This window comes from Actinomadura meyerae (assembly GCF_900188445.1).
Taxonomy (GTDB): domain Bacteria; phylum Actinomycetota; class Actinomycetes; order Streptosporangiales; family Streptosporangiaceae; genus Spirillospora; species Spirillospora meyerae.
In genome coordinates this window covers 57,261-168,711 of sequence record NZ_FZOR01000001.1, presented here as the reverse complement: position 1 = coordinate 168,711, position 111,451 = coordinate 57,261, and the positions used below count along the sequence as shown (strand labels likewise).

Below are 111,451 nucleotides of genomic sequence, written 5' to 3'. Positions count from 1 at the left end.
AACTAGACGGATGATGGAGTGGGAGAGCACATGGCTGGATTCAGGGACGGATTCGAAGAATACTTCCCCCCGTCAAGCAGTTTGAGAGAAGAAGCAATAAAGTCGGGTCTTATTTGTTTGGATACGAACGTTTTGCTGGACGCGTATCGCTTCCGACCCGAAGCAAGGATGGAACTTCTCAATACTTTGAAAGTCGTAGAAGATAGACTGTGGATCCCTCATCAAGTTGCATTTGAGTTCCATAAAAATAGGATCTCAGTCATCGGAAGCCAAGGAAAGGCATATAAAGAGCTCACTGATGGACTTGAGCAGGCAAAATCTGACATGTTCTCAACGCTTGAAGATAAAGCTCGCAAGTTGACACGCACTATCTCTCTCTCAACAAACGAAGGCGAACACTTGCTCAGGCCAATCGCTACCGCAATTGATAGGGTCATCAAGCGAGTGGAGTCGTGGAGTGATGCGCATGGCATAGCGTTGGATCGAATCAATGATGACCCCGTTCTGCGTGAGCTCGAAAGTATATTGGATGGAAGAGTTGGCAGTCGACTGCCCGAGGAGGATGAAGTTAAAGTAAGGAAAGAAGCTGAGAGTCGAGCCAAAAAGCGCATCCCTCCGGGATATAAGGATGTTGACCGGAAGGAGGATGGAGCAGGCGATTATATAATATGGGTTCAATTGTTGAGGGAGGCTAAGCAACAAAAGAAGCCTATTATTTTCGTCACACGAGACGTAAAGGAAGATTGGTTTTGGCGAGTGTCTGGACGTACTCTATCGGCGCGACCTGAACTTATTCGGGAGGCGCGCAAAGTTGCGGACGTCGATCTACTGATTATGGAAACCAAGTCCTTCTTGTTTCATGTCCGGAAATATCTGAAAGTCCAACTCAGTAATGAATTTTTGCAGCAAGTTGAGGATCTTCCTCCTATTGATGGAGGAGCGGTGAACACGTCGGATAGTGCCTACGAAGCGGCAGTGCGGCAAGCCTTTATCAGAACGGGATATAGCGTGCTTGGCGCCAGAGGAATAGGTGGCTTGATTGACTTCTATGTGAAGAGTAGGGATGGGAGGATATATTCGGTCATCGTTCAGCACGTACCTCTAGTTGATGATGGCATTATTCGGCTAGCCAGAGCATTGTCTGGGATCGCCGAGCAGCGTAGCGGTGCGGCAACTTTGCTGGTCACCAATGCCAAATTGCCCATAGTAGAAAGAGTGGAAATAGAAAGAAATTTCGAAGTGGAGTTCATCTTGTGGCGAGACGAGAAGGATGATCTACATATTCCCCCAATGGGTGCCTAGAAGCAGACGGCGAGGCTGAAATTGATGCTAGTTGCGCATATATTAGGCCTCGTGGTCAAACTAAAGAGTTCGACCAGGAGCGGGTTGCGGTCTCGCAACCCGCTAGTACTGCGCCGCATCACTATCTGTGATGCCAGCACCACTAGACCGTTTGCCCGGATTACGGTAACTTCGCAGCATGGCCAAGCTGACCATGACATCAAGCCGATGGGCCGAGATCACTTCACTGCTGGAGGATGAGCAGAGGCTTTGGTCTGAGTACCCTAAAGTGGCCGAGTATCTGGACATGGCGGCACGGCTCGCGGGAACCGGCGATGAGGAAGCCGATGCACAGTTTGATCTGCGGTTCGTGCATTACATGACCGGCGGTAGCGCAGCCAGCCTTAACCCTTACTGGGACATCGTTGAGCCGTTCGTGGCTGAGAACGATGGGCGTCGCGTGGTAAATGGCGGTCAAGTAAATGGAAGCGCACGACTCGCCTTCGCGCAGATGCTTTTGCAGGCAACCTATGCCTATGCAATACCTTCCCCGCAAACCATCGAATGGGTAACGAATTTCTGTTCGGATCTCCCAATCGTGGAACTTGGAGCCGGGCGAGGCTATTGGGCGGCACAGTTGGCCCGCGCGGGAATGACTATTGACGCGTACGACTCGGAACCGCCGGACAAGGCCACCAACACCTCATTCCCCAGAGCGGCCGGCCAGGTAGACGTTTGGCACCCTGTCGAGAATCTGACCGAGTATGCGACTCACGCTCGGTTGGCGAATCACGCACTGTTCCTGTGTTGGCCACCTGGTTGGGGTGACCCGATGTCGTCTGAGGCCCTCACGTTCTTCGAGGACGCCGGAGGCGAGCGGCTCGTTTACATCGGGGAACCACAGGGAGGAAAGACAGGTAACGATGCCTTCTTTGATGCCCTGCATGCTCGCTGGAAGCTGGAATCGGTAGATCCGAACTTCGTTTCGTGGTGGGGAGAGGCCGACGTAGCGCAGGGGTGGATACGAATCTGAATCCGGACATGAGAAAGGGGGTGCCGAAATGCTTCGGCACCCCCTTTGTTGCGCTCTACTTGAGAGCCATGCGGAACACAAAGGCGTCGTAGCGATCGCGGGGATACGACACGTCGGAGATCATGATGATTCGATCGTCAGCGGAGAGGAAGCGCTGGTGAACCGTCTTGACGAGGTCGCCGGGCGTCGTCCGCAGCCACTCGGCGTGCGTTGCCACCGGCAGTTGGTCGGAGACGGTCTCTTCTAGGTACGTGGCTCCCGAGATGTCGGCGACGTCCAGCGGGTGGTAGGTGTCCGAGATGGAGATCGGTCGTCCATTCTCAGTGGCTCGGGTTATGACGTGGTTGACCTCCTCCCCTGCTGGGATACCGAGGGCCTCCGCGAGTTCCGGGGCGGCGGGGATCTGCTGAGTCTCGCGGTCTACTTGGACCTGTTGTTCGGTCTCGTTCTGGAACGACCGTTCGGCGCTCTCCATCTGGCGTTCGGGAGACACGCGAACGAGATTGGGCCGGTCGGCGACGAAGATGCCTCGCCGCCTTACGGATCGAACGAGCCCTTGACTCTGGAGGAGTTCGAGGGCCTTCCGAACCACGATGTCCGAGACGCCGTTCTGCTGGGCGATCTCGGCGTAGCTCGGTAGTTGGGTGCCGGGCGGGAGCTCCCCGCCGCGGATACGTCGGGCGTACTCGCCGGCGATGCGGACGTAGGCCGGTTCTGCCACTGCGTCATCAACCCCTTGCCTTCTTCGGTGACGCCTTGACCAGCGTATACGCACCATCGTATACCTAGGGCTTGTGCGTATACGAAGCTACGTATACGCTGCGACCAGCGGCCCGCTCCCAACAGGGGCGAGTCACCGTCAGTGCTCCGAAGGTCATCAGGAGGTTCCAGGTGTTCCCGCAGAAGTCCAGCAACATCCCGCAGTGGCTCGCCGGCATCGCGGTCGCCATCTTCGCGATCAACAACCCGGAGAAGGCCGCCGCGCTGGTCAACCAGATCATCCACGCGATCAGCACCTTCGCCGGTTCGCTGGGCTGACCGGCGATGACGACTTACGCCCGAACCCGCGGCCCCTCGGCGCACAGGCCACCAAGCACGCCGCCGAGGGCCGCCCGACCTCACCGATCACGACCCGCATGGAGGACTGCATGTCCGCTGTCCCGTCGTCTCTGTCGCTGGTGGACCTGGTGACCGAACTGGGCGAGCGCGGCGACTGCCGGCACGACCCGGACCTGCACATGGGCCCGGACGCGTTCGAGTCCGAGCCGATCGCCGAGCGGCTGGCCCGGCAGGACGTGGCCCGGGAGGTGTGCGAGGACTGCCCGGTGTGGGACCTGTGCCTTGACTACGCGCTGCGGATCCGCCCGGCGTTCGGCGTGTGGGCGGGCTACCTGCCCCGCGAGCTGGCCGCGCTGCGCCGCGAGGCCCGGACCCTGCCCGCCGCGGACCTGGGCGAGGTGGCCTGATGTTCGGCGCTGACCCGACCGTGTTCCCGGCCGTGTTTGCCGCGCTGTACGCCGCGCACGAGGTGGGCGACCACTGGTTGCAGACGCACGGGCAGGCGTGCGGCAAGGGCGCGGCCGGCTGGTCCGGCCGGATCCTATGCGCCCGGCACGTGGCCACCCTGACCGCCGTCAAGGCCGCCGCCGTCATGGTGGTGGCGCTGGTGCTGGCGCTGCCGGTCAACCCCTACGCCGCCGCTGCCGCGCTGGCGGTGGACGCGGTCTCGCACTACTGGGCCGACCGGCGTTCCACGCTGCTGGCGCTGGCCGACTGGCTCGGCCACACCCTGGTTGCCGGTAAGGGCGAGTTCGCCCGGCTCGGCGACGGCGCGACCGCGCCGACCGGCACCGGCGCCTACGCCCTGGACCAGTCATGGCACGTCGGCTGGCTGCTGGTGGCCGCGCTGCTGGCCTCACTGGGGGTGGCCTGATGACCACCGTCCTGTTGATGCTGACCGTCCTGGCCGCCGCGGTGTGCTGGGTGTGCGCCTCGCCGGTCCGGCTGGCCGCCGCCGGTGGCGTGCTGCTGATCACGCACCCGGCGCCGACCGTGGCCCTGACCGCCGTTGCGGCAGTGGCACTGACGGTGGCCGCCGGCGTGCTGACCTACCGGACGTTGCGCGCCGAGGGCTGGCACCTGGTCACCGTTCGCCGCCCCGAGCTCGCCCCGGTGGGAGGTGTGTCGGCATGACCCGCCGCCGTAGCTCCGCCCGGTTCTTCGACCCGACCGGCGCCCGGTACGGGATCCCCACGTGGCCGTGGCGCATGGCCCCGCCGCACCTGCGCACCCGCCGCCAGCTCACCGCCGAGGGCCTGCGCCCCGGCGGACAGGAGATCGCCGGACAAGTCCTGTGGAACTCCCGCCGCTACCGGAAGGGGGTGCGCGCCGCCTACCTGTACGACGTCCGGCTGGCGCTGCCCAAGCGCGTCCCGACCGACCGCCAGCGCGCCGCCCTCGGCAAGGCGCTGGCCGCCCGCCGGCACTGCCCGAACTGCCGACGCGACGCCGGATACGTCCTGCCCCGCCACCTCGGCGAGTGCCTTGAGTGCGCCGAGGGCGTCGCCCTCGGCGAAGCGGAGGTGACCGCGGCATGACCACGCCCACGCCCGTCTACGCCGCCGCGCCGCACCGACCCCTGCACGCCGGTCCGGTCAGGCAGTGCCCGACCTGCCGTACGCCGCTGGACGGCGGACCGGTCCGGTACCGCTGCGAGGCGTGCGGCCGATCGGTGATGGCCGCCGACCTCGACACCGAATACCACCCCGCCGACGCGCCGAGCGGCCACCCGGCCAGCGACCGCGGCGGCGTCGACTCCGGCCCGGTCCGCACCGCCCCCGATGGGAGGTACACCGCATGACCGCCACACCGTTCCACGTCCCGGCGAACCTCGGCGCACAGGCCACCAACCCGCACGCCGCCGACCACGCCGCCATCCCGCTCCGACCGCTGACGCCCTCCAACGAGATCCCGGCCGACCCGACCGCCTCGCCGACGACCGCGCCCGACGACCGCGCCGAGGGCAGCGCCTCGCAGGGGCGGGCGCTGACCAGTAACGAGTTCACCGCGGTTGCCGTGGTGGCCGCGCTGGTGGCCGTGCTGGGGCTGCTGGGATTCGTCAACAGCTTCGCCGCGGTCGCTGACGCTGCCCGCCCGTCGTTCGGTCGGCTGGCGTGGTCGGTGCCGATCGGTATCGACCTGGGCATTGCGATCTTCGCCGCCCTCGACATCGTTCTTGCCCGGCTGGACATGCGGGTTCGGTGGCTGCGGTTCATCCCGTGGGCGCTGACCGCCGCGACCGTTTACCTGAACGTCGCCGAGGAGGCGACCGTGTTCGGTCGCATCGCGCACGCGGTGTTGCCAGCGCTGTGGGTGTGCGCGGTCGAGATCGCCGCGCACGTGATCCGGATCCGCGCCGGCATCGCCGCCGGAACCCGCATGGACGGGATCCGCGCATCGCGGTGGATCCTGGCGCCGTGGCCCACCATGAAGCTGTGGCGCCGGATGGTGCTGTGGGAGATCCGCTCCTACCCTGACGCGCTCGCTCGTGAACGCGCCCGCGTCCTCGCCCTGACCGACCTACAGGACACCTACGGCCGGTGGGCATGGCGCCGCAACGCACCCCGCCGAGTGCGCGCCCTCTACCGACTCGGCGACCTCGCCCCGACCGGCAACGGACCGGCCGCCGAGGTGACCGCCGCCCCGTCCACCATCCCGTCCGCCGTCCCGACCGGCGGACCGGTGCCGGACCGTCCGAGCCTCGCTGAGGTGGACCGTCCGGCGCTGGAGTCCGGACCGTCCACCCCGCCCACCGGCGGACCGTCCGTCGCGCCGTCCGCGACGCGTAAGCGGACGGGGGCACTCAAGGGCAACGGCGGTCCCGGTGGACGGTCCGCCCGCCCGCCCCGCACCCGCAAGACGGGCAAGGCCGCCCCGCCGGACGTGGACGACCTCATGCCGCTTGGCTGGCGCATCGCCGCCGAACTGGCCGCCGCCGGCGAGCCCCTGACCCGCAACAGCCTCGCCGCGCGGCTGCGCGCCGCCGGACAGACCGCCGGCAACGCACGCGTCGGCGCCCTGCTGGCCCGCCTCAAGACCGAAGCACCCACCGACCCCGCCGACACCCCGACCAACGCCGCCCCGGCCGCCGAGGACATCGCCGTGGCGCCGTCCGCCGAGGGAGACAACGCATCATGAACCACGCCAAGGCCATGGGCGAAGTCGTCCGCCTGCCCGTCCGCCACGCCGACCACGCCGACGCCGACACGGCGCCCGACCTCGATGCCCCGACCGCCGCACCCGGCGACGCCGGCGCCGGTGCCCCGCCGTCCGACCCGCCGCGCCCGATGCCGTCCGGCGACCCCGCCGACCGCGCGCCGGACGGGGACGAGGGCGAGGCCCTTGAGGGTCGCGTGTTGGTGGACCGTCCCGACACGTTCCGGCCGGACGTGCGCGCCCGCCGGACGGCCGGTGAGCGTGCGCAGCGGCGCCCGATCATCGCCCCGTGGCTGCGTGACCGTGGCGAGGCACGCGCGACCGTGCGGTGGGCGGTCGGGTACGCCGGTCACGTCACCGGCTACCACGCCGCCCGGATCCCGCTGTACTCGCTGCGGCTGGCGCTGCGCTCGCCCCGTGGGCTGTACCGGGTCATCGCCGGCACCGGCCGGTGGACGTTCGATCTGGAGTCGCGTCCGCTGCGCACGCACGCCATCGACCGCCGCAACGACGAGGCGTACTTGAAGCTGATGAGCGAGCGCAACGACCGCGTTCGCGCCCGCATGTTCGTCGCCGGCGCCGGTGTGGCCGGTACCGGGCTGGCCGCGATGTCGGTGGCCGCCGCCGGTGGCGTCACCCAAACCGCCGTCCTGGCCGCGCTCGTGTTCCTGCTGGGGTGGATCGGCACTCCGACCGACCGCCGCGTCCTCGACACCGCCGTTGTGTCGACCAAGGCGCCCAAGCTCACCTCGGAAATCGTGGTGCGGGCGCTGGCCGCCCTCGGCAACGCCGAGATCAACAAGGCCGTTGGCAAGGGCGGGAGCGGGATCACCTTCCCCGCGCCGATCACGCGCGACGGCCCCGGCTGGCGCGCCGAGGTCGATCTCCCGTATGGCGTGACCGCGACCGACATCATGGAGCGCCGCGACCGCCTCGCCTCCGGCCTGCGCCGCCCGCTGGGGTGCGTGTGGCCCGAACCGGCGCATCACCAGCACGCCGGACGGTTGGTGGTGTGGGTCGGTGACCAGGACATGAACCAGGTTCGCCCGCCGGTGTGGCCGCTGGCCAAGACCGGCGCGACCGCCGATGTCTTCAAGGCCGTCCCGTTCGGCACCGATCAGCGCGGACGCCCGGTCACCTTGACCCTGATGTACGCCAACATGCTGATCGGCGCCATGCCCGGCGCCGGCAAGACGTTCGCGCTCAAGGTCCCGCTCCTGGCCGCGGCCCTCGACCCCACCGCGCAGCTTCGCGTGTTCGAACTCAAGGGCACCGGTGACCTGGACTTCGCCGAGAAGGTCGCCCACCACTACGGGAGCGGCCCCGACGACACCACCATCGGCGAGTGCCTCGCCTCGCTCCGCGAGGTCTACAAGGACCTAGAACGCCGCGCCAAGACCCTGGCCGGACTGCCCAAGGACGTGCGTCCCGAGAACAAGGTCACCCCGCAACTGGCCACGTCCAAGACCTACGGTCTCGGACCTCTGGTGTTCGTGGTGGACGAATGCCAAGAACTGTTCTCCCACCCCGAATACGGCAAAGAGGCCGGCGAACTGGCCACCGCGATCATCAAGCGCGGACGCGCCCTCGGCGTCATCCTGCTACTAGCCACCCAGCGCCCGGACAAGGACTCGCTTCCGACCGGCATCTCGGCCAACGTCGGCATCCGGTTCTGCCTGCGCGTCATGGGCCAGCTCGAAAACGACATGATCCTCGGCACCTCGATGTACAAGAACGGCATCAGGGCGACCACGTTCACCAAGCAGGACCGCGGCATCGGCTACCTCGCCGGCGAGGCAGACGAACCCCAGATCGCCCGCGGCTACTACCTCGACGGCCCCACCGCCGACCGCATCGCCGACCGCGCCCGCGCCGCCCGCCGCGCGGCCGGAACCCTCACCGGCTACGCCGCCGGCGAGGACACCACCCCGACCGAGGGCGACGGCGCGTCGCTGCTGGACGACATCGCCGCCGTCCTGCTGCCCGGCGAAGACAAGGTGTGGTCCGAGACCGTCGTGACCCGCCTCGCCGAGCTACGCCCCGCGACCTACGGCGCATGGGGCGACCTCGACCCGACCGGCAAGGCCAAGCACCTGGCCGCCGCCCTCAAACCGCACGGCATCGCCACCGGACAGATTTGGGGACAGGACGAAACCGGCAAGGGCGGCAACCGCCGCGGCATCACCGCCGCACACATCCTCGACGCCCTCAACGACCGCGGCAACACCGCCCCGTGACGCCCGACCGGCCCGCTAGGTCTAGCGGCCCCCACCGCTAGACCTAGCGGCCCGGCTAGCGACCCACACCCCGCCCCACCAGCGATCAAGCATCTAGCGGCCCCTACCTGCACCCATGCCAAAAACCGCCCTGGGAGGCACCTGTGAGCCCCCTGCTCGCCACCGCTAGCCACACCGGCCCCAACCTCGGCGCGTGGATCCTGCTCGCCGTCCTGGCCGCCGCCGGCTACCTGCTCCACTGCGTCATCTGGCCGTATCGGGCCTGCCGTAAATGCGACGGCGCCGGACGGTTCCGCTCCCCGTCCGGCCGCGCCTGGCGCTACTGCAACCGCTGCAGCGGCAAGGGCGCGCAACTCCGACCCGGCCGCCGCGCCTGGACCCACATCAAGAACACCAACCGGGACCGCCGCTAACCCACCCGACCGGCCCCGGCGGCGCCGCCGCACCCGCCCCGACAGACAGACGGGCGGCCCGGCGCACAAGCCACCAAGCACGCCGCCGGACCGCCCTACCCCAACCGCTCACGTGCCCCAACGAGGACCCGCGAAATGAGGTACACCCATCATGACGCACAACCCGGCCGAACTCCCGCCCGTTGAGCAATGGCCCATGCTGGCCGCGCCCGACTGCCCCACCTGCGAGCGCCCCACCGACGTGGCATGGATCGGCCCCGCCACCCTCGCCGACGGCGCCGAGGTCAACGTCTGGCGCTGCCGCGCCTGCCCCGCCGACTTCTGCATCCCCGCCGCCCGCTGGCCCGTCCTGGACGGCCCCGACTGCCCGCACTGCCGCACCGAGGTCACCTGCTGGGCCGCGCTCGCCCCCGACACCCTCGGCGACCTGTGGACCTGCCAGGACGGGCACGAATTCGTACTCACGCCCGAGGGCCTGATCATCCTGCCCGAGGACGCCGCATGACCCGGCCGCCGTTCTCCCTGCCTGACCGCCCGTGGAACGGGCTGCGCGTGCTGGACGCCTTCTCCTGCGCCGGCGGCGCCGGGATGGGCTACCACCTCGCCGGATACGACGTCACCGCCCTCGACATCGCCCCGCAGCCGCACAACCCGTTCCCGTTCGTGCGCGCCGACGCCCTCGACGCGCTCGCCGACCCTGCGTTCCTCGCCGGATTCGACCTGATCCACGCAAGCCCGCCGTGCCAGGCGTACACCCTCGCGCAGCGGATCCGCGGCAACACCCACCCCGACCTCATCGCCCCCGTCCGCACCCTCCTACGCGCGTCCGGGCTGCCGTACGTGATCGAAAACGTCCCCGGCGCTCCGCTACGGGAACCGGTCACGCTGTGCGGGGCGATGTTCGGCGGCCTGCGCGTCTACCGGCACCGCGAGTTCGAGACCAGCCACCCCGTACCCACCCCGCCCCACCCGGCGCACGCTGCGCCACTGCGCAAGATGGGCCGCCCACCCCAGCCCGGCGACTTCGTCCACGTGGTCGGCAACTTCTCCGGCGTCGCCTACGCCCGCGAGGCGATGGGCATTTGCTGGATGACCCGCGACGAACTCCGCGAAGCCATCCCACCCGCCTACACCCGCCACATCGGCGACGCGCTCGCCGCCCTGATGACCGCGGAGGAGGTGGCCGCATGACCCGCCCGCGCACCGGCCTGGACTGGCGCACCGCCGCGCACTGGGGTGGCGGGAGGCGCCTGCCGTGCGTGCACTGCGGTGAGGGCGCGTTCTGCCGTGACGAGACCGGCCGCCCCAGCCACAAGACGTGCGCCGAGACCGTCATGCAATACGCCGCCGCCCTCGACACACTCAACGGTGCAAAGGCCGCGCCCGACGCCCTTGGGGTGGACGGTGAGGCCGCATGACCGCGACCCGTTCCGGTGTCCTTGCCGCCGAGGTGGCCGGCGCCGCGCTGGCGTGCGCGGCGCGCGGCTGGCACGTGTTTCCGCTGCGGCCGCGGGACAAGCGCCCGTTGTCCGGGTTCACCGACTGGGAGGCGCACGCCACCACCGACCCGGCCCGGATCCGGGCGTTCTGGGAGCGTGGCCCGGCGTTCAACGTCGCGGTCGCGTGCGGCCCGTCCGGGCTGGTGGTGGTCGACCTCGACACGCCCAAGCCCGGCGAGGCGCCGCCGCCCGAGTGGGACATGCCGGGCGTTAACGAGGGCGCCGACGTGCTCGCTGTCCTCGCCGACCGGCACGGCGAGGTGTTCCCGTTCGACACCTTCACCGTGACCACCCGCCGCGGCGGGATGCACCTGTACTTCACGCCCCCGCCCGGCGCGGAGTTGCGCAACACCTCCGGACGGCACGCCACCGGTCTGGGATGGCTCATCGACACCCGCGCGAACGGTGGCTACGTGGTCGCGCCTGGCAGTTTCGTAGCCCTGCCGGACGGAACCGGCGCCTACCGGGTGGCCAACGACGCGCCGCCCGCCCCGCTGCCGGGATGGCTGGCCCGGCTCCTGACGACCGCCCCGCGCCCCGCTTCCGTTTTGGGTGCCCCGTCCGTCGCCGGAACGGTGGCGGACCTGCCCGCCTACGTCCAAGCGGCACTCAAGGGAGAAGCCGCGCGGGTCGCCGACGCGGTGACCGGTGGCCGCAACCACGCCTTGAACAAGGCCGCCTACAACCTCGGACGCCTGACCGGCTCCGGCGCCCTCGACGCCGAGACCGCTACGGCCGTGCTCTTCGAGGCCGCCGCCGTCCACTTCGGCCCCACCCGCGCCGACGTCCGGCCCGGCGAGGCACGCGCCACCATCCGTTCCGCGCTCGCCGCCGGCGCCCGCAACCCGCGCACCATCACCAGGGGGAACCTCGCATGACCACACCCAACCCCGCCGACCTCGGCGACCGGCCGCCACTGGACGGCGCCGCCCTGTTGGACGGACTACGGGCCGCGCTCACCCAGTATGTGATCTTGCCGACCCCGCAGGCCGCCGACGCCGTCACGCTGTGGATCGCCGCCACGCACGCGCAACCCGCATGGCCGCACGCGCCCCGGCTGGTCATCCGCGCGCCGGAAAAGCGGTGCGGGAAGTCCCGGCTGCTCGACGTGGTCGAGGCCACGTGCCACGCCCCGTTCATCACCGTCAACTCCTCACCGGCCGCGGTCTACCGGTCCATCACCGACGACCCGCCCACGCTGCTAGTGGACGAGGCCGACACCATCTTCGGTGCCAAAGCCGAAGGCAACGAGGACTTGCGCGGGCTGCTGAACGCCGGACACCAGCGCAACCGGCCCGCCAAGCGCTACGACGCCAACGCCGCCCGCGTGGAGTCCATCCCGACATTCGCCATGGCCGCGCTCGCCGGCATCGGCGCCATGCCCGACACCATCGAAGACCGCGCCGTCGTCATCCGGATGCGCCGCCGCGGCCCCGGCGAAACCGTCGCCCCGTTCCGGCACCGCCGCGACCGCCCGCCGCTCCGCCAGCTGGCCGCCGACCTCGCCGCGTGGCTACGCGCCGATCTCAACACCCTGGAGGCCGCAGAACCGCCCATGCCCGTCGAAGACCGCGCCGCGGACACCTGGGAACCGCTCATCGTCGTCGCCGACCACGCCGGCGCCCACTGGCCTGAGCGCGCCCGCGCCGCCGTCCTCGCCCTCACCGCCGACGCCGACGACAACGGCCAGATGTCCACCCGGCTCCGGTTGCTCACCGACTGTCGGGCCGCGTTCGGCGCCGACACTGCCCTACCGACCGCCGTCCTACTCGACCGCCTCAAGGCCGATCCGGAAGCGCCGTGGGGCGACTACGGCCCGTCCGGGCTGACCGCGATGAAGCTCGGCACCATCCTGCGCGAATACGAGATCCGCTCCGACACCATCCGATTCCAGACCGGGCAAGCCAAGGGCTACCGCCGCGCCGACTTCACCGACGCATGGGCGCGCTACTGCCCCGCCGGCGACACCCCGCACGGCGACGCCGGACCCGCCACCGTCCTGCCCCTGCCGAGGGTCAGCCGTACCAGCCGTACCAGCCTCAACACCGCAGGTCAGACCCAATGAGGCTTACACCCCCGGTACGGCTCAAGCCGTACCAACGCGCGCCCCCTGGTACGGCTCAAGCCGTACCACCCGCCAAGCCGTACCGCACCTGACCAGCAAAAACGAGGCTGGTACGGCTGGTACGGCTACCCCTCGACCAACTGCGACCGGCCGACGCACAAGCCACCAAGCCCGCCGCCGACCGCCGCACGGCCAACCGCTCGCAACTGCCCGAAAGGCGCCACACGGTGACCAGCACTGAGCAGATTCTCGACAAGCCGTTGTACCGAATTCCGGAGGTGGCGCGGCTCCTCTCGCAGAGCCGCGCCAAGGTCTACGAACTCATCCGTTCCGGGCGTCTCCGCACCGTCAAGGAAGGCGGCGTCCGGCTCGTGACCGCCCACGCCATCGGCGAATACGTCGCGCTCTTGGAGCGCGAGGCGAAGGCGGCCTAGTCATGAGCGAGGACACGATCAACGCATCAGAGGACGACAAGGGCCGAAAGAAGCGGCCAGCGCAGGGAAAGCGGCGAAGCCGCGGTGACGGCGGGCTCTATTGGAGCGAGGACCGGCAACGGTGGATCGCCGAGGTCACCGTGGGCTACACGCCGGCCGGTAAGCGCATCGTCCGCAAGGCCAGCGACAGGACCAAGACAGGTGCGCTGGCGAAGCTCAAGCGGAAGATGCGCGAGTACGAAGACGGCTTGCCGGCGGAGGACGGGAGTTACACCGTCGCCCGAGCCGTCGAAGACTGGCTCAAGTACGGGCTCGGCAACCGTGACGCGAACACGGTCAAGAACCGGCGCAGCCTCGCCGAGAACCACGTCATCCCCGATCTCGGCGCACGGAAGCTCGCCGAACTGTCCGCCGATGACGTTGACCGGTGGCTCGCCGAGAAGTCGAAGAAGCTCAGCACGAAGACACTCCGAGAGATCCGCTCCGTTCTCAAACGGGCGGTTGCCCGCGCACAGGCGCGCGACAAGGTCAAGCGGAACGTTGTGCTGCTCTGTGAGGTCCCGACAGGCCAGCCGGGACGCCCGTCCAAGGCGTTGACGTTCGAGCAAGCCGACGCGCTTTTGAGTGCTGCCGAGGACGGTTCCGCGATGGGCGCGTACATCGTGCTGTCGCTTCTCACCGGCGCACGCACGGAGGAGTTGCGGGAACTGGCGTGGTCGCACGTCGTCACGTACGTCCCGGACCGCAAGGGATGGGTGTCCGTCGAAGAAGCGGGCTGGCAGGGCGAGGAGTTCGCCGTCTACGTGTGGCGCTCCGTCCGGCGGGGCGGCGACACCAAGACCTCGAAGTCCCGGCGCACGCTCAAACTCCCTCGGCGCTGCGTGGTGACCCTCGCCGCGCTCTGGGACAACCAGGCCGCGGCCCGCGCGATCGGCAAGGGCGCCGGTCTGGTGTTCCCTGACGAGAACGGAGACAAGCGCGGCCCCATGAACGTCCTACGGGCGTTCCGCCGGGTGGCCCGCCGTGCCGGCCTCAACGGCGCCGAGTGGACGCCGCGGGAGTTGCGCCACAGCTTCGTGTCTCTGCTGTCCGACAGCGGGATGCCGTTGGAGCAGATCGCCCGGCTTGTGGGCCATAGCGGGACCAACGTGACGGAGACGATCTACCGTCACCAGATCCGGCCGGTTATCGAGGACGGCGCGACCGCGATGGACCAACTCTTCCCAGGGAGCCACGGGGAACCGTAGTCACGCAGTTGGTCACTCAGAGACGAACAGAGCCCCTGTCCGCGCACGGACAGGGGCTCTGAACTGGGCTTACGTGGGTTGAGTCAAGCTCCCGCGATTGGACTCGAACCAATAACCTGCCGGTTAACAGCCGGCTGCTCTGCCGATTGAGCTACGCGGGATCGTGCGTCCGATGGGGTGTTCGGCCCCTGTCGGCGCGTCTAGGTTAGCGCATGTGGGGGGCTGTTCGCGCACGCGTTATGGATGGGGGCGCGTTTGGCGGGTATGGGGTGGTCTCACGATTCCGCCGTCATGGGAGTTGGACATGAAGACGCGCATGATGTTCATGGCAGGAGCCGCGGTCGGGTACGTCCTCGGGACGAAGGCGGGGCGCGAGCGGTACGAGCAGCTGAAGCGGTTGTCGCAGCAGGTGTCGGAGAACCCGAACGTGCAGGAGGCCGCGGGGATGCTGCGGGCGAAGGGCGAGGAGTTCGCGGGTGCCGCGCGCGGCAAGGCGAACCACCTGAAGGAGCGCGTGCCGGAGCAGGTGCAGGGCCGCAAGGCGGAGCGGGAGGAGCGCGAGGCGTTCCCGGGTTAGAGGCCGGTCTGGCGGCGCAGTTCCTCGAGGGCCTGTTCGGCCTGGGCGCGCAGGCCCGGGTCGGACGGGTCGAGGCCGGCGTCGAAGACGAAGGTCCAGCGGACGTCGCCGCCGGCCGCGGGGCGCCGGCCGGCGATGCGCACCTTGCCGCCGGGGAGCTGGGCCTGGTGGCTGACGGCGATGGTGGCGGTGACGCGTTCCCGGACGGTCTCGGGGACGCGGCCGGGCTCGGTGAGCCGGATGTGGTGTTCGGGCCCGCTGGAGGTCTCGTGGACGTGCAGCCAGCCGTCCTTCCAGGTGGCGTGGTCGACGCGTTCCCAGGGGATGCGGGTGAAGCCGCCGGAGGCGGTGGGCAGGTGCAGCGCGGTGGTGGTGGCGGCGACGTGGGATCCGCCGCGGGTGGGGGCGGACGCGAGGATGCGTTCGCCGCGTTCGAGGTTCAGCGCGGCGCGGACTTCGGCGGGCAGTGAGCCCCGGAGCAGGCGCATGTGTTCACGGTAAGCGATCAGGCCGCCTGGGGTGCGCGGCGGGCCCCCAGGAGGTCGAGGACGAGGGCGGCGGACCAGGCGTAGTCGTGGCTGCCGCGGCCGGTGCCGTCGAAGGGGTCGAAGAACTCGCGGAAGCCGGATTGGCGGACGAGCCGCATGGTGGAGCCGTAGAGGAGGTCGGCGACGACGGGGAGGCCGTGGCCGAGGGCGCCGTACCAGACGAGCCAGTTGGTGCTGATCCAGGTGGGGCCGCGCCAGTACCCGGCGCGGTCGAAGGCGGGGGCCTGGATGTCGCAGGTGGGGACGGGGTAGCCGGCGGCTCCGGCGAAGCGGGCGGACAGCAGCAGGTCGACGAGGTCGCGGACGATGGGGGCGGGCAGGTCGGGGTCGAGGAGGGGACCGAAGGAGCCGGCGGTGATGACGGGCAGGAGCCGGTCGTCGCGCAGGTCGCGGGCGCGGAAGCAGCCGGTGTCGGGGTCCCAGAGGCGGTCGAGGACGGCGCGGTGGACGCGTTCGGCGCGTTCGCGGTGCGGGGCGGGGTCGGTGCCGATGATCTCGGCGATGGCGGCGAGGGCGTGGGTGGAGGCGAGGTAGACGGCGTTGACGAGGGGGTCTTCGACGGCGAAGGGGTGGCTTTCGCGCAGGTAGCCGGGGGCGTGGCCGGCGTCGCGCATGAGGGCGACAAGGCGGACGTAGCGGTCGTAGTCCTCGCCGGTGGGGAGGGTGTGGGGCTGCTGGGCGGGGGCGTAGGAGGTCGGGGGGAGCCGGAGCGCGGCGAGGGGCCGGTCCCAGGCGGGGCTGTTGTCGAGTCCGGATTCCCAGGGGTGGCAGATGGCGATGAGGCCGCTGCCGGCGATGTCGCGGACGCGGGCGAGGTAGCGGTGCTGGGCGGTGAGCATGGGGTAGAGGCGGGCGAGGAAGGCCCGGCTGCTGTCGGCGTCGGTGGCGCTCTCGTGGAGGCGGAGGGCGGTGAGGGCGTGCAGCGGCGGCTGGGTGAGGCCGGAGGTGTGGACGCCGCGCGGGGCGTCGGGGTGGTTCTCGCTGCGCCACAGTTCGGGGCCGGGGAAGAACGCGTGCCGGGCGAGGCTGGTGTTGAAGACGATGTGCGGGAGCATCCCGTCGGCCCATTGGCCGCGGAACAGCGACAGCAGTTCGGTCTCGGCGCGGTCGCGGCGGTGGCGGGCGAGGCCCATGCTGATGAACGCCGCGTCCCAGCTCCACTGGTGGGGGTAGAGGCCGGGCGACGCGGCGGTCGCGGTCCCTGTCCAGTTCGCGTCGAGCACCCGGGCCGCGGCCTTCCACAGCGCGGTCTCGTCACCGGTCAGACGGGAGCTCATGTGGTCCAGGTGACCTCCTCGGAGCGCGGGGGGCTCTCAGGGTGATTGTCACCTCAGATCGCCGCGGGGGCGACCCCTGACCGTGTGTCGATTCCCAACGGCGCCGGGGCGCGGCCCGTGATTATTTACGGTTCGGTGGCGCGGGCGAGGAGCCATTCGGCTATCTCCTGGCCTGCGGCGATGCCCTGGCGGGAGGTGACGGCGGTGGTGGGGGACGTCCAGCCGGTGCCGTGGAGCTCGCCGTGGGCGGGGCGGATCGACCGGTCGGCCGCTTCGAGCAGTTCGATGTCGAGGAGGGAGTCGCCGGCGGCGAGGGTGGCGGCGGCGCCGGTGCGGCGGGCGACCTCTCCGGCGGCGGCGGCCTTGGTGAGGCAGGCGGGCAGGCAGTAGACCTTGCGGCCTTGCAGGGACGTCCGCCAGCCCCGTTCGGCGCACCAGCCGGTGAGGTCGTCGACCCAGCCGGCCGGCAGGGCGGCGCGGTCGACGACGGTGTAGGCGAACAGGTCGGACGCCGTGCGCTGCTTCAGGACGAAGTCGCCGCCCGTCTGGGCGAGGTGGTGCCGGACGTCGTCGAGCGGCGCGCACCCCTCCGCGACGCGCGCGCGGACGGCTCGTGCCCATTCCGGGTCGTCTTCACCGTCCACGAGGATGTGGCCGCCGTTGGCACAGATGGCGTAGGCGGGCGGCTTCTCCAGCAGGTGGATGCGGCGGTACTGCTCGGGTGTGCGCGTCGTCGTCGGAACGAACACGGCGGCCGCAGCGAGGGTTTCGAGTGTCCGCGCTGAGGACTCGGTCATGTAGGAGAGGGGCTTGCCCTGGTAGAACTCCACGCAGAGCAGGCGCGGCATGGTCTCGTCCGGGCCGTCCAGGCCGAAGGCGGGCGCGGAGTAGATGAGCGTGCGGTCGAGGTCCGAGCACACAAGGACGGTCACTGGGCGGCTCCCTTGCCGAAGCGCGGGTGGATGAACCCCATGCACGCGTAGGGGAACCGCTCGGGCTCGACCTCGTGGACGGGCACGCCGCGCTCGTCGGCGAGGAGCCTGATGTGCGTCACCTCGGGGCCGGTGTCCGCGCGTACGAGCACCTTCCACGGGACGCGCCGCAGCAGCACCCGGGTGGTCTCCCCGATCCCCGGCTTGACGAGGTTCAGGTCGGTGATGCCCTCGGCCCCGGCGCAGCGCGCGACGGCGTCCCAGCCCGACCAGTCGGGCGCGCGGTCGGCGGCGCGGTGGCCGGGCAGGTCCTTGGCGACGCGCTCGGCCACGTCCGGGAACCGCGCGCACACGGCGTCGAGGAACGCGGCGGACACGTCGTCGCCGGCCAGTTCCCGGTAGAACTTGGCGCCGTGGAAGTCGTCCGGGCCGATCAGCTCGGCGTTCAGGACGGTCCGGCTGACGAGCCCGGACACGGTCGAGTTGAGGCACGCGGACGGGATCAGGAAGTCGTCGCGGGTGCCGTGCAGGGACGTGCAGCGCCCCGGGTCGGCGAGGACGGCGAGGTCGGCGGGGAACGGGGTCGGCGCGAGCGCGGCGGCCAGTTCCCGCGCGATCGCGCCCTTGCCGGTCCAGCCGTCCACGAACATCACGGACGCGGGGTCGTGGTGCTCGGCGAGGTAGCGCAGCGCCACGGCGTCGATGCCCCGGTCGCGGACGATGCTGACCGCGTAGTGCGGGAGGTCGAGGCCGTGCGCGTACCGGGCCCAGCGGCGCAGCAGGATCCCGACGGGCGTCCCGGCACGGGCCAGCGACACCAGGACGGCGCCGGGGCCGCGCTCGGCGAGGACCATCTCGGTGACGAGCCCGGCCGCGTAGGCGAGCCGCTCCGCCGACGCCTCCAGTGCCTGGTGGAACAGCCGCCGGTACTCCGGCCCCGGCTGGTACTCGACGGGGAGCGATTCGGCGTAGTGGGCGCGCCCCGCCTGGATCGCCGCCTCGCGCTCCTCGGTCGGCGCTTCGAGCCGCACGTGCGAGAGGTCCTTGAGGAGCCAGGCGACGTCCTCGGCCGGGTAGCTGCCGAAGGACGGCCCGTACAGCGGCGTCACGTATCCCTCCTGTGGGCGGGGACGGTGGCGACCAGCACCGGGGCGAGCGCGCGCAGGCGTTCCAGGAGGCCGCGTGCGAGCGCCTCGGTGTCACCGACGTCGTCCACCACGAAGACGATCTGGTCGAACCCGCTCTCACCGGCGCCGGGGGCCACGTTGTAGGCGTACCGCTCCCCCGGCCCGTCGGCGGGGTCGTCGTGTGAGGGGAACACCAGGCGCGTCCTTATCGCGTACCCGGGGTCGTCTACGGCGAGCACGGGTGAACGTGTGGTCGTGGAGTATCGGACGTCCACACCCGGCAGTGCGTCGGCGAACGCCTCCGCGAGCCGGAGCGGCGCGTACATCAGCTCCTCGAACCCCAGGACGAGGACCCGCGACGCCCCTGGGACGACGTTCGCCGCGAGGACGTCGCCCATACGGGCGAGGTCCTTCTCCAGCCTCGCCCGGTGCTCGGGGAGGAAGCCGTGCCGTCCGCCGTCCGGCAGCTCGCCGGGCCAGTCCAGCGCGACCCGCGCCACCTCGGACGGCTCCCCGGCAGGGCCGGCGGAAGAGCCTCCGGACATACCGGTCACGAGCGCCTGCCCCGCCTCAAGGATGCCCTCCGGAAGCTCCACGCGGCCCCCGGCCAGCGCCACCGCGTCGATGCGGGTCCCCAGGCGGTCTGCGAGAGCGTCCATCCGCTCCCTGTCGGCGGGGTCGCGCAGGTCGACCAGGGACGCCAGGACGTAATGCCCCCTCGGCCTAACGGCGTGCAGGGTCTCGATGGTGTTCAGGACCGTCCGGCCCGTGGACAGTTCGTCGTCCACCAGCACCACCGGTACGTCACGGTCGAGCATCGCGGGGTCGGCGGGCAGCAGCAGATGGCTCGTGGCGTGGCTGTGCTCCTCCTCGAACCCGCCGTAGGCGGCGAACCCCGGCACGGGACGCCGCGTCGAGTGCAGGTAGTAAGCGCCGCCCAGGGCGTCCGCCACCGAATGCCCGAGTGCGGTGGCGGTCTCGGCATAGCCCAGGACGATCGCGTCCACAGGGCTCCTAGGGGAGCGCATGAGGTCGCGCAGCCCCGCAGCAGCACCTGGCACGCCGCGCAAGGCGTCCGGCAGCAGGCCACCGGGATGGGACGGTTCCTCGCCGCGCAGGCGCGCGCGCACGAGCTCACCCAGCAGCAGCCCCGACCCGTACACGAGCCGCGGATCCGTCGGGACGTGCTTGCCCAGCACGGCCGAGACCAGCAGATGGGCGCGGCGCGGATTGCGGCGCACGGCCAGCCCCACCAGTGACGACAGCCCGGCGCCGCCCGGGGCCGCGCCGTCCGCCAGCCGCACCCCGAGGCGCGCGGAGACCCACGACGCGCCCACCGGCCTCGGCGCGGTCACCGGCTGCCCGCCGCTTCGAGCAGCTCGACGAACGTGACGCCCTCCGCCGCGACCCCGAACACCTGGGCGCGCAGCATCAGCCGCCGCGCCCAGGCGCGGTGCGGCTTCGCCTCGTTCATCTTGTTCGCGTACGAGCTGGCCATCGCCCCGCCCCCGGCGACGCCGAGGATGTCGGCGGCGTCGCAGTACTCCTCGTGCGTCACGACCGACAGCGCGTGGACGGCCGCGACATGGCTCGGGTGGATCACGGTCTTGCCGGTGAGGCCGTTGGCCTTGTCCAAATGGACCTCGCGGATCAGGCCGTCCAGGTCCGAGGTGATCAGCCGCTGCCGCAGCGGCGCCGCCTGCTGCGCCTCGAACGGCGACTGCCGCAACTGCGGCTTGAACATCCGCTCCCCCGCCGAGAAGTACTCCCACACCGGGCCGGTCACCACGTACCCGGTGCCGTCGGCCCGGCCGAGGACGTTCACCACGTCGCAGATCACGTTCGCGACCGGCCGGATGTCGTAGATCGTGAGGTCCGGCGGCCGACGCAGCCCGTAGGCGGCGGACATGTCGGTCGCGCCGATCCGGACCGCGAGGATCCGCGGCCGGTGCTTGGCGAGCAGCCGCGCCACGTCGTCCAGCATCTCCGCGCGGGTCTCGGCGTACACCGCCTCCGGGCTCTCGATCACCGGCATCGCCAGCAGCCGCCGCCCGGTGCGGTCGCAGGCGTCCGCGAGCGCGTCCAGGAACGCTCCACCGGCGGCCGGCGTGAACTTCGGCAGCACGAACCCGGTGACCAGGTCGGCGGCGTCGCCGAGGCGGCGCAGCAGGTCGGCGATCTGCCGGGGGTCGCGGATCCGGACGAACAGCAGCGGCACGTCCGCGCCGCCCGCGTGCAGCGTCCGGAACTGCGCCACCAGGTTCGCCTCGCCGGCCTCGACCTCCGTGTCGGCGATCGCGTCCTCCAGGCAGACCACCATGCTCATGACGCCGCGCCCCGCCGCCCGCTCGATGTCGGCGGCGAGGGCGGGCCTGGTCGCCGGGCAGTACAGCGTCGCGCCGAGCGCGACGGCCAGCACCGAGGGGTCGTCGTGCCGGTCGAAGGGGCGGGGATGCCGGTAGAACAGGTGCTTGCGACGCGCGGCGTCGATGTGGTCGAAATGCCGCATGGCCGCGCCCGTCACACCCGCCGGATCACAGGTGCGCCGACACGGCGGGCAGGAGGTGCTGGAAGGTGCGGCCGGTCGCGGTCGCGCCGATCGCCGTCATCGACCAGCCCGCGCCGTCCCGCGACACCTTGGCCATGATCTGCGCGTTGTGCTGGCCGGCGCCGCTGAGGTCGTAGCGGGCGATCTCCTGCCCGGTGCTCTCGTCCACGAGCCGGCAGAACGCGTTGGCGATCTGCGAGAAGTCCTGCCCGGTGAACGAGTTCACCGTGAACACCAGCTGGGTGACGTTCGCGGGGACGCTCTGCAGGTCGACGTTGATGACCTCGTCGTCGCCCTCGCCCTCGCCGGTCAGGTTGTCGCCGGTGTGCTGGACGGACCCGTCCTCGCTGCGCAGCTGCCGGAACCAGACCTGGTCGGCGAGGTTGCCGGCGGCGTCGAACAGCAGGCAGGACGCGTCCAGGTCGATCGACTGGGCCTTGCCCCGGCCGAACAGCCCCTTCTTGGCGACGGCGTCCCAGCCGAGCCCCATCCGGACCCGGGTGAGGGTCCCGCCGCCGGGCTTGGCGAGCGAGACCTTCTGGCCCTTCTGCAGTGAGATCGACATGGCCGGACTCCTTCGGTGGTTCGATACCGGTCGGGCGGGGGCGGGGACCCGCCGGTCAGACGTTGCTGGAGTGCAGCTGCTTGCCGTCGCCGGACGGCGGGGCGGCGACGCCGCCCTCTCCCCGGTTGCGGACGACGGAGCTGATGAACGCCGCGACGATCAGCCCGGCGCCGAGCCCCCCGGTGATCCACTCGGGCACGTGGTGGCCGATGCTGATCAGCATGCAGACCGCGAGGGCGCCGATCGCCCAGTGCGCGCCGTGCTCCAGGTACACGTACTCGTGCAGGGTGCCCTTGCGGACCAGGAAGACCGTCAGCGACCGGATGTACATGGCGCCGATGCCGAGCCCGAGCGCGATGACGATCGGGTCGGTGCTGATCGCGAACGCGCCGATGACGCCGTCGAAGCTGAACGAGGCGTCCAGCACCTCCAGGTAGAGGAACAGGAAGAACCCGGCCTTGCCGGTGGCCAGTGCCAGCCGGCTCGGCCCGCCGCGCCCGGCGGGCGCGGCCTCCCGGCCCTCGGCCGCGTCGTCCGCGCCCTCGGCCGCCTCCTCGTCGTCGTCCTCCCCCGCCTCGGAGAACAGCTCGCCGAGCCCGTTGACGAGGATGTAGGTCACCATGCCCAGCACGCCCGCGATCATGACGCTGCCCTGGTCGTCCGCCGACAGCCACGACACCAGCGCGAGCGAGCCGCCCGCGACGACCACCGACAGCTGGTTCAGCTTCCCGATGCGGGCGAGCGGCCGCTCCAGCCACGGGAGCCACTTGTCGGCGCGCTCCTCGAACACGAAGTCCAGGAACAGCATCATCAGGAACATGCCGCCGAACGCCGCGATCATCGGATACGCGTCGTTCATCAGCTCGTGGTAGCGGTGCGAGTCGTTGAGCGCCAGGTCGAACGCCTCGACGGGGCCGAGCTTGGCGGTGATGCCCACGATCAGCAGCGGGAAGACCAGCCGCATGCCGAACACCGCGATCGCGATGCCGACGGTGAGGAAGATCTTCTGCCAGAAGGGGCTCATCCTGTCGAGCACCTTGGCGTTGACCACGGCGTTGTCGAACGACAGTGAGATCTCGAGGATGGCCAGGACGGCGACCAGCGCGAGGCCGGTCGGTCCGTCGTAGAAGAAGGCGGCCAGCAACCCGAGAGCCGTGACGCCGAAGGACCAACCGAAGGTGCGAAGAATCATGCGCGTATTTCTGCTAGAGAGGGCGGCCGGACGGGGCGGCCGGTGCGGGGTGCGCCGGTGTCAGCCGACGTTGACGCCGAAGTCCATCGCGATGCCGGCCAGACCCGAGGCGTACCCCTGCCCGACGGCCCTGAACTTCCATTCGCCGTTGTGCCGGTACAGCTCGCCGAAGACCATGGCCGTCTCGGTGGAGGCGTCCTCGGTCAGGTCGAAGCGGGCGAGCTCGTTGCCGTCGGTCCGGTTGACGATCCGGATGAAGGCGTTGCGCACCTGGCCGAAGCTCTGGTGCCGGTTGTCGGCGTCGTAGATCGACACCGGGAACACGATCCGGTCGCACTCGGCCGGCACCGCGGTGAGGTCGACGTTGATCGACTCGTCGTCGCCCTCCCCCTCGCCGGTCAGGTTGTCGCCGGTGTGCTCGACCGAGCCGTCCGGGCTCCGGAGGTTGTTGAAGAACACGAAGTGCTGGTCGGAGATGACCTTGCCGGTGCTCGCCAGCATCAGCGCGGACGCGTCGAGGTCGAAGTCCGCGCCGGTGGTGGCGCGGACGTCCCAGCCGAGGCCGACGGTGACCGCGGTGAGGTTGGGCGCGGCCTTCGTCAGCGAGACGTTGCCGCCCTTGGCGAGTGAGACTCCCATGTTCCGGGCCGTTCCCTTCCTGAGGTGGTGTGGGTCAGATGTTGACGCCGAAGTCCATCGCGATGCCGGCCAGCCCGGACGCGTAGCCCTGGCCGACCGCGCGGAACTTCCACTCCGCGCCGTTGCGGTAGAGCTCGCCGAAGACCATCGCGGTCTCCATCGAGGCGTCCTCGGACAGGTCGTAGCGGGCCATCTCAGCGCCGTCGGCCTGGTTGACCACCCGGATGTAGGCGTTGCGGACCTGCCCGAAGTTCTGCCCGCGGGTGTCGGCGTCGTAGATCGAGACCGCGAACGCGACCCGCTCGGCGGCGGCCGGCATCGCACCGAAATTGACCTTGAGCTGCTCGTCGTCGCCCTCGCCCGCGCCGGTGGTGTTGTCGCCGGTGTGCTCGACCGCGCCGTCGGGGGTGCGCAGGTTGTTGAAGAACACGAAGTGCTGGTCGGTGATGATCTTGCCGGAGCCGTCCAGCACCATGGCGGAGGCGTCGAGGTCGAAGTCCGTGCCGGTGGTGGTCCGCAGGTCCCAGCCGAGGCCGACGACGACGGCGGTCAGTCCGGGCGCCTGCTTGGTGAGCGAGACATTGCCGCCTTTGCTCAGGCTGACGGGCACGATTGGCCTCCAAGATCGCATGCTGTATCGGGACGCCGACCCGGCGCCCAGCATTATCGACGTAGAGGCGATGCTATCCGTTCCATCCGTTGTCGACCTGTGACGCGGAACGCCCCGGGCGGCGGTCGGGCGCCCGCCCGGGGCGCGAAACACGCGCGGTCTGGGCCAGACTGGGCAGGGACGAGAGGAGGCAGCGTTGCGGGGACCGGGCGACCAGCGCCGCCGGGGCGGCAGGGGGGCGCAGGCGGCCGCGGCGGCGGTCGAGGCGAAGGAGGCGGCGGCCGCCGCGTTCTACGACATGGACCAGGCGCAGAAGTACCTCGGCGGCCGCGTCACCGTCTTCGAGGACCTGGACGCGGCCGCCGCGGCGCCCGTCCGGCGCGAGTTCGACGGGCTGTCGGAGGCCGCCGACGCCGCCTCCATCGCCTACATCTCCGTGCTGGACGCGCACGACGTCGATGACCGGGACCGGTCACCGGCCGAGTACGACGCGGCGCGCCGCGCGTTCATCGCCTCCACCGAGCGGCTGCAGCAGATCACCCGCGACCTGAACGCGTTCGCCGAGCGGCTCCAGCCGCGCATGGCCCGGCTGGAGGCCGCCCTCGACCAGCTCCCGCCGCGGCTGGCCGCCGCCCGCGAGGCGGTGGCCGCCGCCGAGGCCGCCGTCACCGCCGCGCGCGAGGCGGGGATGGACGCCTCCGACCCGGAGGCGGAGCTCGCCCGCGCCCGGCAGGTCCTCGCCCAGCTCGGCTCCAAGGGGCTCGGCGGGCTCGGGCTGGACGGCGCCATCCGCAGGGCCGAGGAGGTCCGGGAGATCGCCGAGCGGGCCCGGGAGGCGGCCGCCGAGCTGCCGCTGCTGGCGCAGAAGGTCCGCAACTCGCTCGCCTCCGTCCGGACGCGGGCCGACGCCGCCGCGAACCGCGTCGAGCCCGTCCGCGAGGCGATGCGGGTGCTGCTGCGCGGCTACTCGCAGGCCTGCTGGCAGGACCTCAAGGGCGCGCCCGAGTCCATCGAGGCCGCCGTCACGCGGGCCCGCGAGCGGCTGAACGAGGCGTCCGCGCACGTCGCCCGCGCCGAGTGGAAGCAGGCGCAGCAGGCGCTCACCGCCGCGCGCACCGAGCTGAACGCCGCCGACCGGCGGGCCGGGCAGGTCACCGGGCGGGTGGAGGAGCTGAAGGCGGTCGCCGCCGACCCGGCCAAGCCGGCCGAGAGCGCCCGGTTCGCCGTGCGGGACGCGCAGCGGCTCGCCATGGCCCAGCCGGGCGGGCCCGCGCCGCGGCACGCGCAGGTGCTGGACGGGCTCGTCGAGCGGCTGGAGAGGGCGCCGGACCGGCTCGGCGGCGCCCACCCGGACTACTGGGCCTACCTCCAGGAGCTGGAGTCGATCAAGACCGCCGCCGGGGACGTCGTGACCCGCATCCGCTCGGAGCGGGCCGCGCAGGGGTAGCCGCCGCGCGGGCGAAACCCGCCCCGCCGGTGTCTAGGCGAACAGGGTGTCGCCCCAGAAGCCTCCTTCGCGGACGCCCGGCGGGCACGCGTAGACGCCCGAGCCGACGTGCTGGATGTACTCGTTCAGCGCGTCGTCGGCCAGCGACCGCTGGATCGGGATGAACCCGGTGCGCGGGTCGCGCTGGAACGCGATGAAGAACAGGCCCGCCTCCAGCCGCCCGAGGCCGTCGGACCCGTCGGTGAAGGAGTAGCCACGCCGCAGGATCCGCGCCCCGCGGTTGGAGTCGGGGTGGGCGAGGCGGACGTGCGCGTCCGGCTTCATCCGGGACAGGACGGGCCTGTCGCGCTCCTTCGCCTCCCCCACGGGCGCGCCCTCGCCCTTGGTGCGGCCGAAGATGTCCTCCTGCTCGCGCAGGGACGTCCGGTCCCAGGTCTCGATGTGCATCCGGATGCGGCGGGCGACGAGGTAGGAGCCGCCCGCCATCCAGGGCGCGCCGTCGTCCTTCCCGGCCCAGACGTGCCGGTCGAGCAGCGCGGTGTCGGCGGAGCCGATGTTGTCGGTGCCGTCCTTGAACCCGAACAGGTTGCGCGGGGTCTGCGCCTCCGGCGTGGTCGAGGACGTCTTGCCGAACCCGAGCTGCGACCAGCGGACCGAGACCGTGCCGAACCCGATCCGCGCGAGGTTGCGGATCGCGTGCACGGCGACCTGCGGGTCGTCGGCGCACGCCTGGACGGCGATGTCGCCGCCGCTGCGGTCGGGGTCGAGGGCGTCGCCGGGGAAGTGCGGCAGGTCGACCAGGGCGGCCGGGCGGCGCGCCTTGAGGCCGAAGCGGTCCTTCCCGTCCTTCTCGAACAGCGTGGGCCCGAACCCGATCGTCAGGGTGAGCCGGGACGGCGGCAGGCCGAGGGCCTCGCCGGTGTCGTCCGGCGGCGCCACCGCGGGCCCGCCGACCGCGCCGTCGCCGACGGGCCGGCCGGCCGTCATCGCGGCGGCCGCGTCCGTCCACTCCCGCAGCATCCGGACCAGCCGGGCGCGGTCGCCGGTCGTCACGTCGAACGCGGCGAAGTGCAGCCGGTCCTGGACGGGCGTCGCGATGCCCGCCTGGTGCGGGCCGCGGAAGGCGACGGCCGCACCGGCGTCCGCGTCCTCGTCGGCGAGCGCCATCCGGTCGATGCCCGCGCCGGCGGCGGCCCCGACGAGCAGGCTCGCGCCTGAGAACCCCAGCATCCGTCGCCGGGACAGCCCCGGCCTCGCCTCGGTCATCTCGCCGCCACCTCTCCGGTTCCCGCTACTTCGCGACGGCTTCGGCGAGCTTGGACAGCGGCTCGCCCAGGGCGTTCACCGCGTCGGCCAGCTCCTTGCGGTCGTCCTTGCCGACCTTGTCGTAGGAGACGTAGCCGTCGCCCTTCTCGTGCTTCTTCAGCAGCCCCTCGACCTTGGCGAAGTTGTCGTCGAGGTCGGCGGCGAGCTGCGCGTCCCGCTCCTGGACGACCGGCTTGAGCAGGTCGTAGATCTTCTTGGCGCCGTCCACGTTCGCCTTGAAGTCGACGAGGTCGGTGTGGCTGAACGCCTCCTCCTCACCGGTGACCTTGCCGGTGGCGACCTCGTCCAGCAGCTCCTTGGCGCCGCCCGCCATGTCGTTGACGGGGTCGAGGGTGAGGCCGGGCAGCCGCGACTTCAGCGTCCCGAGGTCGGCGAGCAGCCGGTCGCCGTACTCCTCCTTGCCCTTGACCGAGCCGTCCTCCCAGAGGGCCTTCTCCAGCAGGTGCCAGCCGGACCAGTCCTTCTTCTCCTCCGGCTTGAGGTCGGCCTCGCGGGCGTCGACCTTCGGGTCGATGTCGCCGAACTTCTCCGCGACGGGCTCGATCGTCTCCCAGCCGACGCGGGACGGGGCGTACAGCTCCTTGGCCTTCGCCACGTCGCCGGCCTTCACCGCGTCCACGAACTGCCGGGTCTTGGCGATGGTGTCGTCCAGCTGGAGGATCACGTAGCCCTTGTAGTCGGCGGCGGCCTTGGTGAGCCGCGCGTCGGCGCCGCCCGCGGCGGCACCGGTGACGGTGACGGCCTGGGTCGGGCCCTTGCCGGTCTGCCCGGCGCTGCACAGCAGCGTGAACTGGCCGGCGGGCAGGTTCACGACGAAGTCGACGCTGGTCCCCGGGCCGATGTTCTCCCGCTCGGCGAGGATCTTGCCGTCCGGCTTGAGGACCTCGAACTCGTTGACCTTCGAGCCCTTGTTGGTGACCTTGAAGGTGGTCTTGCCCGCGGTGAGGTCGGTCTTGGCGACCTCGCACGCGTCGTCGGTGGCCGTGACCGGGATCGCGCCGGCCGCGTCCGCCTTGCCGCCGTCACCGCCGCACCCCGTGAGCAGGGACATCGACACGGCGGCGGTACCGGCGAGCGCGAGGACGGACACAGGACGCATCAGGGACTCCAGGGGCGAGCAAGTGGTTAGGCTTACCTAAATTAGCGAAGCCTCTCCTCAGCCCGTCAAGGGACCCCGGGGTACGGGTGCCCGGCCCGGCGCGGAGGTCCGGCGCGGAGGTCCGGCGCGGCGGGACGCCCAGGTGATCAGCGGGGCCGGTCGTGCAGCCCCATCGTGAGGTTGCGCGCGGCCATCGGCGGGCCGCCCGGCTGCGGATCCCCGTACGGCGGGAGGTGGCCCTGCTGCGGGGCCTGGTGCTGCTGGTACTGCGGCCCCTGGTCGCGCTGCCGGGCCGCGGGCTCGGCCCAGACGGCCGTGCCGTACGCGCAGACCTCGAAGCCCCCGGCCACCGCGGCGGTGTCGAAGCGCATCCCGACCACGGTGTTGGCGCCCCTGCGGCGCGCCTCCTCGCCGAGCCGGTCCACCGCCTCGCGGCGGGCCGCGGCGAGGCCGGCCGCCGGCCGCTCCCCCGTCACCCGGAACGTCGCGCTGCTCCCGGGCCGGCCGGGCTGCGGCGCGCCCTGGTCGGCCTGGTCGGCCTGGAGGGCCGTCGCGAGGACCTCCCCGAGCACGCTCCTGATCTCATGCCCCGGCACGCCGTCAGTCGTCACGATCAGCATGTCACCACGGTAGATCACCGCTCGGACGAAACGCGACAGAACATCGGGAAACGCCCTGGCCGGGGCGGGCGGCCCGGCGGGAACCGGCCGCCCGCCCCGGCCCGGCCGTCACTCCAGGTACTCGCGGAGCATCTGCGCGCGGGACGGGTGGCGCAGCTTCGCCAGCGTCTTGGACTCGATCTGGCGGATGCGCTCCCGGGTCACGCCGAACTCGCGGCCCACCTCCTCCAGGGTGCGCGGATGGCCGTCCGCCAGCCCGAACCGGAGCTGGATGATGCGCTGCTCGCGGTCCGACAGGGTGCCGAGGATGTCCTCCAGCTGGTCCTGGAGCAGGATGAACGCCGCGGCCTCGATCGGCACGACGGCGTCCGCGTCCTCGATGAAGTCGCCGAGGTCCGAGTCCTCCTCGCCGATCGGCGACTGCAGCGAGACCGGCTCCTGCGCGATCCGCTGGATCTCCACCACCCGGACGGGCGACAGGCCCATCTCCAGGCCGATCTCCTCGGGCGTCGGCTCCCGGCCGAGGTCCTGGTGCATCTGCCGCTGCACCCGCACCAGCTTGTTGATCGTCTCCACCATGTGGACCGGGATCCGGATCGTCCGGGCCTGGTCGGCGATCGCCCGGGTGATCGCCTGCCGGATCCACCAGGTGGCGTAGGTCGAGAACTTGAACCCCTTGGTGTAGTCGAACTTCTCGACCGCACGGATGAGTCCGAGATTTCCCTCCTGGATCAGGTCGAGGAACAGCATTCCCCGGCCGACGTACCGTTTCGCGATCGAGACCACCAGCCGCAGGTTGGCCTCGATCAGCCGTTGCTTCGCCCGCACGCCCTCGCGGGAGAGCAGTTCGAGGTCGAGCAGCTCGCCGCGGGCGAGGACGGCGGTACGCGCCATCTTCTCCTCGGCGAACAGGCCCGCCTCGATCGATTTCGCCAGTTCTACTTCTTCTTCTGCCGTGAGCAGCGGTACGCGACCGATCTCTCTCAGGTAGATCCGAACCAGGTCGCTCGTCGGCGCCCGCTTGCCGAGGTCTCCCTCTTCCGCTCGCGTGACGTCCTCGGTCTCCTGCTGGGATTCGAGGACCTCCACCCCCTGCTCTGCGAGCATCCGGACGACCCGCTCCAGGGAGTCGTCCGGCAAGTCCGAGCGATCGAGCGCGGCAGCGACGTCCTCGACGGTCACACCGCCGCGCTCTCTGCCGCGTGCGACGAGGTCCGCCACCTGATCAACCGATGGCGCCTCGCTTGGCAGCACCGAAGGGCCCACGTGGACAGTCTGCGTCAAAGGAGGGCTAGATCACAGGACCCATTTTGCGGTCCCTTGACTTACTGTGACCCAAGCCCTCGCTCGCGCAACACCCGTCGCTGCTGCTCAAGCGCGACAAGATCGCCGAACAGCCGGTGGTACTCCTCCTGCGCCTCGGCCGGATTCAGCCGCCCGAGTTTAGATTTCGCGTCCGCGATCATGCGGGTGAGCTGGCGCTCCTGTATCCGGGCCAGCAGTTCCCCTGCATAGCGGTCGTCCGAATCATGGGCGGAGCGGACCGGTTCCACGCCGAGCTTGGTGAGCAGATCCCTGACCTGGTCGTTCGGTGCGTTCTCCAGCAGCAGGGCGACCCACTCGGCGACCCCGCCCGCCGCGGTCACCCCGCCCGCCGCCGCGATGACCGCGCGCACGGCCGCGTGCGGCGGCGCGATGAACGCCTCGGCCGGGACCTCGTCGAACGCCGGGCCGAGCAGCGCGGGGCGCTGCACGGCGAGCTTGAGCAGCTCGCGCTCGCGCTGCACCTCCGGGTCGGACGGGTCGAACGCGGGCCGCTGCGGCGGCCGCGGCTCGGCACCGCCGCCGCGCTCGTCGCCCCGCCGGCCGGGCCGGCCGGGGTGGCCGTTTCCGGCCGGGGAGCGCCCCGCCTGGGCGCGGGCGTGCCGGCGGTTGGCCAGCTCGCGGACGCGGCGCAGCACGAACTGCTCGTCCATGATGCCGAGCCAGCGGTCCAGGTTGACGGCGTACATGTGGCGGCGCGACCGGTCCTTGATGGCGGCGACGACCGGGGCCGCCGCGTCCAGCGCGGCGAGCCGCCCCTCGACGGTGTCGAGGTCGTGCTGCTCGATCGCGCTGCGCACCGCGAACTCGAACAGCGGCAGCCGGGAGGCGACCAGGTCGCGCACCGCCGCGTCGCCGTGCCGGATCCGCAGGTCGCAGGGGTCGAGCCCGTCCGGCTGGACGGCCACGAAGGTCTGCGAGACGAACTTCTGCTCGTCGTCGAACGCGCGCAGCGCCGCCTTGCGGCCTGCCGCGTCCCCGTCGAAGGTGAAGATCACCTCGCCGCGGAACTCGTCCTGGTCCATGAGCAGCCGGCGCAGCACCTTGATGTGGTCGTCGCCGAACGCCGTCCCGCAGGTGGCGATCGCGGTCGGGACACCCGCGAGGTGGCAGGCCATCACGTCGGTGTAGCCCTCGACCACCACGGCCTGCCTGCGCCGCGCGATCTCCTTCTTGGCGAGGTCGGCGCCGTAGAGCACCGAGCCCTTGTGGAAGAGCGGCGACTCGGGGGTGTTCAGGTACTTGGGGCCGTCGTCGTCCTCGTAGAGGCGGCGCGCGCCGAACCCGATGACGTCGCCGGACAGGTCGCGGATGGGCCACATCAGCCGGCCGCGGAACCGGTCCATCGGACCGCGCCGACCCTCCTTGGCGAGGCCGCCGGCGACGATGTCGCGGTCGGCGAAGCCGCGGGCGCGCAGGTGCCGGACGAGGCCCTCCCACTCGCGGGGCGCGAACCCGACGCCGAAGCGGGCCGCGTCGGCCGCCTCGAAGCCCCGCTCGGACAGGAACTTGCGCCCGATCGCGCCCTCGGGCGACTCCAGCTGCCCGGTGTAGTACTCGGCCGCCGCCCGGTGCGCCTCGATCAGGCGCACGCGCTGGCCGCCGTCCTGCCGGGGGCCGCGTCCGCCGCCCTCCTCGTAGCGGAGCTGGATGCCGGCCTGGGCGGCGAGCCGCTCGACCGACTCCGAGAACGTCAGGTGCTCGATCTCCTGGACGAACTTGATGACGTCCCCGCCCGCCTCGCAGCCGAAGCAGAAGTACAGCCCGCGCGAGGGCGTCACGTTGAACGACGGGGACTTCTCGTCGTGGAACGGGCAGAGACCCTTGAGGTTCCCGCCGCCGGCGCTGCGCAGCTGCAGGTACTCGCCGATCACGGCGTCGATGGACACGCGCTCCCGGACGAGTGCGATGTCCTCATTGCGAATCCGGCCTGCCACGACGAAGGAGTCTACGGCGGGCCCGCGACATCCGGCGCTTCCCCGTCCGAACCGGCAGCCCGCCGGCGCCGGGGAGGCCCTCCGGGGACGCCGTCCGGGCGCCTTGAACCGCCCCGCCGCGGTGTGAATCCCATGGTCCTGGCCGGACTCGGCCTGAACGACATCAGCCAAGTGCGGATTTGGTCTGGACAACCCACGCCATCGCGCGATGTGATGGCGAACCGAGATTTTGCTCACACTCAGGCGGGCGCGATGACGGATGTTGTGCTGGACGGCGTCGACAAGGTGTATCCGGGCGGGCACGCCGCCGTCCGCAATGTCCGCCTGCGCATCAACGACGGCGAGCTGTTCGTCCTGCTCGGGCCCTCCGGCTGCGGCAAGTCGACCATCCTGCGGATGATCGCCGGGCTGGAGGAGATCACCAGCGGCGACCTGTGGCTGAACGGCGGCGTCGCCAACGACCTGCCGCCGCGCGAGCGGAACGTCGCCATGGTGTTCCAGGAGGGCGCGCTCTACCCGCACCGCACGGTCAAGGGGAACATGATGTTCCCCCTGGAGGTCTCGGGCGACGACCGCGCCGAGGCGAGCGCGAAGGTCGTCGAGCTGGCGCGCGCGCTGGGCCTCAACACGATGATCGACCGGCTGCCGCGCACGCTGTCCGGCGGCCAGCGGCAGCGCGCCGCGATCGGCCGGGCGCTCATCCGCGAGCCGTCGCTGTTCCTGATGGACGAGCCGCTGTCCAGCCTGGACGCGGGGCTGCGCACCGAGCTGCGGGTCGAGATCGCCGCGCTGGTGCGCTCCACCGGCACCACCACCGTGTACGTCACGCACGACCAGATCGAGGCCATGACGATGGCCGACCGCATGGCGGTGCTGCGGGACGGCGTCCTGGAGGACGTCGGCACCCCCGAGCAGATCTACGAGGACCCGGCGACGGTGTTCGTGGCGGCGTTCCTCAGCTCCCCGCCGATCAACCTCCTCCAGGCCACCCTGTGGGCCATCGAGGGCGAGGGCCTGCTGCTGGACTTCGGCCCGCAGCGGCTGACCGTGCCGTGGGACGACCCGCGCGCGTCCTCGCTGATCAGCCACCACGGGATGCCGGTGATCGTGGGGATCCGGCCGGACACGCTGGTGCCGATCGCGCCGGGCTCCCCCGCGCCGCACGGGTCGGTGCTGTCCGGGCAGGTCCGGGCCATGGAGTTCCACGGGCACGAGTGGCTCGCCTACGCCGAGGCGGGCATCCCCACGATCGACGCGACCGAGGTCGGGCGCCCGCCGCGCGCGCCGGACCAGGGCGCCGAGCCCGCCGGGTGGCGGGACCGGCTGCGCGGGATGCTCGGCAGGCCCGCCGAGGAGGACGGGCTCCCCGAGGAGCACGCGGGCCACCACCGGCGCTCGGACCTGGTGTTCCGCATCGCGCCCGGCGGCCGCCCGAACCGCGGCGACCACGTGGCGCTGACCGTCGACTTCGACCGCGTCCTGTTCTTCGGCGCCGACGGCCGCCGCGTCACGCCCGTGCGGCGCTAGCCGTGGCGCTGAGAGGCAGGACCCGGTGGAGGCGTGAGCCCGGTCAGGCGGAGGCCGGGGCGGCCTCGCAGATCTCGTCGCGGTAGAGGCCGATCTTCATCTTGATCTGGGACTGCTGGTCGCGCAGGGCCGCGATCTGCTCCTCCACCCGGCGGTCGTGCTCTTCGAGGAGTTCGAGGCGCTCCTGGTAGGTCTCGGCGCCGCCGCGGGCCAGTTCCGAGAAGCGCAGCATCTCGGCGATCGGCATCCCGGTCCCGCGCAGGCAGCGCAGCATGTGCAGCCAGTTGAGGTCGTCGTCGCTGAACACCCGCCGTCCGGCGGCGTCCCGGGCGATGCCCGGCAGCAGGCCGATCTTCTCGTAGTAGCGCAGCGTGTCGATGCTGAAACCGCTCTTGTCCGCGGTCTCCGATGGGGAGTAGGAACTCACGTCCTTCAGGATTCCACCTGGAGTGCACTCCAGGTCAATGTGCGCGCGGCGGTGCGTCTTGACCTGGAGCGCGCTCCAGGTCGCACAGTGGGCGTGAGAGCGAAACCCACGAGACATCAGGGACTGCCATGCGCATCGGACTGCAGGTTCCCAGCTTCACCTTCCCCGGCGGGCCCGAGCAGATCGGCCCGACGTTCGGCCGGATGGCCCGCGACGCCGACCAGGGCGGGCTCAGCTCGTTCTGGGTGATGGACCACTTCTTCCAGATCGCGGGCGTGGGCCCGGCGGAGGAGCCCATGCTGGAGGGCTACTCCGCGCTCGCCTACGCGGCGGCGCTGACCGAGCGGATCACCCTCGGCACGATGGTCACCGGCGTCACCTACCGGCACCCCGGCATCCTGGTCAAGACCGTGACGACGCTGGACGTGCTGTCCGGCGGGCGCGCGTGGCTCGGCATCGGCGCGGCCTGGAACGAGGAGGAGTCGCGCGGCCTCGGCGTCCGGTTCCCGCCGACCGCCGAGCGGTTCGAGCGGCTGGAGGAGACGCTGCGGATCGCCCACCGGATGTGGGAGGGCGACGAGTCGCCGTTCGAGGGCGAGCACTACCGGCTGGAGCGCCCGCTGAACTCGCCGCCCGCGCTGCGCCGCCCGCATCCGCCGATCCTGGTCGGCGGCTCCGGGGAGAAGAAGACGCTGCGCTTCGTCGCCAAGTACGCCGACGCGTGCAACCTCTTCGACGGCGAGGAGCTGCCCCGCAAGCTGGAGGTGCTGCGGGAGCACTGCGAGCGCGAGGGGCGCGACTACTCCGAGATCGAGAAGACCACCCTGGGCCTGCTCCCCGGCACCCCGTCGGTGGACCAGGTCGTCGACGTCGTCGGCCGCGCCGCCGAGCACGGCATCGACCAGGTGATCTTCTCCCAGGCCACCGGGCAGGACCTGGCCGGCGTGCTGGCCGAGGCCGCCGCCCGGACCGAGAAGGTCATTCCGGCCGGCCGCTGAGCCGTGCCGCGGCGGCGCGGCGGACGGCGGCGAGCTTGCCGGGGTTGAGGACGCGGCGGACGGCGGTGACGCGGCCGTCCGCGACCTCGACGGTGTCGACGGCGAACAGCAGGCCGCCGCGCAGCACCAGCAGCTCGCGGCGGCCGTTGATCTCCGCGTACTCCAGGCGCAGCGTGTTGCGGGCGCGGATCCGCAGCAGCGCGGTGGCGACCCGGCCCGCCCCCGCGATGACCTTGCGGGCCGCGAAGACGCGGCCGCCGCCGTCGGTGGTGTAGGCGGCGTCCGGGTCGAGCAGCGCCAGCAGCGCCGCCTCGTCGCCGCGCTCGTAGGCGTCCCGGAACGCCGCCAGCACCTCCGCGCGCTCCCGCGGGGCCGCGGGGTGGGACGGCAGCGCCGCGGCGACCTTGCGGCGCGCCCGGGAGGCGAGCTGCCGGCACGCGGCGGGCGACCTCCCGAGCACCCCGGCGATCCGGTCGTAGGGCACCTCGAACGCCTGGTGCAGGACGAACGCGACCCGCTCGGGCGGCGACAGCTCCTCCATCACCACGAGCATCGCGGTGCCGGCGGTCTCGTCCAGCAGCACCGGCTCGGCGGCGTCCGGCCCGGTCGGCAGCGGCTCGGGCAGCCACGGCCCGACGTAGTCGACGCGGCGGGCGCGGGCGGAGCCGAGCACGTCGTAGGCGCGGCGCGCGGCCACCGTGATCAGCCAGGCGCGCAGGTCGCGGACGTCGTCCAGTGTCTCCCGCGACGACGCGCGCAGCCAGACGTCCTGCGCGATGTCCTCGGCGTCGGCGGCGCTGCCGGTGATGCGGTAGGCGGCGCCGAACACGGCGGGCCGGTGCCGCGCCCACTCGTCGTCGAGCCGCCCCATGTCAGGCCGCCGCCGGCGTGAACACCCACTTCTTGTACGACCAGTAGCGGAACGCCGAGCCCAGCCCGACGCCGGCGAGCAGGCCGATGTTGTAGGCGACGCCGCCGTGCAGGCCGAGGGTGTAGTAGGTGAACCCGGTGCACAGCACCTGGATGAGCAGGCCGACGCCGTTCAGCGCGAAGAAGATCGCGACCTCCCGGCCGGAGCCGTCGCTGTCGCGGTGCCGGAACGTCCAGTGCCGGTTGAGCAGGTAGGACGTCAGCGTCGACAGCACGGTCGGGACGACCACGCTGGTGACCGGGCTGCCGCCGAGCCAGGCGCGCATCAGGTTGGCGCCGAAGATCATGATGAGCGTGCCGACGCACCCCACGAAGCCGAAGCTCAGCAGTTCGCGGAGGAATGTCCGGTAGGCCGGGGCGGACGGGACCGAATCCACCGGCCTCGACCGCTGCACAGTGCTCACTCGCCCAGACCTTACCTGAGTAGGACATATACGAAAGTCGGAACCCCTCTAAAAGATCAATGGGGCGCGCCGTCAGCCCTCCGCGGTGGCCGCCGCCCGGGCCAGCGGCACGATCAGCGCGACCAGCGCGACGGGGACCGCCAGCGCCCACGCCAGCCCCACGCCCTGCGCGACGAAACCGATGACCGGCGGGCCGCCGAGCAGCCCCGCGTAGCCGATCGCGGTGACCCGGGAGATCCCGGCCGCGGCGGGCACCCCCGGCAGGTTGCCGGCCGCGCTGAAGGTGACCGGCGCCACGACGGCGACGCCGAGGCCGAACAGCGTGAATCCGGCCACGGCCGCCGCCGGGCCGGCCGCGGCGAGCCCGCAGCCGAGGCCGAGCGCGGCGGCCAGCGCCCCGGCGCGCAGCACCGGGACGGGCCCGAACCGCGCGACGACCCGGTCCCCGCCCATCCGCCCGGCGGTCATCGCCACCGCGCAGCCGGCGTAGCCGAGGCCCGCGAGGCCGGGGCCGGTGCCGAGCTCCTCGCGCAGGTAGACGGCGCTCCAGTCGGCCATGGCCCCCTCCCCGACGAACGAGCACAGCCCGATGACGCCGAGCAGCGTCAGCGCCCGGCGGGACGCCGACCGCGCGGCTCTCGCGCCGGAGCCACCGGTTTCCGGGTGGACGTCTTCCGGCAGGGCGTCGGCGGAACGGTCCAGCAGGCCGCGGCAACCGGTCGTGACGAGGACGCCGAGCAGCAGCGCGGCGGCGGACAGGTGCAGCGGGACGGGGACGCCCGCGTGCGCCGCGCCCGCCCCGGCCAGCGCGGACAGCAGCGTCCCGACGCTGTAGGCGCCGTGCAGGCCGGACATCAGCGGCCGCCCGTAGCCGCGCTCGACCGCCACGCCCTGGGCGTTCATCGCCACGTCCATCAGCCCGAGCGCGCCACCCATCAGCAGCAGGGCGCCGACCAGCGCGGGCAGGTTCCAGGCGAGGCCGAGCGGTACGAGCGACGCGGCGGCGGCGAGGCCGGCGCCGAGGGTCGCGGCACGGCTCCCCCACCGGGCGACGATCCGCCCCGCGAACCGGACCGCCGCCACGACCCCGACCGGGGCGCCGAGCAGCGCGACGCCCATCGCGCCCTCGCTCAGCCCGAGCCCGTCCTTGATCTGCGGGATGCGGGCGACCCAGGCGGCGGCGACGAGGCCGTGCGCGGTGAACGCCGCCGTCACCGCGAACCGCGCCCGGCCGAGCGCCGCGATCTCCTCCGTGGCCATCCGGCCGACTGTACGCGGCCGCGGGGTCAGGCGAGTTCCGCCAGCGGCACCGCCGGGTCGGCGAGGCGCGCGGCGTCCACCGGGCGCTGCGAGCGGATCAGCGCCTGGACGTCCCCGGTGACGTCCCACACGTTGACGTTCATCCCGGCGACCACCCGGCCGCCGGACAGCCAGAACGCGATGAACTCCCGGGCCGCGCGGTCGCCCCGGTACACGACCTCGTCGTACTCGCCCGGCGCCGCGACGCCCGACATCTCCATGCCGAGGTCGTACTGGTCGCTGAAGAAGTACGGGATCCGGTCGTAGACGACGTCCTGGCCGAGCATGGCGCGGGCGGCGGCGGGCCCGCCGTTCAGCGCGTTCGCCCAGTGCTCCACCCGGATCCGGCGGCCGAGCAGCGGGTTGTAGGCGTTCGCGACGTCGCCGGCGGCGAAGATGTCGGGGTCGGAGGTGCGCAGCGACTGGTCGACGAGGATCCCGTCGGACACCTCCAGGCCAGCCTCCTCCGCCAGCCGCGTGTTGGGCCGCACGCCGATGCCGACGACCACGACGTCCGCGGGCACCTCGGCGCCGCCGGACGTGACGACGGCCGACACCTGCCCGGCGCCCCAGAACCCGGCGACGCCCTGGTCCAATCGCAGGTCGACGCCGTGCTCGCGGTGCAGCTCGGCGAACATCCCGCCGAGCTCGGGCCCCATCGCGGCGTGCAGCGGCGCCGGTTCCGGCTCGATCACCGTCACGTCGTTGCCGTAGGCGCGGGCGGCGGCGGCCGTCTCCAGCCCGATCCAGCCGGCGCCCGCGACCACGACGCGCCTGCCGCCGTGCGCGATGGCCTGCTTGAGCGCCGCCGAGTCGGCCATCGTGCGCAGGTAGTGGATGCCCTGCAGCTTGGAGCCGGGCACCTCCAGCCGCCGCACGGACGCGCCCGTCGCGAGCAGCAGCCGGTCGTAGCCGACCGGCTCCTTGGTGGACAGCCGCACCTGGTGCGCGGCCCGGTCGATGGACGCGACGGAGGTACCGACCCGCAGCTCCACGTCGTGCTTGTCGTACCAGTCGGCCTCGTGGACGTGCGCCTTGTCGCGCGGTTCCTTGTCCAGGAGGAAGCCCTTGGACAGCGGCGGCCGCTCGTAGGGCCGCTCGATCTCGTCCCCCACGAGCAGGATCCTGCCCGCGAAGCCCTCGGCGCGAAGGGTCTCCGCCGCCTTGGCGCCGGCCAGGCTCGCTCCGGCGATGACGAACGTCTCCTCGGGCATGGCGACCTCCTGTAGTTGACCTGTAGCCATAGCTACAGCGGCGCCAGGGGGGAAACAAGGGCCACGGGCGCGCACCGGCCCGCCGCCGCGGCGCGGCGGCGCCGCCCGGCGGGCGCGCCGATCAGTGCGGGCGCCCGCCCAGCATGCGGTGCCGGGCGATCGCGGACAGGTCGGTCAGCGAGGCGATCTGGTCGATGACGGCGCGCAGCCGGGCCGCGTCGTCGGGGGCCTCGGTGAACGCGGCGCGGAACCCCGGGTCGAGCGTGCCGGGCGCGCCGGCCAGCATCAGCTCGGCCAGCTCGGTGATCAGCGTCCGCTGCCGGGCCCGGACCTCCTCGTGGCTGATCCACACGTAGTGCGCCGTGACCCCCTTGAGCAGGGCGTTCTCCAGCCGCTGCGCGCGCGGCACGATCAGCTCGGCGGCGTACCGGGTGAGCGGCCGGTCCCCGTAGGCGGCGCGGGTCGCCGACTCGGCGGCCAGGCAGAACCGGCCGATCAGGGTGCTGGTCAGGTTCTTCAGCGCGGCGAGGCTGCGCGGCGTCCCGTCGTAGCGGTCCGGCCAGTACGGCTCGGCGAGCAGCGCGGTGAACCGCTCCTCCAGCTCGGCGAGGTCGGCGTCCGGGCAGTACAGCTTGGCGGCGGTGGCGGCGACGAGGCGGCGCTCGGCCGGGTCGGCGAGCCGGGCGAAGTCGATGTGCCCGGCGACCAGCGCGTCCTCCAGGTCGTGGACGGAGTAGGCGACGTCGTCGCTCCAGTCCATCACCTGGGCCTCGAAGCACGTCCGGCCCTCCGGCGCGCCCTCCCGGACCCACGCGGCGACGTCCCCGTCGTCGGCGTAGACGCCGAACTTGCCGTTGACCGCCTCGGCCTGCGTCCACGGGTACTTCATCGCGGCGTCCAGCGCGGCGCGGGTCAGGTTCAGCCCGACGCTGCGGCCGTGCAGCGGCGGGCCGTCCGGCGCGAACGACTTCGGCTCCAGCCGGGTCAGCACGCGCAGGCTCTGCGCGTTGCCCTCGAAGCCGCCGCAGTCGCGGGCGACGACGTCGAGCGCGCTCTCGCCGTTGTGGCCGAACGGCGGGTGCCCGATGTCGTGCGACAGGCACGCCGTCTCGACCAGGTCGGGGTCGCAGCCGAGGGACTTGCCGAGTTCCCGGCCGACCTGCGCGCACTCCAGCGAGTGCGTCAGCCGGGTGCGCAGGCTCTGCACGGTGTCGGCCACCGCGTCGGCGCCGGGCGAGGCGACCTGGGTCTTGGCGGCCAGCCGGCGCAGCGCGGCGCTGTGCAGGACGCGGGCGCGGTCGCGCTCGAACGCCGTGCGGTCGCGGCGCTTGGCCGGTTCCGGGGCCCACCGGCGCCGGTCGCGGGCGCTGTAGCCCGCGGTGTCGTTGTAGCCCGCGGTGTCATTGGTCGTCATGGCCCTACCCAGGGTAAGCGGGTCGCCGCCGGTTAGCGGCTCGGCGGCGCCGAGGACGGCGCCCCCGGCGTCGCGGAGGACGAGGGGCCCGGCGTCCCGGAGGGGTCGATGCGGATGCGCTTGATGGTCTCGTCCGGCACCTGGACGCTCTTGCCGAGCAGCACGTACGACAGGTAGCCGCCGGTCTCGCGGACGATGTAGTTGAACTGCGTGTCGCGGGTCTGCACGCTGGGGCCGCTGCGGGTCGGCGACGCGGCCGCCTCGATGCCCTGGTCGCCGGCCATCTTCTTGGACCGCAGCCCGTGCCAGGGGTCGGTGACGATCACCGCGGACGACCAGTGGTGCCGGCCGAACTCGGCGCCGACGGCCTTCAGGCTCTCCAGCGTGTCCCGGCCGACCGGCACCGCGAACACCTTGGCGGCGGGCACCCCGCCCTGCTCGATCAGCCAGGTGCGCCCGGCGCCCGCCTCGGTGAAGTTGTCGCCCGGGGCCTTGCCGCCCACGGTGACGATGGCGGGCGCGACGCCGGCGCGGTAGAGCTCCAGGGCGTGCTGGAGCCGCCACTTCAGCGTCGGGGACGGCCGCCCGTTGTACTGCGCGGCGCCCAGCACGATGATCGCGTCGGAGCGGGGCCGCTCGTCCTGCCGGGCCTGGTACCAGATCCGGGCGCCGACGGTCAGCGGGGTCAGCACGGCGATCGCGAGCAGCCCGGCGATGATGCTCACCGGAACCGTGAACCAGGGCGAGCGGCGCCGGCGGCGGCGGGGGCCGTCCGCGGTCTCCGCGGTCTCCGCGGCGGGCTCTTCGGGCTGGGGCTCCGGCAATTCCACTTCCAACGTCATCGCATCGGACACATTAGGTGAGATGGTCCGGCGCGCGCCCGAAGTTCGCAGGTACCGCGTGTTACCGAGCCCACACGCGTTCCGGCGGCCGGTCCCCCGCCGCGGGGAACCGGCCGCCGGCCGGGTGCGTCAGCGGCTGTCGCCGCCGCCCTTCCCGCCGCCCGCGGTGTCCTCCGCGGCGATCGCCGCGCGGCCGGCCTCCAGGCGGGCGACGGGGACGCGGAACGGCGAGCAGGACACGTAGTCCAGCCCGGCCTCGTGGCAGAAGTGCACCGAGTCGGGGTCGCCGCCGTGCTCGCCGCAGATGCCGAGCTTCAGTCCCGGGCGGGCGCGGCGGCCCTCCTCGGCGGCGATCCGGACCAGCCGCCCGACGCCCTCCCGGTCGAGGGTCTCGAACGGCGACACCCCGAAGATGCCGAGCTCCAGGTAGCGGGAGAAGAACGCCGCCTCGACGTCGTCGCGGGAGAAGCCCCACGTCGTCTGGGTGAGGTCGTTGGTGCCGAAGGAGAAGAACTCGGCGGCCTCGGCGATCTGCCCGGCGGTCAGCGCCGCCCGGGGCAGCTCGATCATGGTGCCGATCAGCGCCGGGACGTCGACGCCGGTCTCCTCCCGCACCCGGGCGAGGATGCCGCGCGCCTCGTCGCGGACGGCCTCCAGCTCCTGCACCGCGCCGACGAGCGGGATCATGATCTCCGGGCGCGGGTCGCCGCCGGCCCGCCGCCGCGCCGCCGCGGCCTCGGCGATCGCGCGCACCTGCATGGCGAACAGCCCGGGAATCACCAAACCGAGCCGCACGCCGCGCAGTCCGAGCATAGGGTTCTGCTCGTGCAGTCGGTTGACTGCCTCGAGCAGTCTCCGGTCCTTGGCGTCCGCGGCCTCGCCCGCCAGCGCGACCCTGACCGACAGCTCGGTGATGTCGGGGAGGAACTCGTGCAGGGGCGGGTCGATGAGGCGGATCGTGACGGGCTGCCCGTCCATGGCCGCGAAGATGCCCTCGAAGTCGCCGCGCTGCAGCGGCTCCAGGGCGTCCAGCGCGGCCTGCCGCTCGGCGTCGTCCGCGGCGAGCACGAGCTGCTCGATCAGCCGCCGCCGGTCGCCGAGGAACATGTGCTCCGTGCGGCACAGCCCGATGCCCTGCGCGCCGAACCGGCGGGCCCGCGCCGAGTCCTCGGGGTTGTCGGCGTTCGCGCGGACCTTCAGCGCGGCGCGCGCGTCGGCGTGCCGCATCACGCGGTCGACGGCCTTGACGAGGTCGTCGCCGTCGGCGGGCGTCAGCTCGCCCTCGAAGTAGCGGACGACGGGCGAGTCCTCCACGGGCACCTCGCCGAGGTAGACCTCGCCGGACGACCCGTCGATCGAGATGACGTCGCCCTCGCGCACGGTCACGCCGCCGGGGGCGGTGAAGTGCCCGTTCCTGACGTCGACGTCCAGCTCCTCGGCGCCGCACACGCACGTCTTGCCCATGCCGCGCGCGACGACGGCGGCGTGCGAGGTCTTGCCGCCGCGGGACGTCAGCACGCCCCGCGCGGCGACCATGCCGGCGAGGTCGTCGGGGTTGGTCTCGCGGCGTACGAGGATCACGTCCTCGCCCTGCTCCGCGAGCTCCACGGCGCGGGGGGAGCTGAACACGGCCTTGCCCACGGCCGCGCCCGGCGAGGCGTTCATGCCCTTCGTGAGCTTCTTGACGCCGTCCACCCGGCTCGCGAAGCGGGGGAACATGAGCTGGGCGAGCTGGTCGCCGGTGACGCGGCGAGCGGCCTCGTCCACGTCGATGAGGCCCTGGTCGAGCAGCTGGCAGGCGATGCGGAACGCCGCGGCGGCGGTCCGCTTGCCGACCCGGGTCTGGAGCATCCACAGCTTCCCGCGCTCGATCGTGAACTCGATGTCGCACATGTCGCGGTAGTGGTTCTCCAGCGTCTCCATGATCTGGAGGAGCCGGTCGTAGGACGCCTTGTCGATGCGCTCCAGCTCGGTCAGCGGCACCGTGTTGCGGATGCCGGCGACCACGTCCTCGCCCTGCGCGTTCTGCAGGTAGTCGCCGTAGATGCCCTGCTGCCCGGACGCGGGGTCGCGGGTGAACGCCACGCCCGTGCCGGAGTCCAGGCCCATGTTGCCGAAGACCATCGAGCAGATGTTCACGGCGGTGCCGAGGTCGACCGGGATGCGCTCCTGGCGCCGGTACAGGATCGCGCGGTCGGCGTTCCAGGAGTCGAACACCGCCTTGATGGCGAGGTCCATCTGCTCGCGCGGGTCGGTCGGGAACTCCCGGCCCGCCCGCTCCCGGACGATCTCCTTGAACGTGCCGACGAGCGCCTCGAAGTCGGCGGCGGTGAGGTCGGCGTCGTCGTCGCTGCCGCGCCTGCGCTTGGCGTCGTCGATGGCGTCCTCGAACAGGTCGCCGTCGATGTCCAGCACGGTCTTGCCGAACATCTGGATCAGCCGCCGGTAGGAGTCCCACGCGAACCGCTCGTCGCCCGCCTGGGCCGCGAGCCCGTGGACGGACTCGTCGTTCAGCCCCACGTTGAGGACGGTCTCCATCATTCCCGGCATGCTGAACTTGGCGCCCGAGCGCACGCTCACCAGCAGCGGGTCGTCGCTCTGCCCGAGCTTCTTGCCCATCGCGGACTCCAGGCCGGCGAGGTGCGCGTTCACCTCGTCCGCCAGACCCTCGGGCAGGTTCCCGTGCTCGAGGTAGTGCCGGCAGGCCTCGGTGGTGATCGTGAACCCGGGGGGCACGGGCAGTCCGAGGTTGGTCATCTCGGCCAGGTTGGCGCCCTTGCCGCCCAGCAGATCCTTGAGGTCCTTGTTGCCCTCAGTGAAGTCGTACACGAACTTCGGCACGGGGAGCTCCTTCTCGCTCCGGTTCCACCCAGTGGCAGGTCCGGGCCCGCCGCGCCGGGGTCGCGCGCCGTCGCGTCCCCCCAGGCAGAAGCGGGTCCGCTGCCCTGTTTGCGGGGACTGTACCCGCGCCCGCCGCGGGTTCTCGGCGCCCGGTGCGCCGGAGGGCGTTTCCGCAGCTCAGACCGCAGATAATGGTCTATTCCAATGGGGAGACCAGCGCCACACCGGCGCCGGGGCGGCCGCGCGGCGCGCACGCGGCCGAGCCGCCCCGGCGCACCCACGGCTCGGGAGAGGTAATGATGGATCAAGGAGGTGAGGTTGTGAGGCCGAAGGTCGCCGGCGGCCGGGCGGGAGATCCGTTCGCCCCCATCGCCGATTTCGGGTTCCTGTCCGACTGCGAGACGACCGCACTGGTCGCGCCGAGCGGGAACATCGAGTGGATGTGCCTGCCGAAGATGGACTCGCCGAGCGTGTTCGGGTCGATCCTGGACCGCGACGCCGGGTACTTCCGGGTCGGCCCGGCGGGCGTCGAGGTGCCCGCCGCGCAGCGGTACATCCCCGGCACCATGGTGATGGAGACCACCTGGTGGGTGCACGGGGGCTGGCTCGTGGTCACGGACGCCCTGCTGATGGGGCCGTGGCACCACGAGACGGAACGGTCCCACACGCACCGCAGGGCCCCCACGGACTACGACGCCGACCACGTCCTGCTGCGGATGGTGCGGTGCGTGAACGGGCAGGTCCAGGTCCGGCTCGACTGCATGCCGGTGTTCGACTACGGGCAGACGCCCGCGCGCTGGGAGCACACCGGCGCCGGGTACCACGAGGCCGTCGCGCGCGGCAACGGGATCGGGCTGCGGCTCACCACCGACATGAACGTCGGGTTCGAGGGGTCCCTCGCCACGTCCCGGACGCTGCTGAAGCAGGGCGAGTCGCGGTTCGTGGCGCTGTCGTGGAGCGAGCACGCGGCGCCGTCCTCGTGGGAGGAGGCGCAGGAGCGGCTCGTCTGGACCGTCCACCACTGGCAGCACTGGCTCGACCGGGGCCGCTTCCCCGACCATCCGTGGCGCAGCCACCTGCAGCGCAGCGCGCTGACGCTGAAGGGGCTGACGTTCGCCCCGTCGGGCGCGGTCGCGGCGGCGGCGACGACGTCGCTGCCGGAGACGCCGGGCGGCGACCGGAACTGGGACTACCGCTACACCTGGATCCGCGACTCCACGATGGCGCTGTGGGCGTTCTACACGCTCGGCTACGACTGGGAGGCCAACGACTTCTTCTACTTCATCACCGACGTCGCCGAGGCCGCCGAGGGCAAGCTGCAGATCATGTACGGGCTGGACGGGCGGGAGGAGCTGCCCGAGTCCACGCTGGAGCACCTCACCGGCTACGGCAACGCCCGTCCCGTGCGCATCGGCAACGAGGCGTACATGCAGGCGCAGCACGACGTGTGGGGCGCGATCATCGGCTCCATCTACCTGTTCGTGCGCAAGCGGGACCGGCTCGACGACCGGCTCTGGAAGATCATCATCAAGCAGGTGGAGGACGCGCTCGCCAACTGGCGCACCCCCGACTGCGGGATGTGGGAGGTGCGCGGCGAGCCGCAGCACTTCACCTCGTCCAAGGTCTTCTGCTGGGTGGCGGCCGACCGCGGCGCCCGCCTCGCCCGGATCCGCGGCGACCAGGACCGGGCGCGCCGGTGGCAGGCCGCGGCCGACGAGATCCACGCGGACGTGCTCGCGAACGCGCTGGACGAGCGCGGCGTGTTCACCGCGCACTACGGCGCGACGGCGCTGGACGCGTCGGCGCTGCTGATCCCGCTGCTGGGGTTTCTGCCCGCCGACGACAAGCGGGTCCGCGAGACCGTGCTCGCCATCGCCGACGAGCTGTCGGAGGACGACCTCGTCCTGCGCTACCGGGCCGGGGAGACCGACGACGGGTTCGAGTCCGACGAGGGCACGTTCACGATCTGCTCGTTCTGGCTGGTCAGCACGCTGGTGATGATCGGCGAGCTGGAGCGGGCCCGCGCGCTGTGCGAGAAGCTGCTGTCGTACGCGAGCCCGCTGCAGCTGTACGCCGAGGAGATCGACCCGCACACGGGCCGGCACCTCGGCAACTTCCCGCAGGCGTTCACCCATCTGGCGCTCATCAACGCGGTGATGCAGGTGATCAGCGCGGAGAACGACGAGCCGCAGACGCCGCTCGCCTGATCGGACGGATGGCCGGGGCACCGTCCCGGCCATCCGGAGGCTTGATCACAAGTTGATCGATATACGCCGGGAATGACCTTTTTGTCAGAGATCCCGGCTACCGTTCCGCCGTGACCACGCCACCGTCCGCTGACGACCTCCCGGACGACCCCTCCCCCGCCGCGCCGCGGCGGACGAACCGCTTATCGACCGCCACCCTCGTCACGGGCCTGCTGGTTCTGGTCCTGTCAGCGGCGGGCGTCACCGTCGCGGCGGTCCTGGTCGCCCACCGCGAACCCGAGCCCGCCCGCCCGATCGACACCCACGGCAAGACGTGGGCGTCCGAGCTGCGGGCCGGCGACTGCTTCAGCGCGCTCGAGGAGCAGGCGACACGGGTCCTGGTCGAGCCCTCGCCGTGTGCCCGGCCGCACGACGGCGAGGTCGGCGCCGAGCTGACCCTGCCCGCCGCGGACTTCCCCGGCGACCGGGCCGTGGCGGAGACGGCCCGGAAGGAGTGCGCCGAGCGGACCCGCTTCCTCAGGCAGAGCGTCTTCGGGAACCGGCTCGAACTGTACGCCGACCGTCCGGACGAGAAGGCGTGGAAGGACGGCGACCGCGACGTCCTGTGCCTCCTGCGCTACCCCGGCCCCCAGCGGCTCACCGCACCGCTCGTCGACACCAAGCAGACGGAGCTGGTGCCGCTGGCGCGGATCGGCCCCGGCGACTGCCTCACGAAATGGCAGATCAGCGGCTTCCTGCCCCTCATCGACTGCCGCCTGGAGCACCGCTTCGAGGTGTACGCCGTCTTCACGCTTCCCGACGGCGCGTGGCCGGGCGACGAGGCGGTCGCGCGCGCCGCGGACGAGGGGTGCCGGAGCCGCTGGGACGCGCTGTTCGGCCCCGCGGGGCCGCGCCTCCCGGACGGCCGGAGAGCCGGCCGGCACTACGAGGCGCCGGTCCTGGACCACTGGAAGAAGAAGAACCGGCAGGTCACCTGCCTCGTCACCGGAACCGCGGGCCCGCTGCGGGGCTCGGTGGTCCCGAGGTGAGTCCGCCGCGACGGCCGCGCTCCACCCACCGCCCTCCCCCGCATCCGGAGATCCCATGACCACCCCCGACGACGACTCGCCGGACGAGGCCGCGCCCGCCTGGGCGCCGCCGGACGCGCCCGCCGCCGAGCCCGCGGCCGGCCCGCCCGTCACCGGCCCGCTGCCGGCGGAACCGCCTCCTGCCGACGCCCGGCGGACGAACCGGCTGGCGATCGCTGCGCTCGTCACCGGGCTGCTCGGCCTGATCCTCATCGCCGCCGGTCTGGCCGTCGCCGCGTTCGTCCAGACCGGGCGCCGGGGAGAGAAGGGCACCGGCCTGGCCGTGGGCGGGCTCGCCGCCTCCCTGGCCTGGGTCGCCGCCATCGCCGCCGTCGTGACCGTCGGGCCGCTGTCCCCGGACACCTCCGTGCCCGCCCGCGCGGACGGCAAGGTCGCGGTCACCTCGATGCGGCCCGGCGACTGCTTCGGCGACTTCGAGGAGGGGCCCGCCGGGATGTTCGCGCGGCCGCTGCCCTGCACCACGCCGCACCAGGGCGAGATCGGCGCCGAGGCGGAACTGCCGGACGCGCCCTACCCCGGCCGGAAAGAGGCCGGCGACCGGGCGTGGACGGCCTGCCGCGAGCGGACGCAGTTCCTGGAGAAGAGCCGCTACGGCAAGAACCTGCTGCTTCACGTCGCGCCTCCGGACGAGGACGCGTGGAACGCCGGCGACCGCGCGGCCACCTGCGTCATGCGCTACACGGGGCCCGGCCTCCTTCCGGCGTCCCTCGACCAGACCATGGAGACCAAGACCCAGTACACGACGGAGCTCAAGCCGGGAGACTGCGTCAAGAAGTGGAATGACGAAGGCGACCAGCCGCTCATCCCCTGCACCGAGGAGCACGAGTACGAGGTGCTCGCCGTCTACACGATGCGGGGCGGCAAGTACCCGGGCGCCAAGAAGATGGAGCAGAAGGCACTCGAAGGCTGCGCCGAGCGCGGGGTGAAGGTTTGGCGGGCGAATCCCCCGCTCGACATCGCCGACGTGGTCTGGGCGGGCCCGGACGAGGTGGGCTGGAATGCCGGGAACCGGCTGATCTTCTGTCTCGTGACGGGCCGGGAGGGCCCGCTCAAGCGCTCCCTCGTCCCGCACTGACGGCGCCCCGCACTGACGGCGCCTGACGTGCCGCCGGTGCCCGGCCGGGCACCGGCGGCACGCGGACGCTAGACGACCGCGCCTGAGCTGTCCGAGGTGCGGCGGACCGGCTTCTTGCCCTTGCCGTGCGGCGGCGGCGCCTTCGCGAAGCGCTCCAGGACGACCGCGATCGGCGTCGCGGTGAACACGCTGGAGTACGTCCCGACGACGATGCCGATCAGCAGGGCGATCGCGAAGTCGGTCAGCGAGTCGCCGCCGAGGACCGCGAGGGCCCCCAGGATGAACAGCGCGCCCATGCCGGTGTTGATCGTGCGCGGGACGGTCTGCAGCGTGCCCCGGTTCGCGATGTCGGCGAACCGGGCCTTCGGTTTCGCCCCCCACAGCTCCCGGACCCGGTCGAACACGACGACCGAGTCGTTCACCGAGTACCCGATGACGGTGAGCAGCGCGGCGAGGAAGACCCCGTCGATGGGTTTGCCGAGCCACGCGAAGACGCCGGTGACGATCGTGATGTCGTGGAACATCGCGAGGACCGAGCCGGTCGCGAACGTCCAGCGGAACCGGATCGTCAGGTAGGCCAGCTGCGCGAGCAGGGCGATGCCGAGGGCGATCAGCGCGTTCTTGCGCAGCTCCTCGCCGAGGCTCGGCCCGATCAGCTCGTCGCGCTCCTTGGCCGCGCCGCCGCCCTCCTTGGCGAGGGCCTCCTGGATCCGCTTCTCCTCCTCGTTGGTGAGGTCGGACGTGCGGACGGAGATGTCGTCCTGGCCGGACGTCTGCACCACGGCGCGCGGGAACCCGGCGTCGGCGACGGCCGCGCGGGCCTTGTCGATGTCGACGGGCCGGCTCGTGGAGTACTCGACGAGCCGCCCGCCGGTGAACTCCACGCCGAAGTTGAGCCCGCGGGCGAAGATCCCGCTCAGCGCGAGGACGATCGCGAGCACCGAGATCCCGATCCACATCGGGCTGCGCCTCATGATGTCGGGACCGCTGTTCTCCAGCCAGTCGCGGATCCGCCCGGGTCCGGAGAGCCCACCGGCGCGGCCCTTCATGATCTTGGGCATCCGCGCGGCGGCGGCGTCGGTGAGCACCCGGCTGAGCAGCATCGCCGAGACGAGGGAGGCCAGCACACCGATGGTCAGCGTGACGCCGAAGCCCCGGACCGGCCCGGAAGCGAGCCAGAACAGCAGGCCGCCGGCGAGCAGCGTGGTCACTGCGGAGTCGGCGATCGCCGACCACGCCTTGTTGAACCCGATCGTGAGCGCGTTGCGGGCGCTGCGGCCCGGTGCCGCCGCCCGTTCCTCCCGGGCCCGTTCGAAGGCCAGCACGTTGGCGTCGATCGCCATGCCGATGGCCAGGACGAACCCGGCGAGGCCGGGCAGGGTGAGCGTCGCGCCGATCGCGACGAGCGCCGCGTAGGAGATCAGCGCGTAGCCGGCCAGCGCGACCGTGGCGAGGAAGCCGACGATGCGGTACACGGCCACGATGAACAGGCCGGTCAGGATGATGCCGATGATCGCGGCCTTGGCGCTGGCGTCGATGGCCTCGTCGCCGAGGGTCGGGCCGACCACCCGCTGCTCGATGATCTTCACGGGCACCGGCAGCGAGCCGCCCTGGATGAGGGCCGCGAGCTCCTTGGCCTCCTCGGCGCTGAAGTCGCCGGTGATCTGGGTGGAGCCGCCGGTGATGCCCACGCCGCAGGGCACGCTCTGGGTGACCTGCGGCGAGGAGATGACCTTGCCGTCCAGCACGATCGCGACGCGCCGCTCGTCGCCGGCGGCGCAGGCGGCCTTGGCCGTCAGCTTCTCCCAGGTCTTGCCGCCGCTGCCCTTGAAGTCGACGTTGACGGCCCAGCCGCCGAGGTTCTGCGGGTCGTAGGAGGCGCTCGCCTCGCCGATGCCGGCGCCGGTGAGCGCGGCGGGGCCGATGAGGATCTGCTGCCCGCTCTCGTCCGGGATCAGCTGCTGGCCCTTCGCGGGCTTGCCGGTGTTGGGCAGCACGGGGTGCGCGGTGAGCTGCGCGGTCTTGCCGACCGCCTCGGTCGCGCGGGTCGGGTCCTGGACGTCGGGCAGCTCGACGATCAGCCGCCGGTCGCCGGACCGGGTGATGGACGACTCGGCGACACCGAGCGCGTCGATGCGCCGGTGCAGCACCTCGCGGGCGCGGTCGGTGGACTCGCGGTCCGCCTTGGCGGTCGACGAGTCCTGGGTCTCCAGGACGATCTGGGTGCCGCCGCGCAGGTCGAGGCCGAGGCGGGCCGGTTTGGACCAGGCGAAGTAGAACGATGTGGCGAGCACGGCGAACGCCAGTACCGCCCGCACCATGTTGGCGCGCGTCAAGAGGGAACCTCCACACGGGGGTTTCGGCGCCGCGCCTCAGCGCGCGGCACCGCGGACAGGTGGCTCAGATCCGTGCCGTGGAGGGGGGTGCGCGGCCGCGGGGGGCGGCGGGGGGTGCGAGGTCGGGCGAGACGGGCGCGGCCGCGGGCCGGTACCGGTACCCCGGCGGGGCCGGGACGCGGGGGCCGGCCGCCGGGAGCGCGGCGTGCACCGGCTGCGCGCCCGGCGCGGCGGCACCGGCCGCGTGCGCGGCCGCGGCGGCGGTGACCGCCTGCGCGTGCGGGACGGCCTGCGTGTGCCGGAGGATCCGCGGCTTGGTGGAGGCCCTGGTGCGGGTGGGCGCCTTCGCGACCGGCGCGGGCCGGACGCCGGAGACCGCCCCGGTGGCGGAGGCCGCGCCGTGGGCGCCGGCGCCGACCGGTCCGGCGACCAGGCCGAGCAGCCCCAGCAGGACGATGAGCACCCGGGCCGCGGGCGTGCCCGCGCCGGGGCGGAGCGCCGGAGGCAGGGCGGGGTGCCGCGCGTCGCGCATTCCGCCCTCCCCTTCCGCGCCGCGGGCTTCCCACCGCGGGCTTCTCGCCGCGGGCCCGGACGTCCGCCGGTCGTCCAGGCCAACCTAGCCCAGGTTCTCCGGGGTCGAGGCGGGCTTCGTCTCCCGGCGGCTGAAACACCCGCGCAAATCCCCGTCAAGTGACCCGGCGTGACACTGTCATGACCCGGCCGCGCCCGCCGCTCCCACCAGCAGACACGCCGTGGTGTCCCAATCCGGCCAGGCCGAAGTCGGCCGCCATCCATTGCCCGGTCCAGCAACGCGAATTACTTTCGCGTATGCCCACCCCGAACCGGACAGAGGAGTATCCGGTGGCACGATTCAGACAGACCGCGATCGTCGGGACCGCCGCACTGGCCGTCCTCGCCGCGGGGGTCGCCCCCGCGTACGCCGCGGGAACCACCATCCGCAAGGGCTCGGCCACGGCCGACCCCTACTCCGGCAACGTCCAGGCGTCCCTGCTCGGGACCGCGACGGTCTCCACGTCGATCGGCAGCGGCTCGTGCAGCCAGTCGACGATGACCGGGTCCGTCAACTCCGACGGCAGCGGCCTCGCCATCTCCAGCGCCGGCTTCAGCGGCGACAACGGCGGACCCTGCTCCGGCACCACCAGCTCGACCATCGAGACGCTGAACCTGCCGTGGACCGGCGGCAACGTCACCTACGACGCCGGGCACACCGGCGGGCGCGACGCCACGATCACGATCAGCAACTTCAGCGTCCGCGCCACCGTGGACCTCTTCGGCGGCATCACCTGCCAGTACGGCGGCACGCTCACCGCCAACGGCTACAACGGCGACAACGCGTCGCGGCCGAACACCGGCAGCTCCGAGGCGCAGGTCGGCGTCCAGAACGCCCAGGTCAGGAAGACCGGCGGCAGCTTCCTCTGCCCCGGCACCGCCACCGTCAGCGCCACGTACGCGCTGAAGGGCGAGTCGTCCGCCGGATCCGGCACCTACGACCAGTCCCTGTACGTCACGAGCTGAGGCCCTCACGGCACCGAGCTCCCGTCTGAGAACACGCTCCCAAGCAAGATCACGCTCCCGGTAACACGCTCCCAGGACGTGCTCCCATGAGAAGCGGGCCGCCCCCGTCACGCGGGGGCGGCCCGTCGCGCTCCTCAGGACCCGCACCGCCGGCGGACCGGCGGCGCACTCAGGCGGCCGGGGCGGGTCAGCAGCCGATGAGCTGCGCCGCGAGGAACGACTCGACCTGCCCGATCGAGATGCGCTCCTGGCTCATGGAGTCGCGCTCCCGCACGGTCACCGCGTCGTCCTCCAGGGTGTCGAAGTCGACGGTGACGCAGAACGGGGTGCCGATCTCGTCCTGGCGGCGGTAGCGGCGGCCGATGGCGCCCGCGTCGTCGAACTCGACGTTCCAGTGCTTGCGCAGCCGCGCGGCGAGGTCGCGGGCCTTCGGGGACAGGTCGGCGTTGCGCGACAGCGGCAGCACCGCGACCTTGACCGGGGCGAGCCGGCGGTCGAGCCGCATGACGGCGCGCTTCTCCATCTTGCCCTTGGCGTTGGGCGCCTCGTCCTCGGCGTAGGCGTCCATCATGAACGTGAGCGTGCAGCGGTCGACGCCCGCCGCGGGCTCGATCACGTACGGGGTGAACCGCTCGCCGGACTCCTGGTCGAAGAACGACAGGTCGGCGCCGGACGCCTTGGAGTGCGTCGTCAGGTCGTAGTCGGTGCGGTTGGCGATGCCCTCCAGCTCGCCCCACTCGCTGCCGACGAAGTCGAACCGGTACTCCACGTCGACGGTGCGCTTGGAGTAGTGCGACAGCTTCTCCTGCGGGTGCTCGTAGAGCCGCAGGTTCTCCTTGCGGATGCCGAGGTCGACGTACCACTGCATGCGCTCGTCGATCCAGTACTGGTGCCATTCCTCGTCGCTGCCGGGCTTGACGAAGAACTCCATCTCCATCTGCTCGAACTCGCGGGTCCGGAAGATGAAGTTGCCCGGCGTGATCTCGTTGCGGAACGACTTGCCGATCTGCCCGATGCCGAACGGCACCTTGCGGCGCGCGGACTGCTGGACGTTCAGGTAGTTGATGAAGATGCCCTGCGCGGTCTCGGGCCGCAGGTAGGCGAGGCCGGACTCGTCCTCGACGGGACCGAGGTAGGTCTTGAGCAGGCCGTTGAACATCTTCGGCTCGGTGAAGGAGCCCTTGACGCCGCAGTTCGGGCAGGTGACGTCGGCGAGCCCGCCCGCCGGCGGGCGGCCGTGCTTCTCCTCGTACGCCTCCTCCAGGTGGTCGGCCCGGAAGCGCTTGTGGCAGGACTGGCACTCGGTGAGCGGGTCGACGAACGCCTGGACGTGGCCGCTGGCCTCCCAGACCTCGCGCGCCAGGATGACGCACGAGTCGAGGCCGACGATGTCGTCGCGGCCCTGCACCATGGACTTCCACCACTGGCGCTTGACGTTGTTCTTCAGCTCGACGCCGAGCGGCCCGTAGTCCCAGGAGGCGCGGAGGCCGCCGTAGATCTCGCTCGACGGGTAGACCAGGCCCCGCCGCTTGGCGAGGTTGACGATCGTGTCCAGCACATCGGAACGGCGTGCCATGAGTTTCTTCTCCATCCGGCTGGCGGTCGGCGGGACAGTGAGTGCGCCCCGGTCCGCGCGCGGCGGACGGTGGCGAGTGTGATCCCCGGTGATTGAGCTCCGGCGGGGTCATCGCCGCCACCGGAGAGCATTCCCCAGCTTAGGGCACCCGGCAAGCCGAAAATGCGCTAGTAGACGCGCCCGTCCGCGATGTTGCTGTCGATGTTGAGCGAGACGCCGCCGTGCTTCTCCCTGTGGCCGCCCCGGTACTGCTTGATGCGGCGGTGCGGGGACCACCAGTGGTCCGGCAGGTGCGGGTCGCCGTAGACCGACGCGCGGCCGTTCCAGTTGGCGAACCAGATGGCGTCGGGCTTGCTGATCCCGGTCGCGCGCCCGACGTCGCGGATGCCGGAACTGGCGCTGCTGTAGAGGCACGGGACGTAGCCCTCGGCCTCCAGCCGCCGCACCCAGTTGTCCACGAACCGCAGGACGGCCGCCTTGCACCCGCGCTTCTTCCCGCTGTCGTACGCCTCCATGTCGTAGTAGATCGGCCGGCCCGCCGGGATGCCCAGCGCCCGCGCCTTGCGCGCCGCGTCCACGGCCGCCTTGGCGCCCTCCTTGGCGGCGTTCCTGGCCGTGAAGCGCTGCGGACGGCTGCCGCACGGCGCTTGCAGGCCGACGTAGGTGGGCGTGATGCGGTACCCCATCGCCCGGACCTCGCGGACCCAGGACGCGGTGAGGTTGGGCTGGGCGCAGCCGCGCGCCGCGCCGCCGATGTAGATGTTGGTGACGTCGAACGAGGGCTTCCAGGCCCGCATCGTCGCGAGCGAGGGCGCCGTGCACGTGTCGAAGCCCTTGCCGCGAACCCAGGGCACGTCGGGCCCGGTCTCCCCGGTCTCCCCGGTCTGCGGAGCCACGCTGGGGGACGCGGTGGGGGACGCGGTGGGCGCCGCGGCCTCCCGGCGGACGGCGGGCCGGGCCGGCGCGGCGGGCCCGGCCGTCCACGTCCCCGACAGCCGGGCGGCGCGGAGCACCCGCTGCAGCCGCGCCGGATTCTCGCCGTAGACGGCGGTGATCGCGACTCCCGCCTCCGGGAGGGTCAGCCGCGTCTCATGGCCGGATCTCGGCGTGATGGTCAGCGAGGCCATCTTGTCGGCGTGCACCACCGTCCGGGCGGAGCGCCCGGCCCCGGCGGGCTCGATGTGGAGGGCCTCGGTCCGCCCGACGACGCGGGCCGGGCAGTCCTGCTGGGGCCCGGGACGGCCGAGGTAGACGGCATGCCGGTCATAGCGGACGCACCGGGTGGGGTCCGCGTCCAGCCGGTGCACCGCCCAGCCCGCCGGGACGGGCACGCGCAGCCCCCGGTACTCGACGACGCGCGGCGCCGCGGCGTCCGGCACGGTGGAGCGCGCGCTCCCTTCGGCGGCGTGCCCGGCCGGTCGGACGTGCCGGAGCGCGGGCCGTGCGGGAGCCGCCTCCAGGACGGCGAGCAGGGGGGCGGCCACCGCCGCCCCGGACAGCACGCTGAACAGGACGGCGTGGCGCATCATTTCTCCCCCGGGACCGCGCGGTGATCATCCAGGGGCAGAGATGACCATGGCGCCGCGCGCGAAACCGGGCCAAGGCGCTTCTTGCCCGGCGGTTGCCTCGCTCGTGACCCGGCGGACGGCGACGGGCTCCGGTGGGCCGCGGGGTCAGGCCGTGCTGACGATCTCGTACGCGCCGGGCTCGTCCACGGCCAGCGCGGCGAGCGGCATGAACTGCATCCGGATCTCGTACCCGCCGAGCGCGCGCCGGTAGTGCCCGGCGCCGTCCCATTCGGTGACGAGGGCCCACAGGCCCGGGTCGTCGACGGTCCGGGCGAGGCGGCCGGAGCGGAAGCCGGGGCTCGCCGACAGCGCGGTGAGCACCGCCGTCATCCGCTCGGCGAAGCCGGCCGACTCGGCGTCCGGAACCCGGTAGCGGGTTATCGCGATCATCCGTCCATCCTGGCAGTACGTTGGGGCCTGTGGAGACGAGAGGTGAGCGCGGGGGCGGCCTGCGGGCCGCCGTCGAGCGGCACAGCGCGGCGCCCGTGGTGTTCCTGCACCGGCTGCCGCGCTGGGTGCTGCTCGTCGCGGTGTTCCTGCTGCTGGTGGTCGGCATGGCCGGGACGGGCTGGGTCGCCGCGGCCGGGCTGCTGGTGCTGGCCGCCGCGCTCGGCTGGTTCGCCTACCTGAACTGGCCCGCGCTGGACGGTTCGGGACGGCTGCTGCGCATCGTGGCGCTCGCGGTGCTCACGGGGTTCGCGCTCGGCCGCGGCCTCGGGCGGTTTTGACAACCGTTTTCACTTTGTCCATAATCGGCGGGTGCCCCGCTTCCCCCGTCGTCTGCGCGCCCTCCTGGCGTCCGCCCTGGCTCTGGCCGGGCTCGCCGCCGGGCTCGCGGGCTGCGCCGACGCGGACGCCGGCGTGCCGCCCGGCAAGACCGCGGTGGTCGCGTCGTTCTACCCGGTGGCGTGGCTGGCGGAGCGGGTCGGTGGCGACCGCGTCTTCGTCCGGACGCTGACCGAGCCCGGCACCGAGCCGCACGACCTGGAGCTGACCGCCCGGCAGGTCGCCCGCATCGAAGACTCCGCCCTCGCCGTCTACGTGCGGGGTGTCCAGCCCGCCGTGGACGACGCGGTCGGGCGGCACGCCAGGGGCAGGTCGCTCGACGCGGCGGCGGTCGTCGAGACGCTCTCCCCCGCCGGCGAGACCGACGACGAGGAGGCGCACGACGGCGTCCGCCACCGGGAGGCGCCCTACGACCCGCACCTGTGGCTCGACCCGAGCCGCATGGCCGCCGTCGCCATCGCGCTCGGCGAGCGGCTCGCCGCCGCCGACCCCGCCGGGGCGCCCGGCTACCGGGAGCGCGCCGCCTCCACCGCCGCCGGCCTGACCCGGCTGGACCGCGCGTTCCAGGACGGCCTGCGCACCTGCGCCCGCCGCGAGATCATCACCGCGCACGCGGCGTTCGGCTACCTCGCCGACCGCTACCGCCTGCGGCAGATCCCGGTGTCCGGGGTCGACGCGTCCGGCGGGGCGTCCCCGAAGCGGCTCGCGGAGCTGACCCGGCTGATCTCGGCCACCGGCGCGACGACGGTCTTCACCGAGACGCTGGTCAGCCCGAAGACCGCCGAGGCGCTGGCCCGCGAGGCGGGGGTGCGGACGGCGGTGCTGGACCCGGTCGAAGGCGTCGAGGACGGCTCCGCCGACGAGTACCTGACGATCATGCAACGGAACCTGCGGACCCTGCGTCCGGCCCTGGAGTGCTCATGAACGAGGAGGCGCCGCCGCCGCTGGAGATGGCGGGCGGCCTCGTCCGGCGGGACGGCCGCGAGGTGCTCGCCGGCATCGACCTGCGGGTCGGGTCCGGCGACGTGCTGGCGGTCCTCGGGCCGAACGGCGCGGGCAAGTCCACGCTGGTCAAGGCGCTGCTCGGGCTGGTCCCGCTGGCCGCCGGTCGCACCGAGATCTACGGCGCGGCACCCGCCCGGTTCCGCGACTGGCAGCGGATCGGGTACGTCCCGCAGCGGCTGCCGGTGGGCGGCGGGGTGCCCGCGACCGTCCGGGAGGTCGTGGCGTCCGGGCGGGTGGCGCGGCGGTCGCGCTGGCTGCCCGCGGCGTTCACCGACCGGGCGGCCGACCGCGCCGCGGTGGACCGCGCGCTGCGCACGGTCGGGCTCGCCGACCGGGCCCGCGACTCGGCGCACCTGCTGTCGGGCGGCCAGCAGCAGCGGGTCCTGATCGCCCGCGCGCTCGCCGGGGAGCCCGACCTGCTCGTGCTGGACGAGCCCACCGCCGGGGTCGACGCGCGCAACCAGGCGTCGCTCGCCGCCGCCCTCCACGAGCTCGCCGGGGACGGCCGCACGGTGGTCCTCGTCGCGCACGAGCTGGGCCCGCTGGAACCGCTCGTGACCCGCACGGTCGAGCTGGGCCACGGCCGCATCGTGCACGAGACCACCCGCGCGACGGCGGCCGGCGGGGCCGCGACCCTGGGAAGGCCCGCGTGAGCGAGATGCTGCAGTACGACTTCATGCGCGTCGCCCTGGTGATGGCGGTGCTGATCGGGCTGACCGCGCCCGCCGTGGGCACGTTCATCGTCCAGCGCCGGCTGTCGCTTCTCGGCGACGGCATCGGCCACATCGCGCTGACCGGCATCGGGCTCGGACTGCTCACCAGCACCTCCCCCGTGCTCGGCGCGCTGGTGGTGTCGGTCCTCGGCGCGGTGGCGATCGAGGTGGTGCGGGCCCGCAGCCGCAGCGGCGGGGACGTCGCGCTCGCCCTGCTGTTCTACGGCGGCCTCGCCGGCGGGGTGATCCTGACCAACGCCAACGGCGGCGGGTCGGCGAGCCTGCAGTCGTACCTGTTCGGCTCGATCAGCAGCGTGACCGTGGCCGACCTGTACGTGGTCGCTGGGCTCGCCGCCGCCGTCCTCGCGATCGTGGCGGTCTTCGGCCGGGAGCTGTTCCTGCTGTGCCAGGACGAGGAGGTGGCGCGGGCGGCGGGCCTGCCGGTCCGGTTCCTCAGCGTGCTGATCGCCGCGACCGCCGCGGTCACCGTGGTGATCTCGATGCGCGCGATCGGGCTGCTGCTGGTCAGCGCGCTGATGGTCGTCCCGGTGGCGGCGGCGCAGCAGCTCACCCGGGGGTTCTGGCAGACGATGCTGGCCGCGATGGGGATCGGCGTGCTCTCGGCCGTTTCGGGGCTCGCCGGGTCCTTCGAGTACGATCTGCCTCCAGGCCCCTCGATCGTGCTGCTGGCGCTCGCGGCGTTCGTGGTCGCGGTCGCCGGGGGCTCGGTGGTGCGCCGCAGGCGCGCCCGCGCCCGCGCGGCGGACGGCGCCGTTCCCGCCGGTTCCGGCGCGGAGGCGCGCGTGGATGCCGAGGCGGAGGTGCTTGGGGGATGACGACGGCCCGCCGGGACGCGGTGCGGCAGGTGCTGGCCGGCTGCGAGGGGTTCCGCAGCGCGCAGGACATCTACGCCGACCTGCGCGCCGACGGCTCCAAGATCGGCCTGACCACCGTCTACCGGGCGCTGCAGGCGCTCAGCGACGCGGGCGAGGTCGACGTGCTGCGCACCGACGAGGGCGAGGCGGTCTACCGCGCCTGCCGCACCGAGCAGCACCACCACCACCTGGTCTGCCGCGGCTGCGGCCGCACGGTCGAGGTCGAGGGGCCGGCCGTGGAGCGCTGGGCGGACGCGATCGCCGCCGAGCACGGCTTCTCCGACATCACGCACACCGTCGAGGTGTTCGGCACCTGCGGCGGCTGCTCGGGCGCGCGCCGCTGACCTGCGGAGCGGCGCTCTACTGATCGGTAGCAAGACGCGCACTCGACACGCGCGCGCGCATTTTCTTGGCGAATTGTCACATCTACAACAGTCCTGCCCTATGTCATAAATGTCCCGTCGCCACGGCGGGCCCGACGTCGGGCCCCTCGGGGGGTGCGTGGCGCCCGCACGAGAGGGCGTACATGACCAGACGGGTGTTCACCAGCCGACGTACCGCGCTCCTGGCGTCGGCGACCCTGCTCGCGACGGCCGGCACCGCGCTGCCCGCCTCCGCGCGGCAGGCGCCGTCCCCGCCCACCCCCCAGCAGGCCGCCGAGCGGGCGCTGCACGCGCTCGCCGAGCGCGGCGCGCACGCCAGCGCCGGGGACGGGCAGTCGTTCAAGGTCGTCCGGGTCGGCATCGACCGGGACGGCACCTCGCACACCCGGATGACCCGCACCTACAACGGGCTGCCGGTGCTCGGCGGCGACGTCGTCGTCCACCAGGCGGCGGACGGCGCGTGGCGCGGCAGCAGCGGCACCCTCGCGCAGGCGCCCGCCGACTCCACCCCGGAGGTGACGGCGAAGACCGCCGAGAAGCGCGCCGCCACCAAGAACCGCAAGGCGGACGGCTCCCCCGCCCTCGTGGTGGAGGCGCGCACCGCCGACCACGCGCCGCGGCTCGCCTGGCGCGTCCAGACCGTCGGCAAGCAGGCCGACGGGACGCCGAGCCGGGTCCTCACCTCCGTCGACGCCGCGACCGGCAAGGTCCTGCTGCGCGAGGAGATGATCCGCACCGAGGCGGGCGACGGCCGGTCGCTCTACACCGGGACGGTCCCGCTGGAGACCACCAGGTCGGGCAGCGTCTACCAGCTGAAGGACCCGACCCGCGGCGGCACCTACACCGGCGACGCGGAGAACCAGACCGACCTCTGCATCCTCATCTGGTGCATCCGGCGCGCCCCCGCCACCCTGTTCACCGACGCCGACAACCACTGGGGCAGCGGCACCACGTCCGACCGCGCCACCGTCGCCGTCGACGCCCAGTTCGGCACCGCCATGACCTGGGACTTCTACAAGAACGTCTTCGGCCGCACCGGCATCGCCGGCGACGGCAAGGGGTCGTTCAACCGGGTCCACTACGGCAGCGGCTACGCCAACGCGTTCTGGGACGACTCCTGCTTCTGCATGACCTACGGCGACGGCGACGGCTCCCAGCTCGGCCCGCTCACGGCCCTCGACGTCGCCGCGCACGAGATGAGCCACGGCGTGACCAGCGCCACCGCGAACCTGACCTACTCCGGTGAGTCGGGCGGCCTGAACGAGGCCACGTCCGACATCATGGCCGCCGCGGTCGAGTTCTACGCGAACAACCCCAACGACGTCGGCGACTACCTGGTCGGCGAGGAGGTCGTCCTGCCCGGGTTCGGCAAGCCCGCGCTGCGGTTCATGGACCGGCCGAGCCGCGACGGCAACTCCCACGACGCGTGGTCGTCCAGCACCAAGAACCTGGACGTGCACTACTCCTCGGGCGTCGCCAACCACTTCTTCTACCTGCTGTCCGAGGGCAGCGGCGCGAAGACGATCAACGGCGTCTCCTACGACAGCCCCACGTCCAACGGCTCCACGATCACCGGCATCGGCCGGGACGCCGCCACGAAGATCTGGTACCGGGCGCTGACCACGTACATGACGTCCTCGACCAACTACAAGGGCGCGCGGACCGCGACCCTGAGCGCGGCCGCGGACCTCTACGGCACGGGCAGCACGCAGTACAGCACCGTGGCCGCCGCCTGGTCGGCGGTGAACGTGAACTAGGACCCCTGTTCCGGGGATCGAGGCCCCGTGCCGCCGCGGCACGGGGCCTTCCCGTGTCCTATCGACACGGGCACGGGCATTACCGGGTTGATGATCCAGTGGAGGGGGCCATGGTGGAGAATCGGGTCATGGCTACGACACGTACCGCAAACGCGCACTGGGAAGGCTCGCTCCTGGAGGGCCAGGGCACCGTCTCCCTGGACTCCTCGAAGCTCGGCACCTACGACGTGACCTGGGCGTCGCGGAGCGAGGAGCCGGGCGGGCGGACGAGCCCCGAGGAACTCATCGCCGCGGCCCACTCCACCTGCTACTCGATGGCGCTCTCGCACGGCCTCGCCGGCGCCGGGACGCCCCCGGAGAAGGTGGACACCAAGGCCGAGGTCACCTTCCAGCCCGGCGAGGGCATCACCGGCATCCACCTGACCGTCCGGGCGAGCGTGCCCGGCCTGTCCGCCGCCGACTTCGAGAAGGCCGCGCAGAACGCCAAGGAGAACTGCCCGGTCAGCAAGGCCCTCACCGGCACCAAGATCACCCTGGACGCCGCCCTCGCCTGACCGCCCTCGCCCGACCGCCCGCGGCGAGCCGCCGGGCGCGCCGGAGGAGCGATGCGGCGATCGCACCCGTCGCGGCGGGTCAGGCGCTCCCGGGCGCCCGGCCCGCCGCGACGGCGTCCGGCAGGGCGGCGGGTTCCACCGTGTTCGGGACCGCGCCGCCGTACCGGCGGTCGCGGGAGGCGTAGATCTGGCACGCGTGCCACAGGTGGCGGCGGTCGAAGTCGGGCCAGAGCGTGTCGAGGAACACCATCTCCGCGTACGCCGACTGCCACAGCAGGAAGTTGGACGTGCGCTGCTCCCCCGACGAGCGCAGGAACAGGTCGACGTCGGGGATGCCCGGCTCGTCCAGGTAGCGGGCGAACACCTTCTCGTTGATCTTGCCGGGGTCGAGCCGGCCGTCCCGCACGTCCCGGGCGATCGCCGCCGCCGCGTCCGCGATCTCGGCCCGGCCGCCGTAGTTCACGCAGAACTGCAGGGTGAGGACGTCGTTGCCGCGGGTCATCTCCTCGGCCGTCTCCAGCTCCCGGATGACGCTGCGCCACAGCCGCGGCCGCCGGCCCGCCCAGCGCACCCGCACGCCCATCGCGTTGAGCTGGTCGCGGCGGCGGCGGATCACGTCCCGGTTGAAGCCCATGAGGAAGCGGACCTCGTCCGGGGAGCGCTTCCAGTTCTCGGTGGAGAACGCGTACGCCGACAGGTAGGGGACGCCCAGCTCGATCGCCCCCATGATGACGTCGAACAGCGAGTCCTCGCCGCGCTTGTGCCCCTCGGTGCGCGGCAGCCCGCGCTCCTTGGCCCAGCGGCCGTTGCCGTCCATGACGATGGCGACGTGCCGCGGCACCAGCTCCGCGGGGATCGCGGGCGGGACCGCACCCTCGCGGTGCGGCTCCGGCGGCGATACGGACCTGCTCAAACTCGCTCCCTGTCGGTGTCGTCGTGTGACTCGTCGTGCGGCTCGTGCGACCCGTCGCGCGCCCCCGGGCGCGCGTCCCGCTCCACGTGGCGGAGCGAGCGGATCCCGTGCTCCAGGTGCCACTGCAGGTAGGCGGCCACCAGGCCGCTGGCCTCCGCGCGGTGCCGCTGCTCGCTGCCGTCGGCGTACTCCCAGTCGCCGCGCAGCAGCGCCAGCATCAGCGCGAGCGTCGGCGGCGCCGGGGTCGCGGCGCCCGGCTGCCGGCAGTTCGCGCAGACCGCGCCGCCCGCCGCGATGGCGAACCCGCGCAGCCCGCCGCGGGTGCCGCAGCGGCAGCACTCGTCCAGCGCGGGCGCCCAGCCGGCGACCGACAGCGAGCGCAGCAGGAAGGCGTCCAGGACGAGCCGGGGGTCGTGGCTGCGGTCGGCGAGCGTGCGCAGCCCGCCGACCAGGAGCAGGAACTGCCGCAGCGCGGGCTCCCCCTCGTCGCCGGCCAGCTTCTCCGCCGTCTCCAGCATCGCCGTCCCCGCCGTGTAGCGGGGGTAGTCGGCGACGAGCGCCTCCCCGTACGGGCGCAGCGTCTCGGCCTGCGTGATGAGGTCGAGGGAGCGCCGCTCGTACAGCTGGAGGTCGACGTGCGTGAACGGCTCCAGCCGCGCGCCGAACCGGGACCTGGTCTTGCGGACCCCCTTCGCCGCGGCGCGGATCCGGCCGGTGCGCCGGGTCAGCACCGTCACGATGCGATCGGCCTCGCCCAGCTTCTGGGTGCGCAGGACGATGCCTTCGTCGCGGTAGAGGGTCACCCGTTCATTCTGACGCACGCCGCGCGATGCCTCGGCGCACCCTCCGGACATCTCCCCAGGATCTCCACAAGGCGCCCGGACGGTCTCGCTGCGCTTCATAACAATCACATACCGTGACCGGATTCGGCCGAGGTGTCCGGCCGAAAGTTATGGCTCGAACCCCCCTGAGCTGGCAGCGTTGGGGCATGAGATGCCACATCGTGCCACCGCACATGCTGGAGCGCATCGCCCGCGACGCCGACGACCCGGCCCTTCGCGCCCGCGCCCGCCGTACGCTGGCGCTCACGTCCGCGCAGTTCGCCGAGCGCAAGCTGATCGCGGCCGCCGCCCCCGACCCCGCCGCGGACTTCGTCCCCGACCGCACCATCGCCGACGCGGGCAACCGCGAGGAACTGCCCGGCCGCACCGTCCGCGCCGAGGGCGGCCCCGCCACCGGCGACGAGGCCGCCGACCAGGCCTACGACTGGCTCGGCGCGACGTTCGACTTCTTCGAGGCCGCGTACCGGCGCGACTCGATCGACGGCGCCGGCCTGCGCATGGTCTCGACCGTCCACTACGGCGACGACTACGACAACGCCTTCTGGAACGGCGAGCAGATGGTGTACGGGGACGGCGACGGCGTCCTGTTCACCGGCTTCACCGGCCCCCTCGACGTGACCGGGCACGAGCTCACCCACGGGATCACGCAGTACACCGCCGGCCTGGAGTACTACGGCCAGGCGGGCGCCCTGAACGAGTCCATGTCGGACGTGTTCGGCTCGCTCATCAAGCAGTGGCACCTCGGGCAGACCGCCGACCAGGCCGACTGGCTCATCGGGCAGGGGCTGCTCGCCGAGGGCGTCGGCGGCGTCGCGCTCCGCTCCATGAAGGAGCCCGGCACCGCTTACGACGACCCCCGCCTCGGCAAGGACCCGCAGCCCGCCCACATGGACCACTACGTCGAGACCTACCGCGACAACGGCGGCGTCCACATCAACTCGGGCATCCCCAACCACGCGTTCTACCTCGCGGCGACCGCGCTCGGCGGCAACGCCTGGGAGAAGGCCGGCCGCGTGTGGTACGACACGCTCACCGGAGGCACCCTCGCCGCCGACGTCGACTTCGCCGGCTTCGCCGCCGCGACCGCCGCGACCGCGAGCCGGCTGTACGGCACGGGCTCCACCGAGGAGAAGGCGGTGAACCGCGCCTGGGCCGGGGTAGGGGTCTCCATGGAGGCGAACGGATAGCGCAGTGAAAGTGACAGTCGTCCGCAGCGGAGGATTCGCGGGGATCGAGCGGCGCGCCGAGTCCGACAGCGCCAGCGATCCCATGCTGACGAGGCTCGTCCACCGGGTGGACCTGGCTGCGGTCCCCCCGCCGGGCCGGATCCCCGACCAGTTCCTCTACGAGATCGACATCGACGGCGACCGCACCACCGTCGGCGAGGCCCAGCTCCACGGCCCGCTCCGCGAGCTGGTCCACCACGTCCTCGGCCGCGCCCGCTGACCCCGCCCCCGGCGCGAACACTCCGGTCCGCCCGCCCGCCCGCGGTTCGCGGGCGGGCGATGGCGCGCGCCGTCTAGACCTCTTGCGCGCGGGCCACCCGGTTCACGGCGGACAGGATCGCCTTGAGGGAGGCGGTGACGATGTTGCCGTCGATGCCGACGCCCCACACCGTGCTGCCGTTGACGTCGCACTCGACGTAGGCGGCGGCGCGGGCGTCGCCGCCGGCGCTCATCGCGTGCTCGGCGTAGTCCAGCACCCGCACGTCGATCCCGATCGTGGCCAGCGCGTCCTCGAACGCCGACACCGGGCCGTTGCCGACCCCCTCGATCTCGCGGATCTCGCCGTCGATGCGGACGTCGCAGCTGAGCGCGTCCTTCTCGTCCACCCGCGAGGTCGCCCGGTGGGCCAGCAGCCCGGCGCGCGGCCCGTTGGACAGGAACTCGGCCTGGAAGATCTCCCACATCCGCTCGGGCGTGACCTCCCCGCCGGAGGAGTCGGTGTGCTGCTGCACCACCCGGGAGAACTCGATCTGCAGCCGCCGCGGCAGCTCCAGCGCGTGCTCGGTCTTCATGATGTAGGCCACGCCGCCCTTGCCGGACTGGCTGTTGACCCGGATGACGGCCTCGTACGTCCGGCCCACGTCGTGCGGGTCGATCGGCAGGTAGGGGACCTCCCACCGGTACTGCTCCACCGGGACCCCGGCCGCCTCGGCGTCGCGGCGCAGGTGGTCGAAGCCCTTGTTGATGGCGTCCTGGTGCGAGCCGGAGAACGCCGTGTAGACCAGGTCGCCGCCGTAGGGGTGCCGCTCGTGCACCGGCAGCTGGTTGCAGTACTCGACCGTCCGGCGGATCTCGTCGATGTCGGAGAAGTCGATCTGCGGGTCGACGCCCTGGGTGAACAGGTTCAGCCCCAGGGTGACCAGGCACACGTTGCCCGTGCGCTCGCCGTTGCCGAACAGGCAGCCCTCGATCCGGTCGGCCCCGGCCATGTACCCCAGCTCGGCGGCGGCCACGGCCGTCCCGCGGTCGTTGTGCGGGTGCAGCGACAGCACGATCGAGTCGCGGTGGGCCAGGTGGCGGTTCATCCACTCGATCTGGTCGGCGTACACGTTCGGCGTGGCCATCTCCACCGTCGCCGGCAGGTTCACGATGACCTTGCGGTCGGGGGTGGGCTTCCACACCTCGTTGACGGCGTTGCACACCTCGACGGCGTACTCCAGCTCCGTGCCGGTGAACGACTCGGGCGAGTACTGGAAGAAGATCTCGGTGTCGCCCATGTCCTCGGCGAGCTTGGCGCACAGCTTGGCGCCCTCGACCGCGATCGCGGTGATGCCGTCGCGGTCCTGCCCGAACACGACCCGCCGCTGCAGCGTGCTGGTGGAGTTGTACAGGTGCACGATGGCCTGCTTGGCGCCGCGCACCGCCTCGAAGGTCCGCTCGATCAGTTCCGGACGGGCCTGCGTCAGCACCTGGACGACCACGTCGTCGGGGATGTGGCCTTCCTCGATGATCTGCCGGACGAAGTCGTAGTCGGTCTGGCTGGCCGCGGGGAACCCGACCTCGATCTCCTTGTAGCCCATCCGTACCAGCAGCTGGAACATCTTCAGCTTGCGGTGGGCGTCCATCGGATCGATCAGCGCCTGGTTGCCGTCGCGCAGGTCGACCGCGCACCAGCGGGGCGCCTCCGTGATGACGGCGTCGGGCCAGGTGCGGTCGGCCAGCTTGACCGGGGCGAACGGGCGGTAGCGCTGGAAGGGCATACCGGAGGACTGCTGCTGCGGATACATCCGTTGAGAACTCTCTGCTCGAACCTCGCGGCCGACGTCCACGTCAAAGTCCCGCAGCGAGGGAGCCGACCTGGTCTACAGGCCCCCGCTGCGGCCGCTAAGGAGGAGCAGCTCACGCAACACGTCCGCCAAGTTAACAGATGCCATCCGGGTTCCGGAAACCGGCGTCCGCATGTTGAGACGACTTTGACCTCTTCCGCCTCATCGCAACGACGTCCGGCGCCTTCGCCATTCCCCGTGGACGGTCAGGGGACGAGCACGGAGAGGCAGGTCACGCAGCCGTCGAGGGCCTCGAACTCGCTGATGTCGACCTGGGTGACGCGCAGCCCGTCCGCCGCGAGCCGCGCCGCCGTGCGCGGCGCGGACGCCGCCATCAGGACGTGGTCGGGCCCGAGCGGCACCACGTGCGCGCCGGCCGGCTCGGGCGCGACGCGCAGGCTCGGCAGCGCCGAGGTGTCCACCAGCTCGGGCCGGCCGATCAGGCCGCCGTCCGGCAGCGCGGTCACCGCCGACTTCAGGTGCAGGCAGCCGCGGGTGTCGACCGGCACGACCCGCCGCCCGCCCAGCAGCCGCGCCAGCTGGCAGATGCCCTCCTCGTTCGTACGGGCGCCGCGGCCCGCGTAGACGGTGGCGCCGACGCTCAGCACGTCGCCGCCGTCCAGGGTGCCCGGCGGCTCGATCCGCTCGATCCGCAGGCCCAGCTCCCGCGCCGCCCGCTCGGCGCCCGGCAGCTCGCCCCGGCGGCGCTCCTCCCCCGAGCGGCACACGATCGCGAGGTCGCCCGCGACGACCAGGGCGTCCTCGACGAACACGGCGTCGGGCCGGTCGTCCGCCGGCGGCACCGCCCGGACCGGCCAGCCCGCCGACCGCAGTGCCGCGACGTAGGCCGCGTGCTGGCGTGCCGCGAGCGCGGCGTCCACCGGGCGCCGGACCGCATGGGTGACGATCCCCTCGGCGATCCGCGGGCCGGGGGCCCGGACGAGCGCCCATCCGGCGGCCATGTCAGCGCGATGCCCCCTCGGTGGTCACGATCACGCCCAGCGCGTACGCGGGCGACATGCCGAGCAGGTCGGCGATGCCGTGCAGGGCCTGCCGCTCGCCGTCGGCGAGCGGCCCGTCGGCCAGCCCGATCCGGACGGCCTGCGCGAGGAACCACTCCTTGGCCTCCACAGCGAGCTGCGCTCCGGCCCGCACGACCTCCCGCTGCAGGAACGTGCGGCGCAGCGCGAGGTCGGCGTCGACGGCGGCCGAGTCGTAGTCGGGCTCGCCGTACCCGGTGACGGTGGCGATCGCGCGGGCGCGCGCCGCGGGGGCGGACGGGTCGCCCGCCCGCAGCACCAGGGCGGCGGCCGCCCGCATGCCCGCGGCCAGGGTCTCCCCCAGTTGCCGCGCGGTCGGGGTGCGCAGCGCCGCGACCGGGAACCGGCCCTTGCACGTGCGGCACTCCACCGTCTCGGAGAGCCGCCAGAGCGGCACCATCGGGACGAAGAACACCGAGAGCCAGCGGCGCCCGGCGCGCCTGCGGTAGGCGCGGTCGCCACCGCACCGGGGGCAGTGGAACGTCCCCTCGCTGACGGTACGGAACACCGCCGTCAGCCCGAAAACGAGCAACACCGGGGATCTCCTCCCATAACGGACTCTGTCCAAAGTACCGACCCGGCGCCGCCGCCGTGGCCGTCCCGGTCCAGGGGGCGCGTGCCCTTACGCTGGGTCCATGACCGGTGACCTGGGTTCCGACGCGGGGCGCGACCGGCCGCGCCCGTCCTTCCTGCCGCCCGTCGACGGCTACCCGCCGCCCGCCGGCGAGCCCGTCCCGGACGCGTACGCCGCCCCGGAGCCGGCGCGGGGGCGCGGCGGCGCGCTGTGGATCCTCGCCCTGATCGCCTCCGCGTCGGCGCTGCTCGTGTCGGCGTTCCTGCCGTGGGCGCACGCCGCGGTCGCCGTCGAGCTGTTCGGCCGCACGCTCACCCGCGACCTCGGCAGCGTCGCCGGGATCGACGCCGACGACATGGTCCTCGCCGTCCCGGTGCTGGCGGTCATCGCGATCGCGCTCGCCGGCTGGGACCTGATCGGCCGGGACCCGCGGATCGGCGGGCTCGCCGCCGTCCCCGGCACCCTCGCCCTGCTGGTGTGCGGCATCTTCGTGCTGCGGCTCGGGGACGTCCGCGACGACCTGCCCGAGACCGGCCTGGACCTCGGCTACCAGATCACCGTCCGCTACGGCTGGTACCTCGCGGTCGTGGCGTCCCTGTTCGTGGTCGGCTTCAGCCTCGCCCGCCCCATCGGCGCGCGCGCGGCCCGCTCGCAGACCCCCGGCGCCCACGAGTACCAGTACCGGCCGCAGGAGCAGTACCAGCCGCAGTACGCCTACCCCGAGCAGCCGGGCGACGGCGCCGCCTGGCCCGACGAGGACCGGGCCTGGGGCCGCCGCCACGACGCGCCGGAAGAACTCCCGGGATCCGAGCCCGGGCCCAGGCCCGCTCCCGAGCCGGAGCCTAAGCCCGATCAGTCATAGAACCCGAGCCGGCGGAGCTGCTTGGGGTCGCGCTGCCAGTCCTTCAGGACGCTGACGCGTAGGTCGAGGTAGACCTTGGTGCCGAGCAGCGCCTCGATCTGCCGGCGCGCCGCCGCGCCGACCTCGCGGAGCCGGGAGCCCTTGTGGCCGATGATGATGCCCTTCTGGCTGGACCGCTCGACGTACAGGTGGGCGTAGATGTCGACGAGGCCGTCGCGGCCCTCGCGCGGCGCCATCTCGTCCACCACCACGGCGATCGAGTGGGGCAGCTCGTCGCGGACGCCCTCCAGCGCCGCCTCCCGGATCAGCTCGCTGATCAGGACCTGCTCGGGCTCGTCGGTGAGGTCGCCTTCCGGGTAGAGCGGCATGCCCTCCGGCAGGTGGCGGATCAGCAGGTCGCCGACGAGGCCGACCTGGAAGCCGTCGGCCGCCGAGCACGGCACGATGTCGGCGAACTCGCCGAGGCGGCCGACCGCGAGGAGCTGCTCGGCGACCTGCTCGGGCGCGGCCAGGTCCGTCTTCGTGACGATCGCCACCACGGGCGTCTTCTTCACCCCCGCCAGTTCGCGGGCGATGTACTTGTCGCCGGGCCCGACGGGCTGGTCGGCGGGGACGCAGAACCCGATCACGTCCACCTCGGTCAGCGTGGACCGGACGAGGCTGTCCAGCCGCTCCCCGAGCAGCGTGCGCGGCTTGTGCAGGCCGGGGGTGTCGACGATGACCAGCTGCGCGTCCGGCCGGTGCACGATCCCCCGGATGGCCCGCCGCGTCGTCTGCGGGCGGCTGCTGGTGATCGCCACCTTGGTCCCGACGAGGGCGTTCATCAGGGTCGACTTGCCCACGTTCGGCCGCCCGATGAAGCACGCGAACCCCGCCCGGTGCCCGCCGGGCGCCTCGTTTCCCACACTGGTCATCCCCCAATTGTCGCCCACCCGGAGGAGCGGAAGGCACGTCGCGCCGGGCGGCAGGGCGCCGGGGCGGCCGGGCACCGGGGCGCGGGGCGGGGGGCGTCCGGTCAGGCGGCGGGGTTGCCGAGGCGGCCGAGGGAGGCGCGGGCCTTGTCGGTCCACTGGGCGGCGCCGAGGCGGCCCGCGACCTCTGCGGCCCGGCGGTAGTGGGCGGCGGCCGTCTCGGCGGGGCGCTCCAGGAAGACCGCGAGGTCGCCGAGGATCTGCGCGACCGGGCCGATCGTGGCGGCGGCGGTGGCGCCGCCGGTGATGTGGCCCTCGTACGGCAGCAGCGCCGCGTAGGCCCGCTCGGCCAGGTCGCGGTCGCCGAGCGCCATCGCGCGCAGCGCCCGGATCGACATGGTGAGGTCGAAGAAGTAGTCGAGCCGGATGGGCCCCGCGCCGGCGGCGACTCGCCGCGCCTCCGCGGTGCGGCCGGCGGCGGCCAGGGCGAGGGCGTACACGTCGGCGGTGGCCTCGACGTGGGGCCACTGGCGGTGCAGCCAGGCCGCGCCGTCCACCAGCTCGCCCTCGCGGCCCTCGCCGAGCCGCAGGCAGAACAGGCCGACGAAGACCATGCCGCGCTCGCTGAACCAGATGCCGGTCCGGCCGATGGCGCCGCCGACCTCCTCGTAGGTGCGCTCGGCCGCGTCGAACCGGGCGGCGAAGGCGTGCACGAGCCCGGCGTACCAGCCGGCGATCTGCGCGAGCAGCGGCAGCCCGTACTGGTCGGCGAGCCGCCGCCCCTCCGCCAGGTGCCGGCGCGCGGTGGCCAGGTCGAGGGCGGCGACGGCGCACTGCTGGAGCTGCAGGTGCGCGAGGACGCGGTAGGTGCCGAGGTCGTGCTCGGCGGCGAGGTCGAGGAGCTCGGCCGCGAACCGGGTGCGGCGGTCGAGGCCGCCGGCGGTGCGGTAGCCGTTGACGTAGCCGCCGTTCAGCGCGGCGGCGAGCAGCTCCGGCACGCCGAGCTCGCGGGCCGTGGCGATGGCCTCCTCGGACGCGGTGAGCCCGCGGTCGTCCTGCTCGCCCTCCAGCTCCATCGCGAGGGTGGTCAGCAGCCGGACGCGCAGCTCGCGCTCGTCCGCGGGCAGGAGGTCGAGGGCCTCGCCGGCCGCCTCGACCACGGTGCGGTCGACGGTGCCGTACTCGCGGCTCGTCCACAGGGTCGGGATGTCGAAGCTCGTGATGATCCGGGCGAGCAGCCGGACGTCGCCGAACGCGCGGGCGTCGGCGATGGCGGCCAGCCGCCGGTCCCGCGCGGCGACGACCTGACCGGACAGCGCGCCCGCGCGGATCGCGGCGGCCTCCGCGGCCAGCCGGTCGCGGGTCGTGGCGGGCCCCTGCGCGCGCAGCGCCTCGACGGCGCGGGCCCACAGCTCGGCGGCGGCGCCGTGCGCGAAGCGGGCCTCGGCGGCCGCGGCGGCGAGGCGCGCGTACCGGACGGCCTTGGCCGGGTCGGCGCCCGACTCCAGGTAGTGGTGGGCGATCGCGGCGGTCTCGTCGGGCGTGTGCCGTTCGAGGGCGGCGGCGACGCGGCCGTGCAGCCGGACGCGGCGGGCCTGGGACAGCCCGGCGTAGAGGGTGTCGCGGACGAGCGCGTGCGCGAACCGCATCCGGCCGGGCGCCGGCTCGACGACCAGGCCGCTGTCCAGGCCCGCCTCGACGGCGTCGACGACCGTGTCGTCGTCGCCCGCGAGGTCGGACAGCACGCGCAGGTCGGCGTCCCGGCCGATGACGGCGGCGTCCCGCAGCACGGCGCGGGCCGGCTCCGGCAGCCGCGCGACGCGGCGGCGCAGCACGTCGCCGACCCCCGCGGGCACCCGGCGGGTGGCGGCGGGCAGGCCCTCGGCGTCCAGGAGCCGGGCGGTCTCGCGGGTGAAGAACGGGTTGCCGCCGGTCCGCTCGGCGATCGCGGTGACCTCGGCGTCCTCCAGGCGGGTGGCGCAGACGCCGCGCAGGAGGGCGGCGGTCTCGTCCGGGGACAGGCCGCCGAGGTCGATCCGCACCGGCTCGTGCCGGGCGAGGGCGGCCAGCGCTCCGGCGAGCCCGTCGGCGACCTCCGTCGGCCGGAACGTCGCCACCAGCAGCACGCGCCGGTCCCGCAGCCGCCCGGCGAGCCGGACGAGCAGGGCGAGGGTCTCCTCGTCCGCCCAGTGGAGGTCGTCCAGGACGAGCAGGAGCGGTGCCGCGTCGGCGAGCCCGGCGAGGTAGTCGCCGACGGCGAGGTGGAGCCGGAAGCGCCCCATGCCCACGTCGGCGTCGCCCTGCCCGGTGGCGGCGTCGTCCAGCAGCGGGCCGAGCCGGGCGGCCGTCCCCTCGGCGGGCGGCGCGTCGGCGGCCAGGCCGCGCAGCAGCTCGGCCCAGGGCCAGGCCGCGGGGGCGCCGCCGGTCTCGGGTGCCCGTCCCCACGCGCACGTCCAGCCCCGCTCGGCGAGGCCGCCCGCGAACCGCTCGGCGAGCGCCGTCTTGCCCATGCCCGCGTCGCCGCCGACCAGGACGGCGCCGCCCCGGCCGGCCGCGGCGGCGTCCGCCGCGGCCGCCAGGTCCGCGAGCTCGCGGACGCGGCCGACGAAGGCCGGGGGCTCCGGCCGGGGTGCGGGCGCGACCCGGAGCACCGGGCGGGCGGGCACCGGCCTCTCCGGCGCGGGCGCCGGCTCCCCCAGCTCGGGCGCCTGCGCCAGGATGCCGGCTTCGAGGCGGCGCAGCGCGGGGCCCGGGTCGACGCCGAGCTCCTCGGTCAGGGCCGCGCGGGCGCGGCGCAGGGCGGCGAGCGCGTCGCCCTGGCGCCCGGCGCGGTAGAGGGCGAGGGCGAGCAGCCGCCACGCCTCCTCGCGCAGCGGGTCGGCGGCGGCGTGCGCCTCCAGGTCGGGGACGACCTCGGCGGCGGCGCCGAGCCGCAGCGCGGCCGCGGCGCGGCGCTCCACGGCGATGCGGCGGCGCTCCTCCAGCCGGGCGGCCTCGGCGGCGGCCCACGGCAGCCCGGCGAACTCGGCGTAGGCGGGGCCGCGCCATTCGGCGAGGGCGGACTCGGCGCTGCGCCGCGCCTCCGCCGGGTCGGTGTCCAGCAGCGCGGCGGACGCGTCGATCAGCGCGTCGAACCGCCACGCGTCGACGGCGCCGTCCGGCAGCCGGAGCGCGTACCCGGGCGGCTCGGTGGTGAGGATCCGCGCGGGGGTGCGGGGCGGCCGGTCCGGCTCCAGGGCGCGACGCAGGTGCGACACGAACGACTGGAGCCCGGCGGCGGCGCGGGGCGGGGGCTCGGCGCCCCACAGGTCCGCGACGAGCCGGTCGGCGGGCACCATCCGGCCACGCGCGGCGACGAGCCGGGCGAGCACGGAGCGCTGCCGGGTGCCGCCGAGGTCGGCGGGCGCTCCCGCCACCTCGGCCGCGAAGGCCCCGAGCACGCGTACGACAGGCGACATGTCCCGATCAGACTAACCGGGACATGTCCGCCCTACGTGATCACTCCCCCGTCAGGCGCGGCTGGGTTCGGGCTCCCGCTCGGCCGCCGGGGCGGGCGCGGCGCCGCCGTGCACGTCGATGTGCGGCAGCACCCGGCCGAGCGGCCGCGGCAGCCACCAGTTCGCCCGGCCGAGCAGCGACATCGCGGCGGGCACCAGCACCAGCCGGACGACGGTCGCGTCCAGCGCCACCGCCACCGCGAGCCCCACGCCCATCTGCTTGACGACCAGGCCGGGGTCGGCGGCGAAGCCGAGGAACACCGCCACCATGATCAGCGCCGCGCTGGTGATGACCCGGCCGGTCGCGGCGAGCCCGGTGGTCACCGAGCCGCGGGCGTCGCCGTGCGCCAGCCACTCCTCCCGGACCCGGGACAGCAGGAAGACCTCGTAGTCCATCGACACGCCGAACAGGACCGCGAACATCAGCAGCACGATGAACGACGACACCGGGACGCTGTGCGGGAGCCCGAGCAGGCCGGTGCCCCAGCCCCACTGGAACACCGCGGTCAGCACCCCGTACGCGGCGCCGATCGACAGCAGGTTCATCACGGCGGCCTTCAGCGGCACCAGCACCGACCGGAAGACGATCAGCAGCATGACGAAGGACGTGGCGACGACCACCCCGATGACCGGCCACAGCCGGTCCGACAGCGTCCGGGACAGGTCGACGTACACGGCGGTCAGCCCGGTGACCTCCGCGCCGGGCGGCAGCGCGTCCGCGCGGATCCGGTCGACGAGGCCGGTCACCCGCTCGTCCTGCGGGCCGTACTCGGGCGTCACCACGATCACCGCGGCGTCGCGGCCCGGGGACATCTGCGGCGGCGCGACGGCCGCGACGCCCTCGGTGCGGGCCAGCCGCTCCCCCAGCCCCGGCAGCGCGCCGGGGCCGGTCTCGCCGAGGTCGACGGCGACGAGCAGCGGCCCGTTGGCGCCGGGCCCGTAGGCGTCCGCGACGAGGTCGTACGCCTGCCGGACGGTGTTGGACGTCGGCTCGCTGCTGGCGTCGCTCGGCCAGGTCCGCATGCCGAGCGCGGGCGCGGCCAGGGCCAGCATCACCACCGCGGCGGCGAGCAGCCACGGCCACGGGTGCCGCCCGACGTGCCCGGCCCACCGCCGCACCCGCGGCGACTCGACCGTGATCCTCGCGCCGGGGGCGCGGTCGCGGCGGCGCAGCACCCGCCGGCCGGCGAGCCCGAGGACCGCGGGCAGCAGGGTGAGCGCGCTCAGCACGGTCGCCGCGACGACGAGGCCGGTGGTGAAGCCCATGGTCATGAAGACCTGGACGCGGGACAGCACGAGCCCGCACAGCGCCAGCAGCACGGTGAACCCGGCGAACAGCACCGACAGGCCCGCGGTCGCGATGGCCCGGCCCGCCGCCTCCGGCACTTCCAGCCCCGCGGCGAGGCCCTCGCGGTGGCGGGTGAGGATGAACAGGGCGTAGTCGATGCCGACGCCGAGACCGACCATGCTCGCCACCGTCGGCGCGGTGGTCGCGACGTCCGTGACGGCCGCGAGCAGCGTGATGCCGGACACGCCGGCGCCGAGCCCGGCCAGCGCGACGATCAGCGGCATGCCCGCGGCCACCGCCGACCCGAACGCCAGCAGCAGGATCACCAGCGCCGCCACGATCCCGATCGCCTCGGCGACTCCGCCGGGCGCCGTCACGTTCTCGGGGACCTGGCCGCCGAACTCCACCTGGTACCCGGCCTCGTCCAGACCGCCGGTGGCCGACCGCAGCAGGTCGAGCGTCTCGTCCGGCGCCAGGTCGGTGACGGGCACCGAGTAGCGGACGGTCAGCAGCGCCGTCGCGCCGTCCGCGCTCGGCCGCGGCGGGTCCACCGCGCTCACGTTCGGGAGCTCGCCGAGGTCGGCGGCCGCCGCGGCGAGCTTCGCCTGGTCGACCTTCCCCGACTCGGCGTGCACCACGACCCGCGCGTCCGCGCCCGCCACCGCGGGGAACCGCTCCCGCAGCAGGTCGGTGGCCCGCTGCGAGCCCGTTCCGGACAGCGTGTAGTCGTCCTGCAGCGCTCCTCCCGCGACGCCCGCGAGACCCCCCACCGCCGCGACGAGCGCGAGCCACACGAGGATGAACCGCCAGGGCCGCAGCGCCGCGGCCTTCCCCAGGCGGTAGAGCAGACGGGACATGATTCCCCCAGACGACCGGCGAACTCCGACGGCTCGAGAATCGCGCGGCGCTCTTGCCGCCCACTTGCCGGTGACTTGCGGGCCACCCCGTACGCTGGGCGCGTGAGCGAGCTGAACCCCGAGGACGCCAAGATCATCACCCTGGCCCGGTCGGCGCGGGCCCGCACCGGCGCCGCCGAGGGCGCCGCCGTCCGCGACGAGACGGGCCGCACCTACGCCGCGACGAGCGTGGACCTGCCGTCGCTGAAGCTCTCCGCCCTCAAGGCCGCCGTCGCGATGGCCGTCTCCAGCGGCGCCGAGGACCTGGAGGCCGCCGCCGTCGTCACCGCCGCCGAGACCGCCGACCCCGGCGACGTCGCGGCAGTCCGCGACCTGGGCCCCAAGGCGCCCGTCCTCGTCGCGAACCCCGACGGGACGCTGCGCACCACCGTCGGCTGAGCGCGGGCGCGGCGGGCGGCCCCGCTAGCGGGACCGGCCCGTGTCGTCGGCGCCGGCCGCGTCGGCGGCCGTGGCGCCCAGCCGGTGCACCAGCACCGTGCCGATCCGGTTGCGGCGGCCCGCGATCGTCTCCGCCTTGAGTGACAGCACGGGCCCGCCGTCCGCGGGGCCCACCTCCGCCGTGGAGCCCTCGATCGGGACGCGGCCGAGGGCGTGCGCGAGCAGCCCGCCGACGGTCTCGACGTCCTCGCCGTCCAGCTCCACGCCGAACAGCTCGGCGAGGTCCTCGACGGGGAGCCGCGCGGTGACCCGGGCGGCGCCGTCCGGCAGCCAGGTCACCGGCGGGATCTCCCGGTCGTACTCGTCGGTGATCTCACCGACGATCTCCTCCAGGATGTCCTCGATCGTGACCAGGCCGGCGGTGCCGCCGTACTCGTCGATGACGATCGCGACGTGGATCCGCCGGGCCTGCATCTCGCGCAGCAGCTCGTCGATCGGCTTGCTGTCGGGCACGTAGGTGGCCGGGCGCATGACCGAGTCGACCGTCTCGGTCGACTCGCCCGCGCGGTGCTCCTGGCTGCGCCGGGCGATGTCCTTCAGGTAGGCGATGCCGACGACGTCGTCCTCGTTCTCGCCGACGACCGGGATGCGGGAGAAGCCGCTGCGCAGCGCGAGCGACATCGCCTGCCGCAGTGTCTTGGTCCGCTCGATGAACACGATGTCGGTGCGCGGCACCATCACCTCGCGGACGAGGGTGTCGCCCAGCTCGAACACCGAGTGGATCATCTCCCGCTCGACCGGCTCGATCAGCTCCCGCTGCTCGGCCAGGTCGACGAGGTCGCGCAGCTCCGCCTCGGACGCGAACGGGCCCTCCCGGAACCCCTTGCCGGGCGTGAGCGCGTTGCCGAGCAGGATCAGCAGCCGGGGCAGCGGCCCGAACACCCGGGTGACCGGGTGGATCACCGCGGCGCCGGTCAGCGCGATCCGGTCGGCGTGCTGGATGCCGAGGGTGCGCGGCCCCACCCCGATCACCACGTAGCTGATCAGGATCATGATCGCGGCGGCGGTGACGTAGGCGCGCCACGTCTCGTCCAGCCAGGAGATGCACAGGTCCGCCACGATCACGGTGGCGACCAGCTCGCAGCCGATCCGCAGCAGCAGCACCATGTTCACGTAGCGGGCCGGGTCGGCGACGACCTCGGCGAGCCGCTTCGCGCCGCGCCGCCCCTCGCGGAGCGCCTCGTCGACGGTGACGCGGGACACCCGCGCGAGCGCCGTCTCGGTGCCGGCCAGCAGGCCCGCCATGAAGACCAGGCCCGCCGCCAGGGCGGACAGCCACGCCTGCGCGGTGCTCATCAGCCGCCGCGTTTCTCCCGCCAGGAGGCCAGGAGCTCGGCCTGCAGGCCGAACATCTCCCTGTGCTCCTCCGGCTCGGCGTGGTCGTAGCCGAGGAGGTGCAGGATGCCGTGCGCGCACAGCAGCTCCAGCTCCGCCTCGGTGCTGTGCCCGGCCTCCCGCGCCTGCCGCTCCGCCACCGACGGGCACAGGACGACGTCGCCGAGCAGCCCCGGATCGGCCTCGCCGTCCTCGTCGGCGCCGCCGGACATGTGGCCGGGGCGCAGCTCGTCCATCGGGAAGGACAGCACGTCGGTCGGGCCGGGCTCGTCCATCCACTTGACGTGCAGCTCGGTCATCGCGGCCTCGTCGACCAGCAGCACCGACAGCTCCGCGAGCGGGTGGACGCGCATGCCGTCCAGGACGTGCCGGGACAGCGCGGCGAGGGCCTCCTCGTCGACGGGCACGCCCGACTCGTTCAGCACCTCGATGCTCACTGCCGCCCCCGCTTGCGGGGGCCGCCGCGCCCGCCCTGGCCGCGCGCGACCTCCGGGACGCGCTCCTCGTCCCAGCGGTTGTAGGCGTCGACGATGTCGGTGACGAGCTTGTGCCGGACGACGTCGCGGCTGTCCAGCCGGCAGAAGTCGATGTCCTCGACGCCCTCCAGGATGTCCTGCACGACGCGCAGGCCGCTGGTCTGCCCGCTCGGCAGGTCGACCTGCGTGACGTCGCCGGTCACCACGACCTTCGAGCCGAACCCGAGCCGGGTGAGGAACATCTTCATCTGCTCGGGCGAGGTGTTCTGCGCCTCGTCCAGGATGATGAACGAGTCGTTCAGCGTCCGCCCGCGCATGTACGCCAGCGGCGCGACCTCGATCGTGCCCGCCGCCATCAGCCGCGGGATCGAGTCGGGGTCGACCATGTCGTGCAGCGCGTCGTACAGCGGCCGCAGGTACGGGTCGATCTTCTCGTAGAGCGTGCCCGGCAGGAAGCCGAGCCGCTCCCCCGCCTCCACCGCGGGACGCGTCAGGATGATGCGGTTGACCTGCTTGTCCTGCAGCGCGCGGACGGCCTTGGCCATCGCCAGGTACGTCTTGCCGGTGCCGGCGGGGCCGATCCCGAACACGATCGTGTGCTTGTCGATCGCGTCGACGTAGCGCCGCTGGTTCAGCGTCTTCGGGCGGATCGTCCGGCCCCGGCTGGACAGCACGTCCAGGGTCAGGACCTCCGCCGGGCGGGCGCCGCTCTCGCCCCGCAGCATCGCCAGGCTGCGCTCGACGGCGTCGGGGGTGAGCTGCGTGCCGCCCTTGAGCAGCTCGAGCATCTCGGTGAACAGCCGGGACACCAGCTCGGTGTCGTCCCCGGAGCCGGTCACGGTGATCTCGTTGCCGCGGACGTGGATGTCGATGTCGCTGCCGAACGCCTGCTCGATCGCGTGGAGCAGCTCATCCCGGGAGCCGAGCAGGCTCACCATCGAATGGTCGTCCGGCACCACGATCTTGATCTGCGGGCGCGAGCCGTTCCGGTCGTCGCGCCCCGTGCGAGTTGCCCTCGTGTGAGTTGATTCGACCATCAGCCGGGCCTTGCGGCCTTCGGACCTGCCTTCTGTCTGCTCCGGGTGTCCAGGTATGCCGGTTCCATCGTACTGGGCACGCCCGGCCCGGCACCGAAGGGTTTTCCGCGTGGCGTCCGGGCCGGCTAGCCGGGCGGCCAGTTGAGGCCACGGCCGCCCAGCACGTGGGCGTGCACGTGGAAGACGGTCTGGCCGGCCTGGGCGCCGGTGTTGAACACGATCCGGTAGCCCGTCTCCGCGATGCCCTCGTCGGCGGCGACCCCGTGCGCCTCGCGGATCACCTCGGCCAGCAGCCCGGCGTCGGCCGCGGCCAGCTCCCCGGCGGTCGGGTGGTGCTCGCGCGGGATGACCAGCACGTGCGTCGGCGCCTGCGGGTTGATGTCGCGGAACGCGACCGTCCCGGCCGACTCCCGGACGATCGTGGCGGGCACGTCCCCGGCAACGATCTTGCAGAACAGGCAGTCGGTCATCTGTCTCCCCTCGCCACGGCACCCGTACCGGCCTCCGACCGGCCCCGGAATCCTATCGGGACCCGCGCGGCCGCGGCCCGCGGCGCCCCGGCCCGGACGGGGCCCGCGGCGCGGGGCGGCGTTCCCGATGATCGACCTCCCCGTTGCGGTCACCATTCCGACCGGCCACTGGTTAAGGTTGTCAGCTCAAGGCGTACCCCCCGGTCCGCGGTCATCGCGGCGCGCTCGCGGACCGGCGGGCGCGCCCGATTCGTGCCACCCCGAGGGCGCCCGTCCGAATGGACGGCCGGGGCGGGCAAAGGCGGCGGAGCAGGTGACCGAGGCAGATCAGGACATGCCCCTTCGTAAACCGGGCGAGGAGGGCGCGCGTCGAACTGACGTGACCGAGACCCTCGTGGCCAGGGGCACGGCGGGGGCGGTGGCCGTCGCCTGGGACGCCGATCAGGCGGTGACCGCGCTCTACAGCGCCAACTACCGATCGCTCGTACGCCTCGCCGCCATGCTCGTGCGGGACGCCGGGACGGCCGAAGAGGTCGTCCAGGACGCCTTCGTCGCGATGCACGGCGGCTGGCGGCGGCTGCGCGACCCCGACAAGGCCCTGTCGTACCTGCGCCAGTCCGTGGTGAACCGGTCGCGATCGGTGCTCCGGCACCGCGCCGTCGTCGAGAAGTACGCCCCGAAGGGGCTGCCGGACGCGCCGAGCGCGGAGGCCGGGGCGATCGGGGAGCTGGAGCGCTCGGCGGTGATCGACGCGCTCGCCCGGCTCCCCGCCCGCCAGCGGGAGGCGCTCGTCCTCCGCTACTACGCGGACCTGTCCGAAGCGGAGATCGCCAACGCGATGGGCATCTCCCGCGGCGCCGTCAAGAGCCATACGGCGCGCGGGATGACCGCGCTACGCAACGTCCTGGAGCAGTTCACATGACCACCGACCCCCACGACGAGCACGGCGAGATCCTCCGCCGCGCCCTGCACGCGGAGGCGGATACGGTCAACCCCGCGGGCGACGGCCTGGAGCGCATCCGGGCCCGCATCGCCGACGGCCGGAGCCGGCGGTTCGGGCTCGGCCGGTTCGGACCCGCCCGGTTCGGGTGGGACCGGTTCACCGTCGGCTGGGCGCGGCCCGTCCTCGCCGTGGCCGCCGCCGTCGTCGTCGCCGGGCTCGGCGTGACGGCGCCGCAGACCATCGACCTCATCCAGCAGTCCGTCGGCAACAGCGGGCCGTCCGGCGGCGCGCAGAACAACACCGACGGCGACCGCGCCGCGGCCCCGGGGAACCCGGAGTTCCCCGAGCCGCCCTCGGCGGGCGGCACCCCGTCCGGTTCGCCGTCCACCTCCGCGACGACCAGCACCAGCTCGTCGCCGGGGCTGTCGTCGTGCCGCATCCCGCCGCCGGCGGGCACGGCGCCCGCCTCGCCGGGCACGGCCGCCACGCCGACGCCGGCGACCACGCCGTGCCCGAGCGAGACGCCGACGCAGGCGCCGACCACCCCGCCGCCGTCCACGCCGACCACCCCGCCGACCTCGCAGAAGCCCACCGACACGCCCACGCAGCCGCCGGCGAGCACCCCCGCGGGGACGAGCGATGAGGGTTCGGGCACCACGCCCTGACGGGCCCTGACGGCTCCGGCGGCCTCGCCGGGCCGCGCTACCAGCGTCCGGTGGCGGCCAGCAGCACGCTGCCGGCCGCGACCCCGGCCGTCGACGTGCGCAGGACGGTCGGGCCGAGCCGCACCGCGCGGCCCCCGGCCGCGGCGAACCGCTCGAGCTCGCCCTCGGTGATGCCGCCTTCGGGCCCCACCACGAGCACGATGTCGCCGGCGGCCGGCGGCTCCACCCCGCTCAGCGGCGCGCCGGCCTCCTCGTGCAGCACCAGGGCGAGCGACGCGTCCGCGATCCGCGCGGCGACGTCCTCGGTGGAGGCGAGATCCGGCACCTCCGGCAGCCGGGTGCGCCGCGCCTGCTTGGCGGCCTCCCGCGCGGTCGCGCGCCAGCGCCCGAGGGCCTTGTCGCGGCGCTCCGGGCGCCACCGGGTGACGCAGCGCTCCGCCGCCCACGGGACGATCGCGTCCACGCCGGCCTCCGTCATGGTCTCCACGGCCAGCTCGCCCCGGTCGCCCTTGGGCAGCGCCTGGACGACCACGATGCGCGGCGCGGGAGGCGGCTCCCGGTGCCGGGCCAGCACGTCCAGGGTGAGGGACGCGCGGTCGGCGGCGGTGACGACGCACTCGGCCAGCAGGCCGGCGCCGTCGGTCAGGTCGACGCGCTCACCGGGCCGGAGCCGCCGCACGGCCGCCGCGTGCCGCCCTTCGGGGCCGTCCAGGACGACCGTGCCGCGCTCCAGCGCGTCCGCCCCGGCGAGGAACACCGGCGGGCTCATGGGGGCCTCTCAATGCTCGGGATCGCCGCGGCGGCCCTCCCGGTAGGCCGCCGCCACCTCGCTTCAGTGCTGGTTGAAGACGTCCTTGATGCGGGAGAACACGCCGCTGCGGTGGCCCGGGGCGAACTTGCCGGGCGGGCGCTCCTCGCCGCGCAGGGCGGCCAGGCGGCGCAGCAGCTCCTCCTGCTCCTCGTCGAGCCGGCCCGGCGTCTCCACGTTCACGTGGATCATCAGGTCGCCGCGACCGCTCTCGTTGAGGTGCCGGACGCCCCGGTTGTAGAGCGTGATCACCTGCCCCGACTGCGTGCCGGGCTTGATGTCGACGCTCTCGGCGTCGTCCAGCGTCTCGATGGTGACGCTGGTACCGAGCGCCGCCGCGGTCATCGGGATCTCGACCGTGCAGTGCAGGTCGTCGCCCTCCCGCTCGAAGATCGGGTGCGGCTTCTCGACGATCTCCAGGAACAGGTCACCGGGCGGGCCGCCGCCCGGGCCGACCTCGCCCTCGCCGGCGAGCTGGATGTGGATGCCGTTCTCCACCCCGGCCGGGATCTTGACCTTGACGGTGCGCCGGGTGCGGACCCGGCCGTCGCCCGAGCACTCGGTGCACGGGTTGCGGATCACCGAGCCGAACCCGCCGCACGCCGGGCACGGCCGCGCCGTCATGACCTGGCCGAGGAACGAGCGCTGGACCTGCTGCACCTCGCCGCGCCCGTGGCAGGTCTCGCACGTCTCCGGGTGGGTGCCGGGCGCGCAGCCCGACCCGTCGCAGGTGGCGCAGGCCACCGCGGTGTCGATGGACAGCTCGCGGGTCGTGCCGAACGCGGTCTCGGCGAGGTCGAGCTCGACCCGCAGCGTCGCGTTGCGGCCGCGCCGGGCCCGCGACCGCGGGCCGCGCGAGGTGGCCGTCCCGAAGAAGGCGTCCATGATGTCGCTGAACGGGAACCCGGCCGCGCCGAACCCGCCGGCGCCCGCGCCCGCCCCGGAGGCGAACGGGTCCGCGCCGAGGTCGTACATCTCCCGCTTCTTGGGGTCGGAGAGCACCTCGTACGCCTGGGTGATCTCCTTGAACTTCTCCTGGGTCTCCGGATCCGGGTTGACGTCCGGGTGGAGCTCGCGCGCCAGCCGGCGGTACGCCTTCTTCACCTCGTCGGCGCTGGCGTCGCGCCGGACCCCCAGGGTCGCGTAGTAGTCGTTCGCCACCTTACGACCCCGCCAGGATCTGTCCCACGTAGCGTGCCACTGCCCGTACCGCTCCCATCGTGCTGGGGTAATCCATGCGTGTAGGCCCGAGTACTCCGAGCCTGGCCAAGGTGAGGTCGCCGACCCCGTAGTCCGCGGCGACCACCGAGGTCGATCGGAGCCCCAGGTCGGGGTTCTCGGTGCCGATCCGCACCGTAACTGTAGAGGAGTCGCCGGTCTCGCCGAGCAGCCTCATCAGCACCACCTGCTCCTCCAGCGCCACCAGGACCTCCCGCAGGCTCTGCGAGAAGTCGACCGCGGCGAGGTTGGCCGCCCCGGCGAAAACGATCTTCTCCTCGTGCTTCTCGACGAGCGTCTCCAGCAGCACCGACAGCACCGCCGCCGCGACCGGCCGCTCGTCCGGCCCCACCTTCTCGGGGAGGTCGGCGACCGCCGTCGGCACGTCGCCGAGGCCGAGCCCGTCGAGGCACGTGTTGAGCAACGCCCGCAGGTGCCCGATCGATTCCTCGGAGATGGCGGAGGGCGTGTCGATGACCCGCTGCTCCACCCGCCCGGTGTTGGTGATCAGCACCAGCAGCAGCCGCCCCTCGGCGACCGGCACCAGCTCGACGTGCCGCACCGACGAGCGGGTCAGCGACGGGTACTGGACGACCGCGACCTGCCGGGTGAGCTGCGCGAGCAGCCGCACCGTGCGGCCGACCACGTCGTCGAGGTCGTAGGCGCCGGACAGGAACGTCTCGATCGCGCGCCGCTCGGCGACCGACAGCGGCTTGATCGTCGACAGCCGGTCGACGAACAGCCGGTAGCCCTTGTCGGTGGGGACGCGGCCGGCGCTGGTGTGCGGCTGCGTGATGTAGCCCTGCTCCTCCAGCACCGCCATGTCGTTGCGGATGGTCGCGGGCGACACACCGAGGTTGTGCCGGTCCGCGAGGGCCTTCGACCCCACCGGCTCGTTGGTGGAGACGAAGTCCTCGACGATGGCGCGCAGGACGGCGAGCTTCCGGTCGTCCAGCACGGCGTCACCTCCCTCGTCCGGTCGGCCGTTCCGCTGGCACTCCATACTCTAGAGTGCCAATTGTACGGCCCCGTACCCCTGATCGGAGTGCCCGCGCACTCCCCGGATGGCGGCGCGATCCTATCCGTATCGGACGCCGCCGCCCCATCCGTGCCGCGCGCGGCCGCCCCATCGTGCCGGACGCGTCCGCCACGCCGAGGGACGAGGGGCGACGCCGCGCGGCCGTCCCGCCGGGTTAATGTGCGGACCCGTGCGCAGTAAGGACTACGGAAACGACGTGCTCGCCGGCGACTGGCGCAGGCCGCGCAAGGGTCGGATCCCGGAGGTCCCGGCCGAGCTGGGGCTGGTCGCGGAGGACCCCGGCAGCGGCTTCTGCGGCGCGGTGGTCGGCTGCGACAAGTTCGGCGTCACGCTGGAGGACCGGTTCGGCAAGCGGCGCGTGTTCCCGCTGGCCAAGGCCGGCTTCCTGATCGACGGCAAGCCGGTCACGCTGGTCAGGCCCGCCGCGGCGCCCAGGGGACCGGCGCGGTCGGCCTCCGGCTCGATCGCCGTCCAGGGGCTGCGCGCCCAGGTCGCCAAGGAGAGCCGCATCTACGTCGAGGGCGTCCACGACGCCGAGCTGGTCGAGAAGATCTGGGGCCACGACCTCCGCGTGGAGGGCGTCGTCGTGGAGTACCTCGAAGGCGTGGACGATCTGCCCGCCATCGTCGAGGAGTTCGGCCCGGACGAGGGCCGCCGCCTCGGCGTCCTGGTCGACCACCTGGTCGAGGGGTCCAAGGAGTCCCGGATCGCCGCGCGGGTGTCGTCCCCGCACGTCCTGATCACCGGCCACCCGTTCATCGACATCTGGGAGGCGGTCAAGCCCGCCGCCGTCGGCATCCCCGCCTGGCCCCGCATCCCTCGCGGCATCCCGTGGAAGGAGGGCGTCGTCGCCGAACTCGGCTGGGGCGACGACACCGGAGCCGCCTGGAAGCGGATCCTGAACTCGGTCAGCACCTACACCGACCTGGAACCCGCACTCCTGGGCCGGGTGGAGGAACTGATCGATTTCGTCACCGCATGAGCTTCTCAGGTGAGGTCGCGGACCACGGCGTCGGCGAGGAGACGGCCCTTGAGGGTCAGGACGGCCCGGCCGTTCTCGTAGGGGGCCGGTTCCAGCAGGCCCTCATCGATGGCCCTGCGGACGGCCTTGTCGTCCAGGAGGGCCGTGGGGCAGCCCTGGGCGAGGCGTAGTTCGAGCATGACGCGCTCGATGTGGCGGTCGTCGCCGGTGAGGATCTCCCGGGCGTGGGCAGGGGTGGTGCCCTCGGCCAGACGGGACGCGTACGCGGCGGGGTGCTTGACGTTCCACCAGCGGGTTCCGCCGACGTGGCTGTGCGCTCCTGGGCCGACACCCCACCAGTCGGCGCCCGTCCAATAGAGCATGTTGTGGCGGCAGGCGGCGGAGGGATCGGACGCCCAATTGGAGATCTCATACCAGTGCAGGCCATGGGCGCTCAGCATCTCGTCGGCGATGAGGTAGCGATCGGCCATGGCGTCGTCGTCCGGCGCGGTCAGCTCGCCCCGCCTCACCTGGGCGGCCAGGCGGGTGCCCTCCTCCACGATCAGCGCGTACGCCGACACGTGGTCGGGCTCGGACGCGAGGGCCGCCTCCAGGGAGGCCCTCCAGTCGTCGTCGGTCTCGCCCGGCGTCCCGTAGATGAGGTCGAGGTTGATGTGCTCGAAGCCCGCCTTGCGCGTCCACTCGACCACCTGCGGGACGCGTCCCGGGGTGTGGGTGCGCTCCAGCACGGCCAGGACGTGCTCGCGCGCGCTCTGCATCCCGTAGGAGATGCGGGTGAATCCGGCCTCGCGGAGGTCGGCCACGTACGCCTCGTCCACCGACTCTGGGTTGGCCTCCGTCGTCACCTCGGCGCCGGGTGCGAGCCCGAACTCGGTGTCGATGGCGTCCAGGACGCGCCCCAGGTCACCCGGCGGGAGCAGCGTCGGCGTGCCCCCGCCGACGAAGACCGTCTCCACGGGGAGATCGGCGTCCCCGAGGACGCGGCGGGCCATCCGCACCTCGCCGATGGCGGTGTCGGCGTAGGAGTCGCGGCTCGCGCCCGGCCCCAGCTCCGTCGCCGTGTAGGTGTTGAAGTCGCAGTACCCGCACCGCGTCACGCAGAAGGGCACATGCACGTAGAAGGCGAACGGGCGGCCGCCCAGGCCGTCGAGCGCGCCGCCTGGCAGCGAGCCGTCGGCCGGTACGGGGTCTCCGTCGGGAAGCGTCGAGGGCACCCTTCAAGTCTGCCCCGCCCGGCCGCCTGCTCGGGACGCCGGAGCGCCCGCTCATGCCGCCGGACGGCCCGCTCAGGCCGCCGGACCGCCCGCGTGGTACGCCGGTCGCCCGCTCAGGACTCGTCGAGCTTCGCGCGGAGCCAGTCCGGGATGTGGGCGTCGGTGCGGGGGAAGCGGTCGAGGTCCTGGACGTAGGCGGACGCGGTGAGGGGCGGGGTGAAGTCGGGCTCGCCGTCGTAGTCGAACTCGGCGCTGAACCGGCCGGACCGCTCGATCCGCAGCCGCGCGGTGAACCAGGCGCCCTTGCCGTCGCGGTACATGACGCGGCGCAGCTCGTCCATCCTGCCGATGGCCTGGCCGGGCGGGACCGCGGTGCGGCGGTCGCCGGCGGCGTCCTCGACCTCCAGCGAGGCGCTGTCGATGCCGACGGTCGCGCGGAAGGCGAAGTCGAGCCGCTCCCAGCCGTCGGGCGCGGCGGAGCGCAGCGCGCGGACGGCGCCGTTCACCGTCTCCCGCTCCTTCGCAGAACGCAGTACCTGCTCGGGGTGGGTCACGCTACCTCCGGGAGGTCGGGTCAGACCGTCTGGCCGCTGTTCCGACCGTACCTAGATCCGGGCCGAGGTCGAGCAACCGCCGCCGTGTCGTCCGGAAACCGCGCACCGGACGGCCGGAATGCAGCGTGCCGCCCCTCTTGGGTGGATAGTGTCAACGGGATGGTGGAGCAGGGTGCGACCGAGCGGGGACGGGCGCCGGCGCGGGTGCTGCTGCGGGGCGGGCCGGACGGCTGGCACTGCACGGTGGTCGACGGCGCGGGCGGCGAGCGGCGGCACGGCCTGCCCGGCCCGGGGACGCGCTGGTCGACGGGCGGGGACGCCGAGCCGGAGCCGCCGTGGTGGCGCCGCCGCCTCGCCGAGACCGCCGAGGACCTGCGCGAGTCCGTCGCCGAGCGGCTGACCGACGCGACGTTCCGCGACCTCGGCGTGGAGGCCGTGATCACCTGGTTCGCGGTGGACGAGCCGGTCGTCTGGGAGGGGCTCGTCACGCTCCGGGAGGCCGACCCGGCGCGGTTCCCCGGCCGGGTCGCGCCGTTCGTCGTCACGCTGGAGCCGGGCCGCGGCGCGCTGCTGCCGGACGCGAGCCTGCTGTTCTCCACCCTGGCCCCCGACGCGTGGACCGCGCTCGACGCGGTCGCCGAGCGCTGCGGCACCCGCCCGCCGAAGGCGTCGCTGCTGTGCGGGTGGGCCGACCACCGCAGCGTGCGGGTCGGGCGCGGGACGCTGGCGCTGTCCACCGACCGGGGCGAGGACGGCGTGGAGCGGCTCGCCGAGATCTGCGGGACGCGCCCGCCCGGCTGGAGCGGCAACCCCGGGATGCGGTTCCGGCTGGACGGCGTCGACCTGCTCGACGAGCCCGCCGGCGACGTGGTCGCGCTGCTGCGGGAGCTGGGCCACGACGTCGTCCGGCGGGGCCGCGCGGTCCGGCTGGCCGCGTCGGGGCTCACCCTCTACGGGCCCGAGCGGCAGGGCGGGGAGGCCGGTGAGGCGGAGCGGTTCACGGCCGTGTCGCTGCAGCAGCCGGCCGCGCTCGCCGCGCTCGCCCCGCTGCACCGCAGCCGCGCCTGAGGGCTCACCGAGCCGACACCGGCGGGCGACCGCGCCGTCACCGGATCGCGACCGGGGCGCCGTACCTTTCCCGATCATGAGAAGCCGTGCGCGTCATGCCGTGCTCGCCGTGACCGGCGCCGCCCTCGCCGGCGCACCCCTCATCCTCGCCCCGCTCCCCGCCGCAGCCGCCGACGGCGCGATCACCGTCCGGCGCGGCGGCCCCGCCCGGACGCTGCCGTTCACCGCCGGACGGGACGGGGAGGCCGTCATCTCCTTCTCCGCGTCCGCGCCGGGCGTCTCCTGGGCCCGCGAGGGCGCCGAGTCCGCGGTGGTGTCGGTCGCGGTGGACGGGCGCCACGTGACCGACGTCGTCGTCCCTTCCTCCGATCCGGTCCCCCGCAGCTTCGGGCTCGGGCGCGTCGGGGAGGGCCGCCACGAGGTGGCGCTGCGCTTCGCGAAGGGCAGCGCGCCCGCCGCGGCGAGCGTCACCCTCCGGCACGCCCGCGTCCGGATGCCGGAGGCGGACGAGCTCGCCCTGCGGCACGCGCCCGTCGTCGTCGGCCGGACCGGCTGGCCGTTCGGCGACCCCTACCAGAACGCGACCACCGACACCCCGCTGATCGCCTGGCACGAGACGCAGCCCGCCGCGACGCCGGGACACCGCGTCATCGAGTACTCGGTGGTGTGGAGCAACGAGGACGGCGGCACCGACACGCCCGCGCTGATGGCCCGCTGGGGCCGGACCACCGACATCGAGTGGGTGTACCGCGTCGAGGTCGACGCGTCCGGGAACCGGGTCGCCGGCACCGGCGTCTACCAGGCGCCCCTGCACCTGACGCTGAAGTTCGCCGGCCGCTACGAGGGTGACCATCCGGTGCTGCAGACCTGCACGTCGAACAACAACATGTGCGACGTGATCTCGCCGGAGCCGCCGCTGCGCTTCCTCCTCGACGCGTCCCGGACGCGCCCGGAGGGCCGCGCCCGGGAGGCCGTCATGGACCGCGAGCCGTGGACGTACCGGGTCGCGGCGCAGGAGATGGTGCGGGAGGGCAAGATCGAGGACCCGTCCGACCCCGCGACGCGGGAGGTCGGCGACCAGCGCTCGTACCTGTTCGCGGAGTTCGCGAAGACGACGGGCGCGGCGACCGGGATCGGGTCCGTGCCGGGGGTGGCGCTCGGGATCCGGCTGAAGGCCGACCCGTCCGTGCTGTACCGGTCCGACCATGACGAGCGGACCTGGTCGGTGGACCGGGACGGCGCCGTCGCCACCACCGTCGAGCTGCCCGCGGGCACGCGGGTCTCCGACATCGCGAGCATCGAGGCGCTGCGGCGGCCGACCGGGTTCGGCGACAACGGCGCCCCGGCGACGGTCACGTCCGTCAACCGTGGATTCTTCCTGGACGAGGCGTACCTGCCGCAGCCGTCGTCCATCGCCTGGACGGGCTCGGTCACGCTCACGCGGGCGGCACCGTCCGCGGTCATCTGGCGTCCCTGACCCACGGCCGGCGGCCCGGCCCGTGGCGTGAAACGGCCACGGGGCGGGCGGTTCCGGGGAACCGGTTCGAACTCACGGCGCGTCCTAGGAGTCATACACTTCGCGCAACGGCGCGCACCTTCGCACCCTCGCACACGCGAACGCGCAGCGAACTAGAGGAGAGGACGTCCGCCATGGCCTACGGGCCTCCCCCGTCGCCCGGTCAAGGTCAGCAGCCCGGCCAGGGCTGGCAGCAGCCCCAGCAGCAGGCTCAGCCCCAGGCGCCCTGGCAGCAGCCGGGGAACCTGTGGCAGCAACCCCAGCAGGGACAGCAGCCACCGCAGCAGCCGCAGCCCAATGCGGCATGGCAGCAGCCCCAGCAGGGCGGAAGCACCGTCCAGATGCCCGGTCAGATGCCCGGTCAGCCCGGCGGCCCCGGGCCGGACGGCCACGACGACCGGACGTGGGCCCTCATGGCGTACGTGGGGCAGTTCCTCGTCGGCGCCGTCGCGCCCGCGATCGTCTACTTCGGCAAGGCCACTTCGCCGTTCGTCCGGCGGCACGCCGCGCAGGGCCTCAACATGGGCATCGCCGCGATCGCCGTGTGGTTCGTGTTCGGCCTGCTGTCACTGGCCGTCGACATCCTCATCTGGGTGCCGCTGCTGTTCACGGCCGCCGTGATGTTCTTCCTCGTCTACGCCGGACGGGCCGCGAACCGCGGCGAGTTCCGCCGCGTCCCCGCCGTCGTGGCCTGGCCCATCCTGAAGTAGGGCCCGGTAGGCCGCGGCCGACGGGCCCGGGACGGGACGCGGCCTACTTCTTGCCCTTGTCGTCGCCGCCGCCACCGGTGGACAGGGCCGCGACGAAGGCCTCCTGCGGGACGTCCACCCGCCCGATGGTCTTCATCCGCTTCTTGCCCTCCTTCTGCTTCTCCAGCAGCTTGCGCTTGCGGGAGATGTCGCCGCCGTAGCACTTGGCGAGGACGTCCTTGCGGATGGCGCGGATGTTCTCCCGGGCGATGATCCGGGCGCCGATCGCGGCCTGGATGGGCACCTCGTACTGCTGCCGCGGGATGAGCTCCTTCAGCTTGGAGGTCATCATCAGCCCGTACTCGCGGGACTTCTCCCGGTGGACGATCTGGCTGAACGCGTCCACCGACTCGCCCTGCAGCAGGATGTCGACCTTCACAAGGTCGGACTCCTCCTCGCCGCTGGGCTCGTAGTCGAGCGAGGCGTACCCGCGGGTGCGCGACTTCAGCTGGTCGAAGAAGTCGAAGATGATCTCGGCGAGCGGCAGCGTGTAGCGGATCTCGACGCGGTCCTCCGACAGGTAGTCCATGCCGAGCAGCGAGCCGCGCCGGCCCTGGCACAGCTCCATGATCGCGCCGACGTGCTCGGACGGGGACAGCAGCGTCGCCTTCACCACGGGCTCGTAGACGGCGCCGATCTTGCCCTCGGGGAACTCGCTGGGGTTGGTGACGGTGTGCTCGCTCCCGTCCTCCATGACGACCCGGTAGACGACGTTCGGCGCGGTCGAGATCAGCGAGAGGTTGAACTCCCGCTCCAGCCGCTCCCGGACGATCTCCATGTGCAGGAGCCCGAGGAAGCCGCAGCGGAACCCGAAGCCGAGCGCCGCCGACGTCTCCGGCTCGTAGATCAGCGCGGCGTCGTTCAGCCGCAGCTTGTCGAGCGCGTCGCGCAGCTCGGGGTACTGGTCGCCGTCCACCGGGTACAGGCCGGAGAACACCATCGGCTTCGGGTCGCGGTACCCGCCGAGCGGCTCGGCCGCCTGCCGGGACGCGCCGGTGACGGTGTCGCCCACCCGCGCCTGCCGGACGTCCTTCACCCCGGTGATCAGGTAGCCGACCTCGCCGACGCCGAGGCCCTGCACGGGCTTCGGCTCCGGGGAGATCACGCCGACCTCCAGGGTCTCGTGCGCCGCCCCGGTCGACATCATCAGGCTCTTCTCGCGGCGGGACAGGTGCCCGTCCATGATCCGGACGTAGGTGACGACGCCCCGGTAGGTGTCGTACACCGAGTCGAAGATCAGCGCGCGGGCGGGCCCGTCCGGGTCGCCGACCGGCGCCGGCACCTCCGCGACGATCTTGTCGAGCAGCTCGCGGACGCCCTCGCCGGTCTTGCCCGACACGCGCAGCACGTCGGAGGGGTCGCAGCCGATGATGCCGGCCAGCTCCTCGGCGTACTTGTCCGGCTGCGCCGCGGGGAGGTCGATCTTGTTCAGCACCGGGATCAGGTGCAGGTCGGCCTCGATCGCCAGGTACAGGTTCGCGAGCGTCTGCGCCTCGATGCCCTGCGCCGCGTCCACCAGCAGGACCGCGCCCTCGCACGCCGCCAGCGACCGCGACACCTCGTAGGAGAAGTCGACGTGCCCCGGCGTGTCGATCAGGTTGAGCACGTGGTCGACGCCGCCGGCCGTCCACGGCAGCCGGACGGCCTGGCTCTTGATCGTGATCCCGCGCTCGCGCTCGATGTCCATGCGGTCGAGGTACTGGGCGCGCATCTGCCGGTCCTCGACGACACCCGTCAGCTGCAGCATGCGGTCCGCGAGGGTCGACTTGCCGTGGTCGATGTGCGCGATGATGCAGAAGTTGCGGATGATCGCGGGATCGGTCTTGTCAGGCTGGGGCGCTGGCACCGGGGTCCGTTCGCAAAACTCACTGGTGGACATGGATATGTGTGCTTCCATAGTCCCATGCCGGGCGCGGTGCTCCGTGCACGGCCCGGTTTGGGGCGGGCCCCGGTGATTGGTAAGCTGTGCGACTGCGTGTGGCGTAGCGTCGTGCCCCGGGGGCACCGTCCCGCCCCCGTCCAGACATTCGTCAGAACCTGCCGGTGGCAGGCCAGGATCGCAACCAAGCTGAGGCACTACGACGTGGCTAACATCAAGTCCCAGATCAAGCGCAACAAGCAGAACGAGAAGGCCCGCCTGCGCAACAAGGCCGTCAAGTCCGAGCTGAAGACGGCGATCCGCAAGTTCCGCGAGGCCGCCGAGGCCGGCAACGCCGAGGCCGCCGTCGCCGCCCAGCGCGCCGCCGCGCGCAAGCTGGACAAGGCCGCCAGCAAGGGCGTCATCCACAAGAACCAGGCCGCCAACCGCAAGTCGGCGATCGCCAAGCAGGCCGCCGCCCTGCAGGCCGAGTAGGACCGCACGCCAGGGGCCGGCCGCAGCGCGCGCCGGCCCCGACGCATGTCCGGGCCCATGGACGAACGCCGCGCGGTGAAGATCTCGAAGTATCTCGCCGGGCATCTGCGGCACCGCCCCGAGCGGATCGGGCTCACGCTCGACGCCGAAGGCTGGGCGGACGTCACCGAGCTGCTCGCCGCCGCGGCGCGGCACGGCTTCGCGCTGACGCGCGCCGAGCTGGAGCACGTCGTCCGCGTCAACGACAAGAGGCGCTACGAGCTGGACGGGGAGCGGATCAGGGTCGTCCAGGGCCATTCCGTCCCGGTCGATCTGAAACTGCCGCCGGTGCCGCCGCCGGAGTTCCTCTACCACGGCACGGCCGGTCCCTCCGTCGCCGCGATCATGCGGGACGGGCTCCTGCCGATGGGCCGGCACGCCGTCCACCTGTCCCCCGACCGCGAGACGGCCCGGCGCGTCGGCGCCCGCCGCGGCCGGCCCGTCGTCCTGGTCGTCGAGGCCGGGCGGATGGCCGCGGACGGGCACGAGTTCCGGGTCAGCGCGAACGGGGTGTGGCTGACCGGCTCCGTCCCGCCGGAATATCTGCGCGAATGATCTCGGCGGCCGCCCAGTCGGGCAGGGGCCGCACCCATTCGGGGCCCTCCTCCGCCCCGAACAGGTACCGGTGGGGGACGATGCCACGAAGGGCGCGGTGCACGTCCAGCCGGTCGTCGATCATGTGGGTGATGCCGAGTTCCGCGCAGTGCCCGGCCTTGTCCGCCCGCTTGCGGCAGAAGCGCACGTTCTCCCGCGGCAGGCCCGTCCGGGCGTAGAAGTCATGGCGGTCCAGCCATGCCAGCGTCCGCTTCTGGATGCGCTCACCGCATTTGGAGATGATCCACGCGCGCCCGCCGAAGGCGGCGATCAGCCCCGGCAGCACCTCGTAGACGCCTTCGGTCGCCGGCGACGCCATGGCGTCCTCGAAACCGCCGCTCAGGAACGCGGTGTCGTCGTCGCCGGGAGCGAGCAGCCCTCCGTGCACGACCCGGCCGAAGTCGACGCCGAGCCGGGGTTCGATGTCCATGCCTCAACTGTCGGGCGTCGCCGCCTAAAGCAGAACTATGAATCGAGCGTCTGACTATAGTTTGCGGCTATGGATCTGAGCCGCCTTTCCACGGACGCGCTCGCCTCCTTCGCGGTCTTCGCCGAGCACCTCAACTTCACGCGCGCCGCCGACGAACTCCACATCTCCCAGCCCGCCCTCCACGTCAAGGTGCGGAAACTGTCGGAGACCCTCGGCCGCCCGCTCTACACCCGGCACGGGCGCCGCCTCGCGCTGACCCCCGCCGGGGAGCAGGTCGCCCGCTTCGCCCGCGACCTCGACGCCCGCGTGTCGGCGTTCCTGGACGCCGTGCACGGCACCGCCGCGTCCCGCGTCCCGACCCTGGCCGCCGGGGAGGGCGCCTACCTGTACCTGCTCGGCGACGCCGTCCGGCCCGGGATCCGCCTGATCAACGGCGACCGCGCCCGCACCCTCACCGCCGTCCGCACCGGCCGCGCCGACGTGGGCGTCGCCGTCCTGGACGTCCTGCCGGCCGACGTCGCGACCGAACCGCTGGCCTCCTACCCGCAGACCCTCGTCATGCCGGACGACCACCCCCTCGCCGCGCGGGACGGCGCCCTCGCCCTCGCCGACCTCGCGGGCGCCGACCTGATCGTCCCGCCCCCGGCCGGGCCGCACCGGGTCCTTCTCGAACGCGCGCTGCGCGCCGCCGAGGTCCCGTGGACGCTCGCCGTCGAGGCCGAGGGCTGGCCGCTCATGCTGCACTTCGTGGCGCTGCGCATCGGCCTGGCCGTGGTGAACGGCTGCGTGCCCCCGCCTCCCGGCCTGACCGCCCGCGAGATCATCGACCTGCCCGCGGTCCCCTACTACGCTCTGCACCTGCCGGACCGCGCCGGCGACCCCGTGGTCACCGGCCTCCTGGCCACCGTCCGCACCGCCGTGAGGAGCACGCCGTGCACTTCGAGACCTCCGTCGACATCGCCGCCTCCCCCGAGACCGTCTGGAAGCTCCTGACGGACGTCGAGCGCTGGCCCGAGATGACCGCGTCGATCGACCGCGTCGAGCTCCTCGACAAGCCCTTCGCCGTGTCGAGCCGGGCCCGCGTCCACCAGCCGAAGATCCCCGCCGCCGTGTGGACCGTGACCGAACTCACCGAGGGCGAGGCCTTCACCTGGGAGTCCCGCTCCCCCGGCGTGACCACGACCGGGGTGCACGCCCTCACCCGCACCGGGGACGGGGTCACCGTCCGCCTCACCCTCGACCAGAAGGGCCCTCTCGCTCCCCTGTTCGGCCTGCTGACGGGCCGCCTCACCCGCCGCTACGTCACGATGGAGGCCGACGGCCTCAAGGCCAAGGCCGAACAGGCCTGACGGTCAGCCGCGGGCGGCGACGATCTGGGCGACGGTCTTCTCCAGGGCGTACGCGGGATCGGCGGCGCCGCCCTTGACCTGCTCGTCCGCCGCGGCCACCGCCGCCAGCGCCCGCGCGACCCCGTCCCCGGACCAGCCGCGCAGCTGCCGCTGCACCCGGTCGATCTTCCACGGCGGCATGCCCAGCTCCTTCGCCAGCGCCGCGCCCCGCGCCCCGCGCGGGGCCCCGCCGACCTTCGCGAGCCCCCGCACCCCCTGGGCGAGCGCGCTGACGATCAGTACCGGCGCCACCCCGGTGGCGAGCGCCCACCGGAGCTGCTCCAGCGCCTCGGCGAGCTGCCCCTCGATGGCCTTGTCGGCGACCGTGAACCCGCTGACCTCGGCGCGGCCCCGGTAGTAGCGCGCGACGGCGGCGTCGTCGACCTTCCCCCCGGTGTCGGCCACGAGCTGGCTGCACGCCGCCGCCAGCTCGCGCAGGTCGTTGCCCACGGCGTCGACCAGCCCGCGGGCGCCGTCCGCCGAGATCTTCCCGCCCGCCCGGCGGATCTCGGCCCGGACGAAGTCGACCCGCTCCCCCGCCTTGGTGACCTTCGGGCACGCCACCTTGCGCGCCTTGAGCTTGGTGAGCCCGTCCACCAGCGCCTTACCCTTGGCCCCGCCCGGGTGGACCGCCACCAGGACGACCTCGTCCGCCGGGTTCTTGGCGTACTTCAGCACCTCGGCCGTGAGGTCCTTGCCCAGGTCCTGCGCGGACCGGATCACCAGTACCTTGCCGCCCCCGAACAGCGACGGCGACGTCAGCTCCGAGATCCGCCCGGGCTCCAGCCCGCCCGGCGCGAGATCGATGACCTCGGCCTCCGGGTCGCCCGCCCGCACGGACGCGACGACATCCGCGACCGCCCGCTCCACGAGCAGCTCTTCGTCCCCGACGACCAGAACAATGGGCTCAACCGACACCCCGCCAGCATGCCACGCCCCCGCCCCCTACCGCGCCGCTCCCGCCAGCCCGGAGACGGCACAGCGCCGACGCAAGGCCGGCGGCGCCGGCCGGGCGGGGAGGTGGCGTCAGCTGCGCCACGAGGCGGCACGGGCCGGGCCGCAGAGGTGGCGTTGGGCGTGCCGGTTCGCAGGCCCTGGTCATCTGCGGGAGACGGCGGCGACGGATGCACCTGTGCGGACGATGGCTATGTCTCCCTCCTGGTCGGTGCGGTGGATCCGGGTGTGGAGGCGGCGGAGGAGGCCGAGGGTCGTCGCGGACGGGTGGCCGTAGTCGTTGTGCTCGCCGACCGAGATCAGGGCGATGGACGCGTGGGCGGCGGCCAGGAAGCCGGGGTCCTGGCTGCGGGAGCCGTGGTGCGGCACCTTCAGGACCTGGACGCGGGGGACGGCGGTGCGCAGGACACGTTGCGCGTCCGCTTCGAGGTCGCCGGCCAGCAGGGCGCTGAAGCCCGGCCTGCGGGCGACGAGGACGACGCTCGCGTTGTCGAAGCATAGCTTTTGACATAAGTGTGAGCTTCCTCACATCTGCGCAGGTCACATCTGCTTTTCGGCCTACTGAGGGCGCTCAGCCCGCTCCCCTGAGCCTGCTCGCGACCATGCCCGCCGCGTCCACCGGGTTGTCGGCCTCGATGATCCACTCGCCCCACGAGGCGTAGCGGAACCACAGGCGGTCGTTGTCGCTGGGCCGGTAGACGCAGGTGACCAGTGCCGAGGGCTCGGGGTTGTCCTCGCAGCAGCCGTCCCCGTCGGGGTCGGAGACGGCCAGCCCCTCGGGCGTGATCTTGACGTCCAGGTCGTAGAGGTCGAGCCGCTGCATGAGGGCGTACAGGTGCGCGTGCTGCTGGGCGGTGGGGGTCTCCGTGTGTGTCATAGGACACAACTTAGACGCACCTCGATGCACCTTGCCACAGGTAGACGCACCTAGGGATAGGTAGACGCACCTAAAGCGCATTAGGGACACCCCGATACGGTTTAGTGCATGATGGATCTGGACGGAATCGACCCGCTGCACGTGCAGCTCGCGGCCGTCCTGCGCAAGCGGATCGACGACGGCACCTACCCGCCGCGCTCGAAACTGCCGTCGATCAGCGAGCTGTGCGAGGAGTCCGGCCTCGCCAACACGACCGTGCAGAAGGCCCTCACGATCTTGAAGGACGAGGGCCGCGTCAGGGGCGTGAAGGGGCGCGGGACCTTCGTGCTCCCGCAGGACGAGAGCGAGTGACGCACCGTGTCCGGTCTCACGCTGCGTGACCGCCGGGCACCCTAGACCGCCCTATAGGACCGTACTACTCCCCAGTAACAAGCCTCCCCGATCACCGTCAGTGACGGCCGAGGACCCAGCCTGAGAGACTGAGCCATGCGACAGATCGAGTTCCAGGCGATCGACCCGGACACCGGGGCTCGCACCCCTCTCCCCGATGTCCAGACGTGGGACCTCTCCCCGATCCGAGGCGAACAGGGCGTCGTCCGGCTCACCTACCCGAGCACCGGCCAGGGCTTCGAGGCCCTGCATATGCACGTGCAGGCCGACCGTGACGTCTTCCTCGCGCTGCGGGTGGACGGCATCGAGAGGCCCGGCCTGACCGTCATCATCAGCGAGTCCAAGGGCGATACCGCCGACCCCGAGGCCGTCTGGTCCTTCTCCGGGCGCTTCCAGACGCAGCTCCTCGATGAGGCGATCGTGGCGCCCGACACGGAGTCGGACTTCGGCGAGGTCCCCGACGCGGAGCGGGAGTTCTCGACGGCCACGGCTGGCGAGATCATCGGCACCCTGTGCCAGGAGGCCGCGGCTCGCGGAGCCCTCGCGGGCGTGGGCCTGGGCTCGTTCTCCTTCACCCACGACAGCACGGGCGCCCCGTGGGCGAAGATCACCACGCTGACCCTCGCGCCGGGCCAGACCGTGCTGGAGGTGCTGAACACCCTCACCGAGCAGGGGCTCTGCGAGTGGTACATGGACGGCCTGGAGCTGGGCCTCTACAACCCCGGCAACTTCGGGCGCGACCTCACCGCCCTCGACCCGCCCGTGATCTTCCACGGCCCCCGCGACCTCACCGACGCGCCCCGCACACACTCGGTGAAGAACAGCGCGACGTCGGTCTACGTGGCGGGGAAGGACGGGCTCTACCTCGACCGCACCGACCCCACCGCGCTCGCCCGCCGTGGTCGGCGCATCGAGGTCTACGGCTCGGCGGGGAACATCGCGGACGAGGGCACGCTGACGGCCTACGCGGAGACCCGCCTCGCGCAGCTCACCCCCGGCACGCTGGAGGTCTCGCACGGGCTGGCCATGGCCGGAGGCGGGCCGCTGCCCATCGACGACTTCGACATCGGGGACTGGGTCTGGAGCGACACCGGCAACGGCCTGGAGAAGCTCCAGGTCGCGCAGTGGTCCGTCTCGATGGACAAGGCCGGGAAGCTGACGGGCACCGTCACCCTCAACGACCTCATCGCCTCCAGGGCGGCTCAGCTCGACCGCGCGATCAAGGCCCTGTCCGGCGGCCGGACGGTGGTCGGCACCTCGGCGCCTCCGCCCGAGCCGGCCGACTCCGTCGCGCCCGCCGCACCCTCGGGCCTGGTGGCCTCCTCGCTGGCCTACACCACCTCGACCGGGCAGACACAGGCCCAGATCACCGGGGCGTGGGCGGCGGTGACGCTCAACGAGGACGGGAGCCCGTGCGAGGACCTGCGCGGGTACCGGGTGCGGTGGCGCTACACCGACCCCGACTTCGGGGCCGACTGGCACTCGGCCGGGGAGACCGACGCCGCCGGAGGCGAGACCCTCTCGTGGTCGCCGGTCGCGCCCGGCCTGACCGTTCAGTGGCAGGTGGCCGCCTTCGACGACGCGGGCAACGTGTCGGACTGGTCGGCCGTCTCCGAGGTGCTGACCGGCGCTGACGCGACCCCTCCGCCCGTGCCGTCCGCCCCCGTGGTGACGGCGTACCTCGGTCAGCTCAAGGCGGTGTGGGATGGGCTGGGCGCCTTCGGGGAGGTCATGCCCGCCGACTTCGCCCGCTGTGAGGTGCACCTGTCCACCGTGAACGGGTTCACCCCCAGCTCCGCGACGCTCGTGGACACCCTCCGCACGGCGGGCACGTCGGTCCTGACGGGCCTCACCTACGGCACCGAGTACTTCGTCCGCCTGGTGACCGTGGACGTGAGCGGGAACGCCTCGGCCGCCTCGGTGCAGGCGTCCGGGGTCCCGCGCACGGTGGGCCTGGAGGACATCGCGTTCAAGGACCGGGGCAACCTCATCGAGGACGGGTCCTTTGAGGACGCCTCAGTCCGGCACCAGCGCGCCCAGGCGGCGGGCATCGGCTCGGCGTTCTCGTTCGCCGACACCATCGCGGCCTACCACGGCCGGTGGGTGCTGGCCATGAACGCCACCGTGGACGAGGGCACCACGCGGGAGCTGAGCCTGTCCGGGCTGATCCCGGTCGTCGAGGGGGATGAGTTCTACCTGCGGGTCGCCGCGCGCCGGACGGCCGCCACGGACGGCACGCTGCGCGTGATCACCCGCTTCTACGACAGCGAGGAGGACTTCCAGCGCTCCGAGGTGCTCGACGTCGCCCCCGGCGCGGCCTCGCAGGACTGGGCGGAGTTCGGCCGGGTGCTGGCCACCCTCGCGGACTCCCAGGCCAACGCCTACATGTCCTTCGCGGTGCAGCTCCTCCCCGACAACACCGCCGGGTTCTGGTACCTCGACATCGTGGAGGCCCGGCCGCGCATCGGGACCCTGCTGATCCAAGACCTGGCCGTGACGAACGCGAAGATCGCGGACCTGGAGGTCGGGAAGCTCACGGCGGGCGCGCTCCAGGCGGAGGTCACCGTCTCGGGGCGCATCGCCACGAGCCTTACGGGCGAGCGGATCGAGATCAACAACGCGGGCCTGTTCAAGTACGCCGCCGACGGCACGACCCTCGTGGAGATCAGCAAGGACGACGTCATCGTCACGGGGTCGCTCCAGACGAAGACGACCACGAGCAGCCGCATTGAGATCGGCATGGGAGACGCTCGCGACTCAACGGTCTACTACGACGTCAACGGGCACAGCACCGCCTTCCTCGGGCAGTCCTATAGCGGGACCACAGGCGACCCGCTCAACCACGGGCTGTTCGTCGGTTCCCCGGATCTTGATGGCTCTGCGTTCTTCGGAGTCGTGGGTTCCACCGAAAGCCCGTCAAGCCATATCGGCTTCATCCTGAACAAGATCAAGAGCGACGGCTCCGGCGTCGATAGCGCCATCACCATCAATAAGGGCGAGCGCGACCAGATCGCGCTACGCGACGGGGAGAGCAACACACTGGCCAGGCTCTTCCTCGGAGAGGTCTACAGCGGTGGCCTCAGCGGCACCTGGGAGGGCATGGGCATCTACGGCACCAACGGCGACCCGACCAACTACATCCACATCACCGAGCAGCGCTTCTACTGGAAGGGCACCAAGCAGACCGGGGACACCGCCGTCATCACCATCGACGCGGCCGCCGCTGAGTTCGGCTTCGAGAACGGCTCGGGCAGCGAGAGCCGCGAGGGCGTGACCTTCTTCGAGAACTCGATCGCGGCCTACCGGGGGTCGCAGCACCAGTTCAAGCGTGACGATGACACGACCTGGGCGAGCTGCTTCGCCCTCGACTTCAACCCGCAGTCGGCTCGCGCGGCCAAGACGGACGTGCAGGCGCTCCCCACGCCCGGCCTCGACGTCGTGCGCGGCGCTCCGGTCGCGGCCTGGCGGTACGCCTCCGCCCCCGAGCAACTCCACGCCGGGCCGATGCTCGAAGACCTGCCCGAGTGGATGCGCACGACGGCAGAGCCTCAACCGGCTCGGACAGCGCCTCCTCCGAGCCCTTCCCCCGAGCCTCCCGCAGACATGCGGATGCGCGTCGTGGACGGGACGATCCTGGTAGACGAGCCTGAGCGGCGGGAAGCCCCTCGGCCGGAGTCGGCGGAGGACGAGACCCCGGCCGAAGTGACCGCGCCCGTCCCGCCGCCCGCCTCGTCGTACTCGATGGTCTCGATGATGGGCGTGATCCTCGCCGCGCTCCGCGAGCTTGACGCAGAGCTGGACGAGATCCGCGCCGAGAAAGGCCGGCCCGTGCCCGCCCGCAAGACCGCCCTGCCCACGTGACCGAAGGCGATACTGGACCAGAGAGGAAGGACCGTCATGAACAGCACCGACAGCACTCACCCGCCGGTCCGCCGCATGTCCCCCAGGGCGGCGGCGACCCGTTCCCTTCGCCTGGCCGAGCGCCTCACCGGAGAGGCCCGCCGCGAGGCCCTGGCCGCGCACGCGGCGATGGTCTTCCCCGCGCGCTCCTGCCCGGTGCGGAAGTTCTGAGCCCGCCACCACTTCGACCCGCGCGCCGTACCGCCCCGCTGGAGGAGACATGACCGCCCCCGCCCCCGAGCAGGCCGCCACCACCGCGCCCGCGCCTGCGCCCGCCCTCGTGCCCCTGCCCGAGGGCCGTTACGCCTGCGCCGACTGCGGGGTGATGGCTCCCGAGGGGGCCCCGTTCTCCTCGAAGGTGCCCGTCTTCAAGGGCCAGTGGTACTCCGGCCCCGGAACTCGTGTGCCCACCCACGCCGGGGACGTGCTGCTCGCGCGCTGCCCCTCGTGCGCCCGGCGGGCGTCGCTGGCCGTCCGCCTGCTGTCGGCCCGCCCCGATGTGCTGGCCCGGCGCGGCACGGTCGCCCACGAGCACCTCGTGGCGGCCCTGTGCGGGCTGACGGTCGCAGGCGGGTCGCCCACCGACCACAGCGACCCCGAGCGGCTGATCCAGGAGTTCGCCGCCGGGGGCGTGGCCGCGCGCTGGTCGTCGCTGGCCGCCGACCACCCCGGAGAGTGCACGTCCGCGCCCTGGGCGCACGTGCCCGACGAGGTGCGCGCCGACCTTCGAGGGGTCGCCGCCCGGCTGCTGGCCGTCCGCAAGGCGGCCGGTGAGCCGCCGGTCGATCTGGCCCCGCCCGCCGGGGGCGGCTGCGCGATGTGCGGGCTCGCCTCGGTGCGCCTCAGCGCGGCCCAGGTCGTCAGCCAGGGCGGCCGGGAGCAGGCCCGCGCGAAGGTGTGGACCCCGCGCACCGTGGAGGGCCGGGACGGCGCGCTGTGCACCCCCTGCAACGACGCTGCCGAGCGGGCGGGCGCCGTGGGGTGGTCCGCCTTCGAGCGGGCGTACCTGGAGCACCTGCGGCGCGCGGGCGTGGACGACATCGAGCGCGCGAGGGTGCGCCGCCGCCTGGAGGACCGCGAGCTGACCGTCCGCCCCTGGTGCACGAGCGGGGCCGCCGTGTCCTCGGTCCCCTGGGCGCACGTCCGGGCCTGACGGCCATACGATGGCGGTGCGCCGGAGTCGTGACCGGTCGTTCCCTTGGGACGACGCCCGCCTAGTCGAGAGTGCGGGCGGTGGACTCCCTTGGGACGTCGCCCACCCCGCCTAAATGTCAGGGGGCGGGGCGGGGCGGCGGAATCCCTCTCCCTCTCCTCCCTCTCCCGGCCGGGTTCGGTTCTTGGGTTCTCGTTCGGTACAGGCGTTGGGTCCGGTCTCCGGAGGGCGTCAGGTGTTGGGTCTTGGGTCTTGGGTCCCTAAGTCAGAGACTTAGGGGAACCCAAGAACCCAAGACTCCCAACGACCTGCCTCGCCTTCTTCGGTCAGAACCGAAGAACCCAACAAAGATGCAGGTCAGGGCGTACCACATGCTTCGGTCCTCCCTTCGGTTCTTCGGTCAGCCCTTCGGTTCGCCTGGGTGGCGACCGAAGAACCGAAGAACCGAAGGGAGAGAAGGCCGCCTACGGCATCGCCATGGCCAGCAGACCGCCTACGGCATCGCCGTGGAATGGATGAGCGGTCGGCCTGCGGCCTCGGTCCGGTCGGCCCGCTGCTCCCTTCGGTCGCGAGCGCGGGCCACCGGGCCGTGACCTCAGTCCTCGTCGTCGGGCTGGTAGTTGGACGGCCAGTAGTGCAGGCGCCGGTAGTAGGGCTTGAGCCCCGCCTTGGCGCACGCCCGGCAGTTCTGCCCGCACTTGGTCTCGACGAGGAGCTCCATGTTCACGGCGCGGGTCCGGCCAGCCAGGTTCATCCCCTTCGAGCCGCAGTCCACGTTGTCGGTCAGCTCGGCCCCGTGGGCGCCGGGGTGCTCGGTCACGTAGAGCATGATCTTCCCGGCCGCCTCGTCGGCCTCCTTGTCCTCCTCGGTGGGGTTGACGGGCAGCTCCGGGCTCACGTTGGGCGGCAGGGCGTCCACCAGCACCGGGCGGCCGGTCTCCTCGGACAGGACCACCTTCGTGGGCCGGATCGGCACGCCGCCCAGCCGGGGGTTCACGCTGAACCAGCGCGACGAGGCGGGGTCGTCGGAGTCGCCCGAGGAGTACCGCCACAGGCCGTCGGCGCCCGTCTGGGAGCCGACGCCGCCCATCGGGTGCCCGCCGCTCATCGTGTTGTGGAAGACCGCGAGGCCGTTGGGGACGTCGATCTCGCGCAGCAGCCTGCGGAACGCGGCGTACCACTCGCCGTAGCGGTTCATGTCCCCGCCGAGGATCGCCGTCACGCCGTCCACGATCACCGCGAAGGGCGGCAGCTCGTCCGACCCGTCGCACTCCTCGCACGCGGTCAGCTCGTGCGCCCACCGGTCGTACTTCTCGGGGTCGGTGACGTCGAACCAGGAGGCGCCGCCCATGTCTTCGAGGTGGGCGATCCTGAGCGCGTCGGGCGTGAAGGACCCCCAGCCACGATCCGGCCCCACGGCCGCCTCCATGTCGTCGCGGGGCGTCTCGGCGTTGATGAGCACCACGCCGCGGCCCCGGTTGCGGTCCGGCGGCGGTTCCTCGGCGTCGTCGTCGTCCTCCCAGTTCCAGTACTCCAGCTCGGTCACCGGGTCGAAGTGGCCGAGGAACCGGTAGCCGGGCAGCACGAGCGCCTTCGCGAGGTCCGCGACGAGCGTCGTCTTGCCCGCCTTCGCGTTACCGCCCAGTACGGGGATGTGCCCCCACGGCCACAGGCCGGAGATCAGCATCCGGCGCGGGGCGTCGTCCCGGCGGTCGCGGTCGCCCCACTGGGGCAGGTGGTCGTAGGTGCCGAGCAGGCGGTCACGGACGCGCTGAGCGGGCCGGCCGGTGATCGGGGTCCCGTCGTCCTGGGTGAGCTGGCCCTGGCGGATCAGCTCGCCCCTCAGCTCCGGCGCGACGGGCGCCCGGTAGTTCCCCCGGACGTCGGCGCCCACGAGCTCCGCGCCCGCGTGAACGGGGCCGATCAGGCGGTAGGTCTTGCCCTGGTATGAGATCCTCATCGTGCCTCTCCTTCGTGGATCTGTAGGGGGGAACGGCCTCGGTTCCTGACGAGCACCGGGGCCGTTCGCTTGCCTGGGGCCGGGTGGGCGGCGGTCATGCGGCCTCCAGCGCCCTCGCGCACTCGGCGTAAGCCGCGCGCATCTCGTCCGCGACCTGCGCGGGTGAGGGGACGGGCACGGGGCTGAGCGGCCGGGGCAGCCTCCGCCACCAGCGGCGGTAGTGCCTGCCGCACCACCCGCGCGCGTGCCTGGGGCGCCCGCAGCCGGGCACCGAGCACAGGCGGGGCGCGGGCCGCTCCGTCTCGGCCTCCTTCTCCCAGCGCCACCGCTTCCACGAGGGGTCGTCGGTGAGCCAGCCGGGCGGGTGGCTCCGGCCCTTGGTCTTCCGGGCGCTCATCTTCACCGCACCTCCCGGCACAGCTCCACGAGGGACTCCAGGCCGTTCAGGAGCGCCCTCTCGCGCGCCTTGAGCGCGGCCAGTTCCTCGGCGGCCGGGCCGGACGGCACCAGCGGCACGCCGAGCAGCTCCGACAGCGAGACGGCCTCGTTGAGGCTGAGGGGGCGCTGCCCGGCCTCCAGCTTCGCCACGGTGGTCTGCCGCCAGGACGGATGGCCTCGCTCCCTCATCTGCGCCGCGAGGCGCTCCTGAGACATGCGCATCTCGCGACGCCGGGAGAGGCAGCGCTTCATGAAGTCCTCGGCAGCGCTCACCGGCCCTCACCGCCCCTCACGCTCGCGAGCAGCGCGGCCACGCGGGCGCACTGGTCGTCGGTGAGGGGCGGGAGCGCGGCGGCCACAGCGGCGGCCTCGGCCTCGCGGGCGGCCTCCTCGTCCGTGAGGGCGGGGGCGGGGGCGGCCGGGGCCTGAGCGGCGGCGGCCATCACTGCTCGACCTCGAACTCGTCCGCGACGTTCGAGAGGTCGCGGACGACGGCGTCGGGGCCGAATGAGGCGTACCCGGCGCGGTCCTTCGAGGCGATGTACGCGGCCACCTCGTTGAGGTCCACGCAGGCGGCCTTGACGCCGGGCAGGCGGTAGACCGGGACGCTCCCGGCCTTGATCCAATTGCGGATCGTGGCGTACGACTTGCCGCTTTCCTGGGCGGCACGGTGCAACGTCGCGAAACGACGAGCCATTGGGCTACTCCTGCGAACGAAGTAGCACCGTCGCGGGCCTCATCGGGAGGCGCGCTCTCTCGCTGCTCCTGCTCCTGGGGCCTCCGGGTGCAGCGTCTCCCCAGGTGGGGGACGCACGGCGCCAGGCGTGCAGTTCCCGTGCTCCCGAGCGATCAGCAGCGCGACCCTCGGGCGGGTGGTTCTTCCTGCCTCAATTCTACCATTTGCCGCGTGCGGCCCTCAGATCAAATCTGAGGGCCTTTCACGGCCTTTCCCGTGCTCAAGTCCGCGCGAACTCTCGCGGGCTCTCTCCGTTCATTTCTGCCATTTCATCGGCAGAGGACTCGACCACCGGCCCGATCACGATCCGGTCCGAGGTCCACGCCTGGCCGTTCTGCGCGGCGGGCTGCACGGTGACCGTCACCACCGTCCGCACGACGGCGCGCTGAACGTCCACGGGCGCGCTCAGGAACGCCGCGCCGGGGTCGGGCGCGTGGAGCACCTCGGCGGCGGCCGACCGCTGGAGCCCGGACGCCATGCGGGCGTCGATCTCCTCGATCTCGGCCTCGATCTTCGCCGCCTTGCGCTTGTAGTCGGCGGTCCCGATCTCGTCGGCGTCCCACTCCGCCTTCGTCCTGTCCAGGCTGGCCACCAGCACCGCGCGGCGCTCGCGGTCGGCGCTCACGGCACCGCCGTCGCCCTCGGTCAGGGCGGCGACGATGCGCGGGTCACGGACGAGGGCGGCCACCACCTTGCGCACGTAGTCATCGGTCTTGCCCGCCGCGATGGTCAGGTGGTTCTTGGCCGTGCACCGGTAGTCGTAGCGGCGGCCGCCCTTGCGGCTGCTGATCGGGGCGGCCCGCATCGTCGCGCCGCACCCGTCCCGGTCGCAGATGTAGGTGTTCGTGCCCAGCCACCGGGCGTCGTTGTTCGTCTGGGTGCGCCGCGAGGGGTCGGTCAGCACCGCGTGAACCGCGCGCCATGTGTCCTCGTCCACGATCGCGGGCCACTGCGCGCGGCCGAGGATCTCGACGTCGCTCCGCTTGGCGAGCCCGCTGTGGATCAGCCCGGCGTTGCGGGGGCGCACGAGGACGTCACGGAGCTGCACGGCGCTCCACGTCCTGCCCTTCGAGGTCCGGCGGCCGGCCTCGTTCAGCTCGCGCGCCACGGCGGCCAGAGAGCGCCCGGCGAGGATCGCCTTCGTGGCCTCGCGGATGACCTCCGCCTCGGCGGGGCGGACGGTCATGCCGTCCTTCTCGTAGCCGTACGGGCGGGGGCCGCCCCGGTACTTCCCCGCCTCGGCCACCTGCCGCTTCTTGCGGCTCACGCGCTCCCCGATCCTCTCGGCCTCGGCCGCGTCCCATGCCGCGATGGTCAGCGCGACCGCGCGGCCGTCCGCCGTCGAGAGGTCGTGCCCGCCCGAGACCACGGTCTTGATGCGGATGCGCCCGGCGTTGGCCAGCTCGATCAGGGTGATCCACTCCGCCGGGCGGCGGGTGAGGCGCGAGTTCGAGTAGGCGAGGACGGCGTCTATCCGGCCCGCCTTCACCGCGCGGAGCATCTCCTCGTACTGGGGCCGGGGCTTCTTCGAGCGGGTGGACGCGCTGATGTCGTTGTCCACGAACACGGCGACCACGTCCCAGCCGAGCCGGGCGGCCAGCTCGCGGCAGTCGGCCTCCTGGCGCTCGACTCCCAGCGCCTCGCCGTCGCGGTCCTTGCTGATCCTCGCGTATATAGCGGCCCTCACTTGCACTGTCCCCTTCCCTCGCAGCGAGGGCAGGTGACCCAGCCCGTCGCCCGGCACCGCGCACAGTCCACGAGGACGCGACTCGCGACGTGCCTTCCGGTGTGCCTGCTGAACAGCCGGAAGCGGAACCGGCGGCTACCCTGTGTCTTGCTCATCGAGGTGTCCTCTCGGTGAGTGCCGCCCGTCCGGTGTTGGCGCACCGGGCGGGCTCTTCTTGTGTGGGCGGCGGAGGGGCCTGCGCCCTCGCTCGCTCGCTTATGTCAATTCTAGTGTTTCGACTTGTTGATCGCGGTGCCGTCGTCCTTCGGGGACAGGGTGCGGGCACCGCCGAGCGGGGCCAGGACCGAGAGCGTCAGGTCGCCGACGCGCCACTGCTGCCCCGGCTCGGCGTGGCGGGTGGTGAGGCCCGCGGTGAAGCGCGCGTCGCGCCCCGGGCTGAGCGGTGTGGTCAGCACCTCGGCGACCCTGCGGCCGCGCCGAACGCCCGGCAGGCCGTCGATGTGGTCGGCGTGCGGGTGGGTCAGGACGACGAGGGGCACGTCCTCGACGCCGAGGCGCCGCAGGCAGCGGTCGACCGGGGCGGATTCGGGGCCGGTGTCCACGACGACGGCTTGGCGCGGCCCCGCGGACAGGACCAGGGCGTCGCCCTGGCCGACGTCGCAGGCGACCATCTGCCAGCCGGGCGGCGGCCAGCCGGGGGCCATGGCGCGCAGCGCGACGACCGCGATCAGGACACCGGTCAGCGCCGCCGCGGCGAGCAGGCGCAGGCGGCGGCTGCGCAGGATCAGGAACGCCACCGCGCCCGCCGCGAGCAGGGCCAGGGCGCCGAGGCCGCCGCCCGTCCAGGGGACGGTCGCGTACGGGAGGGACGCGGCGGTGCGGGCGACCCGGACGATCCAGCCGACCGCCAGCCCGGCGGGCCACACGATCAGCCGGGCGAGCGGCAGCGACGCGGGCGCGGTGACGGCCGCGAGCGCGCCGAGGAGGGTGGCGGGGGCGACGGCGGGCGCCGCGAGCAGGTTCGCGGCGACGGAGACCACGCCCACCTCGCCGGAGAGCATGACCAGGACGGGTGCCACCGCGACCTCGGCGGCGGCCGTGACCGCGAGGGCGTCGGCGACCGGGCCGGGCAGCCCGCGGCCGAGCCGCTCCCGCCAGGACGGCGCCAGGACCAGCAGCCCGGCGGTCGCGAGGACCGACAGCGCGAAGCCGTACGAGCGCGCAAGCTCGGGATCGATCAGCACGAGCAGGAGGACGGCCCCGGCGAGCGCGGAGAGCCCGTGGCGCTCCCGGCCGGTGAGCAGCGCCAGCAGCCCGATCACGCCCATCAGCGCCGCCCGCAGGACGCTCGGCTCCGGCCGCGCGACGACCACGAACGCCACCACCGCGAGGACGGCCACGGGCGGGGCGCGGCGGCGGCCGAGGCCGGCGAGGCGGCACAGCCCGAGGACCGCACCGGTGACGATCGCCAGGTTCGCGCCGGAGACCACCAGCAGGTGGGTGAGGCCGGCGGTGCGGAACTCCTCGGCCAGCGCGGGGTCGAGGCGGGAGGTGTCGCCGAGGACCATGCCGGGCAGCACTCCGCGCGGGTCGGGCGGGAGCCGGTCGACCGCGCGCCGCAGGCCGGCCCGGACGTGCTCGGCGGCGCGCTGCGGTGCCGACGGCCGCCCGAGCACGGACGGCGGACCCCGGACGATCACGACCGCGGCGAGCAGGCCCGTCCGGTCGGGCGGCGTGAACCGGCCGCGCAGCCGTACCCGCTGGCTGGGAACGAGGCGCAGCCAGCCGGGGTCGCCCGCGATGAGCAGCACCGGGACGCGGACCCTCGCGGGCCCCACCGCCTCGGCCCGCGCCCGGACGAGGATCATCGGCCGGCCTCGGCCGGGCCGGGCCTGCGGGTCGCCGGTGACCACCGCCTCGGCCGCCGCGAACCGTCCCGCGCGGGCGAGGTCGCGCACGGGGCCGGTGGTGACGGCGGTCGTCCGGAGCGCCACCCCGCACGCCGACGCCGCCGCACACGCCAGCACGACTCCGGCGATGACCCGCCACCCGCCCGCCGCTCCACCGCCCGCATCCAAGGGGGCACCGGGTGCGGCGGGGCGGCGGGTCAGCAGGTAGAGGGAGGCGAGAGCCGCGATCGCGGCGAGGGTGTAGGTGAGGGGCGGCGGGAGGGGCAGGGTCGTGGCGGCCGCCAGCCAGGTGGCCAGCGCCGGGATCAGCAGCCTGACGTCGCGGATCATGCGCGGACCATGGGTTTCAGGTCGGCGAAGCGGCGGGCGCCGATGCCGCTGACCTCCTGGAGCTGCTCGACGGAGCGGAAGCCGCCGTGCTCGGTGCGGTAGGCGACGATCCGCTGGGCGAGGACGGGGCCCACGCCGGGCAGGTCGACCAGCTGGTCGGCGGTCGCGGTGTTCAGGTCGAGCGGCGCGCCCGAGGCGGCGGGGGACGGGCCGGGCGACGCGGCGGAGGTCGCGGCCTGCTGCGGCGGGCGAGGGACGCCCACCGGGATCTGCTCGCCGTCGACGAGCCGGCGGGCGAGGTTGAGCGTGCCGGTCTTGGCGCCGGAGCGGACGCCTCCGGCGGCCTTGATGGCCTCGGCGACGCGGGAGCCGGCCGGCAGCGTGACCACACCGGGGCGCTTCACCTTGCCGAGGACGTGGACGACCACCGAGGCGGTCGCCGCCGGGGCGGCACCCGCCGGGGCGGCGGACACGGTGGGCCGGGTGAGCGTAGCGCTCGCCACCGGGGCCGCGGGCTCCCGGAGGCGCGGGCGCGCGAGCCACACGTAGCCGCCCGCGACGAGGACCGCGATCACGGCGATGAGGACCAGCGTCCGGACGTGGGAGCGTTCGGGGGTCGCGCGCGGCGGCGGCGTGCCGGGCGGTTTCACCTTGCCCATCAGGGCTTGGAGGCGTTCGTGCGCGTCGGGGTTCATGGCAGCCGACGCTAAGGACGGCCCGACGGTGGCCGCCGCAGGTCCGGTGATTGTGGATAACTCAGGGCCGGGGCGTCAGAGCTGCGGGGCCACGACGACGCCGAGCATGCCGGGGCCGACGTGCGCGCCTATGACCGGGCCCACCTCGCCCACGTAGACGTCCTCGACGTGCGGGACCCGTTCGCGGAGGCGGGCGGCCAGGCTCTCGGCCCGGGACGCGGCGGAGAGATGCTGGACGCCCAGGTCGACCTTGCGGTCACCGGCCTCGGCCACGGCGAGTTCTTCGAGTCGCGCAAGCGCGCGCGAGGACGTGCGGACCTTCTCAAGCGGCGCGATCCGTCCATCGGCGATGTGCAGCAGGGGTTTCATCATGAGCGCGGAGCCCAGAAGGGTGGCGGCGGCACCGATGCGCCCACCCCGCCGCAGGTGTTCGAGGGTGTCGACGTAGATGAGGGAGCGGGTGAGCTCGGCCCGGCGGGTGGCGGCGGCCGCGGCGGCTTCAGGGGTGCCGCCGGACAGGGCGACGGACGCCGCGGAGAGGGCGGCGAAGCCGAGCCCCAGGCCGATGGTTGCGCTGTCGATGACGGTGACGGGCACGGGGGCGTCGCGGGCCGCGAGGCGGGCGGCCTCCACCGTCCCGGAGAGGGCGGACGACAGGTGCACGGACACGATGTGGCGGGCACCGGAGGACGCGGCGGTCTCGTAGGTGCGGGCGAAGCGTTCCGGCGCCGGACGCGAGGTGGTGATGGGGTGCCACTCCTTCAGCGCCCGCGCGGCTTCGGCGGTGCTGACCTCGGCCTCGTCGCGGACGGTGCCGCCGACGGCGAGCTGGAGCGGGACGACGGTCAGCCCGTGCCGTTCGGCGAGTCCGGGCGGAAGGTAAGCGGTGGAGTCGGTGACGACCGCGACCGCACTGGGCGGCGACACTGGGCGGACGCGCCGCGTCAGGGCTGCACGGGAACGCCGCCGCGCCAGATGCGCAGGGCGCGCAGGCCGAACGCCCACGCGAACGCGCCCTCGTGGTCGGCGTCCCACAGGACGATGTCGGCGAGCATGCCGGGCGCGAGGGAGCCGCGGTCGCCGACGCGCAGGGCGGCGGCCCCGCCGAGCGTGGCGGCGCGCAGGGCCTCGGTCACGCTCAGCCCGAACATGGCGACCGACAGCCCGATGACGAGGGGCATCGAGGTGATGCCGCACTGGCCGGGGTTGTGGTCGGTGCCGAGGGCGACGGTGACGCCGCGGTCGAGCATCTGCCGGACGGGCGCGGGCGCGCGGCTGCTGTTGAGGGAGCTGCCGGGGCAGACGGTGGCGGTGACCCCGGCGTGGGCGAGCGCCTTGATGTCGTCGTCGCTGGCCTGCGTGAGCAGGTCGGCGGACGCGCAGCCGACCTCGGCGGCGACCTGCGCGGCGCCGACGCGCTCGTTGGCGCAGGCGTGCATGCGGG

The 111,451-nt window shown here is 72.8% G+C and carries 113 protein-coding genes and 1 tRNA gene (1 of these 114 running past the window's edge); 52 read left to right on the top strand and 62 right to left on the bottom strand.

The features are described 5' to 3' along the window. Nucleotides 1-30: 30 nt before the first annotated feature. Nucleotides 31-1,302, top strand: coding sequence for a PIN-like domain-containing protein (locus CHF16_RS39200; protein ID WP_143227838.1), 1,272 nt, complete (start codon nt 31-33; stop codon nt 1,300-1,302). A gap of 178 nt (nt 1,303-1,480) precedes the next feature. Then, on the top strand, nt 1,481-2,314 hold the full coding sequence (locus CHF16_RS00760) for a hypothetical protein (protein ID WP_089323902.1): 834 nt from the start codon (nt 1,481-1,483) through the stop codon (nt 2,312-2,314). Between the two features lie 55 nt (nt 2,315-2,369). On the opposite strand, the gene CHF16_RS00755 is transcribed toward CHF16_RS00760, so the two are convergent. Beyond that, nucleotides 2,370-3,035 (bottom strand): GntR family transcriptional regulator, encoded by a 666-nt coding sequence (locus tag CHF16_RS00755; protein ID WP_089323901.1) that lies wholly within the window; start codon nt 3,033-3,035, stop codon nt 2,370-2,372. A gap of 170 nt (nt 3,036-3,205) precedes the next feature. Between CHF16_RS00755 and CHF16_RS40035 the strand changes: the two genes are divergently transcribed. The 16 genes from CHF16_RS40035 (at nt 3,206) to CHF16_RS00680 (ending at nt 14,424) form a co-directional block, all read left to right on the top strand. Beyond that, nucleotides 3,206-3,352, top strand: a complete 147-nt coding sequence (locus tag CHF16_RS40035; RefSeq protein WP_179271336.1) for a hypothetical protein — start codon at nt 3,206-3,208, stop codon at nt 3,350-3,352. Between the two features lie 110 nt (nt 3,353-3,462). Next, complete coding sequence (locus CHF16_RS00750) at nt 3,463-3,780, top strand: WhiB family transcriptional regulator (RefSeq protein WP_179271335.1); 318 nt, start codon at nt 3,463-3,465, stop codon at nt 3,778-3,780. Then, nucleotides 3,780-4,247, top strand: coding sequence for a DUF3307 domain-containing protein (locus CHF16_RS00745; RefSeq protein ID WP_089323899.1), 468 nt, complete (start codon nt 3,780-3,782; stop codon nt 4,245-4,247). The genes CHF16_RS00750 and CHF16_RS00745 overlap by 1 nt, the downstream gene beginning before the upstream one ends. Next, nucleotides 4,247-4,507, top strand: a complete 261-nt coding sequence (locus tag CHF16_RS00740) for a hypothetical protein (RefSeq protein ID WP_089323898.1) — start codon at nt 4,247-4,249, stop codon at nt 4,505-4,507. The genes CHF16_RS00745 and CHF16_RS00740 overlap by 1 nt, the downstream gene beginning before the upstream one ends. Then, nucleotides 4,504-4,911 carry an RRQRL motif-containing zinc-binding protein gene (locus CHF16_RS00735; protein WP_089323897.1) on the top strand — a complete coding sequence of 136 codons (408 nt, stop codon included), beginning with the start codon at nt 4,504-4,506 and terminating at the stop codon, nt 4,909-4,911. The genes CHF16_RS00740 and CHF16_RS00735 overlap by 4 nt, the downstream gene beginning before the upstream one ends. Further along, entirely contained in the window at nt 4,908-5,174 is a 267-nt protein-coding gene (locus CHF16_RS00730; RefSeq protein WP_089323896.1) for a hypothetical protein, read from the top strand. Before CHF16_RS00735 ends, CHF16_RS00730 begins: the two co-directional genes overlap by 4 nt. Next, a complete protein-coding gene (locus tag CHF16_RS00725) occupies nt 5,171-6,511 on the top strand; it encodes a DUF2637 domain-containing protein (protein WP_089323895.1) in 1,341 nt (446 codons plus the stop codon). The genes CHF16_RS00730 and CHF16_RS00725 overlap by 4 nt, the downstream gene beginning before the upstream one ends. Continuing rightward, entirely contained in the window at nt 6,508-8,766 is a 2,259-nt protein-coding gene (locus tag CHF16_RS00720) for a P-loop NTPase family protein (protein ID WP_089323894.1), read from the top strand. Before CHF16_RS00725 ends, CHF16_RS00720 begins: the two co-directional genes overlap by 4 nt. Before the next feature lie 143 nt (nt 8,767-8,909). Continuing rightward, entirely contained in the window at nt 8,910-9,179 is a 270-nt protein-coding gene (locus CHF16_RS00715; RefSeq protein ID WP_218826490.1) for a hypothetical protein, read from the top strand. Nucleotides 9,180-9,330: 151 nt separating this feature from the next. After that, nucleotides 9,331-9,684: a hypothetical protein gene (locus CHF16_RS00710; protein ID WP_089323893.1), complete on the top strand. Its 354-nt coding sequence runs from the start codon at nt 9,331-9,333 to the stop codon at nt 9,682-9,684. Then, nucleotides 9,681-10,370 carry a DNA cytosine methyltransferase gene (locus tag CHF16_RS00705; RefSeq protein WP_089323892.1) on the top strand — a complete coding sequence of 230 codons (690 nt, stop codon included), beginning with the start codon at nt 9,681-9,683 and terminating at the stop codon, nt 10,368-10,370. The genes CHF16_RS00710 and CHF16_RS00705 overlap by 4 nt, the downstream gene beginning before the upstream one ends. After that, the gene (locus CHF16_RS00700; RefSeq protein WP_089323891.1) at nt 10,367-10,597 is read left to right on the top strand and encodes a hypothetical protein; all 231 of its coding nucleotides are present in this window, start codon (nt 10,367-10,369) and stop codon (nt 10,595-10,597) included. The genes CHF16_RS00705 and CHF16_RS00700 overlap by 4 nt, the downstream gene beginning before the upstream one ends. After that, nucleotides 10,594-11,556, top strand: coding sequence for a bifunctional DNA primase/polymerase (locus CHF16_RS00695; protein WP_089323890.1), 963 nt, complete (start codon nt 10,594-10,596; stop codon nt 11,554-11,556). Before CHF16_RS00700 ends, CHF16_RS00695 begins: the two co-directional genes overlap by 4 nt. Beyond that, a complete protein-coding gene (locus CHF16_RS00690; protein WP_179271334.1) occupies nt 11,553-12,743 on the top strand; it encodes a DUF3631 domain-containing protein in 1,191 nt (396 codons plus the stop codon). The genes CHF16_RS00695 and CHF16_RS00690 overlap by 4 nt, the downstream gene beginning before the upstream one ends. Nucleotides 12,744-12,970: 227 nt before the next feature. Further along, a complete protein-coding gene (locus tag CHF16_RS00685) occupies nt 12,971-13,177 on the top strand; it encodes a helix-turn-helix domain-containing protein (RefSeq protein ID WP_218826489.1) in 207 nt (68 codons plus the stop codon). 2 nt (nt 13,178-13,179) lie between these two features. Further along, nucleotides 13,180-14,424 (top strand): tyrosine-type recombinase/integrase, encoded by a 1,245-nt coding sequence (locus CHF16_RS00680; protein ID WP_089323889.1) that lies wholly within the window; start codon nt 13,180-13,182, stop codon nt 14,422-14,424. 88 nt (nt 14,425-14,512) lie between these two features. On the opposite strand, the gene CHF16_RS00675 is transcribed toward CHF16_RS00680, so the two are convergent. Next, a tRNA-Asn gene (locus tag CHF16_RS00675) sits at nt 14,513-14,585 on the bottom strand. A 143-nt stretch (nt 14,586-14,728) separates the two neighbouring features. Here CHF16_RS00675 and CHF16_RS00670 point away from each other — a divergent pair. Continuing rightward, nucleotides 14,729-15,001 carry a YtxH domain-containing protein gene (locus CHF16_RS00670; RefSeq protein ID WP_089323888.1) on the top strand — a complete coding sequence of 91 codons (273 nt, stop codon included), beginning with the start codon at nt 14,729-14,731 and terminating at the stop codon, nt 14,999-15,001. Here the strand turns inward: CHF16_RS00670 and CHF16_RS00665 are convergent. The 10 genes from CHF16_RS00665 to CHF16_RS00625 all read right to left on the bottom strand — a co-directional run bounded on the left by CHF16_RS00665 (nt 14,998) and on the right by CHF16_RS00625 (nt 24,439). After that, nucleotides 14,998-15,489 (bottom strand): hypothetical protein, encoded by a 492-nt coding sequence (locus tag CHF16_RS00665; RefSeq protein ID WP_089323887.1) that lies wholly within the window; start codon nt 15,487-15,489, stop codon nt 14,998-15,000. The two genes, CHF16_RS00670 and CHF16_RS00665, sit on opposite strands and share 4 nt — an antisense overlap. Nucleotides 15,490-15,506: 17 nt before the next feature. After that, nucleotides 15,507-16,826, bottom strand: coding sequence for an amylo-alpha-1,6-glucosidase (locus tag CHF16_RS41795; protein ID WP_089323886.1), 1,320 nt, complete (start codon nt 16,824-16,826; stop codon nt 15,507-15,509). 125 nt (nt 16,827-16,951) lie between these two features. Next, nucleotides 16,952-17,758 (bottom strand): HAD family hydrolase, encoded by an 807-nt coding sequence (locus CHF16_RS00655; protein ID WP_089323885.1) that lies wholly within the window; start codon nt 17,756-17,758, stop codon nt 16,952-16,954. Beyond that, nucleotides 17,755-18,867 (bottom strand): cysteine protease StiP family protein, encoded by a 1,113-nt coding sequence (locus CHF16_RS40030; protein WP_179271333.1) that lies wholly within the window; start codon nt 18,865-18,867, stop codon nt 17,755-17,757. The genes CHF16_RS00655 and CHF16_RS40030 overlap by 4 nt, the downstream gene beginning before the upstream one ends. Further along, the gene (locus CHF16_RS40025) at nt 18,864-20,240 is read right to left on the bottom strand and encodes a phosphoribosyltransferase family protein (protein ID WP_179271332.1); all 1,377 of its coding nucleotides are present in this window, start codon (nt 20,238-20,240) and stop codon (nt 18,864-18,866) included. The genes CHF16_RS40030 and CHF16_RS40025 overlap by 4 nt, the downstream gene beginning before the upstream one ends. Continuing rightward, nucleotides 20,237-21,394, bottom strand: a complete 1,158-nt coding sequence (locus tag CHF16_RS00645; protein ID WP_089324260.1) for an HpcH/HpaI aldolase/citrate lyase family protein — start codon at nt 21,392-21,394, stop codon at nt 20,237-20,239. Before CHF16_RS00645 ends, CHF16_RS40025 begins: the two co-directional genes overlap by 4 nt. 25 nt (nt 21,395-21,419) lie before the next feature. After that, nucleotides 21,420-21,998 (bottom strand): TerD family protein, encoded by a 579-nt coding sequence (locus tag CHF16_RS00640; RefSeq protein WP_089323884.1) that lies wholly within the window; start codon nt 21,996-21,998, stop codon nt 21,420-21,422. 55 nt (nt 21,999-22,053) lie between these two features. Next, nucleotides 22,054-23,190: a DUF475 domain-containing protein gene (locus CHF16_RS00635; RefSeq protein ID WP_089323883.1), complete on the bottom strand. Its 1,137-nt coding sequence runs from the start codon at nt 23,188-23,190 to the stop codon at nt 22,054-22,056. A 60-nt stretch (nt 23,191-23,250) separates the two neighbouring features. Next, entirely contained in the window at nt 23,251-23,829 is a 579-nt protein-coding gene (locus CHF16_RS00630; protein ID WP_089323882.1) for a TerD family protein, read from the bottom strand. A 34-nt stretch (nt 23,830-23,863) separates the two neighbouring features. Continuing rightward, nucleotides 23,864-24,439, bottom strand: a complete 576-nt coding sequence (locus CHF16_RS00625) for a TerD family protein (protein WP_089323881.1) — start codon at nt 24,437-24,439, stop codon at nt 23,864-23,866. A 196-nt stretch (nt 24,440-24,635) separates the two neighbouring features. On the opposite strand from CHF16_RS00625, the gene CHF16_RS00620 reads away from it, so the two are divergent. After that, complete coding sequence (locus CHF16_RS00620) at nt 24,636-25,886, top strand: molecular chaperone DnaJ (RefSeq protein ID WP_089323880.1); 1,251 nt, start codon at nt 24,636-24,638, stop codon at nt 25,884-25,886. 33 nt (nt 25,887-25,919) lie between these two features. On the opposite strand, the gene efeB is transcribed toward CHF16_RS00620, so the two are convergent. The 5 genes from efeB to dnaG form a co-directional block, all read right to left on the bottom strand. Continuing rightward, complete coding sequence (gene efeB / locus CHF16_RS00615; RefSeq protein WP_089323879.1) at nt 25,920-27,152, bottom strand: iron uptake transporter deferrochelatase/peroxidase subunit; 1,233 nt, start codon at nt 27,150-27,152, stop codon at nt 25,920-25,922. A 25-nt stretch (nt 27,153-27,177) separates the two neighbouring features. After that, nucleotides 27,178-28,311 carry an iron uptake system protein EfeO gene (efeO, locus tag CHF16_RS00610; protein WP_089323878.1) on the bottom strand — a complete coding sequence of 378 codons (1,134 nt, stop codon included), beginning with the start codon at nt 28,309-28,311 and terminating at the stop codon, nt 27,178-27,180. Nucleotides 28,312-28,457: 146 nt separating this feature from the next. Continuing rightward, entirely contained in the window at nt 28,458-28,931 is a 474-nt protein-coding gene (locus tag CHF16_RS00605) for a YbjQ family protein (protein ID WP_089323877.1), read from the bottom strand. Nucleotides 28,932-29,039: 108 nt separating this feature from the next. Continuing rightward, a complete protein-coding gene (rpoD, locus tag CHF16_RS00600; protein ID WP_089323876.1) occupies nt 29,040-30,185 on the bottom strand; it encodes an RNA polymerase sigma factor RpoD in 1,146 nt (381 codons plus the stop codon). Between the two features lie 71 nt (nt 30,186-30,256). Next, nucleotides 30,257-32,191, bottom strand: a complete 1,935-nt coding sequence (gene dnaG / locus CHF16_RS00595; protein WP_089323875.1) for a DNA primase — start codon at nt 32,189-32,191, stop codon at nt 30,257-30,259. Between the two features lie 252 nt (nt 32,192-32,443). Here dnaG and CHF16_RS00590 point away from each other — a divergent pair, with 252 nt between their 5' ends. Next, complete coding sequence (locus CHF16_RS00590; protein WP_089323874.1) at nt 32,444-33,718, top strand: ABC transporter ATP-binding protein; 1,275 nt, start codon at nt 32,444-32,446, stop codon at nt 33,716-33,718. A 43-nt stretch (nt 33,719-33,761) separates the two neighbouring features. On the opposite strand, the gene CHF16_RS00585 is transcribed toward CHF16_RS00590, so the two are convergent. Next, complete coding sequence (locus tag CHF16_RS00585) at nt 33,762-34,145, bottom strand: MerR family transcriptional regulator (protein WP_089323873.1); 384 nt, start codon at nt 34,143-34,145, stop codon at nt 33,762-33,764. 128 nt (nt 34,146-34,273) lie between these two features. Here CHF16_RS00585 and CHF16_RS00580 point away from each other — a divergent pair, with 128 nt between their 5' ends. Beyond that, nucleotides 34,274-35,143 (top strand): LLM class F420-dependent oxidoreductase, encoded by an 870-nt coding sequence (locus CHF16_RS00580; RefSeq protein ID WP_089323872.1) that lies wholly within the window; start codon nt 34,274-34,276, stop codon nt 35,141-35,143. Here the strand turns inward: CHF16_RS00580 and sigJ are convergent. The 7 genes from sigJ to ppdK form a co-directional block, all read right to left on the bottom strand. After that, nucleotides 35,124-36,014, bottom strand: coding sequence for an RNA polymerase sigma factor SigJ (gene sigJ, locus CHF16_RS00575; protein WP_089323871.1), 891 nt, complete (start codon nt 36,012-36,014; stop codon nt 35,124-35,126). The genes CHF16_RS00580 and sigJ overlap by 20 nt on opposite strands. 1 nt (nt 36,015) lies before the next feature. After that, complete coding sequence (locus CHF16_RS00570) at nt 36,016-36,477, bottom strand: GtrA family protein (RefSeq protein ID WP_089323870.1); 462 nt, start codon at nt 36,475-36,477, stop codon at nt 36,016-36,018. Nucleotides 36,478-36,549: 72 nt separating this feature from the next. After that, on the bottom strand, nt 36,550-37,737 hold the full coding sequence (locus CHF16_RS00565; RefSeq protein WP_089323869.1) for an MFS transporter: 1,188 nt from the start codon (nt 37,735-37,737) through the stop codon (nt 36,550-36,552). 26 nt (nt 37,738-37,763) lie between these two features. Next, a complete protein-coding gene (locus CHF16_RS00560) occupies nt 37,764-38,990 on the bottom strand; it encodes an NAD(P)/FAD-dependent oxidoreductase (RefSeq protein WP_089323868.1) in 1,227 nt (408 codons plus the stop codon). Between the two features lie 121 nt (nt 38,991-39,111). Then, the gene (locus tag CHF16_RS00555) at nt 39,112-40,404 is read right to left on the bottom strand and encodes a deoxyguanosinetriphosphate triphosphohydrolase (RefSeq protein ID WP_089323867.1); all 1,293 of its coding nucleotides are present in this window, start codon (nt 40,402-40,404) and stop codon (nt 39,112-39,114) included. A 32-nt stretch (nt 40,405-40,436) separates the two neighbouring features. After that, the gene (locus tag CHF16_RS00550; protein ID WP_089323866.1) at nt 40,437-41,246 is read right to left on the bottom strand and encodes a YdcF family protein; all 810 of its coding nucleotides are present in this window, start codon (nt 41,244-41,246) and stop codon (nt 40,437-40,439) included. 129 nt (nt 41,247-41,375) lie between these two features. Continuing rightward, on the bottom strand, nt 41,376-44,087 hold the full coding sequence (ppdK, locus tag CHF16_RS00545) for a pyruvate, phosphate dikinase (protein WP_089323865.1): 2,712 nt from the start codon (nt 44,085-44,087) through the stop codon (nt 41,376-41,378). Between the two features lie 320 nt (nt 44,088-44,407). Here ppdK and CHF16_RS00540 point away from each other — a divergent pair, with 320 nt between their 5' ends. The 3 genes from CHF16_RS00540 to CHF16_RS00530 all read left to right on the top strand — a co-directional run bounded on the left by CHF16_RS00540 (nt 44,408) and on the right by CHF16_RS00530 (nt 48,457). Further along, complete coding sequence (locus CHF16_RS00540; protein ID WP_245868107.1) at nt 44,408-46,294, top strand: glycoside hydrolase family 15 protein; 1,887 nt, start codon at nt 44,408-44,410, stop codon at nt 46,292-46,294. Between the two features lie 110 nt (nt 46,295-46,404). Further along, complete coding sequence (locus tag CHF16_RS00535) at nt 46,405-47,322, top strand: septum formation family protein (protein ID WP_179271329.1); 918 nt, start codon at nt 46,405-46,407, stop codon at nt 47,320-47,322. 55 nt (nt 47,323-47,377) lie between these two features. After that, nucleotides 47,378-48,457 (top strand): DUF4190 domain-containing protein, encoded by a 1,080-nt coding sequence (locus tag CHF16_RS00530; RefSeq protein ID WP_089323863.1) that lies wholly within the window; start codon nt 47,378-47,380, stop codon nt 48,455-48,457. A gap of 68 nt (nt 48,458-48,525) precedes the next feature. On the opposite strand, the gene secD is transcribed toward CHF16_RS00530, so the two are convergent. Together secD and CHF16_RS00520 are read right to left on the bottom strand one after the other, a co-directional pair. Further along, nucleotides 48,526-50,793, bottom strand: a complete 2,268-nt coding sequence (gene secD, locus CHF16_RS00525) for a protein translocase subunit SecD (RefSeq protein WP_089323862.1) — start codon at nt 50,791-50,793, stop codon at nt 48,526-48,528. A gap of 64 nt (nt 50,794-50,857) precedes the next feature. After that, nucleotides 50,858-51,325 carry a hypothetical protein gene (locus CHF16_RS00520; protein WP_089323861.1) on the bottom strand — a complete coding sequence of 156 codons (468 nt, stop codon included), beginning with the start codon at nt 51,323-51,325 and terminating at the stop codon, nt 50,858-50,860. A 329-nt stretch (nt 51,326-51,654) separates the two neighbouring features. On the opposite strand from CHF16_RS00520, the gene CHF16_RS00515 reads away from it, so the two are divergent. Next, nucleotides 51,655-52,329: a hypothetical protein gene (locus CHF16_RS00515; RefSeq protein ID WP_089323860.1), complete on the top strand. Its 675-nt coding sequence runs from the start codon at nt 51,655-51,657 to the stop codon at nt 52,327-52,329. 187 nt (nt 52,330-52,516) lie between these two features. Here CHF16_RS00515 and CHF16_RS00510 read toward each other — a convergent pair whose 3' ends face one another. The 3 genes from CHF16_RS00510 to CHF16_RS00500 form a co-directional block, all read right to left on the bottom strand. Beyond that, nucleotides 52,517-53,905 (bottom strand): glycine--tRNA ligase, encoded by a 1,389-nt coding sequence (locus CHF16_RS00510; protein ID WP_089323859.1) that lies wholly within the window; start codon nt 53,903-53,905, stop codon nt 52,517-52,519. 167 nt (nt 53,906-54,072) lie between these two features. Continuing rightward, the gene (locus tag CHF16_RS00505; protein WP_143227837.1) at nt 54,073-55,431 is read right to left on the bottom strand and encodes a DUF1906 domain-containing protein; all 1,359 of its coding nucleotides are present in this window, start codon (nt 55,429-55,431) and stop codon (nt 54,073-54,075) included. A gap of 147 nt (nt 55,432-55,578) precedes the next feature. Continuing rightward, on the bottom strand, nt 55,579-55,863 hold the full coding sequence (locus CHF16_RS00500) for an antibiotic biosynthesis monooxygenase family protein (protein ID WP_089323857.1): 285 nt from the start codon (nt 55,861-55,863) through the stop codon (nt 55,579-55,581). Between the two features lie 29 nt (nt 55,864-55,892). On the opposite strand from CHF16_RS00500, the gene CHF16_RS00495 reads away from it, so the two are divergent. The 7 genes from CHF16_RS00495 to CHF16_RS00465 all read left to right on the top strand — a co-directional run bounded on the left by CHF16_RS00495 (nt 55,893) and on the right by CHF16_RS00465 (nt 61,546). Continuing rightward, complete coding sequence (locus tag CHF16_RS00495) at nt 55,893-56,201, top strand: DUF6703 family protein (protein ID WP_089323856.1); 309 nt, start codon at nt 55,893-55,895, stop codon at nt 56,199-56,201. Between the two features lie 31 nt (nt 56,202-56,232). Beyond that, nucleotides 56,233-57,183, top strand: a complete 951-nt coding sequence (locus tag CHF16_RS00490) for a metal ABC transporter substrate-binding protein (RefSeq protein WP_089323855.1) — start codon at nt 56,233-56,235, stop codon at nt 57,181-57,183. Next, nucleotides 57,180-57,917, top strand: coding sequence for a metal ABC transporter ATP-binding protein (locus CHF16_RS00485; RefSeq protein WP_425427459.1), 738 nt, complete (start codon nt 57,180-57,182; stop codon nt 57,915-57,917). The genes CHF16_RS00490 and CHF16_RS00485 overlap by 4 nt, the downstream gene beginning before the upstream one ends. Continuing rightward, a complete protein-coding gene (locus tag CHF16_RS00480; protein WP_089323854.1) occupies nt 57,914-58,813 on the top strand; it encodes a metal ABC transporter permease in 900 nt (299 codons plus the stop codon). The genes CHF16_RS00485 and CHF16_RS00480 overlap by 4 nt, the downstream gene beginning before the upstream one ends. After that, nucleotides 58,810-59,196 carry a Fur family transcriptional regulator gene (locus CHF16_RS00475; RefSeq protein WP_089323853.1) on the top strand — a complete coding sequence of 129 codons (387 nt, stop codon included), beginning with the start codon at nt 58,810-58,812 and terminating at the stop codon, nt 59,194-59,196. The genes CHF16_RS00480 and CHF16_RS00475 overlap by 4 nt, the downstream gene beginning before the upstream one ends. 182 nt (nt 59,197-59,378) lie before the next feature. Then, complete coding sequence (locus CHF16_RS00470; protein WP_089323852.1) at nt 59,379-60,992, top strand: M4 family metallopeptidase; 1,614 nt, start codon at nt 59,379-59,381, stop codon at nt 60,990-60,992. A 128-nt stretch (nt 60,993-61,120) separates the two neighbouring features. Further along, nucleotides 61,121-61,546: an OsmC family protein gene (locus CHF16_RS00465; protein ID WP_089323851.1), complete on the top strand. Its 426-nt coding sequence runs from the start codon at nt 61,121-61,123 to the stop codon at nt 61,544-61,546. A 79-nt stretch (nt 61,547-61,625) separates the two neighbouring features. On the opposite strand, the gene CHF16_RS00460 is transcribed toward CHF16_RS00465, so the two are convergent. Beyond that, nucleotides 61,626-62,459 carry an isoprenyl transferase gene (locus tag CHF16_RS00460; protein ID WP_089323850.1) on the bottom strand — a complete coding sequence of 278 codons (834 nt, stop codon included), beginning with the start codon at nt 62,457-62,459 and terminating at the stop codon, nt 61,626-61,628. Next, nucleotides 62,456-63,262, bottom strand: coding sequence for a DNA repair protein RecO (recO, locus tag CHF16_RS00455; protein WP_245868106.1), 807 nt, complete (start codon nt 63,260-63,262; stop codon nt 62,456-62,458). Before recO ends, CHF16_RS00460 begins: the two co-directional genes overlap by 4 nt. Nucleotides 63,263-63,447: 185 nt before the next feature. Here recO and CHF16_RS00450 point away from each other — a divergent pair, with 185 nt between their 5' ends. Both CHF16_RS00450 and CHF16_RS00445 read left to right on the top strand, forming a co-directional pair. Further along, a complete protein-coding gene (locus CHF16_RS00450) occupies nt 63,448-64,488 on the top strand; it encodes a M4 family metallopeptidase (RefSeq protein ID WP_089323849.1) in 1,041 nt (346 codons plus the stop codon). 4 nt (nt 64,489-64,492) lie between these two features. Next, nucleotides 64,493-64,747, top strand: coding sequence for a protealysin inhibitor emfourin (locus CHF16_RS00445; protein ID WP_245868105.1), 255 nt, complete (start codon nt 64,493-64,495; stop codon nt 64,745-64,747). A gap of 73 nt (nt 64,748-64,820) precedes the next feature. On the opposite strand, the gene leuA is transcribed toward CHF16_RS00445, so the two are convergent. The 3 genes from leuA to CHF16_RS00430 form a co-directional block, all read right to left on the bottom strand. Further along, nucleotides 64,821-66,533, bottom strand: coding sequence for a 2-isopropylmalate synthase (gene leuA, locus CHF16_RS00440; protein WP_089323847.1), 1,713 nt, complete (start codon nt 66,531-66,533; stop codon nt 64,821-64,823). Nucleotides 66,534-66,778: 245 nt separating this feature from the next. After that, nucleotides 66,779-67,534, bottom strand: coding sequence for a dimethylargininase (ddaH, locus tag CHF16_RS00435; RefSeq protein WP_089323846.1), 756 nt, complete (start codon nt 67,532-67,534; stop codon nt 66,779-66,781). A gap of 1 nt (nt 67,535) precedes the next feature. Then, complete coding sequence (locus CHF16_RS00430) at nt 67,536-68,147, bottom strand: hypothetical protein (RefSeq protein WP_143227836.1); 612 nt, start codon at nt 68,145-68,147, stop codon at nt 67,536-67,538. 100 nt (nt 68,148-68,247) lie between these two features. On the opposite strand from CHF16_RS00430, the gene CHF16_RS00425 reads away from it, so the two are divergent. Further along, the gene (locus tag CHF16_RS00425) at nt 68,248-69,048 is read left to right on the top strand and encodes a hypothetical protein (RefSeq protein ID WP_089323844.1); all 801 of its coding nucleotides are present in this window, start codon (nt 68,248-68,250) and stop codon (nt 69,046-69,048) included. On the opposite strand, the gene era is transcribed toward CHF16_RS00425, so the two are convergent. The 3 genes from era to CHF16_RS00410 all read right to left on the bottom strand — a co-directional run bounded on the left by era (nt 69,039) and on the right by CHF16_RS00410 (nt 75,601). Continuing rightward, nucleotides 69,039-69,962, bottom strand: coding sequence for a GTPase Era (gene era, locus CHF16_RS00420; RefSeq protein WP_089323843.1), 924 nt, complete (start codon nt 69,960-69,962; stop codon nt 69,039-69,041). The genes CHF16_RS00425 and era overlap by 10 nt on opposite strands. 101 nt (nt 69,963-70,063) lie before the next feature. Beyond that, nucleotides 70,064-73,417, bottom strand: a complete 3,354-nt coding sequence (locus tag CHF16_RS00415) for an ATP-binding protein (RefSeq protein WP_089323842.1) — start codon at nt 73,415-73,417, stop codon at nt 70,064-70,066. A 51-nt stretch (nt 73,418-73,468) separates the two neighbouring features. Then, nucleotides 73,469-75,601, bottom strand: coding sequence for an MMPL family transporter (locus tag CHF16_RS00410; RefSeq protein ID WP_089323841.1), 2,133 nt, complete (start codon nt 75,599-75,601; stop codon nt 73,469-73,471). 102 nt (nt 75,602-75,703) lie between these two features. Here CHF16_RS00410 and CHF16_RS00405 point away from each other — a divergent pair, with 102 nt between their 5' ends. Then, nucleotides 75,704-76,039, top strand: coding sequence for a cytidine/deoxycytidylate deaminase family protein (locus tag CHF16_RS00405; RefSeq protein ID WP_089323840.1), 336 nt, complete (start codon nt 75,704-75,706; stop codon nt 76,037-76,039). A gap of 24 nt (nt 76,040-76,063) precedes the next feature. Here CHF16_RS00405 and CHF16_RS00400 read toward each other — a convergent pair whose 3' ends face one another. The 4 genes from CHF16_RS00400 to CHF16_RS00385 form a co-directional block, all read right to left on the bottom strand. After that, nucleotides 76,064-77,395 carry a hemolysin family protein gene (locus tag CHF16_RS00400; protein WP_179271328.1) on the bottom strand — a complete coding sequence of 444 codons (1,332 nt, stop codon included), beginning with the start codon at nt 77,393-77,395 and terminating at the stop codon, nt 76,064-76,066. Further along, the gene (gene ybeY, locus CHF16_RS00395; RefSeq protein ID WP_089323839.1) at nt 77,395-77,871 is read right to left on the bottom strand and encodes an rRNA maturation RNase YbeY; all 477 of its coding nucleotides are present in this window, start codon (nt 77,869-77,871) and stop codon (nt 77,395-77,397) included. The genes CHF16_RS00400 and ybeY overlap by 1 nt, the downstream gene beginning before the upstream one ends. Then, complete coding sequence (locus CHF16_RS00390) at nt 77,868-78,947, bottom strand: PhoH family protein (RefSeq protein ID WP_089323838.1); 1,080 nt, start codon at nt 78,945-78,947, stop codon at nt 77,868-77,870. The genes ybeY and CHF16_RS00390 overlap by 4 nt, the downstream gene beginning before the upstream one ends. 125 nt (nt 78,948-79,072) lie before the next feature. After that, entirely contained in the window at nt 79,073-79,417 is a 345-nt protein-coding gene (locus CHF16_RS00385; protein WP_089323837.1) for a histidine triad nucleotide-binding protein, read from the bottom strand. 379 nt (nt 79,418-79,796) lie between these two features. Here CHF16_RS00385 and CHF16_RS00380 point away from each other — a divergent pair, with 379 nt between their 5' ends. Both CHF16_RS00380 and CHF16_RS00375 read left to right on the top strand, forming a co-directional pair. Then, complete coding sequence (locus tag CHF16_RS00380; RefSeq protein WP_245868104.1) at nt 79,797-80,339, top strand: SigE family RNA polymerase sigma factor; 543 nt, start codon at nt 79,797-79,799, stop codon at nt 80,337-80,339. Continuing rightward, nucleotides 80,336-81,025 carry a hypothetical protein gene (locus tag CHF16_RS00375; RefSeq protein WP_089323835.1) on the top strand — a complete coding sequence of 230 codons (690 nt, stop codon included), beginning with the start codon at nt 80,336-80,338 and terminating at the stop codon, nt 81,023-81,025. The genes CHF16_RS00380 and CHF16_RS00375 overlap by 4 nt, the downstream gene beginning before the upstream one ends. Before the next feature lie 37 nt (nt 81,026-81,062). Here CHF16_RS00375 and CHF16_RS00370 read toward each other — a convergent pair whose 3' ends face one another. The 3 genes from CHF16_RS00370 to hrcA form a co-directional block, all read right to left on the bottom strand. After that, on the bottom strand, nt 81,063-81,794 hold the full coding sequence (locus CHF16_RS00370) for a 16S rRNA (uracil(1498)-N(3))-methyltransferase (protein ID WP_089323834.1): 732 nt from the start codon (nt 81,792-81,794) through the stop codon (nt 81,063-81,065). A gap of 63 nt (nt 81,795-81,857) precedes the next feature. After that, nucleotides 81,858-82,994 (bottom strand): molecular chaperone DnaJ, encoded by a 1,137-nt coding sequence (gene dnaJ / locus CHF16_RS00365; protein ID WP_089323833.1) that lies wholly within the window; start codon nt 82,992-82,994, stop codon nt 81,858-81,860. Nucleotide 82,995: 1 nt separating this feature from the next. Beyond that, on the bottom strand, nt 82,996-84,009 hold the full coding sequence (gene hrcA / locus CHF16_RS00360; RefSeq protein ID WP_089323832.1) for a heat-inducible transcriptional repressor HrcA: 1,014 nt from the start codon (nt 84,007-84,009) through the stop codon (nt 82,996-82,998). Nucleotides 84,010-84,259: 250 nt separating this feature from the next. Between hrcA and CHF16_RS00355 the strand changes: the two genes are divergently transcribed. Next, entirely contained in the window at nt 84,260-85,072 is an 813-nt protein-coding gene (locus CHF16_RS00355) for a DUF3097 domain-containing protein (RefSeq protein ID WP_245868103.1), read from the top strand. Nucleotides 85,073-85,077: 5 nt separating this feature from the next. On the opposite strand, the gene hemW is transcribed toward CHF16_RS00355, so the two are convergent. Continuing rightward, complete coding sequence (hemW, locus tag CHF16_RS00350; RefSeq protein WP_089323830.1) at nt 85,078-86,286, bottom strand: radical SAM family heme chaperone HemW; 1,209 nt, start codon at nt 86,284-86,286, stop codon at nt 85,078-85,080. A 113-nt stretch (nt 86,287-86,399) separates the two neighbouring features. Further along, nucleotides 86,400-86,840, bottom strand: coding sequence for an antitoxin YezG family protein (locus CHF16_RS00345; protein ID WP_089323829.1), 441 nt, complete (start codon nt 86,838-86,840; stop codon nt 86,400-86,402). Nucleotides 86,841-86,999: 159 nt separating this feature from the next. Between CHF16_RS00345 and CHF16_RS00340 the strand changes: the two genes are divergently transcribed. From CHF16_RS00340 to CHF16_RS39195, 3 genes are all read left to right on the top strand, one after another. Next, nucleotides 87,000-87,908: a hypothetical protein gene (locus CHF16_RS00340; protein ID WP_089323828.1), complete on the top strand. Its 909-nt coding sequence runs from the start codon at nt 87,000-87,002 to the stop codon at nt 87,906-87,908. A gap of 76 nt (nt 87,909-87,984) precedes the next feature. Then, a complete protein-coding gene (locus CHF16_RS00335; protein WP_143227835.1) occupies nt 87,985-89,385 on the top strand; it encodes a hypothetical protein in 1,401 nt (466 codons plus the stop codon). A 173-nt stretch (nt 89,386-89,558) separates the two neighbouring features. After that, the gene (locus CHF16_RS39195; RefSeq protein ID WP_143227834.1) at nt 89,559-90,134 is read left to right on the top strand and encodes a DUF4870 domain-containing protein; all 576 of its coding nucleotides are present in this window, start codon (nt 89,559-89,561) and stop codon (nt 90,132-90,134) included. A gap of 43 nt (nt 90,135-90,177) precedes the next feature. Here the strand turns inward: CHF16_RS39195 and lepA are convergent, their stop codons facing one another. Then, a complete protein-coding gene (lepA, locus tag CHF16_RS00325; protein WP_089323826.1) occupies nt 90,178-92,052 on the bottom strand; it encodes a translation elongation factor 4 in 1,875 nt (624 codons plus the stop codon). A gap of 204 nt (nt 92,053-92,256) precedes the next feature. On the opposite strand from lepA, the gene rpsT reads away from it, so the two are divergent. Together rpsT and CHF16_RS00315 are read left to right on the top strand one after the other, a co-directional pair. Next, entirely contained in the window at nt 92,257-92,526 is a 270-nt protein-coding gene (gene rpsT / locus CHF16_RS00320; protein ID WP_089323825.1) for a 30S ribosomal protein S20, read from the top strand. A 57-nt stretch (nt 92,527-92,583) separates the two neighbouring features. Next, nucleotides 92,584-93,120, top strand: coding sequence for an RNA 2'-phosphotransferase (locus CHF16_RS00315; protein ID WP_089323824.1), 537 nt, complete (start codon nt 92,584-92,586; stop codon nt 93,118-93,120). On the opposite strand, the gene CHF16_RS00310 is transcribed toward CHF16_RS00315, so the two are convergent. Further along, nucleotides 93,062-93,589, bottom strand: coding sequence for a hypothetical protein (locus tag CHF16_RS00310; protein ID WP_089323823.1), 528 nt, complete (start codon nt 93,587-93,589; stop codon nt 93,062-93,064). The genes CHF16_RS00315 and CHF16_RS00310 overlap by 59 nt on opposite strands. 69 nt (nt 93,590-93,658) lie before the next feature. Here CHF16_RS00310 and CHF16_RS00305 point away from each other — a divergent pair, with 69 nt between their 5' ends. Continuing rightward, nucleotides 93,659-94,582 carry a LysR family transcriptional regulator gene (locus CHF16_RS00305; RefSeq protein ID WP_089323822.1) on the top strand — a complete coding sequence of 308 codons (924 nt, stop codon included), beginning with the start codon at nt 93,659-93,661 and terminating at the stop codon, nt 94,580-94,582. After that, nucleotides 94,522-94,938 (top strand): SRPBCC family protein, encoded by a 417-nt coding sequence (locus CHF16_RS00300; RefSeq protein ID WP_089323821.1) that lies wholly within the window; start codon nt 94,522-94,524, stop codon nt 94,936-94,938. The genes CHF16_RS00305 and CHF16_RS00300 overlap by 61 nt, the downstream gene beginning before the upstream one ends. A 3-nt stretch (nt 94,939-94,941) precedes the next feature. On the opposite strand, the gene holA is transcribed toward CHF16_RS00300, so the two are convergent. Continuing rightward, on the bottom strand, nt 94,942-95,895 hold the full coding sequence (holA, locus tag CHF16_RS00295; protein WP_089323820.1) for a DNA polymerase III subunit delta: 954 nt from the start codon (nt 95,893-95,895) through the stop codon (nt 94,942-94,944). Nucleotides 95,896-96,075: 180 nt separating this feature from the next. After that, a complete protein-coding gene (locus CHF16_RS00290; protein ID WP_089323819.1) occupies nt 96,076-96,300 on the bottom strand; it encodes a ComEC/Rec2 family competence protein in 225 nt (74 codons plus the stop codon). On the opposite strand from CHF16_RS00290, the gene CHF16_RS40020 reads away from it, so the two are divergent. Next, nucleotides 96,292-96,432 carry a hypothetical protein gene (locus CHF16_RS40020; RefSeq protein ID WP_179271327.1) on the top strand — a complete coding sequence of 47 codons (141 nt, stop codon included), beginning with the start codon at nt 96,292-96,294 and terminating at the stop codon, nt 96,430-96,432. The two genes, CHF16_RS00290 and CHF16_RS40020, sit on opposite strands and share 9 nt — an antisense overlap. A 70-nt stretch (nt 96,433-96,502) precedes the next feature. Here CHF16_RS40020 and CHF16_RS00285 read toward each other — a convergent pair whose 3' ends face one another. Then, complete coding sequence (locus CHF16_RS00285) at nt 96,503-96,808, bottom strand: hypothetical protein (RefSeq protein WP_089323818.1); 306 nt, start codon at nt 96,806-96,808, stop codon at nt 96,503-96,505. A 108-nt stretch (nt 96,809-96,916) separates the two neighbouring features. Here CHF16_RS00285 and CHF16_RS00280 point away from each other — a divergent pair, with 108 nt between their 5' ends. The 4 genes from CHF16_RS00280 (at nt 96,917) to CHF16_RS00270 (ending at nt 102,251) form a co-directional block, all read left to right on the top strand. Then, nucleotides 96,917-97,159 carry a GntR family transcriptional regulator gene (locus CHF16_RS00280; RefSeq protein WP_089323817.1) on the top strand — a complete coding sequence of 81 codons (243 nt, stop codon included), beginning with the start codon at nt 96,917-96,919 and terminating at the stop codon, nt 97,157-97,159. Nucleotides 97,160-97,294: 135 nt separating this feature from the next. Beyond that, nucleotides 97,295-101,059: a hypothetical protein gene (locus CHF16_RS00275; protein WP_089323816.1), complete on the top strand. Its 3,765-nt coding sequence runs from the start codon at nt 97,295-97,297 to the stop codon at nt 101,057-101,059. Between the two features lie 36 nt (nt 101,060-101,095). Continuing rightward, nucleotides 101,096-101,269, top strand: coding sequence for a hypothetical protein (locus CHF16_RS40015; protein WP_179271326.1), 174 nt, complete (start codon nt 101,096-101,098; stop codon nt 101,267-101,269). Between the two features lie 49 nt (nt 101,270-101,318). Continuing rightward, a complete protein-coding gene (locus tag CHF16_RS00270; RefSeq protein WP_089323815.1) occupies nt 101,319-102,251 on the top strand; it encodes a hypothetical protein in 933 nt (310 codons plus the stop codon). Between the two features lie 595 nt (nt 102,252-102,846). On the opposite strand, the gene CHF16_RS00265 is transcribed toward CHF16_RS00270, so the two are convergent. From CHF16_RS00265 to hutI, 10 genes are all read right to left on the bottom strand, one after another. After that, complete coding sequence (locus CHF16_RS00265; RefSeq protein WP_089323814.1) at nt 102,847-104,211, bottom strand: AAA family ATPase; 1,365 nt, start codon at nt 104,209-104,211, stop codon at nt 102,847-102,849. Between the two features lie 94 nt (nt 104,212-104,305). Next, entirely contained in the window at nt 104,306-104,608 is a 303-nt protein-coding gene (locus CHF16_RS00260) for a hypothetical protein (protein WP_143227833.1), read from the bottom strand. A 2-nt stretch (nt 104,609-104,610) separates the two neighbouring features. Continuing rightward, entirely contained in the window at nt 104,611-104,922 is a 312-nt protein-coding gene (locus CHF16_RS00255; RefSeq protein WP_089323812.1) for a helix-turn-helix domain-containing protein, read from the bottom strand. After that, on the bottom strand, nt 104,919-105,092 hold the full coding sequence (locus tag CHF16_RS40010) for a hypothetical protein (RefSeq protein WP_179271325.1): 174 nt from the start codon (nt 105,090-105,092) through the stop codon (nt 104,919-104,921). The genes CHF16_RS00255 and CHF16_RS40010 overlap by 4 nt, the downstream gene beginning before the upstream one ends. Next, the gene (locus tag CHF16_RS00250) at nt 105,092-105,346 is read right to left on the bottom strand and encodes a helix-turn-helix transcriptional regulator (RefSeq protein WP_143227832.1); all 255 of its coding nucleotides are present in this window, start codon (nt 105,344-105,346) and stop codon (nt 105,092-105,094) included. The genes CHF16_RS40010 and CHF16_RS00250 overlap by 1 nt, the downstream gene beginning before the upstream one ends. Before the next feature lie 259 nt (nt 105,347-105,605). After that, nucleotides 105,606-107,072 carry a recombinase family protein gene (locus CHF16_RS00245; RefSeq protein WP_143227831.1) on the bottom strand — a complete coding sequence of 489 codons (1,467 nt, stop codon included), beginning with the start codon at nt 107,070-107,072 and terminating at the stop codon, nt 105,606-105,608. Between the two features lie 266 nt (nt 107,073-107,338). After that, nucleotides 107,339-109,312, bottom strand: coding sequence for a ComEC/Rec2 family competence protein (locus CHF16_RS00240; protein WP_089323809.1), 1,974 nt, complete (start codon nt 109,310-109,312; stop codon nt 107,339-107,341). After that, complete coding sequence (locus CHF16_RS00235; RefSeq protein WP_179271324.1) at nt 109,309-110,007, bottom strand: ComEA family DNA-binding protein; 699 nt, start codon at nt 110,005-110,007, stop codon at nt 109,309-109,311. The genes CHF16_RS00240 and CHF16_RS00235 overlap by 4 nt, the downstream gene beginning before the upstream one ends. 75 nt (nt 110,008-110,082) lie before the next feature. Further along, nucleotides 110,083-110,934, bottom strand: coding sequence for a DegV family protein (locus CHF16_RS00230; protein WP_089323807.1), 852 nt, complete (start codon nt 110,932-110,934; stop codon nt 110,083-110,085). A 17-nt stretch (nt 110,935-110,951) separates the two neighbouring features. Next, on the bottom strand, nt 110,952-111,451 hold the 3' portion of the coding sequence (hutI, locus tag CHF16_RS00225; RefSeq protein ID WP_089323806.1) for an imidazolonepropionase. It continues 715 nt past the right edge of the window; the window shows 500 of its 1,215 coding nt (coding positions 716-1,215); its start codon lies off the right edge, out of view — the gene reads right to left on this strand; it ends in the stop codon at nt 110,952-110,954.

Coding starts and splice junctions, on each gene's coding strand:
- CHF16_RS39200 (WP_143227838.1), top strand. CDS start 31: ATGGCTGGATTCAGGGACGGATTCGAAGAATACTTCCCCCCGTCAAGC.
- CHF16_RS00760 (WP_089323902.1), top strand. CDS start 1,481: ATGGCCAAGCTGACCATGACATCAAGCCGATGGGCCGAGATCACTTCA.
- CHF16_RS00750 (WP_179271335.1), top strand. CDS start 3,463: ATGTCCGCTGTCCCGTCGTCTCTGTCGCTGGTGGACCTGGTGACCGAA.
- CHF16_RS00745 (WP_089323899.1), top strand. CDS start 3,780: ATGTTCGGCGCTGACCCGACCGTGTTCCCGGCCGTGTTTGCCGCGCTG.
- CHF16_RS00740 (WP_089323898.1), top strand. CDS start 4,247: ATGACCACCGTCCTGTTGATGCTGACCGTCCTGGCCGCCGCGGTGTGC.
- CHF16_RS00735 (WP_089323897.1), top strand. CDS start 4,504: ATGACCCGCCGCCGTAGCTCCGCCCGGTTCTTCGACCCGACCGGCGCC.
- CHF16_RS00730 (WP_089323896.1), top strand. CDS start 4,908: ATGACCACGCCCACGCCCGTCTACGCCGCCGCGCCGCACCGACCCCTG.
- CHF16_RS00725 (WP_089323895.1), top strand. CDS start 5,171: ATGACCGCCACACCGTTCCACGTCCCGGCGAACCTCGGCGCACAGGCC.
- CHF16_RS00720 (WP_089323894.1), top strand. CDS start 6,508: ATGAACCACGCCAAGGCCATGGGCGAAGTCGTCCGCCTGCCCGTCCGC.
- CHF16_RS00710 (WP_089323893.1), top strand. CDS start 9,331: ATGACGCACAACCCGGCCGAACTCCCGCCCGTTGAGCAATGGCCCATG.
- CHF16_RS00705 (WP_089323892.1), top strand. CDS start 9,681: ATGACCCGGCCGCCGTTCTCCCTGCCTGACCGCCCGTGGAACGGGCTG.
- CHF16_RS00700 (WP_089323891.1), top strand. CDS start 10,367: ATGACCCGCCCGCGCACCGGCCTGGACTGGCGCACCGCCGCGCACTGG.
- CHF16_RS00695 (WP_089323890.1), top strand. CDS start 10,594: ATGACCGCGACCCGTTCCGGTGTCCTTGCCGCCGAGGTGGCCGGCGCC.
- CHF16_RS00690 (WP_179271334.1), top strand. CDS start 11,553: ATGACCACACCCAACCCCGCCGACCTCGGCGACCGGCCGCCACTGGAC.
- CHF16_RS00680 (WP_089323889.1), top strand. CDS start 13,180: ATGAGCGAGGACACGATCAACGCATCAGAGGACGACAAGGGCCGAAAG.
- CHF16_RS00670 (WP_089323888.1), top strand. CDS start 14,729: ATGAAGACGCGCATGATGTTCATGGCAGGAGCCGCGGTCGGGTACGTC.
- CHF16_RS00665 (WP_089323887.1), bottom strand. CDS start 15,489: ATGCGCCTGCTCCGGGGCTCACTGCCCGCCGAAGTCCGCGCCGCGCTG.
- CHF16_RS41795 (WP_089323886.1), bottom strand. CDS start 16,826: ATGAGCTCCCGTCTGACCGGTGACGAGACCGCGCTGTGGAAGGCCGCG.
- CHF16_RS00645 (WP_089324260.1), bottom strand. CDS start 21,394: ATGCGGCATTTCGACCACATCGACGCCGCGCGTCGCAAGCACCTGTTC.
- CHF16_RS00640 (WP_089323884.1), bottom strand. CDS start 21,998: ATGTCGATCTCACTGCAGAAGGGCCAGAAGGTCTCGCTCGCCAAGCCC.
- CHF16_RS00635 (WP_089323883.1), bottom strand. CDS start 23,190: ATGATTCTTCGCACCTTCGGTTGGTCCTTCGGCGTCACGGCTCTCGGG.
- CHF16_RS00630 (WP_089323882.1), bottom strand. CDS start 23,829: ATGGGAGTCTCACTCGCCAAGGGCGGCAACGTCTCGCTGACGAAGGCC.
- efeB (WP_089323879.1), bottom strand. CDS start 27,152: ATGACCGAGGCGAGGCCGGGGCTGTCCCGGCGACGGATGCTGGGGTTC.
- efeO (WP_089323878.1), bottom strand. CDS start 28,311: ATGCGTCCTGTGTCCGTCCTCGCGCTCGCCGGTACCGCCGCCGTGTCG.
- CHF16_RS00605 (WP_089323877.1), bottom strand. CDS start 28,931: ATGCTGATCGTGACGACTGACGGCGTGCCGGGGCATGAGATCAGGAGC.
- CHF16_RS00590 (WP_089323874.1), top strand. CDS start 32,444: ATGACGGATGTTGTGCTGGACGGCGTCGACAAGGTGTATCCGGGCGGG.
- CHF16_RS00580 (WP_089323872.1), top strand. CDS start 34,274: ATGCGCATCGGACTGCAGGTTCCCAGCTTCACCTTCCCCGGCGGGCCC.
- sigJ (WP_089323871.1), bottom strand. CDS start 36,014: ATGGGGCGGCTCGACGACGAGTGGGCGCGGCACCGGCCCGCCGTGTTC.
- CHF16_RS00565 (WP_089323869.1), bottom strand. CDS start 37,737: ATGGCCACGGAGGAGATCGCGGCGCTCGGCCGGGCGCGGTTCGCGGTG.
- CHF16_RS00560 (WP_089323868.1), bottom strand. CDS start 38,990: ATGCCCGAGGAGACGTTCGTCATCGCCGGAGCGAGCCTGGCCGGCGCC.
- CHF16_RS00555 (WP_089323867.1), bottom strand. CDS start 40,404: ATGACGACCAATGACACCGCGGGCTACAACGACACCGCGGGCTACAGC.
- CHF16_RS00550 (WP_089323866.1), bottom strand. CDS start 41,246: ATGACGTTGGAAGTGGAATTGCCGGAGCCCCAGCCCGAAGAGCCCGCC.
- CHF16_RS00530 (WP_089323863.1), top strand. CDS start 47,378: ATGACCACCCCCGACGACGACTCGCCGGACGAGGCCGCGCCCGCCTGG.
- CHF16_RS00520 (WP_089323861.1), bottom strand. CDS start 51,325: ATGCGCGACGCGCGGCACCCCGCCCTGCCTCCGGCGCTCCGCCCCGGC.
- CHF16_RS00510 (WP_089323859.1), bottom strand. CDS start 53,905: ATGGCACGCCGTTCCGATGTGCTGGACACGATCGTCAACCTCGCCAAG.
- CHF16_RS00505 (WP_143227837.1), bottom strand. CDS start 55,431: ATGCGCCACGCCGTCCTGTTCAGCGTGCTGTCCGGGGCGGCGGTGGCC.
- CHF16_RS00500 (WP_089323857.1), bottom strand. CDS start 55,863: ATGATCGCGATAACCCGCTACCGGGTTCCGGACGCCGAGTCGGCCGGC.
- CHF16_RS00485 (WP_425427459.1), top strand. CDS start 57,180: ATGAACGAGGAGGCGCCGCCGCCGCTGGAGATGGCGGGCGGCCTCGTC.
- CHF16_RS00475 (WP_089323853.1), top strand. CDS start 58,810: ATGACGACGGCCCGCCGGGACGCGGTGCGGCAGGTGCTGGCCGGCTGC.
- CHF16_RS00470 (WP_089323852.1), top strand. CDS start 59,379: ATGACCAGACGGGTGTTCACCAGCCGACGTACCGCGCTCCTGGCGTCG.
- CHF16_RS00465 (WP_089323851.1), top strand. CDS start 61,121: ATGGCTACGACACGTACCGCAAACGCGCACTGGGAAGGCTCGCTCCTG.
- CHF16_RS00450 (WP_089323849.1), top strand. CDS start 63,448: ATGAGATGCCACATCGTGCCACCGCACATGCTGGAGCGCATCGCCCGC.
- leuA (WP_089323847.1), bottom strand. CDS start 66,533: ATGTATCCGCAGCAGCAGTCCTCCGGTATGCCCTTCCAGCGCTACCGC.
- ddaH (WP_089323846.1), bottom strand. CDS start 67,534: ATGGCCGCCGGATGGGCGCTCGTCCGGGCCCCCGGCCCGCGGATCGCC.
- CHF16_RS00425 (WP_089323844.1), top strand. CDS start 68,248: ATGACCGGTGACCTGGGTTCCGACGCGGGGCGCGACCGGCCGCGCCCG.
- era (WP_089323843.1), bottom strand. CDS start 69,962: ATGACCAGTGTGGGAAACGAGGCGCCCGGCGGGCACCGGGCGGGGTTC.
- CHF16_RS00415 (WP_089323842.1), bottom strand. CDS start 73,417: ATGTCGCCTGTCGTACGCGTGCTCGGGGCCTTCGCGGCCGAGGTGGCG.
- CHF16_RS00410 (WP_089323841.1), bottom strand. CDS start 75,601: ATGTCCCGTCTGCTCTACCGCCTGGGGAAGGCCGCGGCGCTGCGGCCC.
- CHF16_RS00400 (WP_179271328.1), bottom strand. CDS start 77,395: ATGAGCACCGCGCAGGCGTGGCTGTCCGCCCTGGCGGCGGGCCTGGTC.
- CHF16_RS00390 (WP_089323838.1), bottom strand. CDS start 78,947: ATGGTCGAATCAACTCACACGAGGGCAACTCGCACGGGGCGCGACGAC.
- CHF16_RS00385 (WP_089323837.1), bottom strand. CDS start 79,417: ATGACCGACTGCCTGTTCTGCAAGATCGTTGCCGGGGACGTGCCCGCC.
- CHF16_RS00375 (WP_089323835.1), top strand. CDS start 80,336: ATGACCACCGACCCCCACGACGAGCACGGCGAGATCCTCCGCCGCGCC.
- CHF16_RS00370 (WP_089323834.1), bottom strand. CDS start 81,794: ATGAGCCCGCCGGTGTTCCTCGCCGGGGCGGACGCGCTGGAGCGCGGC.
- CHF16_RS00340 (WP_089323828.1), top strand. CDS start 87,000: ATGGTGGAGCAGGGTGCGACCGAGCGGGGACGGGCGCCGGCGCGGGTG.
- CHF16_RS00335 (WP_143227835.1), top strand. CDS start 87,985: ATGAGAAGCCGTGCGCGTCATGCCGTGCTCGCCGTGACCGGCGCCGCC.
- CHF16_RS39195 (WP_143227834.1), top strand. CDS start 89,559: ATGGCCTACGGGCCTCCCCCGTCGCCCGGTCAAGGTCAGCAGCCCGGC.
- lepA (WP_089323826.1), bottom strand. CDS start 92,052: ATGTCCACCAGTGAGTTTTGCGAACGGACCCCGGTGCCAGCGCCCCAG.
- CHF16_RS00315 (WP_089323824.1), top strand. CDS start 92,584: ATGGACGAACGCCGCGCGGTGAAGATCTCGAAGTATCTCGCCGGGCAT.
- CHF16_RS00310 (WP_089323823.1), bottom strand. CDS start 93,589: ATGGACATCGAACCCCGGCTCGGCGTCGACTTCGGCCGGGTCGTGCAC.
- CHF16_RS00305 (WP_089323822.1), top strand. CDS start 93,659: ATGGATCTGAGCCGCCTTTCCACGGACGCGCTCGCCTCCTTCGCGGTC.
- CHF16_RS00285 (WP_089323818.1), bottom strand. CDS start 96,808: ATGACACACACGGAGACCCCCACCGCCCAGCAGCACGCGCACCTGTAC.
- CHF16_RS00280 (WP_089323817.1), top strand. CDS start 96,917: ATGATGGATCTGGACGGAATCGACCCGCTGCACGTGCAGCTCGCGGCC.
- CHF16_RS00275 (WP_089323816.1), top strand. CDS start 97,295: ATGCGACAGATCGAGTTCCAGGCGATCGACCCGGACACCGGGGCTCGC.
- CHF16_RS40015 (WP_179271326.1), top strand. CDS start 101,096: ATGAACAGCACCGACAGCACTCACCCGCCGGTCCGCCGCATGTCCCCC.
- CHF16_RS00270 (WP_089323815.1), top strand. CDS start 101,319: ATGACCGCCCCCGCCCCCGAGCAGGCCGCCACCACCGCGCCCGCGCCT.
- CHF16_RS00265 (WP_089323814.1), bottom strand. CDS start 104,211: ATGAGGATCTCATACCAGGGCAAGACCTACCGCCTGATCGGCCCCGTT.
- CHF16_RS00260 (WP_143227833.1), bottom strand. CDS start 104,608: ATGAGCGCCCGGAAGACCAAGGGCCGGAGCCACCCGCCCGGCTGGCTC.
- CHF16_RS40010 (WP_179271325.1), bottom strand. CDS start 105,092: ATGGCCGCCGCCGCTCAGGCCCCGGCCGCCCCCGCCCCCGCCCTCACG.
- CHF16_RS00250 (WP_143227832.1), bottom strand. CDS start 105,346: ATGGCTCGTCGTTTCGCGACGTTGCACCGTGCCGCCCAGGAAAGCGGC.
- CHF16_RS00240 (WP_089323809.1), bottom strand. CDS start 109,312: ATGATCCGCGACGTCAGGCTGCTGATCCCGGCGCTGGCCACCTGGCTG.
- CHF16_RS00235 (WP_179271324.1), bottom strand. CDS start 110,007: ATGAACCCCGACGCGCACGAACGCCTCCAAGCCCTGATGGGCAAGGTG.